Source organism: Flavobacterium sp. 1355 (assembly GCF_017833415.1).
In the GTDB taxonomy this organism is placed as follows: Bacteria; Bacteroidota; Bacteroidia; order Flavobacteriales; family Flavobacteriaceae; genus Flavobacterium.
Map to the genome: position 1 here is coordinate 57,672 of NZ_JAFICC010000014.1, position 107,618 is coordinate 165,289.

Annotated in this window: 84 protein-coding genes, 3 tRNA genes and 1 pseudogene (1 of these 88 only partly in view); 44 read left to right on the top strand and 44 right to left on the bottom strand. The window is 34.0% G+C overall.

What is annotated here, in order from left to right:
• On the bottom strand, positions 1-540 hold the 5' portion of the coding sequence (locus tag JOD96_RS17905; protein WP_209565600.1) for an NAD(P)-dependent oxidoreductase. The gene continues 102 nt to the left of window position 1, outside the view; the window shows 540 of its 642 coding nt (coding positions 1-540); it begins with the start codon at positions 538-540; the stop codon falls past the left edge of the window.
• 57 nt (positions 541-597) lie between these two features.
• On the bottom strand, positions 598-1,005 hold the full coding sequence (locus JOD96_RS17910; protein WP_209565601.1) for an RrF2 family transcriptional regulator: 408 nt from the start codon (positions 1,003-1,005) through the stop codon (positions 598-600).
• Positions 1,006-1,121: 116 nt separating this feature from the next.
• Between JOD96_RS17910 and JOD96_RS17915 the strand changes: the two genes are divergently transcribed.
• A complete protein-coding gene (locus tag JOD96_RS17915; RefSeq protein WP_209565602.1) occupies positions 1,122-2,033 on the top strand; it encodes an AEC family transporter in 912 nt (303 codons plus the stop codon).
• A gap of 112 nt (positions 2,034-2,145) precedes the next feature.
• On the top strand, positions 2,146-2,784 hold the full coding sequence (locus JOD96_RS17920) for a peroxiredoxin (RefSeq protein WP_209565603.1): 639 nt from the start codon (positions 2,146-2,148) through the stop codon (positions 2,782-2,784).
• Between the two features lie 105 nt (positions 2,785-2,889).
• On the opposite strand, the gene JOD96_RS17925 is transcribed toward JOD96_RS17920, so the two are convergent.
• The 4 genes from JOD96_RS17925 to JOD96_RS17940 all read right to left on the bottom strand — a co-directional run bounded on the left by JOD96_RS17925 (position 2,890) and on the right by JOD96_RS17940 (position 8,169).
• The gene (locus tag JOD96_RS17925; protein WP_209565604.1) at positions 2,890-5,124 is read right to left on the bottom strand and encodes a cation:proton antiporter; all 2,235 of its coding nucleotides are present in this window, start codon (positions 5,122-5,124) and stop codon (positions 2,890-2,892) included.
• Positions 5,125-5,341: 217 nt separating this feature from the next.
• Positions 5,342-6,688 carry an adenylosuccinate lyase gene (purB, locus tag JOD96_RS17930; protein WP_209565605.1) on the bottom strand — a complete coding sequence of 449 codons (1,347 nt, stop codon included), beginning with the start codon at positions 6,686-6,688 and terminating at the stop codon, positions 5,342-5,344.
• Positions 6,689-6,778: 90 nt separating this feature from the next.
• Positions 6,779-7,471: a sterol desaturase family protein gene (locus JOD96_RS17935; protein WP_209565606.1), complete on the bottom strand. Its 693-nt coding sequence runs from the start codon at positions 7,469-7,471 to the stop codon at positions 6,779-6,781.
• Positions 7,468-8,169 carry an SIR2 family NAD-dependent protein deacylase gene (locus JOD96_RS17940; protein ID WP_209565607.1) on the bottom strand — a complete coding sequence of 234 codons (702 nt, stop codon included), beginning with the start codon at positions 8,167-8,169 and terminating at the stop codon, positions 7,468-7,470. The genes JOD96_RS17935 and JOD96_RS17940 overlap by 4 nt, the downstream gene beginning before the upstream one ends.
• Positions 8,170-8,338: 169 nt before the next feature.
• On the opposite strand from JOD96_RS17940, the pseudogene cysC reads away from it, so the two are divergent.
• Positions 8,339-9,865: pseudogene (gene cysC / locus JOD96_RS22485) on the top strand (adenylyl-sulfate kinase); the annotation flags it as partial.
• Positions 9,866-9,927: 62 nt separating this feature from the next.
• The gene (locus tag JOD96_RS17955; RefSeq protein ID WP_209565608.1) at positions 9,928-10,590 is read left to right on the top strand and encodes a TrmH family RNA methyltransferase; all 663 of its coding nucleotides are present in this window, start codon (positions 9,928-9,930) and stop codon (positions 10,588-10,590) included.
• Between the two features lie 227 nt (positions 10,591-10,817).
• On the opposite strand, the gene JOD96_RS17960 is transcribed toward JOD96_RS17955, so the two are convergent.
• The 10 genes from JOD96_RS17960 to JOD96_RS18005 form a co-directional block, all read right to left on the bottom strand.
• Complete coding sequence (locus tag JOD96_RS17960) at positions 10,818-11,720, bottom strand: YARHG domain-containing protein (RefSeq protein ID WP_209565609.1); 903 nt, start codon at positions 11,718-11,720, stop codon at positions 10,818-10,820.
• Positions 11,717-12,352: a DUF2306 domain-containing protein gene (locus JOD96_RS17965; protein ID WP_245188444.1), complete on the bottom strand. Its 636-nt coding sequence runs from the start codon at positions 12,350-12,352 to the stop codon at positions 11,717-11,719. Before JOD96_RS17965 ends, JOD96_RS17960 begins: the two co-directional genes overlap by 4 nt.
• Positions 12,353-12,497: 145 nt before the next feature.
• On the bottom strand, positions 12,498-14,114 hold the full coding sequence (locus tag JOD96_RS17970) for a PepSY-associated TM helix domain-containing protein (protein WP_209565610.1): 1,617 nt from the start codon (positions 14,112-14,114) through the stop codon (positions 12,498-12,500).
• Positions 14,115-14,186: 72 nt separating this feature from the next.
• Positions 14,187-16,382 carry a TonB-dependent receptor gene (locus JOD96_RS17975; RefSeq protein ID WP_209565611.1) on the bottom strand — a complete coding sequence of 732 codons (2,196 nt, stop codon included), beginning with the start codon at positions 16,380-16,382 and terminating at the stop codon, positions 14,187-14,189.
• A gap of 99 nt (positions 16,383-16,481) precedes the next feature.
• On the bottom strand, positions 16,482-16,859 hold the full coding sequence (locus JOD96_RS17980; protein ID WP_245188445.1) for a hypothetical protein: 378 nt from the start codon (positions 16,857-16,859) through the stop codon (positions 16,482-16,484).
• A 114-nt stretch (positions 16,860-16,973) separates the two neighbouring features.
• Entirely contained in the window at positions 16,974-17,771 is a 798-nt protein-coding gene (locus tag JOD96_RS17985; RefSeq protein WP_209565612.1) for a hypothetical protein, read from the bottom strand.
• A 124-nt stretch (positions 17,772-17,895) separates the two neighbouring features.
• A complete protein-coding gene (gene secA, locus JOD96_RS17990; protein WP_209565613.1) occupies positions 17,896-21,237 on the bottom strand; it encodes a preprotein translocase subunit SecA in 3,342 nt (1,113 codons plus the stop codon).
• A gap of 86 nt (positions 21,238-21,323) precedes the next feature.
• Complete coding sequence (locus tag JOD96_RS17995; protein WP_007138072.1) at positions 21,324-21,545, bottom strand: DUF2795 domain-containing protein; 222 nt, start codon at positions 21,543-21,545, stop codon at positions 21,324-21,326.
• 172 nt (positions 21,546-21,717) lie between these two features.
• Positions 21,718-22,287, bottom strand: a complete 570-nt coding sequence (locus JOD96_RS18000) for a cob(I)yrinic acid a,c-diamide adenosyltransferase (protein WP_209565614.1) — start codon at positions 22,285-22,287, stop codon at positions 21,718-21,720.
• 127 nt (positions 22,288-22,414) lie between these two features.
• Positions 22,415-23,101 carry an ABC transporter ATP-binding protein gene (locus JOD96_RS18005; protein WP_209565615.1) on the bottom strand — a complete coding sequence of 229 codons (687 nt, stop codon included), beginning with the start codon at positions 23,099-23,101 and terminating at the stop codon, positions 22,415-22,417.
• A 275-nt stretch (positions 23,102-23,376) separates the two neighbouring features.
• Here JOD96_RS18005 and JOD96_RS18010 point away from each other — a divergent pair, with 275 nt between their 5' ends.
• On the top strand, positions 23,377-24,036 hold the full coding sequence (locus tag JOD96_RS18010) for a DUF6565 domain-containing protein (RefSeq protein WP_209565616.1): 660 nt from the start codon (positions 23,377-23,379) through the stop codon (positions 24,034-24,036).
• Positions 24,037-24,090: 54 nt separating this feature from the next.
• Here JOD96_RS18010 and JOD96_RS18015 read toward each other — a convergent pair whose 3' ends face one another.
• From JOD96_RS18015 to JOD96_RS18035, 5 genes are all read right to left on the bottom strand, one after another.
• Positions 24,091-24,870: an O-methyltransferase gene (locus JOD96_RS18015; protein WP_209565617.1), complete on the bottom strand. Its 780-nt coding sequence runs from the start codon at positions 24,868-24,870 to the stop codon at positions 24,091-24,093.
• 107 nt (positions 24,871-24,977) lie between these two features.
• On the bottom strand, positions 24,978-26,840 hold the full coding sequence (locus JOD96_RS18020; RefSeq protein ID WP_209565618.1) for an ABC-F family ATP-binding cassette domain-containing protein: 1,863 nt from the start codon (positions 26,838-26,840) through the stop codon (positions 24,978-24,980).
• A 284-nt stretch (positions 26,841-27,124) separates the two neighbouring features.
• Positions 27,125-27,976 (bottom strand): DUF6625 family protein, encoded by an 852-nt coding sequence (locus JOD96_RS18025; protein WP_245188446.1) that lies wholly within the window; start codon positions 27,974-27,976, stop codon positions 27,125-27,127.
• 6 nt (positions 27,977-27,982) lie between these two features.
• Complete coding sequence (locus JOD96_RS18030; RefSeq protein WP_209565619.1) at positions 27,983-29,599, bottom strand: vitamin K epoxide reductase family protein; 1,617 nt, start codon at positions 29,597-29,599, stop codon at positions 27,983-27,985.
• Positions 29,600-29,638: 39 nt separating this feature from the next.
• The gene (locus JOD96_RS18035; RefSeq protein WP_209565620.1) at positions 29,639-30,829 is read right to left on the bottom strand and encodes a TlpA disulfide reductase family protein; all 1,191 of its coding nucleotides are present in this window, start codon (positions 30,827-30,829) and stop codon (positions 29,639-29,641) included.
• A gap of 715 nt (positions 30,830-31,544) precedes the next feature.
• On the opposite strand from JOD96_RS18035, the gene msrA reads away from it, so the two are divergent.
• Entirely contained in the window at positions 31,545-32,036 is a 492-nt protein-coding gene (gene msrA, locus JOD96_RS18040; RefSeq protein WP_209565621.1) for a peptide-methionine (S)-S-oxide reductase MsrA, read from the top strand.
• Between the two features lie 119 nt (positions 32,037-32,155).
• On the opposite strand, the gene JOD96_RS18045 is transcribed toward msrA, so the two are convergent.
• A complete protein-coding gene (locus tag JOD96_RS18045; protein WP_209565622.1) occupies positions 32,156-33,112 on the bottom strand; it encodes a T9SS C-terminal target domain-containing protein in 957 nt (318 codons plus the stop codon).
• A 131-nt stretch (positions 33,113-33,243) separates the two neighbouring features.
• Between JOD96_RS18045 and JOD96_RS18050 the strand changes: the two genes are divergently transcribed.
• Positions 33,244-34,680, top strand: a complete 1,437-nt coding sequence (locus JOD96_RS18050; protein WP_245188447.1) for an undecaprenyl-phosphate glucose phosphotransferase — start codon at positions 33,244-33,246, stop codon at positions 34,678-34,680.
• On the opposite strand, the gene JOD96_RS18055 is transcribed toward JOD96_RS18050, so the two are convergent.
• Complete coding sequence (locus JOD96_RS18055; protein WP_209565623.1) at positions 34,681-35,418, bottom strand: tyrosine-protein phosphatase; 738 nt, start codon at positions 35,416-35,418, stop codon at positions 34,681-34,683. It abuts the gene before it with no gap.
• A gap of 136 nt (positions 35,419-35,554) precedes the next feature.
• Between JOD96_RS18055 and JOD96_RS18060 the strand changes: the two genes are divergently transcribed.
• The 12 genes from JOD96_RS18060 (at position 35,555) to ftsY (ending at position 46,128) form a co-directional block, all read left to right on the top strand.
• A complete protein-coding gene (locus JOD96_RS18060; protein WP_209565624.1) occupies positions 35,555-36,745 on the top strand; it encodes a DUF5009 domain-containing protein in 1,191 nt (396 codons plus the stop codon).
• Between the two features lie 222 nt (positions 36,746-36,967).
• Positions 36,968-38,068: a hypothetical protein gene (locus JOD96_RS18065; RefSeq protein ID WP_209565625.1), complete on the top strand. Its 1,101-nt coding sequence runs from the start codon at positions 36,968-36,970 to the stop codon at positions 38,066-38,068.
• Between the two features lie 31 nt (positions 38,069-38,099).
• Entirely contained in the window at positions 38,100-39,263 is a 1,164-nt protein-coding gene (locus JOD96_RS18070; RefSeq protein WP_209565626.1) for a glycosyltransferase family 2 protein, read from the top strand.
• A gap of 84 nt (positions 39,264-39,347) precedes the next feature.
• Positions 39,348-40,742 carry a dihydrolipoamide acetyltransferase family protein gene (locus JOD96_RS18075; RefSeq protein WP_209565627.1) on the top strand — a complete coding sequence of 465 codons (1,395 nt, stop codon included), beginning with the start codon at positions 39,348-39,350 and terminating at the stop codon, positions 40,740-40,742.
• A 165-nt stretch (positions 40,743-40,907) separates the two neighbouring features.
• Positions 40,908-41,678 carry a 3'-5' exonuclease gene (locus JOD96_RS18080; RefSeq protein WP_209565628.1) on the top strand — a complete coding sequence of 257 codons (771 nt, stop codon included), beginning with the start codon at positions 40,908-40,910 and terminating at the stop codon, positions 41,676-41,678.
• Positions 41,679-41,770: 92 nt separating this feature from the next.
• Positions 41,771-42,382, top strand: coding sequence for a fumarylacetoacetate hydrolase family protein (locus tag JOD96_RS18085; RefSeq protein ID WP_209565629.1), 612 nt, complete (start codon positions 41,771-41,773; stop codon positions 42,380-42,382).
• Positions 42,382-42,726, top strand: a complete 345-nt coding sequence (locus tag JOD96_RS18090) for an Hpt domain-containing protein (protein WP_209565630.1) — start codon at positions 42,382-42,384, stop codon at positions 42,724-42,726. Before JOD96_RS18085 ends, JOD96_RS18090 begins: the two co-directional genes overlap by 1 nt.
• 201 nt (positions 42,727-42,927) lie before the next feature.
• Entirely contained in the window at positions 42,928-44,181 is a 1,254-nt protein-coding gene (locus tag JOD96_RS18095; protein ID WP_209565631.1) for a CinA family nicotinamide mononucleotide deamidase-related protein, read from the top strand.
• Positions 44,182-44,252: 71 nt separating this feature from the next.
• On the top strand, positions 44,253-44,489 hold the full coding sequence (rpmB, locus tag JOD96_RS18100; protein WP_008468080.1) for a 50S ribosomal protein L28: 237 nt from the start codon (positions 44,253-44,255) through the stop codon (positions 44,487-44,489).
• Positions 44,490-44,516: 27 nt separating this feature from the next.
• Positions 44,517-44,699, top strand: a complete 183-nt coding sequence (gene rpmG / locus JOD96_RS18105) for a 50S ribosomal protein L33 (protein ID WP_008253902.1) — start codon at positions 44,517-44,519, stop codon at positions 44,697-44,699.
• A gap of 76 nt (positions 44,700-44,775) precedes the next feature.
• Positions 44,776-44,928 carry a DUF4295 domain-containing protein gene (locus JOD96_RS18110; RefSeq protein WP_008468081.1) on the top strand — a complete coding sequence of 51 codons (153 nt, stop codon included), beginning with the start codon at positions 44,776-44,778 and terminating at the stop codon, positions 44,926-44,928.
• 246 nt (positions 44,929-45,174) lie between these two features.
• Positions 45,175-46,128, top strand: coding sequence for a signal recognition particle-docking protein FtsY (gene ftsY, locus JOD96_RS18115; RefSeq protein ID WP_209565632.1), 954 nt, complete (start codon positions 45,175-45,177; stop codon positions 46,126-46,128).
• A gap of 181 nt (positions 46,129-46,309) precedes the next feature.
• Here the strand turns inward: ftsY and JOD96_RS18120 are convergent, their stop codons facing one another.
• Positions 46,310-46,825, bottom strand: coding sequence for a hypothetical protein (locus tag JOD96_RS18120; protein ID WP_209565633.1), 516 nt, complete (start codon positions 46,823-46,825; stop codon positions 46,310-46,312).
• A 534-nt stretch (positions 46,826-47,359) separates the two neighbouring features.
• Here JOD96_RS18120 and JOD96_RS18125 point away from each other — a divergent pair.
• Complete coding sequence (locus tag JOD96_RS18125) at positions 47,360-47,800, top strand: hypothetical protein (protein WP_209565634.1); 441 nt, start codon at positions 47,360-47,362, stop codon at positions 47,798-47,800.
• On the top strand, positions 47,781-48,077 hold the full coding sequence (locus tag JOD96_RS18130) for a DUF721 domain-containing protein (RefSeq protein WP_209565635.1): 297 nt from the start codon (positions 47,781-47,783) through the stop codon (positions 48,075-48,077). Before JOD96_RS18125 ends, JOD96_RS18130 begins: the two co-directional genes overlap by 20 nt.
• 92 nt (positions 48,078-48,169) lie before the next feature.
• Here the strand turns inward: JOD96_RS18130 and JOD96_RS18135 are convergent, their stop codons facing one another.
• From JOD96_RS18135 to bshC, 3 genes are all read right to left on the bottom strand, one after another.
• A complete protein-coding gene (locus JOD96_RS18135; protein ID WP_035640013.1) occupies positions 48,170-48,589 on the bottom strand; it encodes a nucleoside-diphosphate kinase in 420 nt (139 codons plus the stop codon).
• Between the two features lie 203 nt (positions 48,590-48,792).
• Positions 48,793-50,064 carry an acyltransferase family protein gene (locus JOD96_RS18140; RefSeq protein WP_209565636.1) on the bottom strand — a complete coding sequence of 424 codons (1,272 nt, stop codon included), beginning with the start codon at positions 50,062-50,064 and terminating at the stop codon, positions 48,793-48,795.
• 102 nt (positions 50,065-50,166) lie between these two features.
• Positions 50,167-51,756: a bacillithiol biosynthesis cysteine-adding enzyme BshC gene (gene bshC, locus JOD96_RS18145; protein WP_209565637.1), complete on the bottom strand. Its 1,590-nt coding sequence runs from the start codon at positions 51,754-51,756 to the stop codon at positions 50,167-50,169.
• A 582-nt stretch (positions 51,757-52,338) separates the two neighbouring features.
• Here bshC and JOD96_RS18150 point away from each other — a divergent pair.
• The 4 genes from JOD96_RS18150 (at position 52,339) to JOD96_RS18165 (ending at position 56,439) form a co-directional block, all read left to right on the top strand.
• A complete protein-coding gene (locus JOD96_RS18150; RefSeq protein WP_209565680.1) occupies positions 52,339-53,730 on the top strand; it encodes an RtcB family protein in 1,392 nt (463 codons plus the stop codon).
• Positions 53,731-53,741: 11 nt separating this feature from the next.
• On the top strand, positions 53,742-54,431 hold the full coding sequence (gene prfH, locus JOD96_RS18155; RefSeq protein WP_209565638.1) for a peptide chain release factor H: 690 nt from the start codon (positions 53,742-53,744) through the stop codon (positions 54,429-54,431).
• 33 nt (positions 54,432-54,464) lie between these two features.
• Positions 54,465-54,995 (top strand): hypothetical protein, encoded by a 531-nt coding sequence (locus JOD96_RS18160; RefSeq protein ID WP_209565639.1) that lies wholly within the window; start codon positions 54,465-54,467, stop codon positions 54,993-54,995.
• Between the two features lie 166 nt (positions 54,996-55,161).
• Positions 55,162-56,439 (top strand): MFS transporter, encoded by a 1,278-nt coding sequence (locus tag JOD96_RS18165; protein WP_209565640.1) that lies wholly within the window; start codon positions 55,162-55,164, stop codon positions 56,437-56,439.
• 59 nt (positions 56,440-56,498) lie between these two features.
• On the opposite strand, the gene JOD96_RS18170 is transcribed toward JOD96_RS18165, so the two are convergent.
• Positions 56,499-64,247 carry a T9SS type B sorting domain-containing protein gene (locus tag JOD96_RS18170; protein WP_209565641.1) on the bottom strand — a complete coding sequence of 2,583 codons (7,749 nt, stop codon included), beginning with the start codon at positions 64,245-64,247 and terminating at the stop codon, positions 56,499-56,501.
• A 360-nt stretch (positions 64,248-64,607) separates the two neighbouring features.
• On the opposite strand from JOD96_RS18170, the gene JOD96_RS18175 reads away from it, so the two are divergent.
• Positions 64,608-66,815 (top strand): B12-binding domain-containing radical SAM protein, encoded by a 2,208-nt coding sequence (locus tag JOD96_RS18175; protein WP_209565642.1) that lies wholly within the window; start codon positions 64,608-64,610, stop codon positions 66,813-66,815.
• A gap of 10 nt (positions 66,816-66,825) precedes the next feature.
• On the opposite strand, the gene JOD96_RS18180 is transcribed toward JOD96_RS18175, so the two are convergent.
• From JOD96_RS18180 to JOD96_RS18195, 4 genes are all read right to left on the bottom strand, one after another.
• Entirely contained in the window at positions 66,826-67,350 is a 525-nt protein-coding gene (locus JOD96_RS18180) for a hypothetical protein (protein WP_209565643.1), read from the bottom strand.
• 107 nt (positions 67,351-67,457) lie between these two features.
• The gene (locus tag JOD96_RS18185; protein WP_209565644.1) at positions 67,458-68,222 is read right to left on the bottom strand and encodes an MBL fold metallo-hydrolase; all 765 of its coding nucleotides are present in this window, start codon (positions 68,220-68,222) and stop codon (positions 67,458-67,460) included.
• Positions 68,223-68,277: 55 nt separating this feature from the next.
• Entirely contained in the window at positions 68,278-68,961 is a 684-nt protein-coding gene (locus JOD96_RS18190; protein ID WP_209565645.1) for a response regulator transcription factor, read from the bottom strand.
• Positions 68,958-70,220 carry a sensor histidine kinase gene (locus tag JOD96_RS18195; RefSeq protein WP_209565646.1) on the bottom strand — a complete coding sequence of 421 codons (1,263 nt, stop codon included), beginning with the start codon at positions 70,218-70,220 and terminating at the stop codon, positions 68,958-68,960. The genes JOD96_RS18190 and JOD96_RS18195 overlap by 4 nt, the downstream gene beginning before the upstream one ends.
• A 164-nt stretch (positions 70,221-70,384) precedes the next feature.
• On the opposite strand from JOD96_RS18195, the gene JOD96_RS18200 reads away from it, so the two are divergent.
• The gene (locus JOD96_RS18200; protein WP_209565647.1) at positions 70,385-70,798 is read left to right on the top strand and encodes a DUF1573 domain-containing protein; all 414 of its coding nucleotides are present in this window, start codon (positions 70,385-70,387) and stop codon (positions 70,796-70,798) included.
• Between the two features lie 78 nt (positions 70,799-70,876).
• On the opposite strand, the gene JOD96_RS18205 is transcribed toward JOD96_RS18200, so the two are convergent.
• Positions 70,877-71,380 carry a C40 family peptidase gene (locus tag JOD96_RS18205; protein WP_209565648.1) on the bottom strand — a complete coding sequence of 168 codons (504 nt, stop codon included), beginning with the start codon at positions 71,378-71,380 and terminating at the stop codon, positions 70,877-70,879.
• A gap of 216 nt (positions 71,381-71,596) precedes the next feature.
• Between JOD96_RS18205 and JOD96_RS18210 the strand changes: the two genes are divergently transcribed.
• The 4 genes from JOD96_RS18210 (at position 71,597) to JOD96_RS18225 (ending at position 77,865) form a co-directional block, all read left to right on the top strand.
• On the top strand, positions 71,597-72,688 hold the full coding sequence (locus JOD96_RS18210; protein ID WP_209565649.1) for an SGNH/GDSL hydrolase family protein: 1,092 nt from the start codon (positions 71,597-71,599) through the stop codon (positions 72,686-72,688).
• Positions 72,678-74,057, top strand: coding sequence for a sialate O-acetylesterase (locus JOD96_RS18215; protein ID WP_209565650.1), 1,380 nt, complete (start codon positions 72,678-72,680; stop codon positions 74,055-74,057). The genes JOD96_RS18210 and JOD96_RS18215 overlap by 11 nt, the downstream gene beginning before the upstream one ends.
• A 193-nt stretch (positions 74,058-74,250) precedes the next feature.
• A complete protein-coding gene (bglX, locus tag JOD96_RS18220; RefSeq protein WP_209565651.1) occupies positions 74,251-76,548 on the top strand; it encodes a beta-glucosidase BglX in 2,298 nt (765 codons plus the stop codon).
• A gap of 360 nt (positions 76,549-76,908) precedes the next feature.
• Positions 76,909-77,865: an aldo/keto reductase gene (locus JOD96_RS18225; RefSeq protein ID WP_209565652.1), complete on the top strand. Its 957-nt coding sequence runs from the start codon at positions 76,909-76,911 to the stop codon at positions 77,863-77,865.
• A gap of 195 nt (positions 77,866-78,060) precedes the next feature.
• On the opposite strand, the gene JOD96_RS18230 is transcribed toward JOD96_RS18225, so the two are convergent.
• From JOD96_RS18230 to JOD96_RS18255, 6 genes are all read right to left on the bottom strand, one after another.
• Positions 78,061-80,043 (bottom strand): glycoside hydrolase family 97 protein, encoded by a 1,983-nt coding sequence (locus JOD96_RS18230; RefSeq protein WP_209565653.1) that lies wholly within the window; start codon positions 80,041-80,043, stop codon positions 78,061-78,063.
• Positions 80,044-81,330: a glycoside hydrolase 5 family protein gene (locus JOD96_RS18235; RefSeq protein ID WP_209565654.1), complete on the bottom strand. Its 1,287-nt coding sequence runs from the start codon at positions 81,328-81,330 to the stop codon at positions 80,044-80,046.
• 179 nt (positions 81,331-81,509) lie between these two features.
• Complete coding sequence (locus JOD96_RS18240) at positions 81,510-82,697, bottom strand: AGE family epimerase/isomerase (RefSeq protein WP_209565655.1); 1,188 nt, start codon at positions 82,695-82,697, stop codon at positions 81,510-81,512.
• Between the two features lie 6 nt (positions 82,698-82,703).
• Positions 82,704-83,894, bottom strand: a complete 1,191-nt coding sequence (locus JOD96_RS18245) for a glycosidase (protein ID WP_209565656.1) — start codon at positions 83,892-83,894, stop codon at positions 82,704-82,706.
• A gap of 26 nt (positions 83,895-83,920) precedes the next feature.
• Positions 83,921-85,312: an MFS transporter gene (locus tag JOD96_RS18250; RefSeq protein ID WP_209565657.1), complete on the bottom strand. Its 1,392-nt coding sequence runs from the start codon at positions 85,310-85,312 to the stop codon at positions 83,921-83,923.
• 25 nt (positions 85,313-85,337) lie between these two features.
• Positions 85,338-86,486: a glycoside hydrolase family 26 protein gene (locus JOD96_RS18255; protein WP_209565658.1), complete on the bottom strand. Its 1,149-nt coding sequence runs from the start codon at positions 86,484-86,486 to the stop codon at positions 85,338-85,340.
• Positions 86,487-86,789: 303 nt separating this feature from the next.
• Here JOD96_RS18255 and JOD96_RS18260 point away from each other — a divergent pair, with 303 nt between their 5' ends.
• The 8 genes from JOD96_RS18260 (at position 86,790) to JOD96_RS18295 (ending at position 99,124) form a co-directional block, all read left to right on the top strand.
• Positions 86,790-87,668 (top strand): AraC family transcriptional regulator, encoded by an 879-nt coding sequence (locus JOD96_RS18260; protein ID WP_209565659.1) that lies wholly within the window; start codon positions 86,790-86,792, stop codon positions 87,666-87,668.
• 310 nt (positions 87,669-87,978) lie between these two features.
• Positions 87,979-91,146 carry a SusC/RagA family TonB-linked outer membrane protein gene (locus JOD96_RS18265; RefSeq protein ID WP_209565660.1) on the top strand — a complete coding sequence of 1,056 codons (3,168 nt, stop codon included), beginning with the start codon at positions 87,979-87,981 and terminating at the stop codon, positions 91,144-91,146.
• A gap of 12 nt (positions 91,147-91,158) precedes the next feature.
• Positions 91,159-92,718 carry a RagB/SusD family nutrient uptake outer membrane protein gene (locus tag JOD96_RS18270; protein WP_209565661.1) on the top strand — a complete coding sequence of 520 codons (1,560 nt, stop codon included), beginning with the start codon at positions 91,159-91,161 and terminating at the stop codon, positions 92,716-92,718.
• 18 nt (positions 92,719-92,736) lie between these two features.
• The gene (locus JOD96_RS18275) at positions 92,737-93,801 is read left to right on the top strand and encodes an IPT/TIG domain-containing protein (protein WP_209565662.1); all 1,065 of its coding nucleotides are present in this window, start codon (positions 92,737-92,739) and stop codon (positions 93,799-93,801) included.
• A gap of 86 nt (positions 93,802-93,887) precedes the next feature.
• Complete coding sequence (locus JOD96_RS18280) at positions 93,888-95,138, top strand: fasciclin domain-containing protein (protein ID WP_209565663.1); 1,251 nt, start codon at positions 93,888-93,890, stop codon at positions 95,136-95,138.
• 103 nt (positions 95,139-95,241) lie between these two features.
• Positions 95,242-96,474, top strand: a complete 1,233-nt coding sequence (locus JOD96_RS18285) for a glycoside hydrolase family 27 protein (protein WP_209565664.1) — start codon at positions 95,242-95,244, stop codon at positions 96,472-96,474.
• A gap of 11 nt (positions 96,475-96,485) precedes the next feature.
• A complete protein-coding gene (locus JOD96_RS18290; RefSeq protein WP_209565665.1) occupies positions 96,486-97,451 on the top strand; it encodes a glycoside hydrolase family 5 protein in 966 nt (321 codons plus the stop codon).
• Positions 97,452-98,053: 602 nt separating this feature from the next.
• On the top strand, positions 98,054-99,124 hold the full coding sequence (locus JOD96_RS18295) for an outer membrane beta-barrel protein (RefSeq protein WP_209565666.1): 1,071 nt from the start codon (positions 98,054-98,056) through the stop codon (positions 99,122-99,124).
• A gap of 396 nt (positions 99,125-99,520) precedes the next feature.
• Here JOD96_RS18295 and JOD96_RS18300 read toward each other — a convergent pair whose 3' ends face one another.
• The 5 genes from JOD96_RS18300 to JOD96_RS18320 form a co-directional block, all read right to left on the bottom strand.
• Positions 99,521-100,426 (bottom strand): N-acetylmuramoyl-L-alanine amidase, encoded by a 906-nt coding sequence (locus JOD96_RS18300; protein ID WP_209565667.1) that lies wholly within the window; start codon positions 100,424-100,426, stop codon positions 99,521-99,523.
• A gap of 33 nt (positions 100,427-100,459) precedes the next feature.
• Entirely contained in the window at positions 100,460-101,005 is a 546-nt protein-coding gene (locus tag JOD96_RS18305) for a hypothetical protein (RefSeq protein WP_209565668.1), read from the bottom strand.
• Positions 101,006-101,046: 41 nt separating this feature from the next.
• The gene (gene rimO, locus JOD96_RS18310; protein ID WP_209565669.1) at positions 101,047-102,360 is read right to left on the bottom strand and encodes a 30S ribosomal protein S12 methylthiotransferase RimO; all 1,314 of its coding nucleotides are present in this window, start codon (positions 102,358-102,360) and stop codon (positions 101,047-101,049) included.
• Between the two features lie 162 nt (positions 102,361-102,522).
• The gene (locus tag JOD96_RS18315) at positions 102,523-104,025 is read right to left on the bottom strand and encodes an OmpP1/FadL family transporter (RefSeq protein ID WP_209565670.1); all 1,503 of its coding nucleotides are present in this window, start codon (positions 104,023-104,025) and stop codon (positions 102,523-102,525) included.
• 45 nt (positions 104,026-104,070) lie between these two features.
• Positions 104,071-105,072: a hypothetical protein gene (locus JOD96_RS18320; protein ID WP_209565671.1), complete on the bottom strand. Its 1,002-nt coding sequence runs from the start codon at positions 105,070-105,072 to the stop codon at positions 104,071-104,073.
• Positions 105,073-105,173: 101 nt separating this feature from the next.
• Between JOD96_RS18320 and proS the strand changes: the two genes are divergently transcribed.
• The 5 genes from proS to rpsT all read left to right on the top strand — a co-directional run bounded on the left by proS (position 105,174) and on the right by rpsT (position 107,433).
• Positions 105,174-106,652: a proline--tRNA ligase gene (proS, locus tag JOD96_RS18325; RefSeq protein ID WP_209565672.1), complete on the top strand. Its 1,479-nt coding sequence runs from the start codon at positions 105,174-105,176 to the stop codon at positions 106,650-106,652.
• A gap of 78 nt (positions 106,653-106,730) precedes the next feature.
• A tRNA-Glu gene (locus JOD96_RS18330) sits at positions 106,731-106,802 on the top strand.
• 40 nt (positions 106,803-106,842) lie between these two features.
• A tRNA-Glu gene (locus JOD96_RS18335) sits at positions 106,843-106,914 on the top strand.
• 42 nt (positions 106,915-106,956) lie between these two features.
• Positions 106,957-107,028, top strand: a tRNA-Glu gene (locus JOD96_RS18340).
• A 153-nt stretch (positions 107,029-107,181) separates the two neighbouring features.
• The gene (rpsT, locus tag JOD96_RS18345; RefSeq protein WP_160375900.1) at positions 107,182-107,433 is read left to right on the top strand and encodes a 30S ribosomal protein S20; all 252 of its coding nucleotides are present in this window, start codon (positions 107,182-107,184) and stop codon (positions 107,431-107,433) included.
• Positions 107,434-107,618 lie beyond the last annotated feature (185 nt).

The following is a 107,618-nucleotide window of genomic DNA, read 5'->3' on the forward strand; positions in this document are numbered from 1 at the left end:
GTCATTAAAAACAGGATTTTCTAAACCTAAACGGTATTTTCCTGTTCTTCCGGTTGTGATTCCCTGGTGCATTTCAAAAGCAGGACTAAAAAATGCCCAGTCCAGATCTTTTTCTTCTTTCAGGATATTCAGGTAATCTCTTGCAGCACTTGCGCCCGCATGATATTCTTTAGGAAAATCCGGAGTATCAACCGCCTGTAAACCCGGTGCAACAAATAAACTTCCGGCACCACCGATCGTAATGAAGCGTTTTACTCCTGATTTTTTTACCGCTTCCTGTATAGCCTTAGAACCTGCAATAAAATCATCATAAATGTTTGGGTTTGTCCATCCTGAATTGTAAGCTGAAATAACGGCATCATTTCCTTTAATAACTTCTGCCAAAGCATCTGTATTAAAGATATCAGCACTTATCCAATTTACATCAGATGAATTTTTTGGATTTCTGGCAATAGCCGTAATTTCATGATTTCTTGAAGATAATTCGTTTAAAATGGCTGAGCCTACAAATCCAGTAGCTCCAATGATTGCAATTTTCATAATATATAAATTTATTTAGTAATAAAAAATGTTACAGTTTTGGGTAAAAAAATAGCGCTAAAATTGATTCGAAAAATCTTCCAAAGAGATTCCTTCGAGTTGAGCACTAACTTTTTGGTTCATTTCTTTATATAAGGCTTCCAGATTCTGATTGATTTTTTTTCCGACAAGACAATCAGGATTTGGCTGATTTTTGGCAAAACCTAAACCAATGGTTTCAAAAGTCATTTCGAAAATTTGTTTTAAAGTTAGTTCAGTAGCATTTACAGCCAATTTTGTTCCGCCATTTTTTCCTTCTTTACTTTCTACAATATGATGTGCTTTTAGGTTGGCAATTTCTTTTCGGACCAAAACAGGATTCAGATTAATACTTCCCGCAATAAACTCCGAGGATAAATAATCGTTTGGAAATTTATGCAGCAAAGTAAGAATGTGAATCGTTATGGCAAATTTACCTGAAATCATACTGTAATAAAATATGTTACAAATTTAAATAGTTTACTTCAATAAAAAAATATTTTACCAAAAATTAATTTTCCTGCTTGTTTTATAAATCCCTATTTTTGTTCTGATCCTGCCATATGAACAACTTTATTTTAATATTCTTCTTTCTCTTTTTAGGTTTGCTTCTGCAAAGAGTAAAACAGTTTCCTGTCAATACTTATAAGGTTTTAAATAAAATTGTCATTTACATTTGTTTACCGGCAATTACCTTATTTCATATTCCGAAAATAAAATGGAACAATGATTTGCTTTTTCCTATAGCATCCGGCTGGATTACTTTTATTCTGGCTTTTGTATTTTTTCATTTTTTGGGAAAACGATTCGGCTGGTCTAATAAATTGATTGGCTGTTTGATTTTGACGGCAGGATTAAGTAATTCTTCGTTTCTTGGATATCCAATAATTGAAGCTTTGTTTGGCAAAAAAGGTTTAGAAACAGCCATTTTGGTAGATCAGCCGGGAACTTTTGTAGTGGTATCTACTTTGGGTGTTTTTGTTGCCGCTTTTTATTCAAAAGGAAGCCCTGATACCTTTAGCATTATAAAGAAAGTACTTTTCTTTCCGCCGTTCCTTACTTTTGTTTTTGCCTGTTTCATGAATATTTTTCAATTTGATTTTGATGAAAACCTTCAAGCTGTTTTGTTGAAGCTGGGAAGTATTGTAACACCATTAGCTTTACTTTCTGTTGGATTACAGTTGACATTTGACCGAAAAAGCAAACATTGGAAATTTCTGAGGCTTGGACTTTTTTACAAACTAATCCTGGCGCCTTTTATAATTTTGGTTTTATATGTTTTTATTTTAAAACAACATTCTGAAGCCATTAAGATAACACTTATGGAAATGGCGATGGCTCCAATGATTACAGGAGCAATTTTGGCTTCTACTTATGGGCTGAAACCAAAACTGAGCAGTATGATGATTGGTTTCGGAATTCCGATTTCTTTTGTAACGCTTGCTGTTTGGTACTTTGCTGTACAGTTTATTTAGTCTTAAAATAGTAATTATATAGAGAATATAGAATTTAACTTTTTTTTTGAATTTTGATTGTTTTCTCAATGCATTTTTTAGTTAATTTTAGAGGAACTAAAAAATATAAATTATGTCAACATTAAGATTAGGCGATATAGCTCCGGACTTCCATGCAGAAACTACACAGGGACCAATTAATTTTCACGAATGGCTGGGAGATTCATGGGGCGTTTTATTTTCGCATCCTGCAGATTTTACTCCTGTTTGTACAACTGAATTAGGTACTGTTGCGAACTATGTCCCTGAATTTGCAAAAAGAAATACGAAGGTTATTGCACTAAGTGTAGATGGTTTGGATTCTCACTTAGAGTGGATTAAAGATATAAACGAAACGCAAAATACAGAAGTTAATTTCCCAATCATTGCAGACGAAGATAAAAAAGTAGCAAATCTGTATGATATGCTTCATCCAAACGCAAGTGATAAATTTACTGTTCGTTCTGTGTTTGTAATTGGAGCTGATAAAAAAATAAAATTAACGCTGACTTATCCGGCTTCGACAGGAAGAAATTTTGATGAATTGCTTCGCGTTATCGACAGTTTACAATTAACTGCAAATTATAGCGTTGCAACTCCTGCAAACTGGAAAGACGGGGAAGATGTAGTGATTGCTCCGGCAATTCCTGACAGTGATATCCCGGCTAAATTTCCAAAAGGACATACACCAATTAAACCGTATTTGCGTATGACACCGCAACCGAATAAATAAGGTTTCTGAGTTGCTAAGATACTAAGGTGCTAAGTCTCTAAAATTTGTTGAGAAAAAAAACTCAGTATCTTAGAATCTTATCACCTTAGCTACTTTAAAAAAAAGCTATTTCTTAAGCAGCTCTTTCATTTTTTTCCTATCACCTACAACCCAGATAATGTCATTTTTTTCGAGAATTAAATGTGATTCAGGGTTTAGGATTCTGTTTCCGTTTCTTTCAATTCCTACGACCATTCCGTTAGTTTTAGTTCTAAATTGCCCAATACTTCTTTGGATAAAATCTTCATCAGAAACTTCTAATTGGCGTAAAACTATTTGAGATTCTTCTACCGTTTGAGCGTCATCGGTTTCATTTTGGTTGAGATATTTTGTAAATTCAGTAACCTGTGCATCTGTACCTATCACACAAATTTCGTCTCCCGGAAATATTCTTTCATTTTTGGTCGGAATAGAAATTGTGATATCACCTCTTTTTATATAGGCAATATTAATTCCCATTTGTTCCCGAATTCTTAATTCCTGTAATGTTTTTCCGGCCAGATTAGACTCTCTTCCAATATCAAAAAAAGACATGTGCCCATCCCAGGGCATTAGATTAGCATAACGTCTGTCAATTTTTTTGTTCTCCCGATCGTTTAAATTCTTTAAAAAGTGACTTTCAATTTTGTGATATTGTTCATTTAGTTTTTTCGGGAATAATTGATAAGCTGCTATGGCAATAATTAAAGCCACAAATGCTACTAAAGGAGAAAAGAAAATATTTAATAAGAAACCAATAAAAAACAAACCAAGGCTCATTCTAATTAAAATCAGCATTAATAAGGCACCTCTGTATTTACGCTCCTCCCATAATAATTCGACTTCTTCTGCAGCCACACGCCGCAATGAAAGTGCCCATAAAAAAGGTGCAATTACAACTAATGTGATAAAAGCCGCCAGAGTATTTCCAAATCTTGTATCAGCAACCAAAGGTGCTACGAATTTAGATGACAATAAAATTATGGCTGCAATAATAATAGTGTGTATTATGATTTGAATGACATAAGCATTCATTACTTTTTGCCAGGTACTAACCGCCTTTATGGCTTGGGCATTAACACTATAACGGTTGATGTTTTTGATCCATTTTTTGGGTAATTTTCGTTCCAGAAATTCAGAAAAGGGCACTGCATATTTTACCATAAATGGCGTAGTAAATGTTGTTATCGCAGAAACTGCCACAACAACAGGATATAAGAAAGAACTTGTAACGTTTAGCGTCATTCCGAGTGTTGCAATAATAAACGAAAACTCACCAATTTGCGATAAACTCATCCCGGTTTGCACGGATTGTTTAAGAGGCTGCCCGGCTAATAAAGCCCCTATTGTTGAACTTACAGATTGACCAACTATGATTACAACCGTTAATATAGCAACAGGAGCAGCATGTTCGTATAACATTTTTGGGTCTATTAACATTCCAACCGATACAAAAAATATCGCACCAAATAAATCTTTTACAGGTTTTATTAAATGTTCAATATGTTCTGCCTGTGTGGTTTCTGCAATAATAGAACCCATTATAAAAGCACCCAATGCAGGAGAAAAACCAACATTTGCCGCAAAACTTACCATCATTAAACATAATGCCAATGAAACAATAAGCAGCATTTCATCTGTCAATAAATGTTTTGTTTTTTTAAGAAGTGTCGGGATAAAAAAGATTCCGCCTACAAACCAAACAGTCAAAAAGAATATTAGTTTTAAAACAGACATCATTAATTCGCCTCCTGAAAATTGCTGACTTACCGCAATAGTCGAAAGTAAAACCATCATCAAAATGGCTACAATATCCTGAACAATAAGCGAGCCGATTACAATGCCGGCAAATTTTTGTGCTTTTACGCCCAATTCATCAAATGTTTTCAGAATAATTGTTGTCGAAGAAATAGATAAAATTACCCCAAGAAAAATGCTATCCATTGATGACCAGCCCATCCATTGCCCAACTAAATACCCTACGAGAACCATAGTAGCTATTTGGGTTATAGCTGTAATAGATGCTGTTCCGCCAACTTTCATTAGTTTTTTAAAACTAAATTCGAGCCCTAAACTAAATAGCAGAATGATTACTCCAATTTCTGCCCAGACTTCGACACTTTTCATCTCGGTTATAGTCGGAAAAAAATCAAAATGATTTCCGGCCAGAAATCCTGCAATTAGATAGCCTAAAACCAAAGGCTGTTTCATTTTTTTAAACAGGAGTACTGCAATTCCGGCGGTCATCAGAATTAATCCAAGGTCGCTGATCAAAGGTTGTAAATGGTGAGTACTTTCTGCAGCGGCGTTTAAGGCAATCATAAAGTGGTATTTTTTCAGGAGCTCAACCAGCTTTCTGTTTCAGTCTTTCCTTAAAAATGAAATTTTAAGAAAGACTTTTTTTAAATGAAAATTCATCTGACTTTTTATCAAATAAAAATCTCAGTGAAGTAATCTGGCTAGTTTGCTCAAAATAATTAATAAAAAAAAGCTATCTCGATAAAGATAGCTTTTTTTGACAAAATAGTTTACGTTTTATTTAAATTCCTGTGTAATTACTAGGAGTTATTTGCATTAATTCGGCTCTAATGGCATCAGAAACATCTAAAGTCGCAATAAAATTATGAATTGCATTTTTGTCGATTGCTTCATTTGTCCTTGTTAAACCTTTTAGAGCTTCATAAGGATTAGGATAAGCTTCACGACGTAAAATAGTCTGAATCGCTTCTGCCACAACTGCCCAGTTTCTCTCTAAATCTTCGGCAAATTTAGATTCGTTAAGCAATAATTTGTTTAACCCTTTAAGTGTTGCCTCAAAAGCAATAATAGTGTGGCCAATAGGAACACCAATATTACGAAGAACAGTGCTGTCTGTTAAATCTCGCTGTAACCTCGAAATTGGCAGTTTAGCTGACAGATGTTCAAAAATAGCATTTGCCATTCCTAAATTTCCTTCAGAATTTTCAAAATCAATCGGGTTTACTTTATGTGGCATCGCAGAAGATCCAATTTCGCCTGCTTTGATTTTTTGTTTAAAATAATCCATTGAAACATACGTCCAGATATCACGGTCTAAATCGATAATGATATTGTTGATTCTTTTTAATGCGTCAAAAAACGCTGCAAAATGATCATAATGCTCAATTTGTGTTGTTGGAAAAGAATGTTGCAGACCAAGTTCAGTTTCAACAAATTTATTTCCAAATTGTTTCCAGTCTATTTGTGGATAAGCTACATGATGTGCGTTGAAGTTTCCTGTTGCACCGCCAAATTTGGCAGCAAACGGAATGTTGAATAATAAACGCATCTGTTCTTCTAAACGTTCTACAAAAACCAAAATCTCTTTTCCTAAACGGGTAGGAGAGGCTGGCTGCCCGTGCGTACGTGCCAACATCGGAATATCCTTCCATTCTGTGCTTAAATCTTTTAATTTTGAAATTAAAGAAATTAAACCTGGCATATAAACCTGCTCAAAAGCTTCTTTTGTAGAAAGTGGAATCGCAGTATTGTTAATATCCTGAGATGTTAATCCGAAATGAATAAACTCTTTATATTGTGATAAACCCAGTTTTTCGAAAGCATCCTTAATAAAATACTCAACCGCTTTTACATCGTGGTTCGTAACTTTTTCTGTTTCTTTGATCCAAAGAGCATCTTCTGTAGAAAAGTTTTTGTAGATGTTGCGTAAACTGTCAAATAAATTTGAATTTACATCTTTTAATTGTGGTAACGGAATCTGGCATAAAGCAATAAAATATTCAACTTCAACCAAAACACGGTATTTAATCAGTGCTTCTTCTGAGAAAAAAGGTGCTAATGAAAGTGTTTTATTTCTATATCTTCCGTCGATTGGCGATATGGCATTCAATTCGTTTAGAGTAGTCATCGTTCTGTTGTTTTTTCGAAAGGTGCAAATATAAGGTATTGGTAAAACTTCTGAAAGTTAGTTTTAAGTTATTAATTCCGAATGTTGTGATTAAATTATGGTTTTGAAGATTTTATCCCAAATAGTAAAATAAAAGCCATAATTGTGGGACTCGTTTTTATGATGATTGGAGTGAAACTTAGTTGTCGAAATCCATTTTGTAAAGTAATTGCGATACCAGAATTTTGGAAAAATATCGGTTTTTAAATGGCCAAAAATTCCGTACGATAAGTTTAGAATCAGATAGATTATAATACTAAGATAATGAAACTCTAAGACAGAAATTAAAAATAACCATATAAAACCAAAACCTAATGTTTCTATCGGATGAAGCACATAAAGACTGTAAACATTTGTTTCTACATGACTGTGATGATGTTTATGAATCTTGTAAAACCATTTTGACTGATGTACCAGATAATGAAAACAGAACATAAAAAAGTCCATTAGTAAAACAAGCAATAAAGTATCCAGAGCAATTGAAAATACAGAATCTGAAAAATCAATTTTCATAATATTCCAATTGTATAATTCAAAACCAAGTAAAGTTATAAACGTATTACAAATCAGGGTCGAGATTATCCACTTACGGTCTGTTTTATTTAGGAAAGTATTTTCCGGTTCGAGAATTTTTCCAATTAGAATTGAGATATAGAATAATACCAGATTTTCAAACCCAAAAAAGAGCAGAAAACTAGTAAGATTGTATTGTGATAAATGGGTTAGCCAGGTTTCAAAAATCATTTCAGATGTTCTAGTTCCAATAATCTTTCTTTTAAATCGGCAACTCCTGTCGATGCAAACTTGGCAATGGTCTCAACTTTATTTCGAATATTCGGGATATCGATTGGTTTTGGATCAATATAAAAAACCGGAGTTGTAGCCGGAGTATAAGAAATAAGCCCCGCTGCGGGATAAACCTGTAACGAGGTTCCAATTACAGCAAAATAATCTGCAGTTTCTGTAATGTCAATTGCCTCTTCCAGAGCAGGAACTTCCTCTCCAAACCAAACAATATGTGGGCGCAACTGGTGTCCGTTTTGATCAAAATCTCCGGTAAATAGATCATCTGCCCAATCGAGAATAATGTTTTTGTTTTTTGTGCTCCTTACTTTCAGAAGTTCACCATGCAGATGCAAAACTTTTGTGCTTCCGGCACGCTCGTGTAAGTCGTCTACATTTTGTGTTATAATGTAAACATCAAAATGCTGCTCCAGTCCGGCTAAAATCTGATGTCCCAAATTCGGCTGAACTTCTTTAAGCTGTTGACGTCTTTTATTATAAAAATCCAGTACCAATTCCTGATTTTTATGCCAGCCTTCCGGAGTTGCTACTTCCATGACATCATGACCTTCCCATAAACCATCACTGTCGCGAAAAGTTTTTATTCCGCTTTCAGCGCTGATTCCTGCTCCGGTTAAAACGACTAGTTTCTTTTTCATTTCTTATTTATTAAAAGATAAAAATAACAATTTATGCATTCATTTCTGCAGAAAAGATAAGACTTACTTTGCAGATTTTTTCTTTATGAAGAGAAATAAAGCGTAGTTATACTTATTGTTTAGCCTTTTTTAATTATTTAGTTTTAAGAGGAAATTAAATAAAAGAAATTCTGAAATGATTTTAATACAATTTACAGGTTTGTCAGGTTCCGGTAAAACTACATTGGCAAAAAATGTAGCGCATTTACTGTCAGCAAGAGGATATAAAGTAGAAGTCGTAGATGGAGATAATTACAGAAAGACACTTTGTAGTGGTCTCGGATTTTCAAAAGAAGACAGATATCAAAACATAAGGCGGCTTTTTAATGTCGGTCAGGATTTGGTTCAGTCAAACGTGATTGTCTTAATGTCAGCAATAAACCCTTACGAAGATTTAAGGAATGAATTAGGTCAGTACAAATTCGTAAAAACAGTATTTCTGGATTGTGACATAGATAATCTTATTAAAAGAGATCCTAAAGGTTTGTATAAAAAAGCACTTTTGCCAGACGAGGACAGTAATAAGATTAAAAATTTTACGGGAATAAGTGATATTTATGAGATTCCTCTAAAACCTGATTTAGTTATAAGAACCGACTCAGAATCAGAATCAGTTTCAACAGAAAAACTGTATTCTTTTATCATTAGCAGTTTAGCGGATACAACCTTTCAAACCAATAATTTTTCAAATATGGAAAATACAAATCACCCTCTTTTGCATTGGATTCCCAATAAATTAATTGAAAAAGACGGTCAGGTATATTTTGAATGGATTTATTTAGGAGAAAAAAGATATCTGGATCCATTTTTTGAAGAAACACTGGTTAAGTGCCAAAGCCATCCTGTTAATTCCAAAAGATTTAAAGTGATAAGTACCGCAGAAAACCTTATTGATTGGGCCGGTCAGTTGGCTTCTGTAGAATTAAAAGCTTTTGTATTTCATGTTTCGCGTTGCGGTTCAACAATGCTTGCACAATCATTAGCAGTTTCTCCACAGAATATAGTAGTAGCTGAAGCTCCAATTATTGATTTGATTTTGAGAAGTGAATTGTTTGACCTTTCTAAAAAAAGAGATCTTATCAAGGCCATAATAAGAATCTTAGGCCAAAAAAGATTTCCCGAAGAAAAGAATTTAATTATAAAACTTGATTCCTGGCATATATTTAAAACCAGCGAATTAAGAGATGTTTTTCCAAATCTGCCTTTCGTACTGCTTTATAGAAATCCTGTTGAGGTTTTAAAATCCCATTCAAAATTAAGAGGAATGCACATGGTGCCAAACCTGCTTCCATCAAAAATTTTCGGGATTAATAATGAACAAATTGAACAAATTGGTTTTCATCAATATGGTGCAGTTGTGCTTGAGGAATATTTTAAGGCCTATAGTGATTTTTATGAAAAAGACTCAAATGTTTGGGTGTACAATTATAACGAAGGGATGAAATCTATTTTAGAAAGATTTTTGACAATTATAAATGCCGATTACTATATCGAAGAAGTTGACCAAATGTATGAACGGCTAAAAAAACATTCTAAAAATGAAAAAAATGTTTTTACAGGTGATGTATATATAACTGAAAAATTACCGATTGATGTCGAAAAGGTTAATTATTTATATAAAATCCTGGACGAAAAAATAAAAGGGCAATTGGCCTGAAGGAATTAGCGTTACTTTATAAGCAATTCTTTTTTAGTATTTTTGCGGCAAACAAAACCAAAATGATTGATTTAGATTACCTCGCATTCCTCGAAAATATATTAACTGATAACCGCAAAGAAAAATTCCTGAAAGTCTTGGCGAATCGTACAAAACATTTTACAATTGCAGTTGAGGATGTTTTTCAGATGCACAATACAAGCGCAGTGATGCGAAGCTGTGAGGTTTTTGGAATTCAGGAACTTAATATTATCGAGCAGCGTTATGGTAAAAGAATCGATAAAGAAATTGCAATGGGTGCTCAAAAATGGGTAGACATCAATCAGTTTGATTCGATTACCAATTGTGTTTCTGCCTTAAAAAATCAAGGCTACCAGATTATTGCCACAACACCTCATGAAAACGACTGTTTACTGGAGGATTTTGATATTACAAAGCCAAGTGCCTTGTTTTTCGGTACAGAACGCGACGGACTTTCTCAGGAAATTCTGGACAGAGCAGATGGTTTTCTTAAAATACCAATGGTAGGTTTTACAGAAAGTCTGAATATTTCTGTTTCGGCAGCAATCATCATTCAAAATCTAACCAACAGGCTAAGAAATTCAGATATTGACTGGCATTTATCTGATGAAGAAATATTAGAAAAACGCCTTTCTTGGGCTAAAAATTCTATAAAAGATATTAAGAGAATCGAAGCACGTTATTACGAGGAAAATCAGAAATAGCGATTTCCTTCAAGGTTTCCAAAACCTTGAAGGTATTTGGAATATTCTTTTAAATATGAAAAGTTTTCGCCACGAATTACACGAATTAATTAATTTAAAAATTGGTGGAAAATCGTGTAATTCGTGGCGAAAAAAAATATACCTACAAGGTTTTGGAAACCTTGCAGGAGAGTCGTTGAGAAAAAACTTAGTATCTCAGCAACTCAGAACCTTAGCATCTTTAAAAATCACCTTCCAAAAGAATCATAGTTATCTTCTGCGTATTTTTCAAAACGTTTTAATAATACAATATTCTCTTTTTCTATAGTTGTTAATTGATTGTCAACACTAGTCGAAACCGGAATATACCATTCGACATCATCAAAAAACTGACGTACTGTTTTCGTTTTAAAAGAAAGTCCGTGTCTGGCAAAAATGGTATTTCTAAGAATTTCTAAATCTATCTTTTTTAAGTTTTTAACATCAGATTCTTTTAATTTCTGTGTCGAAGAATTGATTTTTAAAATGCTTTCAGATGCCATTCTGTATACATTTTCAAAATAAGTTTCGGTTTTTGTAGTGTCTTTTGTTTCTTCATCTTCATTCTCTTCTTCATAAGTTACTTCCTCTTCTTTTGGATTTTCATAATCAACATACATATCGTTATCCGGAAGCATTACTGTAGGGTCGTATTTAAACTGTTTTTTAGTTAGTTCAAATTTTCTTTTTCGGACTTCTTTTTTAGGATTATTTGCTGTCCATGTTCCTTTTAAAAGTGTATCATTTTGTATTTCGAAAGTAAAAACACCATCGTTTTTATCATCGCCTGGTTCTTTTAGTGTAAAAGAAATAGTATTTCCTGTTCTTTTCATTGTACCTGCAAGCGGTCTGTTATTACCTGCAACGATACTTTGTCCTGTAACTTCTGTTTTGGTAATTTTTTTGATAACAATATTGATCTTATTACTATATCTTTCTTTTTCGGGCTGGGTTGTGTCACGTTCTGCAACAACAAAATCGCCAACCCATGAACCGTATAAATCAGTTCGGATTTCTTCGGGCATTTTATTATCACTGATTTGTGGTTGTTTTTCTTTAGAATTACAGGAAAAAAGTAAGATGGCTAAAAATAAATAAAGAAGGTTTTTCATTTTTTTGATTGATGATAAAGATAATATTCTATGATTAATAAATTCGGAATCCAGCCCAACCAAGCTATAATTTGATATAAATCCATTGGCGCAGGATGAAACAAATATACAAGAATAACCTTCCAAAAACGCAAGGTAACGGCGGAAAATGTTAAAGCAAAACTTCGAAGCATAAATGCCTTATGCTGTACGATTTTTTTGTTTTTAATAAACAGAAAGCCTTTTAAAGTAAAGTAAAACCATAAAACGGATAAAGTGACAAAAGATATTTTAGAATAAAATCCTCCATTAGCGAAAAAACCAATAAATAACCCCGAAGGCGCACTTAAAAACAGAACTACAAAAACATATAGCTTTCCGAGATTCCGGTGCAGAACAGGATATTTATTTAAAAGAGTATGGTTAAACTGAAAAAATCCGGAAAGCAAAACAAAAATTGCCGAATAAACATGGATGTAAAAGAAGAGAATGTAATATGGGATTTCAGAAACTTCGGTTTGTTTGATTTGAAGAAAAGCAGCATCATTTTTTAGCGGAATATACTGCCAGGTTAGCTTCAGCATTAAAATAAAGAAATAACTAAAACAGACTGCCCAAATTAATAATAACGAAAACTGAATCTTCTTTCTCAATTCTTTCTTGTAAAAGGTTTGTTAGTTACCAAATATAAATAATTCCCAATCACTTTTTGGTAATTGGGGTGAGTTTTTCGCCACGAATTTACGAATATTTTATTATCAATAATTGGTGAATTCGTGGCGAAAAAAACTTTGAATCTTAGTATCTCAGAGCTTGCCTACTCTTCAAAAACAAAATAAATCCTAAAATACTAACAATTAGGATTGACAGCGCTGCTAAAACGGTTGCCAGATCACGAATGTTTTTTCCTGCCCAATCCATAAATAAGAATTTATGAAAAATAGCAAAAGAATAACCTTCTACTTTATCTGCGGGTGTAACAACAGCTGCCAATCTTGATGTTGCTGTTTCAATAAAATATGATGTTTTTTCGGGAGTGTCATAAGTCAGTTTTATTACTGGCAGTCTTTTATTGACAAAACCATATTCTCTGCTTTCAAAATCAGTTAAAACTTTTGATTCTAACAATTTGGCATTTTCCAGAGCTGGCTGAGGTTCTTCATGCGAAGTTTCGTCCATTTCGCAACAAGCTCCCTTTGGTGTTCCGTCTGTAAAATAATAGGCCAAAAAATCTGCGTATTCAAGATCAATATTTGGCGTAATTTGATTTGTTGTAGCGTTGATGTAAACTACTTCTGATTTAGAATCCTGTTTTTTCTTCCATTTAGAATCTCCTTTCGGTTTTCTGAATTTTCGGTTTTCTTTTTCAGTAAGCTGACAACGATAATAGATGGTATCGTTAAGTGTAATTATGCCGATATTTTCAAAACGGTTCCAGTCTAAATTCAGATTGTTGCTCGCAACCGGAATTTCTTTGGTAGAAAATGTTGGTTCATACACCATTTGTGACAATGTATAAGGCGACCATTTTGTGGTAGCGTGATAGGCACCGCTAAATGCAAAAGTTAGCGTAAACAGCGAAACCCAAATCCCAATTTGACGATGGTATTTTCTCAATCCTTTTTTAGCCTGCAAACTATCCACTTTCTTGAATTGTTTCCATAACAAGCCATAAATTAGAATCCCGCTTAGAGCAGAAAATGCAATAATTGACAATAGGAAAATCATCGTGATAATTCGGATACTGTTGTTGGCAATGGCATCAATAAAAGACCAGTTATGAAAAGTGTCAAAAAACCAGATAAAGACCTGTCTCGAAGTCGGATTATAAGTAGCCAGTTTGCTCGAAGATGTTTCTACATAAATTTCCATCGCGTCAGGGCGATCGAAACTTAATTTGTAAACGGGCAAATAACGATTGACATATTTGTATTGCGAAGTAAATTCGGTGACAATTTCACTCTTTTTTACCGCACTTTTTTGATCGTCAAGAAAGTAACGAGAAAGCCACTCCGCATATTTCTGATCTCCGTTTTCAAGCTTTTTACCATTAGAGGTATTAAAATATAATAAATCTCCGGGAATCATTTTTACCTGATAGTAAGTAGCATTGTTAAAGGAAATGATTCTGAAATTTTTGAAATCATTGATAGAATTTTGCTTTAAAACTTCCTGAATAGAAAACTGCAGCTGCTTTTTATCAATAACTTGCTGCTCTATCTTATCGTGTGCAATTTCGGGTTTAAAAAAATGCGCCATAAACGGATGCATTAAACCGGATAATGTCCAGAAAATTACTGGAATAATTGTAATCAAGCCAATTGTACGATGCCATTTGTACATGTGCTGTTTAATTTTCCTGATAATTTTGGAATCTTTCTTTTTAGATTTTTTCTCTTTTATTTCTTTGCTCATATTTATAGTCTTATGATTTGTCTGATTTAGTTACCATAGATTAAAGGATTTTTAATAATCTGTGGCTAGGACTTATTTTTTTAATGAAAAATTATACTGAATTCCAAAAACAAAAGTTCTGGGTGCTGCTGCTGTATAAGTTGGCTGGGCTCCCGTTGTATTGGCTCTGGAAACATTGTAGGCATATAATTTGTCAGTAAGGTTCAGGACATTTCCATAGATCTCAATTTTTTTCCATTGATATCCAATTCTGGCATTAAACAAATTGTATCCGTCGTATTTTACGGTATTGATCTGGTCCTGATAATAACTGCCAACCAACTGCCACTCAATAGAAGTTCTAAGGTTTGGAAGCCAGTTTGGATAATAACTTACTTCAGAGTTTCCGGACCATTTTGGAGCTGCCGGCATTTCTTTTCCATTTAAATTCTGAACTGGGTCAGAAGGTTTGTCCGAAAGTTTAAAATCGATATAAGTATGTTGCGCGTAAGTTCCGCCAAGACGAATATTGAATTCTTTAGATGGCTTGTATGAGGCGCCAAATTCAATTCCTTTGTGACGCGTTTCTCCGGCTGAACGATAATCTGTTGAATTATCAGGAAGTTTGATGCTTAAAAGTTCGTTTTTTCCTTCCATATAATAGAAAGCGTAGTCGAAATTTAATTTATTTTCAAACAAAGAAATCCATCCGCCAACTTCATAATTATTGAAAGTTGCCGGTTCCAGATTATAATAAAAATCAGCTGGAACTCCCGTTGTGCCGCCAGTTCCCGGTTTGGTTCTAAAAATTGAAGTGATACCAGGAGGAGCAAAGCCTTGTGAATAATTACCATAAAAACCGGCAAAATCAACCGGATTATAATTGATACCAATTTTAAAAGTAGCTTTATCGTAAACTTTACTTCCTGTAGAATTATCTAATGCATTATCATAATTAATTTTCATATTGTCATATCGACCGCCAATAGTAATCAGTAATTTTTCAATCAGATTAAAACTCAATTGTGCATATCCTGCCGTATTAAAAATATCAGCGCTATAATCTGCTATCTTTAAGTCAGGTCTTTCTTCTATTAGTTCATAATGTTCAACAGTTTGTTTTCCAATTTCACCAGGATTTAATATAGCACGTAAATCTGTTCGATATGCCCAATACATTACAGGAGAATAATCATATAAAGCTCCGGCAACAAGTTTGGTATTTAAAAAATCAAATTTTTGAATATGTTGTCCTGTAACACCATAACTTTTAAAATTGTTTGAGTTAACTTCTCCATATGCAATTTCAGGGTTATTTTTTTGAGAAGGATAATAGGGGTCCGGTTTGGTAGGGTCCGGATTCCATTTAATACCATAAGAAGGATTTTGTCCCAGTTTATTATCACGCAAATAAGCGGTAATGTAACTGCTTGAGTTATCATTCCAATCATGCTCAAGTGTTAATCGGGTTCTTAAAGCATCTGATTTTCTATAGGTAAAATCAGTTGTACTTTTATAAGTTCTGTTATTAAAAGCTTCTTCATTAACACTCCCGCTCATATCTGAATAGTATTTTCCATACATCGTATTACTAATCAATCGGGTAGAAGGAGAGATGTTATAATCGATTCTGGCATTCAGATTGTCTTTGTTGTAATCTGAATATGTCATCCAGCCGTTTTCCTGTAAACTTGAAATCCCTGCAATATGAAAACCAATTTTCCCTATTGTTGCTCCTCCCGCAGCCTGAAATCTTCTGTAACCATAATTATCTGCCTGAACTCCAAACTTAAATTCCGGATCAACTGGTGGTTTCAATGAAATTAGATTTATAGTTCCTCCAACGGCTTCCGGTCCATACAAAGATGAAACAGGGCCTTTTACAACCTCAATGCTTTGAAGGTTAAACTGGTTTATTTCTAATAAAGCATTGTGATTAAAAATTCCCATTGGGCGAATTGGTAAACCGTCTTCAAGATATAAATAATAAGCATTTGTGGTCATTGGCTGTCGAATCGACATCATATGCTGCTCGTTTCCTAAATTGACCATTAATACGCCGGGTGTTTTATTGATGATTTCGTAAACCGCTGTTGCTTTGGCTTCATTGATAGTTTTGGCTGTCAATTTGCTAATGGCAACAGGCGTTTCTTTACGCAAAGTTGCTGTGCGGTTGGCAGTCACAAAAACATTTTCAAGTTCCTGAGTGCTGGTTGTGTCTTTCTCGACTTTGTTCTGAGCAAAGACACATTGCCCTATGATTAGTAGGGTAAAGTATATTTTTTTCATTTTAATTTATATAAATTTTGAAAAGTAACACGTGTTTTTCCCTGATTTAAAACCAAGAAAAAATCTTTTCAGTTTTGAATTGAAAAGTGCAGCTAAAATTTATATAAAAAAGGATGGGGGGTGAAAAGTACTGTTCGAAACCGAAATTGGTTTTTTATCAGAAGAAGCAAAAAGTTTTTCAGAAGACTGGATAGGAGTTACTAATTTAAAATTAGCGGTTGCTGTGTTTTGAATGTAAACTACTTCTGTTTTTTCTTTCAGATTGTTTTGCATTCTTTTTTCATTGTCAGCGTATTTTTTTAAACTTTTTTGAAGTTCGCATCGGCCATTACAAGAATTAAAAACCATTTTCCGTTGTACACAGATGGTTTTTGAAATTTCTTCCTGATTTAATTTGAATGAGGTATAAACAAAGAAACTGCCAAATGATGGCACCAAAAGCATGCAGGAAAGTAATATGATAAAAAATCTTTTCAAAGCTTTTTCTTTGTTCGAAATGCAAAAATACAGTTTTATTGTTTTGAAGTAGTATGATTTTTGTCATTTTGCAAAAAAAATCGGCAGTTAGAAAAAACAACCACAAAATATATTTTAATTACATTCGTACTCTGCAAATAATGGGTATCCAAATTCATTATATTGATATGAGCTTATTTCCCAAAAAAAATCTGTGCTTATGTTTTCCTTATAAATGCTTTTAGAAATATATTTTCTGTAATTATTTTTAGAGTATGCCCTGTTTCTATAATCTACAAAAGGTACATTAATGTTTAGAAAGGGATTTTTATTAGAATCAAAGTTAGAAAAGTTGATTATTTTTTCGATTTTATTTCCATCTAATGGATTATTAATTTCTGAAACTTGTAATAAATTATGGTTTGAGTCATAAGTATAATTTGTTGTTATTTTATAAACTTCGGTTTCATCATCCTCATAATCTCCTATGGTTTGAAGAATTCTGTTTTTAGAATCATATTTAATATTTTCAATCCATTTTGTTGTGTAACCGTTATCAGAGACTTTTATATTTTCTCTTTTATAAGGAACTGTCGAGTTTTCTTCATAGAAAAAAAGGTCGTAATGGTTGTTTTTTTTATAGACAATTTTTGCAACTGTATTATTCGGGTTATATACAATACTGTCTTCCGAAAGTTTGCCATATATTACGTTTCCACTAGATCCTGAGGCAGTATTCCCATAATGTTCTCTTTTTACCAAAAGAGAATTTAGATAAATTAACTGTACTTCGTAAAGATCAGTTGTTATTTTGTTGTAACGTAAAATTTTACATTCAGATTCTTTTGTTTCTCTATTTTCATCAGAAGAGCAGTTTGTTAAAATGAATAGGGCTAATATTATTATGGTAAGAGAAAGTAATTTTATTTTCATGTAATAAATTATAACAGTTAGTTTATTTTGGTTAAAAAAAGATCCCCTAAACAAAAAAATGTTCGGGGATCTTTTTTATATTATTATAACAGATTGAAAACCTATCGGATTAGTTATAATTTTATTATTTAACAAGAACCCATTCGCCATTTGCAATTAAAGATTCTGCTTTTTTAAATTTCATTGTTTCAGTTTTACCTGTTGCAACTTCCTGAACTGTTACAGTATCATTACGGTTGATTTTTGGCATATCTCTAACAATCGTTTCGGTAACGTGACGCTGTTGCGTTTCTCCGGCTTCACGGTTGATGTCTTCGCTGTTTACAATTTCGTCTTTGCTTAATTTGAAGTTTTCTTTTTGACGAACTTCTCTTGCTTCGTGAATTTCAGGAACGTTTTGAGCCGGTAAATCACCTTTGAATAAGAATGAAATAACTTCTTTGTTAACGTTGTCCAACATTCTTCTAAATAAATTAAAAGCTTCTAATTTGTAGATAAGCAATGGATCTTTTTGTTCGTGAACAGCCAATTGAACAGATTGTTTCAATTCGTCCATTTTACGTAAATGTTTTTTCCACGCTTCATCAACAATAGATAAAGTGATATTTTTTTCGAAGTCAGCAATCAATTGATCTCCCTGACTATCGTAAGCTTTTTTCAGATCAGTAACCACATTCAAAGTTTTAATTCCGTCTGTAAATGGAACTACAATTCTTTCAAAATGATTGTTTGGCTCTTCATAAACTCCTTTGATGATTGGGAAAGCTTCTCTTGCACTTCTTTCTGTTTTTTCTGTATAGAAAGCCAAAGCCTCTTTGTACACTTTTCCGGTGATTTCGATATCAGATAATTTTGTAAAATCTGCTTCAGAAATTGGAGAAGTGATTCCGAAATAACGGATTAAATCAAAATCAAAAGTTTTAAAATCGTTTGCTACTTTATTATTGCTTACAATTAGCTCGCAAGTATCGTAAAGCATGTTTGCAATATCAAGTTTCAAACGCTCACCAAACAATGCGTGACGACGACGTTTGTACACTACTTCACGCTGTGAGTTCATAACGTCATCATATTCTAATAAACGTTTACGAACACCAAAGTTGTTTTCCTCTACTTTTTTCTGAGCACGTTCGATAGATTTGGTCATCATAGAATGCTGAATCACTTCACCTTCCTGTAATCCCATTCTGTCCATCACTTTTGCAACTCTTTCAGAACCAAATAAACGCATTAAGTTATCTTCAAGAGATACGTAGAATTGAGAACTTCCCGGATCTCCCTGACGTCCTGCACGACCACGTAACTGTCTGTCGACACGACGGGAATCATGACGTTCTGTACCCACGATTGCTAAACCTCCTGCAGCTTTTACTTCTGGAGATAATTTAATATCGGTACCACGACCAGCCATATTTGTTGCAATAGTTACAACTCCGGCTTTACCAGCTTCTTCAACAATTTGTGCCTCTTGTTTGTGCATTTTAGCATTCAAAACGTTATGAGTAACGCCTCTCATTTTCAACATTCGGCTTAATAATTCTGAAATCTCTACAGAAGTTGTTCCAATCAATACAGGTCTTCCTGCGTTTGATAATTGTGTTACATCTTCAATAACAGCGTTGAATTTTTCACGTGTTGTTTTGTAGATATAATCTTCTTTGTCTTGTCTTGCGATTGGACGGTTTGTTGGAATTTCAACAACATCCAGTTTATAAATCTGCCATAACTCTCCAGCTTCTGTAACTGCTGTACCTGTCATACCACTCAATTTGCTGTACATTCTGAAATAGTTCTGTAATGTTACAGTTGCAAAAGTTTGTGTAGCAGCTTCGATTTTTACATTTTCTTTAGCTTCGATAGCCTGGTGTAAACCGTCAGAATAACGACGGCCATCCATGATACGGCCAGTTTGTTCATCGACAATCATAATTTTGTTGTCCATGATTACATATTCCACATCTTTTTCAAATAAAGCATACGCTTTTAAAAGTTGTGTTAAAGTATGAATACGCTCGCTTTTTACACCAAAATCCTGAAATAATCTTTCTCTGGCTTCTGCTTCAGCGTCTTTGTCTAATTTTTGTTTTTCGATAGCAGCAATTTCAGTCCCAATATCCGGAAGTACAAAAAAGTCCGGATCAGTATCTCCTGAAAGGTATTGGATACCATTATCAGTCAATTCTACCTGATTGTTTTTTTCTTCAATTACAAAATACAAAGCCTCATCAACTTTATGCATTTCGCGATTGTTATCCTGCATGTATTGATTTTCGGTTTTTTGAAGCAATTGTTTAATTCCTTCTTCACTCAAAAATTTAATTAATGCTTTATTTTTAGGTAAACTTCTGTAAGCTCTTAACAATAAGAATCCACCTTCTTTAGTGTTTCCTTCTTTGATTAATTTTTTAGCTTCTGCTAAGAAACCATTTGCTAACTGGCGTTGTTGCGCCACTAAGTTCTCAATTTTTGGTTTCAGTTCATTAAATTCATGACGATCTCCCTGAGGAACCGGACCCGAAATAATAAGTGGTGTTCTTGCATCATCAATCAATACAGAATCGACCTCATCGACAATAGCATAATTGTGTTTTCTTTGTACTAAGTCGCTTGGCGAGTGTGCCATGTTATCTCTTAAGTAGTCAAAACCAAATTCGTTATTGGTTCCGTAAGTGATATCTGCGTCGTATGCTTTTTTTCTGGCTTCTGTACTTGGCTGGTGATTGTCGATACAATCAACAGTTAAACCGTGAAATTCAAATAAAGGTGCTTTCCACGTGCTATCACGTTTTGCCAGGTAATCATTCACCGTTACTAAGTGAACTCCGTTTCCTGTCAAAGCATTTAAGTATAATGGGAGTGTAGCAACCAAAGTTTTACCTTCACCCGTTTGCATTTCGGCAACTTTACCTTCGTGCAAAACCATACCACCAATTAACTGAACATCATAATGAATCATGTCCCATGTAATTTCTTTACCGGCAGCATTCCATTTATTAGCCCAGATTGCTTTGTCACCTTCAATAGTAACGTATGTTTTTGTTGCTGAAAATTCGCGGTCTTTTGGAGTTGCAGTAACTTCAATAAAAGAATTATCTTTAAAACGACGCGCTGTTTCCTTAACTACAGAAAATGCTTCCGGAAGAATTTCCATTAACGTTTTTTCTGAAATTTCGTAAGCTTCTTTTTCAAGAGCATCAATAGCATCATAAAGATCTTCTCTTTTGTCGATGTCTTCGATGTTTTCTACTTCCGCTTTAAGCGAAGCAATTTTAGCATCTTTGTCAGCTCTTGCTTCTTTTATTCTATCCTTAAAATAAACAGTTCTGTTTCTTAATTCGTCATTAGATAAACTCATTAAGCTAGTTTCGAATGTTTTAATTTTATTTAAGTAAGGTTGTAAAGCTTTGACATCTTTCTGTGATTTATCACCTACAAAGACTTTAATAATACTGTTTATGAAACTCATGATTGTTATATTTCTTTATTATTTAATATGTATTTGAACCAAAAAAAAAGCCTCCTTAACGAGAGACTTTTTCTTTGGTTTATTTTTTAATATTCATCCTCATTCCAAAGATAATCTTCGTCTGTTGGATAATCAGGCCAAATTTCTTCCATTGATTCATATATCTCGCCTTCATCTTCGATTGACTGAAGGTTTTCTACTACTTCTAATGGAGCACCAGCTCTAATAGCGTAGTCTATAAGTTCGTCTTTGTTAGCAGGCCATGGCGCATCACTTAAATAAGATGCTAATTCTAATGTCCAATACATCTGTTATCTGTTTAGTTTGTGCAAAAATAAATTTTTTACTGAAAAAGACAAGTAAATTTTGATTTATTTTAAGAAAATTTAAGAACGTCTCTATATATTGCGGATTTTAGATTGTTGATTTTAGATTTTTAAATCTTAATAATCTAAAATCTGAACTCTAAAATCTAAAATTTTATTTCCTCGGAATCCATTTCACTTCCTCCGCTTTTAGGTCAGACGACAACTTCCGTGCCAAGACAAAAAGGTAGTCAGAAAGTCGGTTTAAATATTTAATGGCTATTTCAGGGACATGTTCATTATGGCTTAGATGGACTGCCAAACGCTCTGCACGTCGGCAAATACATCTTGCAATATGACAATGTGACACGGTTGGGTGCCCACCCGGCAAAACAAAATGCGTCATTTGCGGAAGTGTATCTTCCATTTTATCAATTTCATTTTCTAACAATTCGATATCAGATTCTATAATTCCAAGATTTTTTAATCGCAATTCGCCATTTTTCATCACCTCTTTTTCTTGTGGCGTTGCCAAAATGGCGCCAACGGTAAAAAGGCGATCCTGAATTTCTATTAAAATGGTTTTGTAATGTGAATCCATTTCCTGATCGCGAATTAGTCCTATATAGGAGTTCAGTTCATCAACAGTTCCGTAACTGTCAATACGAATATGATCTTTAGGAACGCGGGTGCCTCCAAAAAGAGCTGTTGTTCCTTTATCTCCTGTTTTTGTATATACCTTCATTTATTTTAGATTTTAGATTTCTGATTTTAGATTTAATATTTGGAATCTAAAACTGTTTTAAACTGATTTAAAATCACAAAGTATAAGTTACACAAGTAATCTAAAATCTAAAATCAGAAATCTACAATTATTTAGTTGTGTCGCTTTCTATTACACCATCACGTAAACGAATAATACGATGTGCATAAGCCGCGATATCTTCTTCGTGGGTTACCAGAATTACAGTATTTCCCTGTGCATGAATATCACCAAAAAGTTTCATAATTTCTACAGACGTTTTACTGTCTAAGTTTCCTGTAGGCTCATCGGCCAAAATAATAGACGGCTTGTTTACCAGTGCGCGCGCAATGGCAACACGCTGGCGCTGTCCGCCCGAAAGCTGATTGGGCTGGTGATCCATTCTGTCTGCAAGATTTACTTGTTTCAGGACTTCGGTGGCACGTGCTGTTCTTTCTGATTTGGGATGTCCGGCATATATCATTGGTAATGCAACATTATCTAAGGCAGTTGTTCTTGGTAAAAGATTAAAAGTCTGAAAAACGAAACCTATTTCTTTATTTCTAATTTCTGCCAGTTCATCATCACGCATTTTACTGACGTCTTTTCCGTTCAAAACATAATGACCGGATGTAGGTGTGTCCAGACAGCCAAGCAAATTCATCAAAGTTGATTTACCGGATCCCGAAGGTCCCATTAAGGCAACATATTCACCTTTGTTTATTTCAAGATCAATACCTTTTAACACATAAACGATTTCATTTCCAAGAACAAAATTTCGTTTAATGTCAGTTATTTTAATTAATGGATTTGCCATTCGTTTTACAATTTTGGTTTTAAAAGTACAAAACACTTTTTAATATTCAGATGAGTAGCCCGGAATTGATTTATGTTACAAATATTATAAGTAGCCTTAGTGTATTTTATTTAATGCAATCTCTGTTATATTATTTTGTAATGTTTTTACATAATTATCACTTTTTTAATTTTTTATTAAATTTAATTCATATTAAATATTAAATTTTTGAAAATAATTTATTTTTATATCATTTTTTAACTATATTTGTTCTAATAATATTTAATAACAAAATTATGAAAAACATAAAAATTTTATTTGGATTAGCATTACTAGCTATAAGTTTTACTTCTTGTAAAGACGAGAAACAGGAAAATGCAAAAAAAGCAATCGACTCCTATGTATCGTATGTCGATTCTGTTAAAAATGTAAAAGCAGAAGATCTAAAAGCAACCTGGAAAGATGTTGATGCAGAATACAACAGAAGAGCAGAAAATGCTCAGTTGGCACTTGCAGATCTTAAAGACAATACTGCTGAAACAGAAAAAATTAATGAAAGCAAAGTAAAATACGAAGAGTTTAAAAATGAAATGACCACCGTTTTTGCCCCACCAGCGCCAAGTCCTAAACAACAATTGCGTAATGCATTGTTTGGAGAAGGAAAAATTGGTGATGATATGAGTTTTTCATGGGTAAATGCCCAAAATATTCATAGTGTCTACCAACAATTTGTTCATACAGTTGAAGATAATAAAGATAGTTATTCTCGTGAAGACTGGGATGAAATCAAATTACTTTATGAAGCACTTGACAGCCGTAAAAATACTGTAGAAAAAGAAGGTCTTTCTTCTGAGGACAACAGAAAAATTGCAGGTTTAAAAGTGAAATTTGCTCCAATGTATACTGTAAACAGAATGGGAGCGAAATCTGATGAAAATGCAGCAGCTAAAAAATAAAAAAATTGTAACAATTATTATTAAGAATGGCAATCAGCAATGGTTGCCATTTTTTTATGCCCTTATAATAAAATGTTCTTTTTCCTGCTCACGTCTGAAAAAAACAAATCCCCATTGAAAAGTATCAATGGTTACTTTTACTTTTGGATGACTTTTAATACTATTCCATGCTTCCTCCATTTCCGAAGACCAGTGAATATCATCAAAAATCCAAACCGAATCATTGTCAATAGTTGGCAATAGCAAATCAAAATAAGCTAAAGTTGCTTTTTTAGAATGATTTCCATCGAAATATATTAGATTATAGATTGTAGATTGTAGATTTTCAGAAACTAAAAAAGATTCAAATTCAGAAACAATGGTGTCTACATTTTTGCAGTTAAACTGATTCAATTGATTTTGTGCAACATTTGCTGTTTGAGGACAACCTTCAATTGTTGTAACTTTTGCTTTTAGATTACCTAAGGCAAGGGCAGAAGTAGCCAGTCCCAAAGAAGTTCCTATTTCGAGAATAGTTGTAGGTTTAAAATAATGCGTTACACGAAATAATAATTCTGCTCGTTTTGGAGAAATTCCGGCAGTTGAAGCTATTTTTGAAATTTGTCTTTTATTTGATTTAAAAATTCTTGAACCAGCACCAAAATCGGTCACTTCAATAAAGTTTTTATTTTGAAGCAGTGATTTTCTATAATTTTCTAATATAGAATATTCCGGTTTTTGCTTTTTGTCATAAAAACATTTTGTCAATAAATTAAATACAAACGGCGAATGAACGGCATGTTCGTTTTTAGAATGCCATAAGAATTTTAAATATGATTTTATGATGTGCAGCATGATTTATTTTCACAGAGATTCACAAAGAAAAGCACAAAGATTCACAAAGAATAAAATAAATTTTGGAGTAACTCTGCGTTTTTCTTTGTGAATCTCTGTGAATAATCTTATCCTTCTATTTTAGCTGATAATTCAAACCAGCGTTCTTCTTTCTGATCTATTTTATTGATTATATTTTGCAATTCGTTTGCTTTTTTCTCGATATCAGCATCAGCTACTTTTCCGTCAGAGAATAATTGTTCGATTTTGACTTTTTCAATTTCAAGATCTTTTATCTCTCTTTCAAGTTTTTGATATTCTTTCTGTTCGTTGAAAGACAGATTTCCGGTTGGATTATTTTGTTTCCAGTCTTTCTTTTCTGCTTTGTTTTCTTCTTTCTGAGCAACGTCTGCACTGTCTTCATAGGCTCTGAAATCGGAATAATTTCCCGGGAAACTTTCAATTTCTCCATTTCCTCTAAAAACAAATAAATGATCGACAATTTTGTCCATAAAATAACGGTCGTGCGATACAACAAGCAGGCATCCCGGATAATCTAAAAGAAAACTTTCAAGAACGTTAAGTGTTACAATATCCAGGTCATTTGTTGGCTCATCGAGAATCAGGAAATTTGGATTCTGAATCAAAACGGTACATAAATACAAACGTTTTAATTCTCCCCCGCTTAGCTTTTCTACAAAATCATACTGTTTTTTGGCATCAAAAAGAAAACGCTCCAGCAATTGCGAGGCTGAAATCATTCTGCCTTTTGCAAGCGGAATAAATTCTCCGTATTCTTTAATAATATCTATTACGCGCTGATTTGGTTTCGGATTAATTCCGCTTTGTGTATAATACCCAATTTTTATAGTATCACCTTTTACCACACGGCCACTGTCAAGAGGAATCGTTCCCGTAAGAAGATTTAAGAAAGTCGATTTTCCGGTTCCGTTTTTACCAATAATTCCGATACGTTCTCCTCGTTGGAAATCAAAACTGAAATTATCAAGAATAACGTGATCTTTAAACTTTTTAGAAATTTTGTGAAGCTCGATAATCTTGCTTCCCATACGTTCCATATTAATTTCAAGCTCGACCTTATTTTCTTTTCTACGGCTTTGTGCTTTTTCTTTGATAATATAGAAATCATCCTGACGTGATTTGGATTTTGTCGTTCTCGCTTTTGGCTGACGGCGCATCCATTCCAATTCTTTTACAAATAAATTTTTGGCCTTATCAACGCTGGCATTTTCAGAAGTTATTCTTTCTTCTTTTTTCTCCAGATAATAAGAATAATTTCCTTTGTACTGGTATAGTTTTCCATTATCGAGTTCGATGATTTCATTACAAACACGCTCTAAAAAGAAACGGTCGTGCGTAACCATAAACAAAGTAATGTTTTCTTTTGCAAAATAACTTTCCAGCCATTCAATCATTTCAAGATCCAAGTGATTGGTTGGCTCATCTAAAATCAACAGGTCGGGACGATTAATCAAAATGATGGCCAATGAAAGACGCTTTTTTTGCCCTCCAGAAAGATTTTTTACTTTTAGTTTAAAATCTTCCAGTTTTAGTTTAAATAGAATCTGTTTGTATTGTGTTTCAAAATCCCACGCATTGTGTCGGTCCATTCCGTCAAAGGCTTTTTGATACGCTTCTTCATCATCCGGATTTTCTAATGCTTTTTCGTAGGCTTCAATAATTTTCAAAGTTTCATTATCTGAAGCGAAAATGCTTTCTTCAATAGTCAGTTCTTCCTGTAAATTGTTGTCTTGCGAAAGAAAAGCCATTCTAATTCCTTTTCTTAAAACAACCTGACCAGTATCAGGCTCGTCCAGACCATTAATAATACTCATAATGGTTGTTTTACCGGAACCGTTTTTTGCAATAAAAGCAATTTTTTGGTCTTTATTGATCCCAAAAGAAATGTTGTCAAACAAAGTTCTCTCGCCAAATGATTTGGATATATTTTCTACAGATAAGTAATTCATATTGTTAAGTTTCTTTAAATCAGACAGTTGTAATGTTTTAGGTATATACGTATCTAATTTAGTCTCTAGCTCTTAAAAAGACTGTTTTCTTTTATTTAAGCGGCAAAGATACCCTTTTGAACTTAACAAAAAAAGATAGCACTACGCTATCTTTTACTTTGAATCTTTAATAATTAACTGACTTGTATTTCTTTTGATTATTAAAGGGATTGTAAGCTTTTAATTTTTATCTTAATTTCATATTTATCAACGTCGTTTGGATTTCAATTCCGCAGTAACTGAAATCAATTAGATTTACGTGAATGGTAAATTTTTGCTTTACTTATAAAATATTTATCTGGAATTTTTTTTATTATTTTTTTAGGTTTATAGAATTTTTTAAACCAAAATAAGTGATACATTATGCCTTCATATTTGTTTTTATAATAGATTCTACCATTATCAAAAGTTATTTGACCAGTTAAACCTTCTAGAAGAATAAAATCAAAATGTGGTTTAATCTCACCTGAAATTTCTGCACTTTTTATTAAATGTGTAAAGCTTTCAATATTAGTCTTTAACTCAAATATTGATTTCCCCATCGTTAAATCATCCCAGACAAAGTTGCATTCATCAAAACAATAATGGTCAGGGGATGTAAAAACTGTTTTAAAATCCTTACTTCTCTTAAAAAAATTATTCATCAAATCATTATTCTTATATAGAGCAAAGCAACCTGTTGTGTAGTCGTGTCGCATACTAATAAAATCATAAGTATTTAATAGTTCATCAGTTAAAAAATCCCGAATATTTCCATAAATGATATCAATATCACTTTGCCCCCAAAAGTCATATCCTTTTATTAACTCCGAAAAAATAAATCCATATGCAGGTTTGAAATCGCAGAGTTTATACGGATAGTCAATATTTACTTTGAATCCTAATTTTTTAGATGCTTCTTCTCTTATTTCTTCAAGCGACTTATCAATTATTTTAACGTTTGATGGTTTATTTAAAATTGTTTCCTTATTATCAGTAATGATGTAAAAATCAATGTCAATATTATATTTACAAGAATGAATGAAGTAAGGAAAGTACCATGGGTAGGAGCCTGACCAGCAAATTAGAATGGCAATTGAATTTATTTTTTTTTTCATTATTTATCAATATACAATTGCTTCTTTTTTTAAATCAAAATTTACTATTTCTTCGATAATAAAATCATCGTCGATTACATCATTTATAAAAAATTGTAGATTTTTTCTTGGATAAGTTTTTGGATATTTATAACCATTAATAAAAATTGCTGGAGTGGCATTATAATTATTATCTATACACCAATTTTTGTGTTCTTTATAAATGGTATCTATCAAAACAATGTCGTAATCAATAGTATTTTTTTTTGTCCATTGCTCAACATTTTGCAATTCATACCAATTATGCATTGCTTCTAAATATGCAGTTTCTCCTTTTTGTAAAAATATAGCGAGTAAAAGTCTTAAAAGAGGTTGGTTTTCTTCTCCTGCTGTATCCATATCGGCGTTAATAATTATGTTAACTCGAATTTCAGCATGGTGAGCTTTTAAAATTGTTGACATTATTTCATGAACCTCTTTACATGGAGCACAAAATGGATTTGTTATAATGGTTAGTACTTTTTTGCTGGAAATATTTCCTAAAGCTATAGAAGCTTGAGGTAGTGTTGTTTTAGCTCCTGAAATTAGTAGAGTTTTAAAAATTTGATAATTTTTCATAAAGCGCGTTCCTTCAAATTGCAATTCATTTAATTCTTTGATATTTGTTAAAACAGGTTTTAGAAAAAGCCAAATAGCACTGAATCCAGTAAAAATAATTCCTGAAATTAAAACATTCTTAAAAGATACATATATAGTATCAAACAGTATAGTTGTAGTAATCAATTCTAAAAGAATAATAGTAATTATTGCTAAACAAATTGGGCACCATTTTTTTTCAACTATTTTTTGGTAATAGAATGAGAAACAGATTATCGGGATAGTTAAAAGAAGTAAAATTTTTTGAAGATATATAAAATCTGTTACATTATTACTAACAAAGGCAATGCTAAATGCTACAATCTGATAACTGAAAAAGACGATACTTAAATCGCTCAAATTTACAATTTCAAATATTTTCCATTTTTTAGTATCCATAATAGTTTTACAACTTGTGGATGCTGAAAAATTACAAAAAGCGTTAATGATTTCATTTTTACTACCTAACAGATCCTTAAAAGCTGCAATCGAAAATAGTGCTCCAAAGATAGGTAATAGCAGAAATAGGGCACATACATGCGATTTTCCTTCTATAATAGATAATGTAAAAAATAATAAAATAAAAAGCAAAGGGAAAAGCCAAAACAATAAATTTTTAGATTTTTGTGTGGTAATAGAATCAGCTGTTTTTTCTGCGCAAAGCACAAAATTCCCCCATTTTGATTTCAAATCTTGCTTAGAAATAAGCTGGGCTTTTTCATTACGCATAACAAAAATTTTTCCTTTTCTTATTTCAGCAAAGTAAATGTGAGTATCATTAATTTTTTCATTAAGGATTACTAAAAACCTGTCAGGTAATAATTCTATTTTATCAAAAGTTACATTAAAAACACCATTATCAATATTAAAAAAAGAAAGTGTGTCGGTAATAGCTAATATGCTGGGGTAACTAGGATGGGCTTGAACTTGAAATAAAAACTCCTTTCTGTCAATATTAATATCCTCTTTTCTTAAATAATGGAATACATTATTAAAAGCATCACTCATAATTCTATTATTATTTATTTTTAAATTATTATTTCTTATTTAATTGTTAGCGAAAATCCTTGTAATTTTATTAACGATATCGTCTTCATTATCCTTTCCTCCACCTCTCCATCTTCCAATTATAAAGCCATCCGGATCAATTAAAATTTTTACGGGAATACTGGTTATAAAAAATGATTCCTCAATTGTATTATCATTATCTTTAAGTAAAATATGTCTCCAGTCTGCTTGATCTTTTTTTATAGCGTCAATCCATGAGTTTCTATCCTGATCTTTTGATAAACCAACGATTTCAAAACCCTTATTGTTATATTTTTGGTGCAATTTCTTTAGATATGGAGTGTCAGCTCTACAAGGTCCGCACCAACTTGCCCAAAAATCTAATAGAACATATTTGCCATTTGTCAACTCTGATAATTTAAATTGAGATTTATTTATATCTATTATAGTGTAATCTTTTATTTTTTTGCCAACATTGTTTTCAGAAAAAAGGACTAATTTTTCTTTTAATAAAATACCTCTCATACTATTTTTTAATTTTGATGAAAGGGAGTTGTATAGGTCTTGAATTTGACTAAAATATTTCGAAGATTTTCGGCCTTTTAATCTGGATAACAAAAGATCCGTGCATACATATGAGTAAGGATATTCTTTGATAAACTCAAATTCTTTTATTATTTCCTCATCAATAGAACTGTCAACTGCATCGTCAATTATCCCAACTTTTTCTTTTAAAATCTTTTGATCGTCAACGTTTTGAGTTTTATTTATCAGCCCTACAAAGCTTACTCTTAAAGCAAACAAAGAATCTTGTTTAAAAAAAACGCGAGACTTCATTTTTTTTAATTCTAGAAACTCTCTTTGGGTTTCAGATCCTTTAAATTCAGAATTTGAGAGGTTGTTAAAGTCGATTTTTACTTTTATAATATTTGGACTTAGGTAAAACTTTATGGTACTATATCCGTCCATTCTAAAAATATTGTTTGTGCTTAAATACGATTCTCTAGGTTCTTTAATTAATCCTCTAAATTTAAATGATCCATTAGCAACAATTGTGGAGTCAATAATTTCATTATTTTGATCGTCAAAATAGGAGATGAATAATTTATTACTTGATGAGGTATTTACAACACCATTTAATTCAAAAAACAGATTGTCACTACTTTTTTGAGCAGTAGTGTAATTTGCTATTAATAACATTAATATGATATAGGAATAATTAAAAGCCATATTTTTAGAAAGTTAAATAGTAAAATCAGGAGGTGCAAGCACCTCCTTTATAAAAAATGTTAACTACCGCATGTCCCATGATTACAACGAGGACAAGTTGTATTTGGGGCACAAAATGAATCTGAGCTACATTCTTCTGTGCATTCTGGAGTATAACTTCCTCCGCTTCCAGCCATAATTGTTTTTAATTCAGCTCTAGTAAGTGAATTTTGCATTAGTTTTAAACTAATTTTTTCCATGATTTTAGTTTTAATGTTATAAAAGAAATATTTATTTAAACTTACAAACATAGGTACCAACTTATGTGCACGTAAATCAATGCTATAAATGTAAGAATTTACTTCAAATATTGCATTTATAAAAATATAATCAAAATAAAATTGTGGATTCTTTAGTTATACTCGAAAAGTATAAATTAATGCAGATAGGGGAAGGTGGTGTTTTAGCTGTGTTTTTTTGAATTACTGATATGTTTTTGTAGTGTTTTTTATGTGTTTTTAATTTTCACAAAGAGGCTTGTTTCAGTCAAACATAACCCAAGATTAGATTTAGGAAAATTTATTTTTATAAATGGATTGCTAACTTTAGTCAAAAAAGAAGTCTTCCAGCTTTTTTATTCTGAATAAATTGTGACCGCATGATTTTTAAAGTTACTAAATTTGCTATTAGCAAGAAATCAGGACTTATTTAGGTCAAAATAATAAAACAAAATATCATGACGAATTTAAAGAAAGCTTATATAGCCGGAGGCTGTTTTTGGGGTATGGAAGATTTGTTTCGTGTACGTCCAGGTGTAAAAGATACTGAGGTAGGTTACATCGGAGGGCAAAATGACAACCCCACTTACCGAAACCATCCAGGACATGCAGAGGGTATAGAGATCACATATGATGCTGATGAAACCTCTTATAAAGACCTTTTAGATTACTTTTTCAGGATGCATGACCCCACTACGGTCGACAGACAGGGTAATGATCTGGGATCCAGCTATCGATCTGCTATATTTATCCAGGATGAGCACGAAGAACAAATTGCCAAAGAAGTGATTAAAATTGTAGACGATTCTGAGCGATGGAATGGCAAAGTAGTTACCACACTTGAGCCTTTTACTAAATTTTGGCCTGCAGAAGAAAATCATCAGGACTATCTTATCAAGCACCCAAATGGATATACGTGTCATTTTGAAAGATTTGGTACCTTCTTATAAACTCATCAAATGATGCAAACCATATTTACAAACAAAATGGTTTGCATCATTTACTAAAATCTTTTTTTAAAATTCTTTCATCGGATACGATTTACATTAATATTTTGAATCTGACCCAATTATTGAGGAACAAATAAAGAACTCAAATCAAAATAATGCATTTGCTGAGGAACGTTCAGAACTGGTTTTCTAACCAAGGATTCGTTTGTTATATAATAATGTAAACCATCTTTACTTGCAATTCCTTCAATCTGGTGAAAAGGAAGTTTGAGATTTATTTTTCTTTGGTTTCCCTTTAAAAAATCATGGTTTTTGAAATCATATAATAAATACAAAAAGGTTTTTCCTTTTTTTGAATATCCACAAAGAACAATTCTTTTTTTCGATTCTAAGTAAGCAACTCCGGTTATTAAGCCCTGTGTGTCAATAGTTTCTTTGTATTGTGCAATGTGCTTTCCGGGCTTATTCGATAATGCATAAATAGCGGTTTTAGAAGACTTCCATTGTTTGGAAAATAGGTATATGCTGTCTCTTGATACAATAAAAGCTTCACAATCAAAATTGGTTGTATTTCCTTTTTGAGGACTAAAATCTGTTTGGTCAGAATACGAAAATGAGATGGTGTCAATAATTGGATTTCCGTTTAAAAAATCTTTTTTATCGATTTTTAAAATATGTAAATCAATGCGGTTTCCGCTGTAATTATTTCCAAAGTCACCGATGTATAAATGCGTGCTGTCCTGTGAAATTTCTTCCCAGTCATGATTAATTACATTTTGTAATACAACCTTTTTTCTGATCTTTCCCAAAGAATCCAATCCGTATAAAGTCGTGTCGTGATCATCATTGTGCGTCCATAATAAATTAGCAAAAGAGGCAAATCCTGAAGTTTCCCTTACAGAATCACTTAATTTTACTGAATATTCAGGTTTTAATTTTACTTGTTTATACAAACAATCTCCGTTGTTTATTTTTGCTTCAGGATTATAATTTTGAGAAAGAGGATCTGTGCAGCCCTCAATTTGCCCATAAGTTACTGATGTTAATAAGAAAAAGAATAAAATGATTCTTTGCATTTGCTGTATTTAAAATTCAAATTGGGTTAAAAGTAAAGTTTTAAAATAAATTGATTTTAAAATAACATTAAAAAATATAATTAAAATGTTATTTTGCATCATAATACTCAGGTCAGAATTTACTTTAAAAAATGACCGTAGATCCAAATATGAAGATTTTTCAAAAGATATCACATTATCGTTTTTCCCGTTATTTCAAGCTATTGTTTGTGTGTTTTGATGTGCTATTGCTAAACGCCTCAATCAATCTATCGGCTTTGGCCAGATTTGGCAGTTTAGAGCAGCTTTCGTCAAGAGAAGAAAAAACAGTTATTTTATTAATGAACCTGATCTGGATCGGATTATTACTTTTTAGAAATTCGTATCGTATGATTCGTATCGAACGTATTGAATCAATACTAAAACGAACTACAAATAAAGTTACCATTCATGCCGCCCTGGTAGCCATTTTTGTAGTTTTTCTTAAATATGCAGATATTTCGCGGCTGCGATTGCTTTATTTTTATCTGTTTTTCTTCCTGCTGATTATGATTTCGCGTTATGTATTGATGAAACTCCTCAAAGAAATCAGGGCAAAGGGATATAATTTTAAAAAGATTATTATCATCGGAGCAAATGAAACCGGAGAAAGAATGCGCAAAATATTGGCTAAAGATTTAACTTACGGTTATCGGTTTTTAGGTTTTTTTGATGACAAAGAAGTAGTATCTCCTGACTTTGAAGGTTCAATTTTAGGCGGCTTTGATACTATTGAGAGTTTTATCATAAAAGAAAAAATAGATGAAATTTATGTTGCCCTCCATATAGACAAGGTAGAAATAATCAATAAGCTGGTAAAGATTTGTGAACAAAACATGGTAAGAATCAAGTTTATCCCTGATTTTCAACTGTACACAAAATCAAGTAAAGTCGAAGTAACTTTTTATGAAAATACGCCTGTACTGATGTTTCGTCCGGAACCATTAGAATTTGCATCAAACCGGCTTGTAAAAAAAGTTTTTGATATTCTCTTTTCAACAGCAGTTATAGTCCTCATTTTTCCGTGGCTTTTGCCAATCGTAGCGCTAATTATAAAGTTAGAATCGCCTGGCCCCGTTTTTTTTAGGCAGCAGCGTTCAGGCCGGGACAATCAGGCTTTTATGTGCTTTAAATTCAGGAGTATGTATGTCAATGATCTGGCACATAAAAAGCAGGCAGGAAAAGGAGACAGCAGGATTACAAAATTTGGTGCTTTTATTCGAAAAACCAGCATTGATGAACTGCCACAGTTTTTTAATGTTTTTTGGGGAGATATGTCTGTTGTAGGACCAAGGCCGCATATGGTCAATCTTGCAAAAGAATACAGTGAGTTAATAAATAATTATCTGGTGCGACAATATGCAAAACCAGGAATAACTGGCTGGGCACAAGTGAATGGATATCGCGGCGAAACCAAAGAACTTATCGATATGGAAAACAGGGTAGATTATGATATTTGGTATATCGAAAACTGGAGTTTATTATTGGATATAAAAATTATAGTACGAACTGTTATTAATATTTTTAAGGGCGAGGAGAATGCCTATTAATCAGAATTTAAAAATGTTGTTATTTTTTATAACTTCTTTGAGGTCAGAAATACTATTGACTTTTATTTTCTGATCAAATGATTTTATGTGATTGTGATGATGAACATCAGAGCCAACAAAATTATACATTCCTTTTTTCAGCAGTTCTTCTGTAATCTTAGTAACCTCATTGCCGTAATATCCCGTAGTCGCCAATAAATTTAATTGAAACAGGCAACCCAATTTCTTTAGTTTTTCGTATTCGTCAAAATTCTTATGATAATACAAATATCTTTCAGGATGGGCTAAAATCGGAATGTAGCCTGCAACCCGCAGATCAAAAAGGATTTTATGAAGCTGTACCGGAGGATTTATATAGGATATTTCAACCAGTACATAATTGTCTTTTATCGTAAGAAGTTTTTCGGTCTTAAAATGGTTTTCAAACCAATCATCCATAAAATATTCTGCAGCTGCCCGAAAAGGAATTTTTATATTATTTTCTTCTAAAACAATTGCAGTGTGCTGTTGTTTGGCAATAATTGTTGCAGCAGAATTATCCCAAAAATGATTTTTGATATGTGGTGTCGTCACAAATTGAGAAAATCCAATTTCCTCAAATGCTTTTGCCAGTTTTATAGTGTCCGAAATGTTTTTTGCGCCATCATCAATTCCGGGCAACAGATGAGAATGAATGTCGATGTAACTATTCGACAGTAACTCTTTTAAACGTGGTTTGGATTTTAAAAATGATAACATGCGGCAAAAATAAATGAAATAGACTGCGTTTGAAATTTTTTTAAATAGAATTTTTAGATTTTGAAATTAATGTAACAATGTAACTTCTCATTTTATAATTATATTATATTTGACATTATTAAAAATGTAATAATTTATGAAAATAAAAGAAAATTTATATAACCAAAGGATTATTTCGATAGATGCTTTACGTGGAATTACAATTTTTGTAATGATTTTTGTAAATGAACTCGCAAGCGTAAAGAATGTGCCGCAATGGATGAAGCACATGCCCGCAGATGCCGATGCAATGACTTTTGTTGATGTAGTTTTTCCTTCATTTTTATTTATTGTCGGAATGTCGGTTCCCTTTGCATTTAATGCCAGATTAATGAAAGGGGACAGTATAAGAATAATCTGGACCCACACATTAAAAAGAGCTTTGGCCTTAATTATTATTGGAGTTTTTATGGTCAACGCAGAAAATGGTTATGATGCATCAAAAATGATAATAACGCCAGCATTTTGGGGACTTTTGGCATATGCAATGCCAATTCCGATTTGGAATAAATATCCAAAAGATTTTCCGGTTTGGTTAAAATATACTTTGCAATACGGCGGAATGCTGGTTTTAATAACGCTTTATTTTCTGTATGTTCAGGACACAGGAGAAATCGGGATGACGCCAAAATGGTGGGGAATTCTCGGTTTGATTGGTTGGGCTTATCTTTTTACGGTATTGTATTATTGGTTGGTTTCTGGAAAATTATGGGCAATGATTCTGTTTTTGATTATTTGCATTATTGCCAATTCAATAAACCTCACCGAAGGATTAGCGATCAGACAAAATTTCTGGTTTAATTTTATCGCAGGACACTTAACACATGCTTCTGTGGTAACAGCCGGTGTTATAATTTCGTTGTTGTTTTTTGACAGAAAAGTGATGCCCAAAATCAATTGGCCGGTAATAGGTTTTGCAATTCTTTTCTTTGCGTCGGCTTATTTTTTAAGACCTTATTACGGAATTTCAAAAATTAAAGGCACTCCGTCATGGACCATGTTTTCTGCCGCAATTTGTACTGTTTTATTTTATTTTCTTTATTGGCTGATGGAAATTAAAAAACAAACTAAATGGAGTGATTTCTTTATGCCGGCAGCAGCAAATCCTTTATTAATTTATATTTTGCCAGGTATAATCTATTATTTTAATGCCACTTTCAATCTGCATATAATTCCGGATTACTTACGTGAAGGAGTTCCGGGAATCATATGGTCATTGCTGTTTTCTGCCATTATGTTACTGGTAATGAAAATTTGTAATAAGTATAAGATTCAGCTGCATTTATAATAGTTTCAGGTTTCAAGTGCAAACCCTAAACCTGAAACATTTTTCTTCTAAAAATACTCCACTTTACCAACTTGTAAAACTGACTTATTTTTCGCACAATATTTTGTTTAAATTTGTGGTGTAAATTGTAAATCATTTTTAATGAATGCTTTAAGAATAAAATTCTTTTTGGTTTTATTTTTTCTGTTTTCATTTTGTTATTCACAAAATGACAGCATTTCTATGGGTAAAAAAGACATACGGGATGTTTTATACAAAATCCTTAAAAAAAATGATTCAGTAAATTATAAGGACAAAAAACTCGCTTTTTCTTTATTACCGGTTCCTGTTGATGTAAACTCAAGTACAGGATTAATAATTTCTTTTTTGACAAGTTTTTATTTGGGAAACGATTACACAAAAACAAAAATGTCCCAGATAACTTTTTCACCTTATTTCAGTTTTTCCAATCAATATGTTTTTCCGCTTCAGACCTATATTTATACAAAAGAGAATAAGTGGAGTTTTATTGGTGATTATCGTTATATGATTTATCCTCAGTTTACTTATGGACTGGGAGAACATAATATAGATGAAGAAATGTCGACTTTAAATTACCAGCAATGGCGGTTTTATCAGTTTGTAAACAGAAAGGTATTTGGCAATTACCGATTAGGATTGGGGGTTTTATTGGATAATTACAAAAACATTTCAGAAGAATCTTATATAGAAGAAGAAACTGATTATTCAAAATATATGAATGGAGACTTTGCTGATGAAACTTCTTTAGGAATTGCTATTCAGGGTTTGTATGATTCCAGAGAAAATACAATAAATCCCGAACAGGGTTTTTACCTCGAAGCCGATTTGCGAATAAATACAAATGGAATTGATGGAGATAAATGGCAGTCACTTTATGTAGATGCCAGAAAATATTATTCCTTTAGTAAAGAAAAACATAAGGTTTGGGCTTCAAGAGCTTTTTACTGGTCTACATTTGGAGGGAAACCCCATTATCTGGATTTGCCAAGTATTGGCTGGGACAGAGAAGGAAAAACAGGAAGGGGTTTTACAAAAAACAGATATCGCAGTAATGCCCTTTTATATTTTGAAACCGAATACAGGACAGATATTACGGCAAATGGTTTTATTGGTGCCGTATTTTTTACCAATATTTCTTCAGTTTCAAAATTTGATACCTATAAATTTACCAAGTGGAATCCGGCGGTTGGAACTGGTTTACGTGTTAAATGGAACAAGCAAAACAACAACAATTTGGTTTTAGATTTTGGCGTCAGTAAAAACGACTGGTCTTTGCGATTGGGTTTGGCCGAAAATTTCTAACTTTCCAAAAAATCAAAGGCTGGTATTTTCTATGCAATTATCAATTATTATTCTCAATTATAATGTTCGTTATTTTCTGGAGCAATGCATTTTAAGTGTTCAGGAAGCACTTTCTGGTATTGACAGCGAAATTATTGTGATTGACAATAACTCGTCTGATGATAGCTGTCTGATGATAGAAGAGCGCTTCCCGGATGTAAAACTTATTCGAAACAGCGAAAACTTTGGTTTCCCAAAAGGAAACAATATTGGAGTTGCAAACGCGCAAGGAAAATATATTTGTATTCTGAATCCCGATACAGTTGTTGCCGAAGATACATTTTCTAAAGTTTTGGCTTTCGCCGAAAGGCAAACCAACTTAGGAATTGTAGGTTGTAAATTAATTGACGGAACAGGAAAATTTCTGCCCGAAAGCAAACGCGGAGTTCCAACTCCCTGGGTGGCTTTTACTAAGATTTTTGGTTTGTATAAAATTTTTCCAAAATGGAATCTGTTTAATCAGTATTATGCACAGCACATTTCAGAAAATGAAACAGGAAAAGTGGATATCCTGGTTGGTGCTTTTATGTTTATGCAGCGTGATTTATATTTTGAGTTAAAAGGCTTTGATGAAGACTGTTTCATGTATGCTGACGATATTGATCTTTCCTATCGTGCCTTATTAAAACAAAAAGACAATTATTATTTTCATGAAACAACAGTTTTGCATTATAAAGGTGAAAGCACTGTAAAAGATGAAAAATACATGAAACGTTTTCAGGAAGCAATGACATTTTTTTATCAAAAACATTTTAGGAAATCCCTGTTTTTTTCTGTTTTTATTAAAATCGGGATTCTGTTTTTTTCGTTTGTTAAAATGTTTCAGGGAAAAACAAAAGACAAAGATCTTCCGGAAAGTTATGTTTTGTATTCATCGGATATGAAATTGTATGAAAAATTGTCTTCAATTCTTAAAAATAAAGTAGTTATTTTCGATTTCAAAAAAGAAAAAATGGTAAATTCGTCCCTGATTTCTAAAGGGAAAAGGGTGGAGATTATTTTGGATAATCAACACATTTCATTTAGAAATTGTATCAAAATCATAGAAACGCTCAAAGAAAAGAGTATTACTTTTAAAATTTTCCCCAAAAACGCAAATTTTATTATTGGAAGTAATTCAAGAAATGACAGAGGGCAAACTATAAAAATCGAGTAAAAAATTATATTAAGTGTAATTTATATATAAAATATTCAGTAATTTCGCAATCTGAAAATCAAAATCACCCTTGAGGTTAACAATATGGCAAGATTTGAATTAAAGCTTCCTAAAATGGGAGAAAGTGTAGCTGAAGCAACTATTACAAACTGGTTGAAAGAAGTTGGAGACAAAATTGAAGCTGATGAAGCTGTACTCGAGATTGCAACTGATAAGGTTGACAGTGAGGTACCAAGCGAAGTATCAGGAACTTTGGTCGAAAAATTATTTGGCAAAGATGATTTAGTTCAGGTTGGACAAACCATTGCAATTATCGAAACAGAAGCAGGTGTTGAAATATCTTCATCATTCTTGGTTGATAAAGTTATTGAAGATGAGCCGGCCCCTGCTGAAGCAGCAGAAATCGAAAAAACAATCGAGGCGGTTCAGGAAACTGCAGCAGCACCTCAGGATTTCTCAACATCAGACAAATTCTTCTCTCCGCTTGTTAAAAATATTGCAAAAGAAGAAGGTGTTTCTATTGAAGAGCTTGAAAATATTCAGGGTTCAGGAAAAGACGGTCGTGTTACAAAAGAAGATATTCTAAAACATATTGAAGATCGTAAATCAGGTGTTGTTATAACACCAAAAGCGGTTGAAGAAACAGTTGTCGAAACTATAGTTTCTAAAACTGAACAACCAAAAGCTGAACAACCAAAAATTTCAGAGCCAAAAGCTGTTCAACCAGCAGTTCAAAAAAGCCAGCAAACAGTTCCGGTATCTGTAAACGGTGGTGATGAAATTATAGAGATGGACAGAATGCGTAAACTGATTTCAGGCTACATGGTCGCTTCTGTACAAACTTCAGCCCACGTACAGTCATTTATAGAAGTCGATGTAACCAATATTGTAAAATGGAGAGATAAAGTTAAAACTGCCTTTGAGAAAAGAGAAGGTGAGAAACTTACTTTTACCCCAATTATGATGGAAGCTGTAGCAAAAGCGCTGAAAGATTTTCCGGGAATGAATATTTCTGTAGATGGTGAATATATCATCAAAAAGAAAAATATAAATTTAGGAATGGCTGCAGCCCTGCCAAATGGAAATTTAATTGTACCTGTTATTAAAAATGCAGATCAGTTAAATCTTGTGGGAATGGCAAAAGCAGTTAACGATCTTGGAAACCGTGCAAAAGCAGGAAAACTTAAGCCGGATGATACACAAGGCGGAACTTATACTGTAACGAATGTAGGAACATTTGGAAGTGTTTTTGGAACGCCAATTATCAATCAGCCGCAAGTTGGAATCTTAGCTCTGGGTGCAATTCGTAAAGTGCCGGCGGTTATTGAAACTCCTGAAGGTGACTTTATCGGAATCCGTCAGAAAATGTTCTTGTCACATTCTTATGATCACAGAGTAGTAGACGGTGCATTGGGAGGAAGTTTTGTAAAAAGAGTTGCAGAATATTTGGAAGCTTTTGACGTAGAAAGAGACTTCTAAAACGTTCTTTTTTAAAAATATTTAACCCTTTTAACATTTTAAATGTTGAAAGGGTTTTTCTTTTGTCTCTTTGTGGAAATCATTGACAGAAATCTTCAACTTTATGAAAAAAACGGGTAAAATTCAGCTTTAAAAATTATATTTGTAAACTTATAAAATTCAAAAATGGAACTCAAACTCAACAAACCAATTTGCTTTTTCGATCTTGAAACTACAGGGATCGATATCGGAAAAGACAGAATAGTAGAAATTTCAATATTTAAAGTTTTTCCAAACGGAAATAAAGAAAGCAAAACTTGGTTAGTTAATCCAACAATTCCAATTCCTCCTCAAACGACAGCTGTTCATGGTATTACAGACGAAAAAGTGGCAAACGAGCCTACTTTTAATGAGCTGGCACCACAAGTTCATAATATGATAAAAGACAGTGATTTGGGTGGATTCAATTCGGACCGTTTTGATATTCCTTTATTAGCAGAAGAATTGCTTCGCGCCGGAGTTGATTTTGATATGAAAAATAAGGTTTCGGTTGATGTACAAACAATCTTTCATAAAATGGAAGAGCGTACTTTGAGTGCAGCATTGAAATTTTACTGCGGAAAAAGTCTTGAAAATGCCCATTCGGCAGAAGCAGACACAATGGCGACTTACGAAATCCTGAAAGCGCAGTTGGATCGTTATCCTGAATTAGAAAACGACATGAGATCACTGTCGGAATTTACAACCCGTAAAAAAATAGCTGATTTTGCCGGAATGATTGCTTTTGATAATGATGGGGAAGAGATCTTTACTTTTGGCAAACACAAAGGTGCTAAAGTCGAAAAGGTTTTAGAAACAGAACCCGGATATTACAGCTGGATCCAGAATGCTGATTTTCCGTTGTATACCAAAAAAGTTCTGACAGCAATTAAATTAAGAAAGTTAAATACGAAATAAAGGTTCTGAGATACTAAGGTTCTAAGATGCTAACGTTTTTTGCGCAATTTTTTAGAACCTTAGTTTCTAAGTGTCTTAGCAACTCAAAAAAAATGAAAATAATTTGCATCGGCAGAAATTATGTCAATCATATAGAAGAATTGAAAAATGAAAGGCCAACTGAGCCTGTTATTTTTATGAAACCTGATTCGGCTGTTTTATTAAAACAACATCCGTTTGTAATTCCTGAATTTTCTGAGGAAATTCATCACGAAATTGAGATAATTGTTAAAATTAATAAAGTTGGAAAATATATCGAACCTAAATTTGCGCATAAGTATTATGATGAAATTAGTGTAGGTATTGATTTTACTGCCAGGGATTTACAAGAAAAGTTAAAGGCAAAAGGACTACCTTGGGAAAAAGCCAAAGCATTTGATGGTTCTGCTGTCATAGGTGAATTTTTGCCCAAAACAGATTTTGTTTCTATGGAAAATCTTAATTTTGAACTCACAAACAACTCCAAAATGGTTCAAAAAGGAAATACCGGCTTTATGCTTTGGAAAATTGATGAGCTGATAGCGTTTGCATCGCAGTATTTTACATTAAAAATTGGCGATATCATTTTTACAGGCACTCCCGAAGGTGTTGCATCTGTAAAACCAAACGACGTTTTGGAAGGGTTTTTAGAAGATAAAAAATTATTTAGAATACAAGTAAAATAATGGCCTTAAAGTACAACCTTTCGAAAGTCTACGCACTTTCAGATAACGACCCTGAATTTGTAAACGAAATTCTAAAACTCTTTGTTACAGAAGTTCCGGAAGATTTAAAACAAATCAAAGAAGGGATTAAGAAAAAGGATCATAAATACGCCTATTCTTATGCGCATAAAATAAAACCAACTTTAGATTTAATGGGTTTAAATGTGGCATTTGAAGAAATTCTGCAAGTCGAAGCCTGGACAAAAGCTGAAGGAAAGAAAAAAGATATTATCGAGACTTTTAAAAGTATAAAAGTACAGGTGAAAGAAGCGATCAAAGAAATTAGAAAAGATTTTGATTTATAATATTGAGCGTGATCTGCTTCTTTCTTAAAATAGGGAAGAAGCAGGTCTTGTCGTTTGATATCTTTTGCTTTCGGAAATCCTGATTAATGATACCACACTTTATCGTAAAGGACGCTGTTCATTCTCCTTACAGAATCTTTGCGATAACAATCTACTTTCTAATAATTACTGCGTATTGCAGGAAAAAAATAATATTATCATATGAAAGCAACTATTATAACTATCGGAGATGAAATACTGATTGGTCAGATTGTAGATACCAATTCAGGATTTATTGCAAAATCGTTAGATAAAATCGGTGTTGAAGTCACTGAAATGATTTCCATTAGTGACAACAAAAAACATATTTTAGATACTTTTGCTCAATTGCAAAATAAAGTAGACCTCGTGGTAATAACCGGGGGATTAGGGCCAACAAAAGATGATATTACAAAAAAAACTTTCTGTGAATATTTTGATGATACATTGGTTGTAAATCCTCAAGTGCTTGCTCACGTCACAGAACTAATAGAAGGTTTTTATAAACGTCCGATTTCGCAATTAAATAAAGATCAGGCACTGGTGCCTTCAACTTGTACTGTTTTGCATAATAAAGTAGGTACTGCGCCGGGTATGTGGATGAAAAAAGAAAATACAGTATTTATTTCGCTTCCGGGGGTTCCGTTTGAAATGAAATATTTAGTCGAAGAAGAAATTATTCCAAAAATTGTTCGCGAATATAAGCGTCCCTATATTATTCATAAAACGATTTTAACATACGGTCAGGGAGAGAGTTTAGTTGCAGAACGTATAGAAGACTGGGAAAATAACCTGCCTGATTTTATCAAGCTGGCTTATCTGCCAAATCCGGGAAGAGTGCGTTTAAGACTTTCTGCAAGAGGAACAGATAAAGAAAAGCTCGAAGAAGCACTCGAGGCCAATATAAAATCATTAGATGCTATAATTCATGATATAATAGTAGGTTACGAAGAAAATGAAACCATCGAATCTGTAGTAGGGAAACTTTTGTCAAAAGAAAACAAAACTATTTCTACGGCAGAAAGTTTTACAGGAGGAAAAATTGCGTCAATTTTATCTGCTGTTCCGGGAGCTTCAAATTATTTTAAAGGAAGTATTGTTTCTTATGCAACAGAAGCGAAGGTTAATGTTTTGGGGGTTTCACAGGAATTGGTAGATCAATATTCTGTAGTAAGTGCACAAGTGGCAGAGGCTATGGCTTTGAATGTGAAAGATATACTTAAAACAGACTATGCAATAGCAACAACTGGTAACGCCGGACCGTCAAAAGGGGATTCTGATGCCGAAATTGGAGCTGTTTTTATTGCTTTGGCTACACCAAATGGTGTAATTACAGAAGAGTTTAACTTTGGGCAACCACGTGAAAAAGTGATAGATAGAGCTACTATTAAGAGTTTGGAAATATTACAGAAAGAAATTTTGAAAATTGTGCAATAATTTTTTGCTACAATGGTTTATTTTTCTTTTCTTTGCACCCTGATTTTGAATAACGATAAAAGATAAGTATAATGTCAAGAGTTTGTGACCTTACAGGTAAAAGAGCGATGGTAGGAAATAACGTTTCTCACGCTATGAACAAAACTAAGAGAAAGTTTTCTGTGAACTTAGTTAAAAAGCGTTTTTATCTTCCAGAAGAAGATAGATGGATTACTCTTAGAGTAGCAGCATCTACGATAAAAACAATTAATAAAAATGGAATCACTGCTGTTTTGAAAAAAGCGCAGTCAGAAGGATTTATCAAATAATCTTTTCCTAAATAAATATATAGCAAGATGGCAAAGAAAGGTAATAGAATCCAGGTAATTTTAGAATGTACTGAGCACAAGACTTCTGGTGTTCCAGGAACTTCTAGATATATTACAACTAAGAACAAAAAAAATACTCCGGACAGATTAGAGATTAAGAAATTTAATCCAATCTTAAAAAGAGTAACTGTTCATAAAGAAATTAAGTAATAATTAGAGATTTTTATAAATCTCAAATGGTTTTGCCATTAGAGTTTTATAAAAGCTTCAAATAAACATTTGAATCATGGCAAAGAAAACCGTAGCATCGTTACAAACATCTTCTAAGAGATTATCAAAAGCCATCAAAATGGTGAAATCTCCTAAAACTGGTGCATATACATTCGTAGAATCTATTATGGCTCCTGAAGAAGTTGATGAATTCTTGAAAAAGAAATAATTACAATTACATTATATAGAAAAGCTACTTTCATTCGGAAGTAGCTTTTTTATTTTTTATATTTGTGTAAAATTTTATAAAAAGAAATAAATCTTCTGTTGTAAAAGACTTGAGATTTTTCCTATGTCAATTTAAGGTTTATTGATATGATAATCTGAAACCTTGTAAAATGGAATTCTTATTATAAATATAAGAGATTGTAGATTGTTTGAAATCAATAATCTAAAAACTAACAACAAATAACAAATGAGTTTTTTTAAAAAATTATTCTCTACAGATAAAAAAGAGACTTTAGACAAAAGTCTTGAAAAATCAAAAACTACTTTTTTCTCAAAGTTAAGTAAAGCCGTTGCAGGAAAATCTAAAGTCGATGACGATGTATTAGATAATCTGGAAGAAATTCTGGTTGCATCAGATGTTGGTGTAAATACAACATTGAAAATAATTTCAAGAATTGAAAAAAGGGTAGCAGAAGATAAATATTTGGGAACCGATGAACTAAATCAGATTCTTCGTGATGAAATAGGTGCTCTATTATCTGAAACAAACCGAGGTGAAGCTACTGAATTTGATATCCCAAAAGATAAAAAACCATACGTTCTGATGGTGGTTGGAGTTAATGGGGTTGGTAAAACTACCACAATAGGTAAACTCGCTTATCAATTTAAGAAAGCGGGTTATAAAGTAGTTTTAGGAGCTGCAGATACATTTCGTGCTGCTGCTATAGATCAATTGCAAGTATGGGCAGACAGGGTTGATGTGCCAATTGTGAGACAGCAAATGGGAAGTGATCCTGCTTCTGTAGCTTTTGATACTTTACAGTCAGCTGTGGCTCAAAATGCAGATATTGTAATTATTGATACAGCAGGGCGTCTGCATAATAAAATCAATTTGATGAACGAACTTACCAAAGTAAAACGTGTTATGCAGAAAGTAGTTGCTGATGCGCCTCATGATGTGCTTTTGGTTTTGGATGGTTCAACAGGCCAAAATGCTTTTGAACAGGCAAAACAATTTACAGCTGCTACAGAAGTGACTTCTCTTGCTGTAACAAAATTAGACGGAACTGCAAAAGGGGGTGTTGTAATTGGTATTTCAGATCAATTCCAGATTCCGGTAAAATATATTGGAGTTGGTGAAGGTATTGAAGACTTACAGGTCTTTAATAAATATGAATTTGTAGATAGTTTTTTTAAATAAAATCAGAATGAGTTTAAAAAATATAACGCCTGTTACTTTTTATTTCGCAAGCGTAATAAGTTTTGTTTTAGCAAATGTCTTAAAAGATAAAAGCTTATCTTTTTATTATATTTTGTTGGTTTTAGGTTTGGTATTCTTTTTTATGGGGATGTTAAAAAGGATAAAAAACAGATAAAAGGATTTATTTCCTCTTCGATTTTTTTAATTTCCAGATTGTGCCGTCTGTATAAACAACAAGATAAGCATTTGCAGAAACAATTTTAATCGCATCTGTAGAGAAATCTTCCCATATCTTAGAAGAAATTTGTTTTGGTCTTATTAACGAAGTTGAATATCCGGTACAATGTCCCTTAACAAAAAAGTATTTACCGCTTGAAGGTTTCTCAAAAGAGTTTGTTGAATTCCATTCAAAATTTATTGCCTGGATTGTTTTGTTGCTTTTGTTTTTATACGTGATTTTGATGTCTTTGTGGTCAGAATATGCGTTTTTTAGTATTTTTGCAGATATAATTTTGATAGGTGATTCTTCGCTGAAAATAGTATCCGAAGATGAAAAACTGGAACTATCTGTAATGTGTGAAGCAATCTGTCTTTCTTTTATCTTGTTATGTGAATTAATCAAGGAATCATTTTTAGATTTCTGTGCGCATGAAATTGTAAGCATCGAAATACAGGAAAGTAAAATTTTATTCATCATAATTTTTTTTGAGATAATTATCAGAAACCAACAAAGAATTTTTAGCTTATAAAAAGTAATAAAGTTTTTACACAAGTCATTGATTATTAAATACTTGTTTATTTTTATGGATTTTACAAATGTCATGTTGTATTTATTAAAAGATTGCCATGGTAAGACAATTATATATCATAATTAGACTTTTTAAAAGAAAATTATAAAGACATTAGTCTGAGGAATTAATAAAGTTCTTTTTTTCAATAGATTAAAAAACAAGAATAAATGTTAAGCTATTACTATGAAGAAGATTAAGTAGCAACTTTATATTTTAGTCCTGTTAAAACTTTGGTCAAAGAGGTTGAAATAGTTTAATGGGTTTTATGAAATTTTATTTCTTTTAAAATTTTATAAGGTTAACTTTGTGATTGAAATAAAAACTTCTTTTTGAAAACGGAAGCCCTAGCCCTGATGGAAGCGGCATCCTTTTGCTTTTTTCTTTAATAAAGCAAAAGATACAGCGGACAGCAGGTATCAGCTCCTTAAATAATTCTATTTATGAAAAATACTTTTATGATCCTGGTTTTGTCTCTTTTGTTTGTTGGGTGCAAACAGGAAATTAAACCGGCAGATATTGCAAAACTCAACGGATATTGGGAGATTGAAAAAGTAGTTTTTGATAAGGGAGAGGAAAAAGCTTATGGAATGAACGAGAACTTTGATTTTTTTACAATTAAAGGAACTAAAGGAAAAAGAACAAAAGTCATGGCACAGCTTGATGGTACTTTTTTAACTACAGATACGTATGAAGATGTTTCGGTACGTTTTGCAGGTGAAAAAGTTTATCTGGATTATAAAACAGATTATGCCAAATGGAGCGAAGAATTAATAACATTATCTGATGATAAATTTGTGGTAAAAAACGCGGAAAATAAAGAATATCACTATAAAAAAGCTGGACCGGTAAACATTTTGAACAATGGCAAAGAGACTAAATAACGAAAGTACGATTGGCGCTGTTTTACAGCAAATTATTCAGACGAATAAATTACAGCCAGGAATGGACCAGATTGATGTACGCGATGCATGGAAACAATTGATGGGAAGTGGTGTGAATACGTATACAAGGAATGTTGTTCTAAAGGGAAGTACGCTGTATGTTGAACTTGGATCTTCTGTATTGCGTGATGAACTAAGCCACGGTAAATCTAAAATCATTAAGATGATTAATGAAGAATTAAAACGTGATGTTGTCAGAGAGGTGATTTTGAGATAATTTAAGATAAAACAGAAAATAAAAATGCCGTTTCAATTGAAACGGCATTTTTATTTTGATAAATTTTAGAATCTAAATCTAAAACTCTAAAACTAGAATTGCTCTCTTCCTGCAAAGTGGAATGCACTTTCGATAGCAGCGTTTTCGTCGCTGTCTGAACCGTGAACTGCATTTTCTCCGATAGAAGTAGCGTATGCTTTACGAATAGTTCCTTCAGCAGCTTCAGCTGGATTTGTAGCTCCAATTAAAGTTCTGAAATCTTCTACTGCATTTTCTTTTTCTAAAATAGCAGCAACAATTGGTCCGCGTGACATAAATTCAACTAACTCTCCGTAGAAAGGTCTTGCGGCGTGAACTGCATAAAACGCCTGAGCATCAGCTACAGTCAATTGAGTTAATTTTAAAGAAACGATTTTAAATCCTCCGTTTGTAATCATTGCTAAGATATTCCCGATGTGTCCGTTTGCAACAGCATCTGGTTTAATCATTGTAAAAGTTCTATTTGTTGCCATTTTATTACTTATTTTTAATTTTGTGCAAAAGTAGACTTTTTTTATCAATTGATTTTAATAAATTCATAATTAAAAGTTCTTTGATAGCAAGAATGTTAGGTTTTTATCAAAAATAAAAAACAAGCTTTATAAACCATATCAGTTTAATAAAGCTTGTTTTTGTAGTTTTTAATAAAATGAACTTATATGGCTTTAATATTTTTTTAAACTTTGAATATTAATTTATTTCTATAAAATATCCACAAAATAAATGTCCATATTGCCACATAAACTAATGCTCCTGCAAACGAAGCCATCATTGGATTACTAAAAAACGGCGCAATTCCGTATCGGTATAAATAACTTAGAAGATTAATGTTTTCGCCGGTTTTATGTGGATTTTCAAACTGAATCATTACCAAAGCCTGCGGAATAATCTGAGAAGCAAAAAATACAATCATTGGGTTGACTCCCCAGATTAAAAATAATTTAGATCCTTTTTGGTATTCTGCAATATCAATCAGGTAATATAAAATTGAAAGCGTTGTTGTCGCTAAACCGGTGGTATATAAAACATAGCTGCTGGTCCAGATTGATTTGTTTATCGGAAAAACAATATTCCAAAGTAAACCTCCTATAATTAAAGCAATTCCTGTCATTGCCATTTTTTTTGCAATGTTACTTTTTGCTGTTTTTTGTTGTAATAACTGACCAATTAGTAAACCGATAATTCCGTTTACGATTGATGGAATTGTACTTAGGACCCCTTCCGGATCCCAGGTAATAGTGCCGCTGTACATATGTCCCTTTAGTAAAATACTATCCAGCCAGGAAGCGAGATTGGTTCCTTTGTCTAAGTTGGCTTCTCCAATTCCAGGTACCGGTATCAAAGTCATGACTGCCCAATATCCTATTAATAAAAGAGCTCCGGTAATAATCTGTGTTCTTTGGGAGGTTTTTAAGTATAAAAGTGAAATTACAAAATATACGACTGCAATTCGTTGCAGAACTCCAGGAAGCCTTACATCATGATAGGCTTCAATACCACTGTAAGCCAGTATTAGATAAATAAATAATATTGAAAAGGCTAAAATGTTTTTTAGTTTAGAACTGAAGCTGCCCATAAGAGCATAGCCAACAGCAATTGTAATTATTAACCGGAAGATAAGAAGTGGAATTCCTTCGAGACCAAAAAACTGAATTTTGCCGAAATAATTGAAGAAAATTCCCAAACATAACATTCGTAATGATCGGATAAGAATTTTGTTGAATGTAGTATCGTCATATCTTTTATCAGGCATTGCAAGTGGTACAGCAACTCCCATGATGAAAATGAAAAACGGAAAAACTAAATCGGTTGGCGTACAACCATGCCATTCGGCATGTAAAAGTGGTGGAAAAACATGCCCCCAATCTCCGGGATTGTTGACAATTGTCATTAATAAAATAGTAAGTCCACGAAAGACATCTAGCGAAATTAAGCGTTCTTTTACCATTGGTTTGGGTAAATTGGTTAGTTAATAATTTTAAAAGTTCGCTATTTGGTTTAAACAATAATTCAGAACGGAGTGGTTATTTTATTCTGAATTATTGAGGTATTATATTGTTATGATTGAAAAGTTTGTTTCTAAAGGTCTTAATTTTTGAGTTAATAATGGAATCAATTGTTCACCTTTTTCTAAATAAAATTCAGAAAAATTAGCTTGGCGTTCCTGTAGGCTATTGTTTGGAAATAGCTGACATTGCAGATCAGTAACACGCTCCAACTGATCCTGTAGTTTTCTTTTTTGTGCTTTTAATAAACGTTTTTCAAGATTTTCTAAGCCTTTTTTTTGTTTAACTTCCTGTGCTTTTACTGCACCTGTAAATGATTTATCTGTTTTATCGGCTAACTCTGATAAGTATTGAAATTGTTTTTCCAGAATTTCTTTTTGGGGCGTTAAATCAATTGGGAATTCTGAAATTTTATGCGTTATGGCATTTACTAAACTAGTTGGCTGCGTAAATAAATCTTTCCAGGTTAAACCTAAATGATCTGCTTTTTTTGCTTGCTTTTCTGTGGCCAAAAGAACCGAATTTCGTACTAAAAGCACTGGAAAAGTTACATTTACTGCATCAAAAAAAGATTTTAATTCGAGCCAGTAGGCAATTTCTCCACCTCCGCCAATGTAACATAAATTAGGCAATATGATTTCCTGATATAACGGACGCATAATTACATTTGGACTGAATTTTTCGGGGTTACTTTCTAGCAATTTTAGAATTTCCTCCGTTGTAAATGAAGTTTTGGTATTATTGATGATAAATTTATCATTTTCAAAAACAATGCGCTCACGCAGGTTATCTTCGATATAAAATAAATTGATTTCGCGTGGATTTACCTGAACCGTATAATCTTTTAGTCTGGCAATAGTTCCCTGCACAGCTTTAAAAGAAGTTTGCTCTAATAATTCTTTTTTGGCATACGGAATAAAAGCACGTTTTAACTCGGCATTATCAGCATCCAGAATAACTAAACCTTGGGAAGCAAATAAATTATTAGCAAGAAAACGGGTTGCATCGGCAAGGTTATCGTGTTTAAGATATGAATCTTCAAATGTTTTTTTTAAGAAATTAGCATTAGTGCTTGATCCTAATTCCAAGGCATAAATTTCCAAAAATTCGGCTAAACCTTCGGTCGATAATTTTCCAACGGGACCAAAACTTTCTTTATTCCAGCGAAATTTTTTGCCTTTAAAATTAAAATAATTAATTTCTTCAAAGTCATGATCTTCAGTCGCCATCCAATAAATTGGCACAAAATTGTAGGCCGGATATTTTGATTTTAATTCTTTGGTAAGATTTATTGTGGAGATAATTTTATACAAAAAGTATAAAGGCCCGCTGAAAAGATTTAACTGATGTCCGGTAGTTACAGTAAACGTATTTTCGTGAGCTAAAAGTTCAATATTTTGTTTGGTAAAATCTGAAATATCAATTGAAGCATATTGTTCTTTTAAAACAGAAACCAGCGAAATTCGGTTTTTATTATCAAAATTTTGTTGTTTTTCAATAATTTGTTTTTCAAAGTTCTCCAGCGTTGGAAAATTGTTATATAGCGGTTTTAAGTCCGGTTTTTGGTCTAAATAATCGTGTATCAAAGTCGAGAAATATCCTGAGTTTTGGTAGCTGATACAGTCGGTTGGCATAATTTTGGGTTTAATTTTGATAGCTGTAAATTTAAGGAAAATAAACAGTTAAAAATGGATTTAACTATTGCTTATGATTTGAAATTTAATTTAGTGATTAAGTATTTGGAAATCAGTCAGTTTTAGGTCTTAAGAAAAAATATTTCAATAATAATTTGTTTATTAGGAAAATATTTCACAAAATTTGCCTCAGAAAAATAATTCATTAACTATTAATAACGAAGACAATGTTTGTATTAAACTTTACCTCTCAAAACATCGCATCAGAATTCAATTCTGTTGGCATGTGTCTTCGTGGCTTTTCTCAATCATAGCAAATCAATTTTAGATATAGAAAGCCCGAAGTAAATTACTTTCGGGCTTTTTTTTATTCTAGACTCTTCAAAAAATTCCCGATTACCAGAACTCAATTTATCTGTTGCAGATAAAATGTTTTATCAAAATCAGTATTGCTTTTTTCCTGCGATTTGATTTGTGCAACATTCTGATTCCTTTAGAATTTTTGAATGTTTGGCATTTCCTGTTGGCAGATTTAAAATGGACAATATTGATTTTGAAAAGAAAATCAATATTAAAAATATAATGGGAAATAAATTATCTGGAAAAGACCTTATTAAAATAGGCTTTCCAAAAAACAATAGTATCAATATTGCTTTAGGGCAAATAAACCGATACAGAAAACGAGAAAAAAAAGAAAGTATATTAACAGAAGCTAAAGAAGTTTTACTCTTTCCCGAGAAGTTTACCGGGCACGGAACATGGGGTAAAGTTGCTGAAGGACTGGTGAATCCAGTCCAGGTAAGAATGCATCAGCTCAATAACACACGGGCACCGTTTTCGATATTTGGAGAAAATGAAATCGATGAGCAAGCTAAATATCAGTTATATGATGCTTTAAAATTACCAATTTCTATTGCCGGAGCTCTTATGCCTGATGCACATTCAGGTTACGGATTACCAATTGGGGGCGTGCTTGCAACAGACAATGCTGTGATTCCTTATGGAGTTGGTGTCGATATTGGCTGCAGAATGAGTTTATCAATTTTTGACATTCCGGCTTCTTTTTTTAAAGGAAAAGAGCATCAATTGCAGGCTATTTTGAAAGATCATACAAAATTTGGAATGTATGAAACGCACACGATAAAAGCAGATCATGAATTGTTTAGCAGAAGTGAATTTCAGGATATTCCGCTTTTGAAGAACCTTTTGAGTAAAGCCTATAAACAACTGGGGACTTCTGGAGGAGGAAATCATTTTGTAGAATTTGGAATTGCAAAAATTACCAATCCGCTTAACGAATGGAAGATTGGCGAAGGAGAATATTTTGCAGTGCTTTCGCATAGTGGTTCAAGAGGACTGGGAGCTAACATTGCCAAACATTATACCTATCTGGCCACAAAACAATGTCCGCTGCCAAAAAATGTTCAGCATTTAGCATGGTTAGATTTAAACACGCATGACGGTCAGGAATATTGGCTGGCGATGAATCTGGCTGGCGATTACGCAAAGGCTTGTCATGACGATATTCATCGCAGAATTGCCAAAGCAATAGGTAAGAGAGTAGTTGTAACCATTGAGAATCATCACAATTTTGCATGGAAAGAAAATGTAAATGGCCAGGAAGCAATTGTACATCGTAAAGGTGCAACTCCGGCAAATGCTGGCGAATTAGGAATTATTCCGGGTTCGATGACTGCTCCCGGATTTATTGTTCAGGGAAAAGGAAATGCAGAGAGTTTAAACTCAGCGTCCCATGGTGCCGGCAGACTCTTTTCGCGTAGAAAATGCAAGGAATCATTTACCCAAAGCGAAATCAATAAAGCCTTAAAAGCAAATGATGTAACGTTAATTGGCGGAAATATTGATGAAGCACCAATGGCTTACAAAGACATTAACAAAGTAATGGCAAACCAAAGCGAACTGGTTGATGTACTGGGTACGTTCACTCCAAAAATCGTTAGAATGGATCGCTAAAAAATATAATTATGGAAAAAATAATTCAAATAACATCAGGTCGTGGCCCGGCAGAATGCAGCTGGGTTGTGGCTCAGGTTTTAAAAACCTTTATAGAAGAAGCAAAGGAAAATAATATAAATACGACCCTGCTTCAAAGAGAAACCGGAATTGAGAACGGAACTGTAGAAACAGCCACAATTTTACTGGAACATGATAATCTGGATGTTTTTATAAATTCATGGATTGGCACCATTCAGTGGATTGGACAAAGTCAGTTCAGGAAATTTCACAAACGCAAAAATTGGTTTATCGGGATTTTTGAAATTGAAAGATCGAGTACAACTGAAATTTCTGAAAAGGATATTCAATATCAGGCAATGAGAAGTTCAGGAGCGGGAGGCCAGCATGTAAACAAAGTAAGTTCTGCGGTGAGAGCAACGCATATTCCAACCGGGATTAGTGTTGTCTCAATGGATTCGAGATCACAACATCAGAACAAAAAACTGGCAACCGAAAGATTATTACAAAAATTTAAAGATGAAACTGTAAAACAATTTAAAACGGAGTTTCAGACACAATGGATGAACCAATTGCAGATTCAGCGTGGAAATCCGGTAAGGGTTTTTCAGGGTTCTGATTTTAAAAAGCAAAAACAGGAAAAAAATTATAAACGGGAAAGACAAAGATTAAAGAAAGAAGATTATTTCGATCGGGAATAAGAGTTTTTGAATTTTCGAAATCTAAAGAGATTTATGAAAGCAATAGACAAATATATTTTTGAAGCACTAGACAATTATCCATATTCGTTGGTAGAAACCATAGAATCATTAGATTATGCGTTGTCTTATGATAATAGAAATACAATGGCATTATGCTTATATGGCCGCGTTCAGGCCGATCAATTATTTAAATATGAAGAAGCCAAAGAATATTTTCAGCAGGCAATTTCCATTAATATAAATGCCCTTGAGGTATATTCCCATTACATTTATACGTTGGTTTTGAATGAAGATTATGAGGAGGCGACAAAACTTGTTGATTTTGCCTTGACAATCAAAGGGATTAATAAAGTTGAAATCCTTCTTAAAAAAGTAATGCTTTTAGAAAGTCAGAAGTATTTTAAAAAAGCATTAAAAACATTAAAAGAAGTGAGGCTGGCAACGTTAAGCAATGAATATGATTATCTTATTGATGAAGCTGAAAAACGATTAAACAAAAAAGTAAACAAAAAATCGGATAAAGTTTTGAAAAAAGAAAAGTCAAACAAAAAGAAGAATAAATAAATGAAAGAGGATGTCACAAGGCATCCTTTTTTATTTTAAAAAGTTTAAATGTGAATATGGTTTTTTCACAATGATGTTTTATTTTAACAGATAATTGTTTGTTACTTTCAGAAATTAGATTCATTTTTATATCCTATTTTCTTAAAAAATAAATCTATATTAAACCATGAAAAATAATCCTAATAAAAAGAACTCTTTGAAGCATGTTCTTTTTGGAAGCTTAATTGGCACCACAATCGAATTTTTTGACTTTTATATTTATGCCAATGCAGCGGTGTTGGTTTTTCCGCAATTATTTTTTCCGGGATCAGATAAGACGATGGCAACATTAGAATCACTGGCCACTTTTTCGATTGCGTTTCTATCACGTCCTTTGGGATCTGCTTTTTTTGGCCATTATGGAGATAAAATCGGCCGTAAATTTACCTTAGTTGCAGCTTTATTAACAATGGGTATTTCAACCGTAACAATTGGTTTTTTACCAAGTTATGCCAGTATTGGTGTTGCTGCTCCTTTATTGCTAATGCTATGTAGATTTGGACAGGGAGTTGGATTAGGAGGCGAGTGGGGAGGTGCTGTTTTGCTGGCCATAGAAAATGCTCCACCACATAAACGTGCCTGGTATGGTATGTTTCCGCAATTGGGTGCGCCAATTGGACTGTTACTTTCAGGAGGGACTTTTCTCTTATTGACAGATTCGATGAACAATGAAGATTTTATGGATTATGGATGGAGAATTCCTTTCATTGCCAGTTCGCTATTGGTTGTGGTTGGATTTTATATCCGAACAAAAATTACAGAAACACCTTCTTTCGAAAATTCAAAAAAGGAACACGAAGAAGTTAAAATCCCATTTTTTACTATTATAAAATCGTTTAAAAACCAATTGATTTTTGGGACATTTGCTGCTATTACAACATTTTTAGTCTTTTATTTAATGACGGTATTTACCTTAAGCTGGGCAACTTCTGACTTGGGTTTTGCCAAAAGAGACTTTCTGTTGATTCAGATGTTTTCAGTGTTGTTTTTTGCTGTTTTTATTCCTGTTTCAGCAGTTGTTGCAGATAAAATCGGACGTCGCAAAATATTAATTATCACTACAACGGCTATTGCTGTTTTTGGTTTTTTCTTCTCTCATTTTTTAAATTCAGGAAGTACATTTATGGTCACTTTCTTTGTCTGTTTAGGAATGTCATTGATGGGATTTACGTATGGACCGTTAGGAACTTTTCTATCCGAATTATTCCCTACAAATGTTCGCTATTCAGGCGCTTCGTTGACTTTTAACCTGGCAGGAATTCTTGGTGCAGCTTTTGCTCCAATGATTGCAATCTGGCTGGCAAGTAAATATAGCTTAACATATGTTGGTTTTTACCTGACGATTGCGGCTTGCATTTCGTTATTTTCTTTACTGGTAATTAGTAAAAAGGAACATAAGTTCTAAAAACCATATTTCTATATAAAAAAAGGTTGTCTAATAATTTTAGACAACCTTTTTTTTATTTAACGCTTCAAACTAAAATGCCCTCTGAACTGAGCACCATTTAGTCGGGTTACTACAAACCAATAATCAGATGCAGGTTCATCATGACCAATATAAGTTCCGTCCCAGTCAGTATTCTTTACTAACTCTTTAATGAATTTTCCATATCTATCAAATATTCTTATGGAAGAATTTGGTGCCAAATAGGCAAAATCAATAGTCCAGGTATCATTATGGCCATCATTGTTTGGTGTAAAGAATTTAGGAAAAGGAAGTTCCTCAACATAATTAATACAATCTCCAGTTGTTGCTTCAATAATCTTGATAGTTATTGGCGTTCTTTCGCTCTCGCAATCATTAATGGTTTGCGATGCATAATAAGTAACTCCATTTTCTAACAGGGTTGATTCAGATAAATTTGTTCCGGCAGTAATGGCATCGTACCAGTTTATATTTTGTCCCGAAATATTAATTTTGTTGATGCTGGCATTTTGCTGTATACAAAAATTCTGGTTGAAATCGGCAATTGGTGCCGGTGTGTCCTGAATTTTTATCTTAATGGCAAGTCTTTTACTTTCACAATTATTAAGTGTTTGCGAAGCGTAATAAGTTCCGCTTACAAGCTGTGTTGTAGTTGCTAAAAGATTTCCTGCTGTTGCAGCATCATACCATTTTATATTATCTCCTGAAATTGGGATATTGCTTATTGTAGCATTTTCGTCTATACAAAAAACCTTTGAAAGATCTGCACTTGGTAAAGCAGTATCATACACGTTAACAAGGACAGCAAGTCTTTCACTATCACATCCAATAGATTGTGCTACATAATATGTTTTGTTATTTTCTAATAAAGTTGTAATAGGCAAAACAGCAGTTGCGCTATTAGAATCATACCATTTTATATTTTGTCCATTGATAGTAATATTATTCAGAGTTGCATTTTCACTTTTGCAAAATTTCGGATTTGTATCTCCTGTTGGAGCCAATGGTGTATTTTGTATAGAAACTGTAACATCAAATCTCGGACCTTCGCATGAATTAAGAGTTTGAGAGGCATAATAAGTTTTTCCGTCCTGCAGACTAACGGTATTTGCTAGAAGATTTCCATTAGTAATTGCATCATACCATTTAATATTAGCTCCATTCACAGCAATATTTGCTATAATAGGATTTTGACCTGAACAAAAAGGCTGATTAGCATCTCCCGAAGGAGCAGGTGTATTATGAATAGTTACAGCTACAGCAATTCTTTTACTTTCGCAGCCATTTATAGTTTGCGAAGCATAATACGTTTTGGCATCCACAAGTAAAGTAGTTTTTGGCAAAAGATTTCCTGCTGTTGCAGCATCATACCATTTTATATCATTTCCTGAAATTGGGATATTGCTTATTGCAGCATTTTCGTCTATACAAAAAACCTTTGAAGGATCTGCACTTGGTAAAGCAGTATCATAAATATTTACTGTCACAGCAAGCCTGTCACTCTCACAGCCAATAGATTGTGATACATAATATGTTTTATTGTTTTCTAATAAAGTTGTAACAGGCGAAACAGCAGTTGCGCTACTGGAATCATACCATTTTATATTTTGTCCATTGATAGTAATATTATTCAGAGTTGCATTTTCACTTTTGCAAAATTTCGGATTTGTATCTCCTGTTGGAGCCAATGGTGTATTTTGTATAGAAACTGTAACAGCAAATCTCGGACCTTCACATGTATTAAGAGTTTGAGAGGCATAATAAGTTTTTCCATCCTGCAAACTAACCGTATTTGCTAGAAGATTTCCATTAGTAATTGCATCATACCATTTTATAGCAACGCCATTAACAACAATGTTTGCTATAGTAGGATTTTGACCTGAACAAAATGGCTGAATGGCATTTCCGGAAGGAGCAGGTGTATTGTGAATAATTACAGCTACAGCAATTCTTTTACTTTCGCAGCCGTTTATAGTTTGCGAAGCATAATACGTTTTGGCATCCTGAAGTAAAGTTGTATTTGACAAAAGAGTTCCGGCTGTTAAGGCATCATACCATTTTATGTTTTGACCTGTAATTGCAAGAGTAGCTAAAGTCGCATTTTCCTGAATACAGAAAGCTTGTGAATTCGGACTAACAGGATTGGCGATAAATTGTGTAAATGGTATTAAAGTAACTTTTGCAGCTTCTGAAATACATCCATTTGAGTTTTTTACTTTAACAAAATAATCAGCCGGGTCCAGAAAAATTGACGTTTTGGTAGTTGTCCAGGTACTTCCATTGTCAAAACTATATTCTGCTGCTGCAGATGTAATGCTAATTTTTCCTTTAAGATTATTACAGTCAGGCTGGATAACTGTAAATATTGGGGTGCTAGGATAATCTGTTGGGGCATTAATAATTATAGATACTGGAGCAGATTCGCAGCCAGTGGTATTTTTAACGCGGACCATATACGTTCCGGGTATTAGATTTCCTGAATTTGGATTGGCTGAATAATTTTTACCATTGTCAAAACTATATTGATAAGAAGTACTTGTAACCACAATTGAACCAAAAGGATTACTGCACGAAATAGGTTGCGTAACATTTAAAGTCGGAATTGAAGGAGCATTTGGCGCAGTTTTGATGGTTGCTTTATATGCAACAGATGCGCAACCATTTGTGTATTTTATTCGGATAGAATAACTTCCAGGAGATAAACTGCTGGTATTACTGGTGTGCCAGGTAAGACCATCGTCAAAACTATATAGATTTGCAACCGTAGAGACCATAATGCTGCCTGTAGCCGAATTGCAGCCAGTTGGGTCTGTGACTACAACTTGTGGCGCTTCAGGAATCGCAGGTGCAGCTTGTATAGTTATAGGTGCAGCAAGAGAAATGCAACCCGAATTGTATTTAATCATTAAATCATAGGTTCCTGCTGATAGATTAGACTTTGTATTAGATGTTCCAAACGTAATTCCGTTATCAAAGCTATAAAAATCGGCTGCAGTATTAATTAAAATTGATCCTGTCAAATTGGTGCAAGTAGGTTGAGTTGCTGTAAAAGCAGGAGATGCAAGCGTTGATAATGGCGATATCGTGACTGGAGCAGCATTTGAAACACAGCCTGTTGAATTTTTAATTTTTATGAAATAAGTACCTGGAGAAAGATCTGTTTTTGTATTAGAAAAAACATACGTTAATCCGTTATCATAGCTGTAAGTTGCTGCATTAGTTGTAATAGTAATAGAGCCTTTCGAGGAGCTGCAGCTTGGCTGAGTAGTAGTAAAATTTGGAGCCGCAATTGTAGTGCCAGAACTCAAATTGACAACAGTTGTTGCTGATTCGCAGCTATAAGAATCTGTTTTTATTTTAATAATATAAGTACCAGCCCCAACATTTATTTTTGTAGGACTTGTTGTCCAGCTGTTTCCGTCATTGAAACTATAACTCATGGCTGATGTAGTTATGGTGATGCTGCCATCAGTGGCGCCACACGAAGAAGGTTGAACTATCTTTACGTTGGGTGAGGCAGGAATTGAGGGAGGATTATATATATAGACATAACTGCCGGAAGAAGTACAGCCTAAAGTGTTTTTTATTAATACATTATATGAGCCGGTAGCTAAATTTTTCATTATAGGATTTGTAGTCCACGTTGTTCCTCCATCAAAACTATATTGGTCTGCAGTAGAATTTACTATTATAGTTCCGCTAGGACTACTACATGTTGGTTGGATAACACTTATATTTGGTGAAGACAGATAATATGAGTTTATGTATAAATATTGTGAACTTGATGTACAACCCGTTGCATTTTTAATAAGAATGTTATAAGACGTACTTGCAGGATTTAATAAAATAGGATTTGTAGTCCAAGTGTTGCCTCCATCAAAACTATATTTGTCAGCAGGAGTTGTAACGGTAATACTCCCTCCATTTCCACAGCTTGGCTGTATTACTTTTACGTTTGGATTAGGTAGATAGTAAGGATTGATATTTATAGACAAACCATAAGATCTACAACCTTTTGCGTTTTTTATCATGATGTTGTAATAACCCGAAGTAATTCCGGAAAGAACAGGGTTAGTTGTCCAGGTATTACCATAGTCAAAGCTGTATGAGCTTGCAACTGTTGCAATAGTAATACTTCCCTTAACGCCACATGTTGGCTCAATGTATGTAAAATCCGGATTTGGTAAATAATATTCCTGCAGACTAGTGGATGCACCATAACGTGTAGAGGTGCACCCAGAAGCATTTTTGACCATTAAATAATAACTAGTGTTTGCACTTAGATTACTAAATATAGGATTAGTACTCCAGGTATTACCTCCATCAATACTGTATTGTGCTGCAGTTGAAGTAAAGGTTATACTTCCTCCAACCCCGCAAGTAGGTTGTGTTACTTTAAAAGTAGGAGCTGGGAGATAAAAATCTTCAAGCCATAGCGAGTTGTAGTTAGAGACACAACCTTTAGCATTCTTAATCATTGGGTAATAATACCCTGCTGAAAGGTTCGAAAAAACAGGATTTGTTACCCAATTTGTCCCATCAATACTGTAAGAACTGGCGACAGTATTAATTTTAATACTGCCTTTTGTTCCGCATCCAGGCTGAACAATTGTTATGTTGGGTTGTGCCAGCTTCGAGGTGTCCAGATAAACAGAAATGTAATTGGATGTACAATTATTTTTCTTTATTATTAAATAATAAGAACCCGAGCTTAAATTATTAAAAACATTATTTGTACTCCAAGTTGAACCATAATCTATACTATAATAATCTGCCGTAGTGTTGAATGTAATATTACCAATATTTCCGCAACTTGGATTGGTAAATGTATAATCCGGATCAGGAAGGTTTGCGTTTTTAATTGAAACACTTACAGAATTAGAAACACATCCTAAACTGTTTTTTACTGCAATGTTGTAATATGAATATGAATTAAGATTTGATAGAGTAGGAGAAGTTCCCCAAGTATTACCTCCATCAAAACTATAGAAACTAGCAACTGTATTTATTTTAATGCTGCCAGAGGTTGTACAGGTAGGTTGAACTACAGTATAATCGGGTATATCAATATATGGATTATTTAAGTAAATAGCGTTTGGATAAGAGGTACAGCCAAGTTTATTTTTTATAAGTACGGTATAAATGCCGGGAGGCAATGACTTAGAGTTTAGAGTTGTCCAGGTTACACCATTGTCAAAACTATAAAAATCAGATAATGAATTGATAGTGATTTTGCCATTTGCACCACAAGTTGGCTGTTCCGTGCTAATAATTGGCGCATTTAAGTAAGGCTGATATAAAGAAACGTAATTACCAGAGCTGATACATCCCGCACTGTTTTTTATTTTTATTTGATAATTTCCAAAAGGTAAGGTTTTAACATTATTACTAGTCCAGGTTGCGCCATTATCAAAACTATAGGAATCTGCTACTGTAGTAATAGTAATACTGCCATCTGTGCCACAAACGGGCTGTTCAGTTGTATATGCAGGATAAAAATCTTTAAAATCACTTAAATAAGCATAGCTATAATAGGAAGTACAGCCTAAAGCGTTCTTAATTCCTAAAGAATAGCTTCCTGCATCTAAATTGCTCATTTTGTTATTTGTAACCCATGTGTTCCCTCCATCAAAAGTGTAAAAATCTGAGAGAGTATTGATCGTAATACTTCCTTTTACAGTACAAGCGGGTAAGTCGATTGTATAAATTGGAGTTTCAAGCGTAGTACTGCTGATGAGTACATTGTTTGCCGACGAAATACAACCTTGTAAATCTTTGGTACGAATTTTATAATTTGCAGGTAAAAGATTGTTAGCAGTAGCACTACTTCCCCAAGTCACGCCGTCATCAAAGCTATAGTATGCAGCTGGAGTTAGAATGATAATACTGCCGGTATCCCCGCAAAATAAAGGATTGGTATAAGTGTAATTTGGATACAAAGTAGAAGCTGCTGTAATAGTTACACTTTCAGAATAAGAAGTACATCCATTTACGGTCTTTATTTTTACTAAATAGGTTCCAGGATATAAATTACTCTTCGTGTTGCTTGCCTCCCACGTTACGCCATCATCAAAACTATATTGTGATGCCGGCGAAGTTACTTTTATTGTTCCTGTAGTGTTAAAACATGAGGGCTGTGTAATCTGTAAAACAGGAGATACGGCAGTTTGGCTGGGTTCGATAGTGACACTTGCATTGCTGGTGCATCCAAAAGAATCTGTGACAGTAACAGAATAATTTCCTAACGAAGTTACTTTAATACTTTGTGTAGTTCCTCCTGTACTCCATAAATATGAAGATCCTGGTGAAGAAGTTAATATTGTGCTTCCAGAGCAGACATTTAGAATACCTGTAATATTTGCTGTTGGATTTCTAACCTCTAAATCGGCAGAAATTATTTTGTAGCAAGTTGCATCCCTGCTCACTCTAACAAAAATAGAAGCACTTGAACTTGGATAACTTGCAAAATTGGTAATAGCATTCAAGTTGGATTCCGCTTCTTTGTAATTTTTGAAATAACTAAAATTTAAACCTGTTGTAGAAGGAACAATTAAAGAATTTAAGGTAGATAAATTAAAAATTTCAGTTCCGTCATGGTTTGCATCACATTGCGATATTTTGGCCGTTGTTACATTAATAGTACAAGTTGAAGAGCAATTCAAAAAAGAAATATCCCAGCCTGAATTTGCGTCAGGATCTGTAGCAGAATCAAATGTGGTTCCCGAGCATGAAGTTCCAGAAATGTTATAATCTATTTGTACTCCTATATTATAATTAGCATTTGTAATATTTGGAAAATCACTGTTTTTTAATGTAAAACAAAACTTTTTATTTGTTGTGTCTAAGCTTGACGTAGTTGATGTACTATAAACAGATACATTATTGCTGTCGTAAACATTTAAAGTGATTTTGTTTACAGATGCAGAAATTCCTCCAGAATTAGGAATAGTATAATTACCGCAAACAGAAATTGGTAAAGTTGGGCAAACTTTATTCAGAGGATCAAGTTCTATAGAGCCTTGCAAATTTTCTGCAGAATGTAAGATACAAACATCATCAACATACATATATCCAAAATGCCCGCCCAATCCACATCTTGAAGCCATAAATTCAACAGTAAATTCTTCATTATTTGGAATTGATGATATGTCTAATATTCCTGATTGCCAATTGGTAGTATATAAAGTAACAAAATCAGAATATTGACTTGGAGCCTTACTGAAAATGCAATTTTTTTCATCTCCTACCAAACAAAATTCACTGACAACTTTCTTATTTTTATCTAAAATCCTTGCTTTTACAAAAGCCTGATTATCCGTATGACTATTGTCGTACACACTTTGTAATACCGCTTTGTAATTAAATTTTAGATAATTTTCATTATTTGTTTTAAACCTTTTTCCCTGAACAATAGAACCATAAGTAGAAGAGTTCTCATAATTAATTTTAAGAGCATATTGATCAAAGGCTTTAATGTCTCCCATATAAGGGTCAATCAAATTGGAAGAAACACCAGTTGCCATAATGTTCATATTATTAGGATCATAGCGATTGATGTATGAATCGGCAGTATTGCTAATCGATTGACATTGTGTTGGACCAGGAGGGTCGCCTATTGTGCAAAGAAAATTCTTAAGATAACTGCTGCCATTTATAGTTTCATATTGCTCAAAACCTCCATTAGTACACATTTCTACTCCTTGAAGAGTAGCTGCAGTTTTTGAAGTTAAACTTCCATCTTTTGAATTTAAAATTACTTTTTTTAAATCCAGGATTTCTGCTTTCATCCTTTCCTCTCTAATTTTCAAAAACTGTTTTTGTTCCTCCAAATTTTGAATTAGATGACCATGTTTATCTTCTAATAAATGTTTGTTGGAAGAATTCGGATTAATTTCTTGAGAAAAAACACAAGAAAATTTGATAAGAATAATAAATAAGAGTAAAGTTCTAAGCTTCATTTAGTACAATTTGATGGGCAAATATAGCCAAAAAACTATGCGATAAATATGAATAAAAAAATGTTTTATAAGTTTTATATTAGTAATAAAAAAATAAAATATTTTGTGATGTTAATCAAATGATTAGGATTAATTTCTTTTGTCAAATAATTCTAAATAACCCGTACTTTTGCAAAAAAATATATTTTCTTGAAAACAAAACTTTTTGTAATCACGCCTCCATTTACCCAACTGAATACTCCGTATCCGGCAACAGCTTATATTAAGGGTTTTCTGAACACGAAGAATGTCGAATCAGTTCAGGCAGATTTGGGTATTGATGTGATTTTGGAGTTGTTTTCTAAGAAAGGTTTGAATGATTTGTTTCAAGTTTCAAGTTTCAAGTTCCAAGTTGTTAGCAACGAAATTTCAGATAATTCGAAACGTATTTTTGCTTTACAGGATGAATATATTAAAACGATTGATGCTGTAATCCAGTTTTTGCAGGGAAAAAATCCGACCTTGGCTTTACAAATTTGCCAAGAGGATTTTCTTCCTGAAGCTTCCCGTTTTGCACAATTAGAAGAACTCGACTGGGCTTTTGGAACAATGGGAACTCAGGACAAAGCAAAACATTTGGCCACGTTATATCTTGAAGATATATCTGATTATATTGTAGAATGTGTTGACGAAAATTTTGGCTTTAGCCGATATGCAGAACGTTTAGGCCGAAGTGCCAATTCTTTTGACGAATTATATCAAGCCTTACAACAAGATTTAACCTATATAGATTCGATTTTAATCTCATTATTGCAGAAAAAAATACAAGAAGTACAGCCAACATTGTTTTTAATTTCCGTACCCTTTCCGGGAAATTTATACAGCGCTTTCAGATGTGCGCAATGGGTAAAGCAAAATCATCCCGGAATTAAAATTTCGATGGGAGGAGGTTTTCCAAATACCGAATTGCGTTCACTTTCAGACAAACGTGTTTTTGAATTTTTCGATTTTATTACTCTGGATGATGGAGAAGTTCCTATTGAAGAATTAATAAACGCTGTCACTTCTAGCGAAGCCGAGAAGCAGTATAAAAGAACATTTTTATTAGAAAATGGAGAAGTGGTCTACAAAAACAATTCCTTAAAACACGATTACAAACAAGCCTATGTAGGGACACCAGACTACTCAGATTTGCCTTTGGATAAATATATTTCGGTAATCGAAATTGTCAATCCGATGCACAGAATGTGGAGCGATGGCCGTTGGAATAAACTTACGATGGCACATGGCTGTTATTGGGGAAAATGTACTTTTTGCGATATTTCATTAGATTACATAAAAGTATATGAGCCTGTGGCGGCTAATTTGCTTTGTGACCGAATGGAGGATTTAATACAGCAAACAGGCCAAAATGGTTTTCATTTTGTCGATGAAGCCGCACCGCCGGCTCTGATGCGTGCTTTGGCGCTCGAAATTTTACGCAGAAAACTGGCTGTAACCTGGTGGACAAATATTCGTTTTGAAAAAAGCTTTTCTGCAGATTTATGTTTGTTATTAAAAGCTTCTGGTTGTATTGCTGTTTCCGGTGGTCTGGAAGTTGCCTCAGACCGATTATTAAAATTAATCGACAAAGGCGTAACAGTAGAACAGGTGGCAAAAGTAACCCGAAACTTTACCGAAGCAGGAATAATGGTTCATGCCTATTTAATGTACGGATATCCAACACAAACAGTTCAGGAAACCGTAGACAGTCTCGAAATGGTACGTCAATTATTTGAAGCAGGAGTTCTGCAGTCAGGATTCTGGCATCAGTTTGCAATGACAGCACACAGTCCGGTTGGATTATATCCCGAAAAGTTTGGTGTTACAAAAGCAACCGAAACAATTGGAACTTTCGCAAATAATGATATCGAATATACTGATTCTACAGGAATCAATCATGATAAATTTAGTTTTGGGTTAAAGAAATCCCTTTTCAATTTCATGCACGGAATTTGTTTTGATTACGAACTGCAGGAATGGTTTGATTTTAAAATACCAAAAACAAAAATAGACCCCGATTTTATTTTTAATGCCCTTCAAGAAGAAAATGACTTTAACACAAAACCAAATGCAAAAGTGGTTTGGTTAGGAGGAAAACCTTTTGCTGAATCTTTTTCAAAATCTAAAAAAGGGCACACATGGGAAATGATGTCATTAACTTTTCATGATAAAAAAGAAAGTTTTACAATCCAAACCAATAAAAATGAAGGGGAATGGCTGGTAGAAATGCTTAAAAAAATAACAGTTGCAAATAGCAAACACTATACTTTTCAGGAAATAAAAACTGATTTTGAAACTCAGTTTGATGATTTTGAATTGTTTTGGTATTCAAAACCAGTTAATACACTTCGTGAATTTGGTTTGCTGGTTCTTTAATAAATTTCTATTAGTTTTTGATTATCCAATAATGAAAATCTCTCTCTAAATCATAAGCCATTTTGCTTACACTTCTTTTTATGAAAAAATAAGGAAGTCCAAACATAAAAGCCATATGAATCAATAAGAAAGGTAAAACAAAAAAAGGAATATTGTCATTAGCAAAGAAGAAACCTGCAAAGAAAATAAGGTAAAAAATAGATATAAACCCAAAGAATATAATCATTCTTTTTCTAAAACCATTAATTTCGACCTTTATATCCAATTGTTCATTTTCTTCAGTGAATATTCCTGTTGCTTTAGCAAACGGATAATTAGTGTCAAAAAACTTTTTTCTTTTTTGTAATTCGAAATTGTTATTGTAAATATTTCCTTTATAATGATTTGAACTTGACTGAAAAACCTCAAAAGGGTCGAAACTCAGATTAGACCGATCAACATTCTCACTGAATTTTTTGATGAAATCTATTTTGGAAACGTTTAACTTAAAGCTTAAATCCTGAATTAAATTTATTTGACGTAAAAAATTGGTCATTTTTGTTTTGGGTTTAGTCGCCAAATATAATATTTATAAAGAAATGGAATTAATTATAAAACAAAAATATCTAAGTTTTTATAAATAGAGTAAAAAGTACTTATAAACTAATACTCCACACATTCCCCATCATTGGGAACAACAGTTTTTCGTAAAAGATTATTTATAATCAAAGCCTGTTTTAATTCTTCTCTCGTTGTCGGGCAATGGTTTAAAGCTTCCAGATGATTAGCAAAAACTTTTCCGGGCGCCAGTTTTGTAAATTTTAAGATATCATCCATCCGCATTAATAATGGCTGACCAAAATCTAATCTTGCAGTACCGCAGGCAACAGTCGCAATATCAGGTTTAAGTTCTGTAAGGACTTTTTCTACATCATTTGTAAAAATGGTATCAGAACTAATGTAAACAGATTTTTCAGCCTCAAGTTCGATAAAAAATCCCATTACATTTCCCATTAATCTGGCTACAAAGCCATAACCGTGAAGTGCCGGAATTCCTGTGATTTTGCCATCCAGAAAATCCTGTGGCTGCCAGTAATCCAGAGATTGTGCCACTGTTAAGCCTCTTTGTGTCAGCTTTTTTTCATCTTTAACATTACAGATTACCGGAATTGATTTTCTTTTTAGAAATACTTCACCTGCCTTATCAATATGATCGGGATGCAAATGGGTTATTAAACAATGAGTCACTTTACTCAGAATTTCTCTGCTGTTTTTAGGTAGTGCAGTCAGCGGGTTTCTTTTCGGTTTATAGCGAAAAATAGTAAAAGGAGGAATGGTTTTCCTTTTCCCCAGCATAGGATCAATTAAGATGACATGCTTTTCGGTTTCAATAACCAGAGTAGCATTACGCAAATGATGCAGTTTCATATCTTAAAATTTAATATTAAAAATACGAATTTTTTAAAATAATATTTAACTGTAATTACATTATAAAACGAAAACCAATTCCGTGTAGATTCTCAATCGCAATACCTTTTTCGTTTGCCAGAATTTTTCGCAATCGCGAAATAAAAACATCCAGGCTTCGGCCCATAAAATAATCATCATCACCCCAGAGAGAATTAAGGATTTGCTGTCTTTTTAAAACCAGGTTTTTATTATCAAGAAATAATTTCAGAAGTTCGGCTTCACGCTGAGTAAGTCCAACCTTTTCATTTTCATTAAAAAGAATAAAATTTTTTGTATCAAACTGGTATTTACCAATTTCGTATACCGACTTTTTGTCTAAGCCGTTTTTTTGTGAACGTTTCAGGAAAATTTCAATTTTCAGCAATAATTCTTCAATACTGAAAGGTTTTACCAGATAATCGTCTGCGCCCAGGCGCAAACCTTTTATACGATCTTCTTTTAATGTTTTAGCCGAAAGAAAAATAATCGGCACATCAATATCTATTTTCCTGATCTCTTCAGCCAGCTCAAAACCATCCATTTTGGGCATCATAATATCCAAAATGCAAATATCAAACTCTTCATTTTTAAAAACTTCCAAACTCTTTTTTCCGTTAGAGCAATGTGTAACATCATAGTTATTCTGTTCCAGATTATCTTTGGTCAGGAATGCTAATGTTTCATCGTCTTCGGCGTATAGAATTTTAAAATTTTTCATTTTTTGTATGGAATTGTCAGTGTTATTGTAATGCCTTTTTCGATATTATTTGTGGCGTTTATTTTCCAACAATGTAAGTTACAAATTTCTTTTACATAAAACAAACCAAGACCAAAACCATTTACTTCGTTACTCTTCTCATTTTGAATACGATAAAACTTATCAAAAATTGAAGAGATTTTTTTTGGCGGAATTCCTATTCCGTTATCGGCAAATTCCAGTTTCAGGGATTGATTTTCCTTTAAAATCCGGATCAGAATTTCCGGTTTCTCATTGCAATACTTAACAGCATTATCCAACAAATTATAAACTAGATTGGTAAAATGAAAAACATCTGCATCAATCACATAATCCTCAGAGTTAGTTTCGATTTTGATAACAGCCTCCGGATATTTTAATAGGATATTTGTAATCGTCTCTTTGATAACCGGAACAATCAAAACAGGTTCCGTTTTTAACTCTAAAGGGACGTAATCTGATTTGGCAATGCTTAAAATTTTCTCAATATGACTGTTAAGTTTATTACTCTGATTGATAATAATATCGGTATAAGTGTGGAGTTTTTTATCTTCTTTAATCGGATTTTGTTCAATTAAATATTTTGAAGCAATCAGAATAGACGATAAAGGCGTTTTAAATTCATGTGTCATATTATTAATAAAGTCACGCTGCAGCTCAGAATATTTTTTTTGCTGCAAAAGCTTAAAAATCGAATACACATAAATCAATAAAATAAGAATCAGTACAGTAGAAAGAATAAACCAAAAACGCATCGAACTAAACAAATAAGTTGTTTCGTTTGGAAAACGAACAGCAAAATAATAAACTAAGTTTTTGTGTTTAGGAAAATATACCGTTTTGTTCTCCCTCCCTTTTTTAGATAACGAAATATAATCTCCATATATCATTTCATCACTCTGGCAATTATACATAGCGTATTCAAAGTCAGTTGTGATATTCATTTTTTTGAATTCTGTCTGGAGGTAAAATTCCAAAATTTCGGGCTCAAAATCATTGTCAACATTTACAATATAATAATCGTTGGCAATTTTCTGAACAGGATTTTGCGCCGGCAATTCATGATTTGTTCCTTCGTATAATTTTTTGGCCACCTCCAATAAAGCTATGTGAGCTTTTTGGCTCAGTTTTTTTTGCTCCAGGTTAAAAGCCTCTTTTGTCCAGAGCAATTGAGCTACCAATATGCTGATAATGGCAACCAATCCGAGCAGGATGATACTATTGAGTTTATTTATTTTCAAGAAAAGACAGGATTTAAAAGTGTAATATTAATCAAAAAATAAATTAAAAACACCCCTTAACAAGTCGTTAACAAAGATTTGAAACCGCTTAACAGCCAGTTGATTTCATCTGTAATACTTTTGTAATGTAAAATTTAACCAGTAACCATTTAAATAAAAAAACTATGAAAATTATTAAAATTTCGATGTTAGCTTTAGTCCTAGGATTAATGTCTTTCTCAGCAATTGCTCCGGTACAGTCTTTAGCTTCTACTGCAAAAACAGAAACCGCAGCTTCAACAATAGTTTGGAAAGCAGAAACTATAGACGTTGGCGAAATTCCACAAGGAACTCCAAAAGCAATCGTTTACGAATTTAAAAATACAGGAAAAACAGCTGTTGTGATTACAAATGTTGTGGGATCTTGCGGTTGTACAGCTACAGACTATACAAAAGAACCAGTTTTGCCTGGTAAATCAGCAAAAGTAACAGCAACTTACAATGCTGCAAATAAAGGTGCTTTTACAAAAACAGTAACTGTAACAACAAATGCAGAAACTGCGCCAAAAACACTTACGCTAAAAGGAACAGTGATCTAAAATAAAAGGTTGATTATAAAGGGAAGAACTCCGGACATATAATGTGTCCGGAGTTTTTTGTATTAAAGGTGTAAATTATTATTTAGATAAAACATCAATACATTTATAAAAACGTTTGGTGTAATGTTCTGTAGCAAGCGAAGTAATGGTTACACTATTTACTTTTCCAGAAGAAGCGTGTATAAATTTAGACTGCATCCCGTTGGCTTCGCAAATAATACCGAGATGGCCTATAATGGTTTGATCTTTATAACCATAAAAAACTAAAATATCTCCAACTTTAAAATCTTCCGGATTTAGTTTCGTACCAATATTTTTATAACCTCCTGAACTTCTCGGCAAATCAACATTAAAATGTTTAAAAACATAACTGACAAAACCTGAGCAGTCAAACCCTTTTTGAGGATCATTTCCTGCATATAAATATGGCGTTCCCATATATTGCTGGGCATATTCTACAATAGCCTCCCGGTCTGTTTTAGCTGCTGCATTCTGAATTTTAGGGACACTTTTGTCTTCATTTTTGCAAGTAAAAGAAGTGCATAAAATAAAGCCGGCCAATATATAAAGAGGTAATTTCATTTTTTTGTTGCTGTAAGATTTAATTGATAAAGATAGGTTCTTGCTTTTGAAAATCAAAGGAATGATTTGTGAAAGCTGCTAAAGGTAACGTTAATAAACATAGAATTTATATAATGATTTTGGTGTTTTTTTATTGCTTTTTGATGTTTTAGTATCTTTTTCAATATGCTAATTCGAATATATTTGTGAATCGTATTTATATTTAACAAATAAATTATGTTTCTCAAAAAAATAACTGTTTTAATTTTGTTTTTGCTGATTTCGAGTACTTCAATAGCCCAGAATCAAAATACTTTCTTGTACGCCGGCAGAGTAGAAAAACTTCAAAATAATGAAGTTGTCTTAATAGGAACAGCCTCTTCGGTTTCGTTTAATTTTACGGGAAGTAAATGTGAAATTTCATTACAAAGTGTTGATACCTGGGAACATCACAATTATGTTTCTTTGGTTTTGGATGGAAAGTATATAGGGAAATTAAGAATAGAAAAAGGGACAGTACAATCTTTTCCAATAAAAATTACTTCGAATAAAAAAGTGCATAATCTAACGATTTACAAAACTACAGAAGCACAAAGCGGCGGAATTCTATTTGCAGCAACGACAGCAAAACTGACTTCGATTTCGGCCAAAAAGAAAAAGAAAATCGAATTTATAGGCGATTCAATTACATGCGGAGCCGCCAGCGACCCGTCGGATGTACCTTGTGATAAAGGTGAATATTTTGATCATCATAATGGTTATTATGCTTACGGGCCAATACTTTCCAGAGAAATAGGTGTCGATTATTTAATGAGTTCTGTTTCCGGAATTGGAATGTACAGAAACTGGAATGACGAAAATAAAGACGAAGCCATAATGCCAGATGTGTATCAGAATTTATATTTAACGAAAGATACATCTAAACCCAAATACGATTTTGCTTTTCAGCCTGAAATTATTAGTATTGCTCTGGGAACCAATGATTTTTCTGCCGGTGATGGAAAAAAAGAGCGTTTGCCCTTTAATGCAGAAAAATATGTTTCAAATTACATCAGCTTTATAAAAATGCTGTACGAACATAATCCGAATGCACAGATCGTGATTACTAATAGTCCAATGGTTGGAGGTGAAAGAGCAATGGTTTTTGAAGATTGTCTGAATAAAGTAAAGCACGCTTTCGCGGAAGACAAAAAGCACAAAACCATTCAGATTTTCAAATTCAAACCGATGACTCCTAAAGGCTGCTCTGGTCATCCTGATATTGCAGATCATAAAATTTTGGCAGCTGAATACGGTCCATTTTTAAAAAAGCTTCTAAATGAAAAATAATATATTTAAGTTTGTTTTCTTTCTGTTGATTTCCGGTACTATGATGGCAAACGTTACACTTCCGAATATTTTTGGTGACAATATGGTTTTACAGCGCAATGCCGAAGTGAAAATTTGGGGTTGGGCCAGTCCAAAAGAAGAAATCAAATTAACTGCGAGCTGGAACAATCAGGAATATAAAGTGACTGCAAACAACCAGGCGCAATGGGAACTCAAAATTAAAACTCCAGAAGCCGGCGGGCCTTACACCATTTCGATAAAAGGATACAACGAAGTCATACTAAAAAATATTTTGATTGGAGAAGTTTGGGTTTGCGCCGGACAATCGAACATGGAAATGTCTGCAAGCTGGGGAATCGACAATGGCGAGGAAGAAATGAAAAACGCCACGAATCCGAATATTCGTTTTTTTACCGTTCCGAAATTAACAGCCACAACACCACAAAATAATCTTTTAGGAAACTGGGTCGAATCGACTCCGGAGACGATGAAAAACTTCAGCGCCATTGGCTATTTCTTTGCCAAGCGGTTGAGAGAAGATTTAAAAAACGTACCAATCGGACTAATTTCATCCAATTGGGGCGGAACTCCTGCCGAAATCTGGATGCCCGAAGAAGTCGTGCAAAATGATCCCATTTTATTAGAAAATGCCAAAAAACTCAACGAGCAGGAATACGGACCACGTCAACCCGGACGTGCCTATAACGCCATGATTTATCCCATTACAGGTTTTAAAATTGCCGGAACGCTTTGGTATCAGGGCGAATCGAATGTGGGTTCTTTGGTTTACGACAAAACATTGTCGGCTTTAATCTCTTCGTGGAGAAAAGTCTGGCAGGACGAATTTCCTTTTTATTTCGTCCAGATCGCACCTTATAAAACCGGAAGCAACAACTTCTCAAATGTTACGGTTAGAAATTCTCAAAGAAAAATCCTCAAAGAAGTTCCGAAAACCGGAATGGTTTTGACTTCTGATATTTCAGACACGATTGATATTCATCCAAAGAATAAAAAAGATGTTGGAATTCGTTTGGCCAATTTGGCTTTGGCCGAAACTTATAAAGTTAACTCTAATTTGGTAAACGGACCACTTTTTAAAGATTTTAAAATTGACAAAAACAAAGTCACAGTTTCTTTTGATTATGCTGACGGATTGTATTTTAAAAATAAAACATCCAATCAGTTTGAATTGGCTGGAGCAGATGGGAATTTTTATCCCGCCGAAGCTTCCATAAAAAATAATCAGGTGATTTTGGTGAGTAAAAAAGTTCCAACTCCGGTGAAAGTGAGATTCTCTTGGGGAAATACAATTCAGCCGGATTTGTTTAATAAAGCAAATTTGCCGGCTTCTTGTTTTGTTACGGAGTAGCTTTTTTTGTCATCCTGAGGAACGAAGGATCACACACGTAACTCTACAAAGATTGGCGATTTCTTTGTGGAATTACTGTGCGGAGTTTCTTGTGTGGTCCTTCGTTCCTCAGGATGACAATATTGCGATAATCTCGAAAACCTTAGCATCTTAGTATCTCAGTCCCGAAGCTTCGGGATAGCACCTTAAAAATATGAAAAATAAAAAAATAATAACTATTGGGGTTTTTGCCCTGTTTACTGTTGGAAATATGAATGCACAAAAAAAGCCGTATCTGGATAAGAATAAGACGGTTGAACAACGTATAGATTTGCTTTTGCCTTTAATGACTTTAGAAGAAAAAGTAGGGCAAATGAACCAGTATAACGGTTTTTGGGATGTAACGGGTCCGGCTCCAAAAGGCGGAACGGCAGAACTAAAATACGAACACCTCAGAAAAGGATTGGTGGGCTCAATGCTAACGGTTCGTGGTGTGAAAGAAGTGAAAGCCGTACAAAAAATTGCGGTAGAAGAAACCCGTTTGGGAATTCCGTTGATTATTGGTTTTGATGTGATTCACGGTTATAAAACATTAAGTCCGATTCCGTTGGCAGAAGCGGCGAGCTGGGATTTAGAAGCGATTAAAAAATCGGCAGCGATTGCGGCAGACGAAGCTTCGGCATCAGGAATTAACTGGACTTTTGGTCCCAATGTCGATGTAGCAAACGATGCGCGCTGGGGACGTGTGATGGAGGGTGCTGGAGAAGACCCGTATTTGGGAAGTAAAGTGGGTTATGCTAGAGTAAAAGGTTTTCAGGGCGAAACGATTGCAGATTTGGCCAAAGTAAATACGATCGCAGCCTGTGCAAAACACTTTGCGGCATATGGTTATGTTGAAGCGGGATTGGAATATAATATTGTAGATATCAGTAATTCTAAATTATACAATTCGGTTTTACCGCCTTTTGAAGCTACTGTACACGCTGGTGTTCGTACGTTTATGAATTCTTTTAATACACTAAATGGCGTTCCGGCAACGGGAAATGTGTTTTTGCAAAGAGATATTTTGAAAGGCAAATGGAAGTTTGACGGCTTTGTGATTTCTGATTATGCTTCAATTCGTGAAATGATTGCGCACGGTTATGCAAAAGACGAAGCCGATGCGACTGCAAAAGCGGTAATTGCAGGTTCTGACATGGATATGGAATCGTATTTGTATGTGGCAAAATTAGTCGGTTTGGTGAAAGAAGGAAAGGTAAAAGAAGCTTTGGTTGATGATGCCGTTCGCAGAATTCTTCGTGTGAAATTTGAATTGGGATTATTTGATGATCCGTACCGATATTGTGATGAAAAACGTGAAAAAGAAGTTGTGGGAAGTAAAGCCAATAATGATGGCGTTCTGGACATGGCAAAAAAATCTATCGTATTATTAAAAAATGAAAAGAATTTGCTTCCGCTAAAAAAATCAGGGCAAAAAATTGCTTTGATTGGTGCTTTGGCAAATGATAAAAACAGTCCGTTGGGAAGCTGGAGAATTGCAGCAGATGATAATTCGGCGGTTTCTGTTTTAGAAGGAATGCAGCAGTATAAAGACAATCAGCTGACTTTTGAAAAAGGAGTTGAATTATTAAAACAAAAAGCAACTTTCTTAACTGAAACGGTTTTTAACACCACAGAAAAAAGCGGATTTGAAGCGGCAAAATCAGTTGCTAAAAATGCCGACGTTGTGGTAATGGTTTTAGGCGAATATGGTTTTCAAAGCGGGGAGGGCAGAAGCAGAACAGATCTCAATTTGCCAGGTTTACAGCAAGAATTGTTAGAGGAAATTTATAAAGTGAATCCGAATATCGTTTTGGTTTTAAACAACGGACGTCCGTTGAGTATTCCGTGGGCTGCAGAACACGTGCCTGCCATCTTGGAAGCATGGCAATTGGGAACGCAAACCGGAAATGCGGTAGCACAGGTCTTATACGGAGATTATAACCCAAGCGGAAAATTGCCAATGTCGTTTCCTAGAAATGTGGGTCAGGTTCCGATTTATTACAACAAATATAGTACGGGAAGACCAGTTGACAGTGATAAAAATGTGTTTTGGTCACATTATATGGATGTGGAAAAAACGCCTCAGTTTCCGTTTGGTTTTGGTTTGAGTTACACCAAATTCGATTATAAAAACCTGAAATTGAATAAAACGTCTTTTTCAAAAGGAGAAAATGTTCAAATTACCGTTGAGGTTACCAACTCAGGAAATTATGACGGAAAAGAAGTGGTTCAATTGTATATTCATGATGAATTTGCAAGCATTGTTCGACCAATCAAAGAATTAAAAGGTTTTGAATTGGTAAACCTGAAAAAAGGAGAAACTAAAACCGTAACTTTTACTTTGACGGATAAAGAATTGGGTTTTTATGATAATGAAGGGAATTATTTAGTTGAACCGGGAACTTTTAAAATTATGGTTGGAGGAAGTTCTGATAAAGGTTTGGAGAGTGGTTTTGAGATAAAAGAATAAAAGGTTTGCCACGAAGACGCTAGTGCGCGAAGTTTTTTTTCGCCACGAATTCACGAATTAATTATTTAAAAATTCCTGAATTCGTGGCGATTTCTAATTTTTATGCATAGCCCCTAGCTTTAGCTAGGGGAATAAAATTAAAATAGGAAAAGGGCTTTAGCCAAACTATAACGGTTAGGCTAAAGCCCTTTTCGTTTGTGTTTATCTCCATCCAGCTAAAGCTGGACGCTATTCAATCTTAAAACTTTAAAAAAAACTTTGTGACTTTGCGTCTTTGCGAGATTAAAAAAAGGCAGCTTTATTTATTACTTTTTTTTACCTTTAAAACCTATAAAACTTCCAACCTTTTAAACGAAAATAATGAAATATAACAGATGTGGAAAAAGCGGGTTATTATTGCCTGAAATTTCTTTGGGATTATGGCACAACTTCGGATCCGTAGATAATTTTGATAATGCCGAAAGTATTGCGGTAGAAGCTTTTGATAAAGGAATTACGCATTTTGATCTGGCCAATAATTACGGACCGGTTCCCGGATCTGCTGAGACTAATTTTGGTAAAATTCTGTGGCATAATTTCCAAGGAAATCTGCGTGATGAAATCATCATTTCGACTAAAGCCGGCTACACCATGTGGGACGGACCTTATGGCGATTGGGGTTCAAGAAAATACCTTTTATCAAGTTTAGACCAGAGTTTAAAAAGAATGAAGGTCGATTATGTAGATATTTTTTATTCGCATCGCCCTGATCCTGAAACGCCAATTGAAGAAACCATGATGGCGCTTGATTATGCCGTAAGAAGCGGAAAAGCCTTGTATGTGGGAATTAGTAATTATTCGGCAGAGGAAACTCGTGTTGCGGTTGATGTTTTAAAACAGTTGGGAACGCCATGTTTGATTCATCAGGCAAAATATTCGATGTTGGAGCGTTGGGTTGAAGGCGGTTTGCTGGATGTTCTGGAAGAAAAAGGAGTAGGCTGTATTGCATTTTCGCCTTTGGCACAAGGACTTTTGACTGATAAATATTTAAAGGGAATTCCGGAAAACTCAAGAGCGCATAATCCGAACGGACATTTGAAAGAAGATGAAGTTACTGAGGAAAGAATTCAGAAATTAATTCAGCTGAATGAAATTGCTCAAAACAGAAACCAATCTTTGGCACAAATGGCTTTGGCCTGGTTACAAAAAGACAAACGAATTACTTCTGTTTTAATTGGTGCGAGTTCGGTAAAACAATTGTGTAATAATATTGATTGTTTGCAAAATACGGAGTTTACAAATGATGAATTGAATGCAATTGAGAAGATTTTGTCCTAATTTGCATACATAATCTAAACTGGACAGAAGTCCAGCTCTACAATATAATTTGTTCCTTCGGAACTGTAAAAAGAGCCTTTGGCTCGATCCATATTGTAGGGCTGGACTTCAGTCCAGTTTTGTGAGATTTAAAAATTGTAAACCCGACAGGTTTTTAAAACCTGTCGGGTTTGTTATATAAAATGGATGTTATTTTTATTTTATAATCATCGCCAATCCGCCTCCGCTTGCTAATCGATATGTTAACTTCGTTGTAGAATCAACCGTAATAATTTCTCTTTTATAATCGTTCGCAGCTTTATCGGCGTTTAAGCCATCTGAAAAAATCTCAGCTTCGAATTTTTTACCTTTTTCAAGGAAAGAAAAATCAATTGTAATTTCTCGTGAATCCCAATTCGTAATAGCACCTAAATACCAGGTATTGGCATTTCTTCTGGCAATGGTTACAAACTTTCCAACTTCACCATTTAAGGAAAAGGTTTCATCAAAAGTGGTTGGAATTTTAGCAATAAAGTCTGTGCTTTCCTGTTCTTTCATATAAGCCGTCGGACTATCGGCCATCATTTGCAAAGGTGCTTCGAAAATCGTGTAAAGTGCCAGTTGATGACTACGTGTTCCCTGACTTACCGGATTTGAATGACTTGGCTTGAATTCGCTTTTGGTCGCATTTCGCATCGCGCCCGGCGTATAATCCATTGGTCCCGCCAGCATTCTGATAAACGGAATGGTGCAATCGTATAACGGAACATCATCATTTGGTGTCCATTTATTATTTTCTAATCCTTTTACACCCTCAAAATTGAGAATGTTGGGAAAAGTTCGCTGAATTCCCGTTGGTTTGTACATACCATGAAAATCCAAAAGCAATTTATATTTAGCAGCTTTTTGAGCAATAGCATAAACGGAGTTTACCATTTTAGCATCGTCGCGATCTATGAAATCGACCTTAAAACCTTTGATTCCCAGTTTGGCATAATTCTCAAAAATACCTTCTATATTCTCATTCAATGCCATCCAGGAGCTCCACAAAATAATGCCAACATTTCGTTCTTTTGCGTAAGCGATTAAAGCTTCCAAATCAACATTTGGGTTGTGTTTCATGATATCGGTTTCAACGCTCCAGCCTTCATCCAAAACCACATATTCGACTTTGTTTTTTGAAGCAAAATCAATGTAATATTGGTACGTTTGGGTATTGATTCCGGCTTTGAAGTCTATATTGTAAATATTCCAGTCGTTCCACCAATCCCAGGCTACTTTTCCGGGTTTGATCCACGAAATGTCTTTTATTTTGGATGGTTCCGAGAGTTTCTGAACCATGTCATTATTGGTTAATTCGGCATCGTTTTCAGAAATGACAATCGCTCTCCACGGAAAAGTTCTTGTTCCTTTGGTTTTAACCAAATAATCGGCTCTTTCTGTAATTAATTTGTTGAGGTTGTTAAATCCGCCGTTAGTTTCTTTTAACGGATATTTAGAGAAACGCGATTCAAAACCCGATTTTGCATTATTATGAGTTACAAACAATCCCGGATAATCTTCGAGATTAGCTTCCAGAAAAACCGCTTTTTTATGATTTTTATAATCAATTAAAAACGGAAGAAAAGCCAAAGTATCTTTTCCAAATTCGCTGATTTTTTTGTTTTCATAATGCGATTCAAACGACGAAATATAAGGGTCTTTAGGATTTCTTAAATCACGAACATAAGGCATTAAAGTGCTGTAATCCTGATCAAAATTCAAAACCACTTCTTCATTTTTTACCGTAATGTCTTTTTTCTTTTTAGTGATAAATCGATATGCGGCGCCATCATTAAAAACACGGTATTCAATACTAAAATCATTTTTAAAATTTAAAACCAGTTGATTGTATTTATTTTGAACTGATTTCTTTTTATAAAATGGAGTTTCAAATGAAGTATTAACACTTTCTTTTTTCGAATTTAAAACAATTTGATTTTTTCCTAAAACAATATTTTCGTCCAAAGTCATAGACATTGCAGAAGGAGCCAGAATCAAATCTTTTCCATGCGAGATGCTCCATGAAATTTTATCATTCACAGAAACTTTGACTTCAATTTTTTCATCAGGAGATTTTAAAATAAAGTCTTGTTTCTTTTGAGAGAAAGAGAAATTAGAAAAGAATAATACTAAAAAGAAAGGGAGTATATTTTTCATTTACTGTCGCAATTTCAAATTATAATCTTTTACAATAGTTAAAGTTGATTTATCTGAAGAAAAAACAGAATTCAAACCTTGTGGTTCCTGCGGAGGATCTGTTGTTAACGGATCGCCGGGATTCCATTTTCCATCTTGGGTAATGGCTTTTCCTTCGCCTCCAAATCCCCAGAAATTTGCGGCTTGCAACGGACCGTTATTTTTAACGCTTTCTGCCACTCTCCCAAAAATGTAATTGTAAAAAATATCTCTGTTTATTACAGAAGAGCCCGCAACTAAGTTTTCGTTTTCTCTTGGCAGACCAAATTCTTCAATAATAATCGGTCGTTTTAAGTTGTTGGCTACTTTTATATGGTCATCAATATATTTTCCGGCATTTTCTAATGTTGTGGGTAACGTTTTTTCGGCATTATCGGCTTTAAACCAATTCCAGTTTTTAGGCCAAATATGCATCGTCAAATAATCGATATTCGGATTCTGATGTGTACGTTCAAAAATTTCCATACTGTCATTTGAACTGTTTTTGCCTTCAGAACCGGTCGAAATTAAGTGGTTTTTGTCAAGGCTATCAATCAAATTGACGATGTTATTCAGCCAAATTGTAAATTTTTCTTCGTTTTCAACAGTAAAAAGTCTTGGTTCATTGCCCACCTGCCACGCCATAATGGTGTTGTCGTCTGTATATTTCTTTTTAGAATAGGCATTTGTTCTGCCCATAATAAACTTTACATGATCTTCTAAAGCTTTCATACAAGGTTCACAGCTATGAAATTGCTCGGTATACGACATAAATTGCGGCCAGGTATTTGGCGCAATATTCGGAACCGGAATTACACCTTTTCCATTCCACTCTAAATATTGCGATAATCCTCCGGACCATTCCCAGTTATTTGTCAAATACAAAACCGCATACATTTTGCGTTTGTTCATTTCGCTCATCAAAAAATCCAGTCCGTCCAGTAAATCTTCATCGTATTTTCCCTGTTCGTACTGCAATGCCGGACGAACTGTAAAATCGTATTTTCCGCCATCGGCACCAACCAAAACGCGCAGATTATCGATCCCGTTTTTTTGCATCAAATCCAGTTCACGGAGCAGTCTTTTTCGGTCGCCAACTTTTTTCGAAGCCAGTAAACTTCCGTACCAATAATTGGTTCCAATGTATGCATATGGTTTATCGCCTTTATAAAATTGTGTTCCTTTTACCGTAATTCTTTCCTGCGCCTGACATGCAATGGAGGAGAAAATTAATGCTAATCCGAGGGTTTTTAGAAATGTGTTTTTCATTCGTTTATTTGTTTTCCTAACAGGTTTTCAAAACCTGTTAGGTATTATTTTATTTACAACTACAACATTTAATCAGACTTCTCCCGAATTCTAGGGACAGCTCAGTCTGACAAAAATGCGAATAAAGATAGGCTTATTTTGATGCGGTTGCTTCGTTCCTCGCAAAGACAAAATCGCGCTTAAATAATTCGTTTCATCAATTCTGAACACGCACGGCTATTATGATAAGGACATTTCCAGAACCCGGCCTTGTCTTTTTCAATCAAAGAATAATCGCGGTTAACTCCCCAAAACCACTCTCCATTTTGTTGGTCAAGAATGTGTTTTTTTATAAAATCCCAGTTTTTAAAAACGATATCTAAATAATCTTCATTTTGGGTAATTTCATAAGCATTATAAAAGCCAATTAAAGCTTCCGCCTGAACCCACCAGTGTTTTTCGGCAATTAATTTATTCTTCTCAGAGTCAAATTCGTACCACAAACCGCCATCAGCGTCTAGGCCTTCTATGGTAACTTCGGCCATTTGAACGGCGTGTTTTTTGTAATTTGTGATTAAGGTCTCATCTTCAGAAATTTCGGCGCATTGTAATAAAAGCCAGGCGGCTTCGATATCATGGCCGTATGAAATAATATCTGGTTTTTCGATCCAGTTTTCATCAAAAAACAAACGAAGATGTCCGGTTTTTGTATTAATAAAATGTTTTTCTATGGTTTGCAATAATTCGATAATATCTTTTTGAAGTGCTTTGTCTTTCCAAACCTTAAACAAATTGGCATAAGCTTCAACAATATGCAAATGGGTGTTCATGGTTTTCTTTTCATTGGCATCTTTTTCACTCAAACGCAAATCTTCAATAGGCTGCCAATCTCGGGTAAAAGCTTCAAGATAACCTTTGTTTACGGGATCGTAACTGTATTTTTGTATTTTTAAATATAAATTAATAGCTATAGATAATGCTTTTTCATTTTTAGAAATGACATAATATTCAGATAATCCGTAAATAGCAAAAGCCAAAGCATAAATTTGATTTTTGGTGTCTTTGGGAGTTTTGTCAGCATTGATGCTCCAAAATAAGCCGCCAAATTCGGTATCGTAAAAATATTTAGACAAATAATCAAAAGCTCTTTGTGCTATTTTTTTATGCTCTTCATTTTTTGTGATTTGATAGCCGGATGAAAATGACCATAAAATTCGGGCATTCAGAACAGAACCTTTTTCAGCGTTTTCAATTACGTTTTCATTGTTATCAATCTGACCAATAAAACCATCATTTTGAGTATCGATCGCGTTTTTTGACCAATAACTTAAAATGTTTTCGAGTTCAGCCGATAATTCGGTTTTGAGTTGCTTTAATTGTTCTGGCACGGTAAATTATATTGCGTTATTTTTTTCGATTTGACTGATGATTGTATTTACAGAACCTGCAGAAATAAAAGTATCTTCAGGCGTGTTCATAACATAATCAATTAGTTTTTCTACAGATGAAACAGCCACATGCATTCTTGTGTCAGATGAAGCATAATAAATAAAAACTGTTCCGTCAGTGTCTTCTATCCAGCCATTTGTGAATAATACGTTTGATACATCACCAATTCTTTCAATTCCCTGAGGGCCCATAAAATGCCCGGCAGGAACATGGGTTACTTTGGTAATATCATTCAAATCGGTCATAAACATATAGAGTGTATAGCGCAAACCTGCAGCAGTATTACGAACCCCGTGTGCTAAATGCAGCCAGCCTTTTTTTGTTTTGATAGGGGCAGGGCCGGCACCGTTTTTTAATTCATATATGGTATGATATTTTTTTCCGAAGATAATTTTTTCGTCTTTTACAACAGGGTTTGTCATATCTTCAACATAACCTAAACCAATACCGCCACCGTTTCCTACATCGATAAAACCATCTTGCGGACGTGTGTACAAAGCATATTTTCCGTTTACAAATTCCGGATGCAAAACCACATTTCGCTGCTGGCCTGTATTCGAAATCAAGTCAGGCAATCTTTCCCAGTTTACTAAATCTTTTGAGCGTACAATTCCTGCATTGGCTACAGCTGAACTGGTATCGCCTTTTGGTGCTTTGGGATCTTTTCTTTCAGTACAAAAAATGCCATAAACCCATCCGTCTTCATGATTGATTAAACGCATGTCGTAAACGTTTGTATCCGGTTCCTGCGTTTGCGGAATCACACAAGGTTTATCCCAAAATTTAAAATTATCAACTCCGTTTGGGCTTTCTGCTATTGCAAAAAAAGATTTTCTGTCAATTCCTTCTACACGCACTGCAAGCAGGTATTTTCCGTTCCATTTCATGGCACCGGCATTAAAAGTGGCATTCATTCCGATTCTTTCCTGCAGAAAAGGATTTGTTCTTTCGTTAAGATCAAAACGCCAGTTCAACGGTACATGCGCTGCTGTAACCACAGGGTTTTTGTAGCGGTCAAATATTCCGTTTCCTGCATTTTCTTCAGGGGTATTTTTTAGCTCGATTAGTGCTTTATGTTCTTTTTCTAATGCTACTTTTCTATCCTGAAATGTAGTTGAAGTGGCTATTGTTGTCATAAAAATAGGTATTGTATCTGTTTGGTTTAATTGGTATTGTCCCTTTTTTCGTTTAAATCCTGTTCAATGGTTTGTAATTTTTCTTCAGATAAAGGGTAAAACAAAATAAAGACGACTGATATAATTGCTGCAATTGCAGGAAGTATGCTTAACATTAATTGAATTCCGTTTTGGGTAACTGCGGTTTGTTCTACATTGGCCTTAAAACCATAATAGGCCAAAAGCCATCCGGTGCCCGCACCGCCAATTGTCCATCCAAATTTTTGTGACATTGATGAGGCAGAGAAAACCAATCCCGTAGCTCTACGGCCTTGTTTCCATTCTGAATAATCGGCACTGTCGGCATACATCGACCAGATTAGTGGAAAAATGCATCCTGCACAAATACTGATAAGAACCTGAAAACTCATGATTAAGAAGACATCTTCTTTTCCGAAGAAATAGAAAATCAAACTCAAAATAGCGGCTAAGGCCATGGCACCAAAAAAGGTATTTTTCTTGCCTATTCTGTTGGCAATTGGGGTCGCGATAATAACGCCGATTATATTGGCAGCCTGGCCTAAAACCAAATAAACAGAAGTCGAGGCCATGTGAAAATCTGTTCCGAATATGGAAAAATCAAAATTTATACTACTGCTTAGATAATATTTAAAATAATAGACCGCTGCTCCGTCACGAATTGAATTAAAAACTAAAGCACCGATTCCGGCACCGAGCAGAATCCACCAAGGCTTATTTCTAAGCAAATCTTTTAAATCTTCTTTTAAATTATTTTTTTCGTCAACAATTGGTTTTACCCGTTCTTTAGTAAAGAAAAAACAACCCCAGAAAAAAGCGGTTGTAATAACGCCAAATACAGCAATGGTGGCCAGCCATCCAGTTTTAGAGTTTAAGTTTCCTCCAAAGTAATTTACCAGAGGTTCAATCAGCCAAAGTGCCAAAAGACTTCCTCCAAAAGCAAAAACCATTCGGTAAGAAGATAAAGTGTTTCTTTCTTTTCTGTCAGACGACATGACGCCCAAAAGTGAGGCATACGGCACATTAATTAGCGAATAAATCATCATCATGAGTGAGTACGTCACGTATGCATATATTATTTTTCCTTTTTCGTCAAAATCGGGAGTGTAAAAAGTTAACACTCCAATAAGAGCAAAGGGCACGGCAACCCATAATAAGTATGGTCTGAATTTTCCCCATTTCGATTTGGTTCTGTCGGCAATGATTCCCACAATAGGATCAAAGCAGGAATCCCAGATTCTGGTGATCAAAAACATGGTTCCAACAACGGCAGGTGCCAGTCCGAACACATCGGTATAGAAAAATAAAAGATACATACTGAAAATTTTCCAGAACATGGATGATGCGGCATCTCCAAGGCCGTATCCTATTTTTTCTTTTAAACTAATTTTATCGTGCATTCGGTTTGTTTTTTTAAGGTTTAAGTTAGTTTGGGTTATTATTAGATGTTTTTTGAATATCTTTTTCAAATAAAGTTTTGTCCAGATTATAAAAATCAACAAAATCTTTTTCGCTTACTTGCCCGGGATACGGGGCATAATAGTGCATTTTTTGTTCTTTTTCCTGCCAGCCGTGATTTCTCCATAAAAGGACATAAGAAATTTTATATTCTCCAATAGCTTTTACAAGAACTCCTGTCCACCATTTTGTATCAGGAATTGCTTCATATCCGGCTTCTGCCAGAGCAATTGGTTTATTTTGTTCCTGACCAATTTTATTAATTATTTTAAACTGATTCTGAACTTCTTCAATAAATTTTTTTCCTTCCTTGTCATCATTATTCTGATAAGAATCAAAACTCAGAATATCTGCGTAATCAGCACCTGGATAGTTGGCCAGAAAATCTTCTTCTGTTTTGAAACTACTGGTATTATAGACATATATTAAATTATGAACGCCTTTTTTTTGCAGATAATCAAAAGTGAATTTCCATAAAGTTTTGAATTCTTCGGGAGTGCAATTTCCTTTTCCCCACCAAAACCAACCGCCTGTCAATTCGTGATAAGGCCTGAAAAGAATCGGAATATTTTTTCCTTTTTTATCTTTTAATGACAAAAAGAAATAAGCCGCTTTATCCAGCCATGAAGTAAATTTTTGATGATTTTCTCCGCCAGGCAAAACTGTTTTTACTGCATTTGGAGTATTATCCCAGGCATTTTTTCCTGTTGCAGGATTATCAAAATGCCAGCTTATAGTCGAGATGCCGCCTCTTTCGTTTGACTCTTTAATATATTGTTGCATTTTGTCAAAAGGAACTCCGTCAATATTGCTAGCGTCGTCTTTTTCTAATCCTGCAATATCCCATCCATAAACGGCAGGATAATCGCCTGTTACATCTTTTATATCGCTTTTGCCATTTTCATATTTCCAATTTACACCATAAGCAAGATCATCCTGATGTCCAAAAAGATAGCCCTTTTGAGTTAGTTGATTCAGCTTTTTATAAAGAGAAATAGTTTCGGGTGTAGCTTTTTTATCTGAAAGTGACAAATTAGTATTAGTCATGTTGTTTTTAGAAGAGCAGGAAACCCCAATAAATACGGTCATTATAAGGATAAATATGGTTTTTTTCATTATAAAATATGTTTGTTTTTGTGTCATAACCTTCAGATTGACATATTATATGAGGTATTTAAACTGATCAGATTTTTAATCGTCGATTCATTATGGTTTCTTCGATAAAATTATTAAAACTTTAAAAAGATATTCTATTAAAAATGATTAATGTTTATTATTAATAGTGTTTTTAAAAAAATGATAATTCTATTTTTCAAAGATAAACGGATGTTTCTCGTGTAATTAATATTATTTTATCAATTATATATCATATTATTGCAAATAGAAAACGCGATATTATTTTAAAAATACAGATATACGATGGGTAATGCTAAAAATTTTTACAGAGAAATTGCACCGCTTTCAGCCGGAGACAGTTTTTTGGTTTTTGACAGAGTGAAAGATAGTTTTGATTTTCCGGTGCATTATCATCCTGAATTTGAGATTAATTTTATCTTAAACGGAAAAGGAGTGAAGCGTGTTGTTGGAGATAATATTGAAGAGATTGACAATGTCGAATTGGTTTTGATCGGACCAAATTTATACCACGGTTGGGAATTAAATAAATGTACAAGTAAAAAAATTCATGAAATTACAATTCAGTTTCATAATGATTTATTTCATGAATCTTTATTATCAAGACGCATTATGAATCCGATCCGGGATATGTTTAATCGTTCGATACACGGAATTTTATTTTCTAAAAAAGTAGCCGAAGAGTTAACGCCAAGATTGGTAAAGCTTTCTAAACTAGATGGTATGGACTATTTTTTGGAAATCACATCCTTGTTATATGATCTTGCAAATTCAAGAAACCAGCGACTGCTTTCTACTTATACGGTAGATTATGATACGTTTGATGATTATGATAAAATGAAACTGGTATATGAATATGTGCAAAAACACTTTGCCGAAAAGATTACTCTTGAGGATGTTGCGAATGTTGCCAGCATGTCTATAATTTCGTTTAACCGATTTATTAAAAAACGTACCGGAAAAACATTTGTTAATTATATAAATGATATCAGAATAGGGTATGCAGCCCGTTGGCTGGTAGAAAAAGATATGAGCGTTTCTGAAGTTGCTTTTAAATCCGGGTTTAATAATATTGCCAACTTCAATCGTAGTTTTAAGGCTACTAAAAATTGTACACCCAGTCAGTATAGGGAAGATTTTTCTGGATTAAAGCGAATTTTATAATGATACTTTTTTTGCACAAACAAATATTATTTTTAACGAAATCGTTTGCTTTTTTTGAGATTCGTTAATTTTAATTTATCAAACTACTTTGATTTTGTATGCCTTATTGCGAATAATTCAATTTTTTACTGTTTTTATTTTTATATATGTTTTTTTATTTGCATATAGTAAAAATATTATCATCAAATGATATAATACTATCGATTTGATGTTTCCTTCTGTTATAGATTTGTTAAATAATTTAAGAAAAAATTAGTACTCCTTTTAAACCTTGAATTATGAGAACAATTAAACTAACCAAACATTTATTATGAAAAAACTAATGACTAACTTTATTCATTGGAATGCTAACCACAAAGCAGTTCCTTTGATTTTATTTTTGTTGCTTACCAGTAATTTTATTACAGCCCAGGTGAAAGTAACAGGAGTAGTGGCCGATGAAAAGGGACTTTCTATACCGGGCGCCAACGTCATGGTTACGGGGACCAAAAAATCGGTTTCAACAGACTTTGACGGAAATTATGCTATTGATGTGCCGGCTAACGCCAGTATTTCTGTTTCATTTATCGGATATGTTACGCAGACTGTTAATGTAAAAAACGGAGGAAAAATAAATGTAATCTTAAAGCTAAGTGCCGAAGATTTGCGTGAAGTATTGGTAAACGTAGGTTACCGTAATCAGAAAAGAAAAGATGTTACCGGGGCTATTTCTTCTGTAACAGCAAAAGATTTTAAAGATTCTCAGCAAGTTACCGTAGAGCAATTACTGCAGGGTAGAGCTGCCGGAGTTGTAGTGACAAATAACTCAGGAAAACCCGGAGGAAGCGTTTCTGTAAAAATTCGTGGTAGTGCGTCGTTAGGTGGTAGTAATGAACCGTTATATATTGTAGATGGAATTCCTATATCCGGAGATGCTACAAGTCAGGCTACAGGAGGAACGATTGTGAGTGGATATATTGGGACGAATACAGGAAGTGTTACCAACAGCCCACTGGCTTTTTTAAACCCAAATGATATTGAAACCATGGACATCTTAAAAGATGCGGCTTCTGCTGCGGTTTATGGTTCAAGGGCTTCAAATGGTGTTGTTATTATTACGACTAAAAAAGGAAAAAAAGGCACCGGAAAAATAACATATGATACCGCATTTTCTACGCAAGATGTTACCAGATTGCTTAAAACAATGAATTTAAGCCAGTACGCCACACAGCAAAATGCATTGGCTCAATATTATGGCGTAGCACCAAGAGATGAGTTTGCTGTACCTTCTGTTTTAGGAACTGGCACAAACTGGCAGGACGAAATATACAGAACAGCCTTGATGACCAGTCATCAATTGTCTTTTTCAGGAGGAAAAGACAATACCAATTATTATATTTCAGGAGGTTATTTAAATCAGGATGGGGTAGTAATTGGATCTGATTTTAAAAGATATACTTTTAAAGTCAATCTGGATACCAAAATCAAAGACTGGTTAACCGTTGGAGTAACGCTTAATGCAGGTATTACAAATCAAAATATTACAATTGAAGGATATAGCGACGGTATTATTGGTACTACCATTTTATCGACGCCGGATGTTGCAGTAAAAAATTTAGACGGAAGTTATGCAGGACCTCCCAGAGATGGTTCTCAGGGTGCCTGGATTAATCCGGTGGCGAGTACTTTAATGAATACCAATAAACTGGTACAAAAGAATTTTCAGGGTAATTTTTATGCTTCTGTAAAATTAGCAAAAGGTTTAGATTACCGTTTTGATTTTGGAGGTTCAACAAACATTCAAAATTTTGAAGGATTTCAGCCAACCTATACTTGGGGTGCTGCTGTAAACAAAGTAAATCATCTTCAGGAAAGAGCAAACACCTGGTACGGATTGAATCTTAAAAATATGTTGACCTATACTTTTTCTGCAGGAAAACATAACTTTAACCTTATGGGACTTCAGGAAGCAAATGATTCTCATTGGTATGGAAACAGCCAGTCTGTAAGTGGTTTATTAAGTAATGATGTGCACTCGATTAATCTTGGCGATCCAAAAACGTTAGTAGCCAGCGAATATAAGGGCGAAAATGCTTTGTACTCTTTTTTGGGATCTTTAAACTATAATTTCGATAATAAGTATTTTGTTCAGGCTACGGTAAGAGCAGATGGTAGTTCGAATTTTGCTGAAGACAAAAGATGGGGTTACTTTCCTTCGATTTCAGGTTCATGGAAACTCTCGAATGAAAAATTCATGGAAGGTACAAGAGATTACGTAGACAACATAAAGTTTAGAGTTGGATATGGTGAAACCGGAAATCAGAATATTAGCGGTGGATTATACAGTTCTAATATTCAAACTATTAAATCGGCTTTAGGGAATTTCTTCACAGCAGGAAATATTGCAAATCCCGATTTAACGTGGCAAACGGCTGAAGATACCAACTTAGGTATTGATTTTACTTTGTTCAAATCAAAATTATCTGCAACGGTAGACGTGTATAGAAAACAATCGTCAGGATTTTTATTTGTATTGCCTTTGCCAACGTATGTTACCGGTTTAGAGCAATATCAGGGAGGTTTGGCTGCTCCAACCGTAAACTTAGGAAGTATGAGAAATCAGGGTATCGAGGCAACACTTAGATATTCTAACAGTTTCAGTAAAAACTTTTCCTGGGATGCGACTCTTATGTTTTCTAAAAATCAAAACGAATTGTTGAGTCTGGTCGAAAATTTCGATTTAATCAAAGAAGTTCAGGTAAATGGTTATACTACAAAAACCGTAACAAAAAGTGAGGTTGGCCAGCCAATTGGTCAGTTTTACGGTTATGAAACGGTGGGTATCATCAGAACAAATGAACAGCTAGCCAATGCACCAATTCCTTTTACAGGAAACAAAGCTGTAAAAAGTGTTTTGGGGGATGTAGAATATGTAGATCAAAATAAAGACGGACTGATAGACGAAAAAGATTTAACCTATATAGGGAATCCTCAGGCGGACTTTATCTACAGTTTTAACAACCAGTTCAGATACAAAAATCTTGATCTTTCGGTTTTCTTAACGGGATCTCAGGGAAATAAGGTAATGAACCTGACGAGAAGGGCAGCTACAAAAAATCAGCGTCTTTATGAAAATCAATTGGCAGAAGCAGCAGATTTCTGGACACCTGAAAATCCGAATGCTAAATATCCAAGGCCAGATGGTGGAGATGGGCATCCAAACATTGCCATATCAGATCGTTATGTAGAAGATGGTTCTTATTTGAAAATTTCACAATTAACTTTCGGTTATAATTTACCATCAGATGTGCTTTCTAAAACTAAATTAAGCAAACTAAGATTTTATGCCAGTGTTCAGAACTTATACACTTTTACAAAATACACCGGTTACGATCCTGAAATTGGAGACTACAACCAAAATGCTTTGTTAAGCGGAATTGATTCAGGACGTTACCCAACAAACCGTACTATTACGTTTGGAATGAATGTTGAATTTTAATAAAAAACTATTATGAAAATATATAAAATAAAATTTAAAAGCCTGGCAGTTTTGGTTTTGCTGGCTATATCTGCTTCATGTAGTGATGATTATTTAGATCGACCTACAATGGATGGTTATGTAAGTGATAATTTTTATACCTCTGATGAGCAGGTACAACGTAGTACTTACGGAATGTACGGCAGAATGTGGGCGCCCTTTTTTACAAAATGTTTCTTTGCGCTTTCTGAAATGTCATCTGGAAACTGTTGGTCAAATGTAGACGGAAACGAAGTCATTCAGTTTAAATTAACTTCAGACAGTTTTATTCTGTCAGATCCGTGGAGATCTTGTTTTGGAGTTATTGCACAATCCAACGACTTAATAAATAATCTGGATCGAAATGCGAAAGAAGGCGTAAGTCCGGCGGTTATTAAAAACACCATTGCCGAAGCCCACTTTTTTAGAGCGGTATCGTATTTTTATTTAGTTCGTTTGTTTGGTCCGGTGCCTATTATCGAAGATAACTTAGCACTTGCCCAAAACCCTATGGTCAACAATAACAGAATTGAAGATGTATATAAATTCATCGAAAATGACTTAAAATACGCAGCTGCCAACCTGAAACAAAAAGTGAGAGTAAGGGGCGGAAGTTTAGAAAACGTTTTTCTGTCACAAGGAGCTGCCGAGGCTTTTTTAGCTAAAGTTTATCTTTATGAAAAAGATTATCCAAATGCAAAAGCGATGGCTGAAAAAGTTATTAATTCCGGAGAGTTTGGGCTTTTGCCTAACTACGCCGATTTATTTTTGACGAGTAAAAATAATAACGAAGAGTCTATTTATTCCTGGCAATGGTCTGGAGCCGTAAACGAATATCAGGCAGGAAATCCTTCGAATGTTCAATACGGTTTAGAAATTTTAAATAATGCCTCTTACGGAGCAGTTTATATTCCTTCTAATGATATTCAGGAAGCTTTTGAAGTAGGAGATGTAAGGCGAAAAGAATCGTATATGATCTATGGAGACAGCTACCCGAACTTACAGGCAGATGGTGTAATGGGTTTTACTTTAGATAAAACAAAATATCCAAGTGTTCTGGATGCAACAGGTGCGGCAGTAAAAAAATATGTTGTAGGTGAGGCAACAGGAGAAACAGGACCTGCAGACAACTGGGCTTCTATGAGCAACTGTAATTATATCATGCGTTACGCAGACTTGTTATTAATTCATGCCGAAGCGATTTTGGCAGGAGGCACAGAAACCCAGGATCCGGCAGCAAAAGCCTCTTTTAATAAAATTAGAAAAAGAGCGGGATTAGGAGAATTAGGACCTAATGTGCCGTTGACTAAAAAAGCTTTATTTCAGGAAAGAAGAGTAGAGTTTGCCTTTGAGGGAGAATATTGGTATGATTTAGGAAGATTGCCAAGAGCTGAAGCGATCGATATTATTTCGAAACAAGACCGAGGTTCTGATTATGAAGGAGTAAGGCATTATACGCCGGTAGAAACTGATTTCATTTTTCCTAAACCGGCAAATGATGTGAGAAAAAATCCAAAATTAAAAGAAGCTCCGGTTCCTTATGTTTTTAAATAAACTTTAAATAAAACAATTATGAAAACGATACAAAATATAATGTCATTGAAGTTTTATTTACTGGCTTCAGTTTCAATTTTCTTACTGAGTTCCTGCTCAAATGACGAAGGAGGTTCTTCGGGTAAGCTGGCCATTACAGGAATTACCAAAGCTGTAATCGATGATCCGTTGGTTGAGGGCGACAGACAAGTAGATGTTCCTACAGATGTGATCAATGCAGGAAACACTTATATCATTAGAGGTTCTGGTTTTTCTACCTTAAAATCGATATTCTTCAATGGATTAGAGTCTACTTTCAATCCAACACTGGTTACAGATAATGCTATTGTAATCAATGTAGATGCAGCCACTCCGTATTTCAATGAAATGGATGAGATTAAATTGGTTACCAATATCGGTACATTGGTTTATCCAATGAAAATCAGACCGCCTTTTCCGAGTATTTCAGGATTTCCAATCAATCCTAATCCCGGAGATATAATCACGATTACAGGAGAATATTTCCTTCGTCCGGTAGTGAATTTCGGAACAACAAGCGTAGAGCCTATTTCTTCTACATTGACAGAAATCACGGTAAAAGTGCCGGATAATATCCAGTACAAAAGTTTGTCTGTTACCAATGTTTCAGGAACAACGGTAGCAAGTCAAACCTTAGGAAGTGCCATCTATGATGATGTATATACGTCATTAAGTGATTATAATGGATTGTGGGACGGAACGAATCCTTATAATATTGCTTACGATAAAGATCCGAGCCAGGGTTCGAAATCTATCATGTGGGGAGCAGGTCAATGGAACGGATTATATATAGGAGTTGTAAATTCTAAATTTGATATTACTAAATATAAGGGAATCAGAGTAAGTCTGAAAGGGCAAAATTCAGGAAAAGTAGGCATATTTATCAATGGTAAAGATGCGGTAAAGCCAGCATTTGATTTTTCTTCGGAGTGGACTCATATCGAAATTCCGTTTAGTGCATTTGGTAATCCTACAGAACTGACTCAAATCACGTTTCAGGAATTTGGAGGCAAAGTAGGAGGAAATACTATTTACATTGACGATCTGGGCCTTATATTAAAATAGATCATTAGATTGAAAACGAATCATTTAAGTATGATGTGAATGATTCTTTTGTGGCTCTCAGAGATAAATTATTAAAAAGAAAACTTATGAAAATATTATATAAATTAAAATATATCGCATTGAGCGTCTTGCTGGTTTCGGCACTGTCTTCCTGCGATGACACTCTTCCGGATGTTGGAGGCGCAGCGCAAAATTACAATACTGCTTACGGTTTGATCAGAGCCAATACCAATTTGTCCAACTTTTCTAAAGCGATAGATTTAGCAGGATTGCAAACCACATTAGATACAGGAGAAAATTTCACCTATTTTATTCCTACAGATGCCGCACTCGACGCTTATTTAGTAAAAAGCGGTTACGTAAACGCACTCGGATATCCGGATATTAATCTGGTTCCCGTAGATGCATTAAAACAATTGGTGTTAAGCCATGTCGTAAAAGGAGTTAAAAAGAGAGTTGGAAAACTAGCCGGCATTGAAGCAGATTATTTGGAAACGAGTGAATTGTCAACAATGGCGAATCAGGCCAATCCAGATCTTTATTTATTAGGAGTAAATGTTACCGATGGAATCTTAAAAGTAAACGGATCTGATAAACCTGCAGTAGGTTTGGATTACTTCGGAAATAACGGTTTTGTAAATGTCTTAGACAATGTAATATCGCTAACGCCACCTGCGCCTGTAGTTTCAGGTTTATCTGCAGCTTTTGCATCGCCTGGAGATGTAATTTCTATTAAAGGTTCAAATTTCGTAAAAGTTTCTTCAGTTAAATTTGGAGACAAAGCCGTTACGTATACTGTCGTTTCAAATACAGAAATACAAGCAACAGTACCGGCAGATTTTGGTTCGTATGCGCTTATTACAGTGCAAACCGCTTACGGAAATTCAAATATTGCCACCATTGGCGTTAAATATTTACTATTTGGAGATGATTTCTCAGGATCGCCAACTCCGGTTTCAACCTGGAATTGGGGAGGAAACGAAGACTTCCAAAGTACAGAACAGGTAAACAGAGGTACAAAATCAATAAAAAGAGTAAATGTTGATGCCTGGAGCGGATTGTATATTGGTTTTAACCCAATCAATGTTGCCGATTACAGTTATTTAAAAATTTCTATTTATTCAACCAAAACCACAAGAGTTTTATTCTCAATAGGAAAAACAGAAGATGGTTCTGGTAAAGCTATAGATATTAAAGCAGGAGAATGGAATAATATTTCGATTCCGTTTTCAGATCTCCATACCAACGAGTTAGGTACAACTTTCAATTCTTTATTTATGAAAGAATATTCAGGAGAGCCGGGAACTGTATATCTTGACGATGTAGGATTCTTGTAAAAAAAATAAGCGTTTGCTTTGTTTGAGTTTTGTTATAAGTATTCCCTAATCTACTCAATTAGGGAATACTTTTTTTAAATAGAATTTAATTTGAATTTTAATCATGAAAAAAATCATTTTAGTATTGGCTTTAAGCTTGTCTGTCTTAGGATTCAGTCAGGGAAATACACACAACCAAATCGGAGGAAAATTTGAAGGGCTTGCCATGACGCCGCCAATGGGCTGGAATTCATGGAATACTTTTGCAACCAATATCGATGAGAAATTAGTAAAAGAAACTGCAGATATTATGGTTTCGTCAGGATTGGCTGCCGCTGGTTATAATTATATTGTTTTAGATGATGGCTGGATGGCAAAAGAGCGCGATGCAAATGGGGATTTGGTTCCTGATCCTGCAAAATTCCCTAACGGAATGAAAGCCGTAGTAGATTATGTACACAGCAAAGGATTGAAGTTTGGGTTGTACAATTGTGCGGGAACGCAAACCTGCGCCGGATATCCGGGAACGCGTGGTTACGAATATCAGGATGCAAGATTTTATGCCAAATTAGAAATTGACTTTTTAAAATACGATTGGTGCAACACCAAAGGCATTACAGCGCCAGAAGCTTATACTACAATGAGCAACGCCTTAAAGACAGCCGGAAGACCTATTGTATTTAGTCTTTGCGAATGGGGAGACAATCAACCTTGGGAGTGGGGAAAACCGGTAGGAAATCTTTGGAGAATTTCAGGAGATATTTATCCTTGCTTTGATTGTGAGTTCAAACACCCTGAAAATTGGTCTTCATGGGGATTTATGAAGATTGCCGAAATGAGAAAAGACATTCGTAAATATTCCGGTCCCGATCATTGGAATGATTTTGATATGATGGAAGTTGGAAACGAAATGAATAATACTGAGGATAAATCGCATTTTGCAATGTGGTGTATGCTGTCATCACCTTTGTTTACAGGAAACGATTATAGAAAAATGTCAAAAGAAACCCTGGCAATCCTGACAAATAAGGAAATGATTGCTGTAAATCAGGATAAACTAGGGATTCAGGGATTTAAATATTCAGCAGAAGATGGGGTAGAAGTTTGGGTAAAACCACTTTCAGATAATAATTGGGCAGTAACGTTTTTGAACAGAAGTGATGCTGCAAAGAAAATAAACTTTGATTGGAAAAAACATTCATTTAAAGATACTGATTTTGGTTACGAGGCCGATTTTTCAAAAACACTTTTTAAAATAAAGGATTTATGGAAAAACAAAGAAATTGGTAATACAAAAAAGAACTACCTTGCAGATCTGGCTTCGCATGACTCAGTTACATTGAGATTAATTCCGTAAAATAATTCAGTATGAAATCAAAAAGTAAACTTTTTATTATTGTCTTATTATTAATATTTGGAATCTCTAACGCCCAGTTTGTAAAACAACATGGGCAGCTTAGTGTTCAGGGAACTCAGTTGACAGACAAAAATAACAATCCAATCGTGTTGCGAGGAATGAGTTTTGGATGGCATAGCATGTGGCCAAGATTTTATAATGAAAAAGCAGTCAGTTGGCTAAAAAAAGATTTCAATTGTAATGTTGTTCGTGCGGCAATGGGTATTGAACTTGGAGAAAAAGCATATATTAAAGATTCGCTGTTTTCTAAGCAGAAAATCGAAGCCGTTATAAAAGGAGCCATAAAGGCCGATATCTATGTTATAGTAGATTGGCACAGTCATAATGTTAATCTAAAAGAAGCAAAAGCTTTTTTTGCTGAGGTTTCAAAAAAATACTCCAAATATCCTAATATTATATATGAAGTTTTTAATGAACCTGATTATGAAACCTGGCCCGAAGTTAAGGCTTATGCCGAAGAAGTAATCAAAGTCATCAGACATAATGACCCGGATAATATTATTTTGGTAGGCAGTCCGCATTGGGATCAGGATGTAAATCTTCCTGCTTCAGAGCCTATAAAAGGATTCAATAATATAATGTATACAATGCATTTCTATGCTGCAACTCATGGCAAAGAATTGAGAGACCGTACAGATGAAGCAATAAAAAGCGGACTTCCAATATTTATTTCAGAATCTGCAGGTATGGAAGCGACAGGTGATGGTCCTTTAAATATCAAAGCATGGGAAGAATACATCGATTGGATGGAATCCAGAAAATTGAGCTGGGTTACCTGGTCAGTTTCTGATAAAGATGAAACCTGTTCTGTTTTAAAGAAAACAGCAAAATCTGAAGGAAAATGGAAAGATGAAGATTTAAAAGAATCCGGAATTAAAGTACGTGAGTATCTAAGAAGGTATAATACTAAGCAATAACAAGAAATTAATATAAATTACAAGGCCTGTTCATTTGAACAGGCTTTTTTTTATTCTAATTTTTTCTTCTGTTATAAAAATTCGCCATGACAAATACACTGTTTTGTTGTAGCTGTTTTGATGATTTATTTGTAAGAATGTAAAATCGAATTTTGATTTGGTGTATTAAGTCATAAAACCAAGCGCTTTTGTGGTTTATTTTTTTATTTTAAATCAATACCCCTATTTTTAAAAGGGGTATTTGGATTTTTTATATGTATTTTTCTGTTTTTTAATTCAAAACGAGTATAGTTTTTTGATTTAACCTATAGTTTTTTCTTATAAACTTTAAAATAGTGTTATTGAATTTTCAAAAATAAAATAAGATAAATGTCAAATAGTGATTATTAAGAAGTTAATTTTTGTAATCCGTAATTCTTGTCTTAAAACTTCAAAAAAGCAGTTTTCAATTCTTCTACTCTCACAAAAGTTAATAAATTCGCTAATGAAAATGAAGAGGATAAAGACGTGAATTTGAGGTTTTAGAAATGACTTATACTATTAAATAGATATATAAAAGATTAACTAACCAGAATCAATTAATAACTAAACCAATTTAAAACATGAAAAAAGTATTTCACATTTTAGCCGCGATGTTAACCAGTTCTTTTGTATTTGCCCAGGAAGATAGTGAAACACCTAAAAGCCCGGCAACTACTTTTGCAGGATCTGCCGATGCGTATTATAAATATGATTTTTCAAAACAAATGAATGGATTAACGAGCTTTACCAACTCACAAGATTCATTCGAATTAGGAATGGCGTCCATAGAAGCTTCTCACTCATTCAAAAAAGGATCTGTTTTTGTAGATTTAGGTTTCGGAAAAAGAGCAGGAGAATTTTCATATAATGAAACAACAGATAAAGATATTACAGCAAAATTTTTAATTAAACAATTGTATTTTACGTATGAGATAACAGACAAGTTTAAAGTAGTAGCCGGTAGTTTTAGCACTCATATTGGGTATGAATTATTAGATGCAGTAGATAATAAAAACTACAGTATGTCATACGCTTTTTCATACGGACCATTTTTTAATACGGGTGTAAAAGCACAATATACATCAGGAAAATTTACGGCTATGTTTGGAATAACAAATCCTACTGATTTTAAATCAGCCATGGATGCGGGTACAAACCAAAAAACGTATATAGGACAATTGGGATACATAGGAGAGACTGGTAGCGCTTATTTAAATTTCACATCGGGAAGTACTAATCCTGTATCTTCCGAAAATAAAACGCAATTTGATCTTGTAGCTACAAAATCTATAAATGATAGTTTCGGACTTGGATTCAATGCTACTTATGCTCAGTCAAAAGATGATTTTGACAGTACATTAGACGGAGAGTGGTTTTCTTTAGTAGGATATGCTAATTATTCATTCAAAGAAAATTTATCCCTGGCTTACAGAATTGAATATTTTGATGCTAAAGATGCTTTAAATCTTGGAACTCTAAACGGATCAAGTGTATTTGGAAATACAGTTTCGCTAAATTACAAAGTTGGTAATCTGACAATTATTCCTGAGTTAAGATATGACGCTGCTTCTGAAGATATTTTTGCAGATAGTGACGCTCTTCCAACAGGCGGAATGTTTTTTGCCCTACTTGCTACAACATACTCTTTCTAGAGATAAAGATTGATATTTTTTTTTTTTTTGGAGCTGTCGGAACACATTAATTGTTCTGGCAGCTTTTTTATTTTGAAGTAAGAGTTATGTGTTAAAAGTTAGAAGTTAAGGGTTAAAAGTTAAAGGTTAAAAGTTAAAGGTTGGAAGTTAAGTGTTATGAGTTTAGAACGAGCCGAAATAATGCAATAGTCTTTGCTTAGTAAATTCTAAAACAAACTAGGGAAAATTTTTTTTATCCACAAAATCAAGTTTTAGTTTCTTCTTCTTCTTCAAGCTCATAACACTTAACTCATAACGTATAACTCATAACGCATAACTTCTAACTTTTACCCCTTAACTCCAAACATAAAAAAATCCGCAATTAAAATTGCGGATTTTTTTTGTTTGGAAAAACTGTTATTGAATCTGTTTTTTGTAAATAGAATAAATAGTATCTATTGTTTTTCGGTCCAAAACAGAAGTGGTATCAGTCTGTATATAATGTAATTTAAATGCCTGTATTGCTGCTGTAAGGTTTTTGGTATTATAACCAATAATTCGTAACGCAGGTTCTATTTTAAAATCAAAAGGGGCTTCTTCTAAAACTTCGTCGGGCCATATTCCGAATCCTTTTTCAGCTAATATTTTCCATGGAAATAATGCGCTTGGATCTTGTTTTCTGCCCGGAGCTATATCTGCATGACCCAAAATATTTTGAGTCGGAATGTTGTAGTCTTTTTTCAATTTAGTTAAAAGAGCAACCAAGCTGCTAATTTGTGCTTCTGTAAAAGGTTTAAAGCCATTATTGTCCAATTCAATACCAATAGAGCTTGAATTTAAATCAGTGTTTTTTCCCCACGTAGAAGCTCCTGCATGCCATGCTCTCAGATAATCATTAAGCATCTGAACTACTTTTCCGTTTTCCGAAATAACATAATGAGCACTAACCTGAGTTTTTGTCTTTGTAAAAGTGTTTATTGTTTGCTGAACAGAATCTTGTGCAGTATGATGGATGACAATAAAACTTGGTTTTCTTAAATTAAAGTTTACTGTGCCAATCCATTCTGTATTAATACCATTTAATAAAGCCGTTGAGCCGGTTTTTGATAAAGTATCTTTTATAATCCCTAATTGTCTCGCGTAGGTTGTATCAATAACTAACGGACTTACAGGAGGAATAGGTTGAACTTCTTTGCTCGTAATTTGATTTTCTAAAGTTTTAAGCTGTTGGTCGTAAGCTTTCTCAGTATTTTTATAGGGATTTGTAGAGCAAGAAGTGATAACAATTGCTAAAAGCAGATAACAAAAATGTTTTTTCATCATAATCAATTACATTTTGGAATTAGGTTTGGACAATTATTCCGGAGTTTTTCCTGTTTCTATGTCTTCCTTTACTTCCTTATTTTCTTTATTGTCTTTTTTCTTTTTTGATTTTTTGGTTTTTTTGATCTCTTTAAAATTATCCATAAAATTGGTATACTTTGCAACCTGATCTGGATTAAGGAAAGCAGTAATTTTTTTATTAGTACTTTCTCTTAGAGCTTTCATTTGCTCAATTTTTTCGTCCTGGCTGCTGCTTTCGTTTTTCAAAAGAACGCCTTGTTCTTTCATACTGTCAGCCAAAACATTTGTTATTGCTATTGCCTGCAGTTCATCAAGATTTACTTCGGGCTTCATTTGCTCAACAATCTTTGCTGCAGTTTCTTCAGCAGGTACTTCTTTTGGTTTACTTGGAGAACTCTGTGGTCCCTGCATCATACTCCTGTCCATTCCCATTCCGCCACCTCTTCCGTAACCGCCTCCACCATAGCCATTATTATATCCGTTTCCATATTGGGCAGAAACAGTGTTAATGCATAATAAGGCAAAAACCAAAAGAATCAAAGATTGAATAGACTTCATAAAAAGTATGTATCAAAAGTTAGCAAATATATATTGTAAATTTAAGCAGGTTCTCCGTATAAATCAAATTCTGTTGCTTCAATTATCTTAATGTTAACAAATTCACCGGTTTTTAAATAATATTTTGATGCATCAATCAAGACTTCATTATCAACATCAGGGCTGTCAAACTCTGTTCTGCCAACAAAATGCGCGCCTTCTTTTCTGTCAATAATACATTTAAAAACTTTTCCAACTTTTTCCTGATTCAGATCCCATGAAATTTGAGATTGCAATTCCATAATTTCATTTGCTCTGGCTTGTTTTACATCATCCGGAACATCATCCTCAAGTAAATAAGCATGTGTGTTTTCTTCATGAGAATACGCAAAACATCCCATTCGGTCAAACTTCATTTCCTGAACAAAATCTTTTAAGATTTCAAAATCTTCCTGGGTTTCGCCTGGGTAACCCACAATTAAAGTTGTTCTGATCGCCATTCCCGGAACAGCTGCACGGAAATCTTTTAGTAATTGTGTTGTTTTTGCCTGAGTTGTTCCACGGCGCATTGATTTCAGGATCGAGTCAGAAATATGTTGCAGCGGTATATCAATATAATTGCAAATCTTAGGTTCGCGTTTCATAATTTCCAAAACATCCATTGGGAAACCAGTAGGGAAGGCATAATGTAAACGAATCCATTCGATACCTTCTACTTTTACTAAAGCTTCTAATAGTTCACCAAGGTTTCTTTTTTTATAAAGGTCAAGACCATAATAAGTTAAGTCCTGTGCAATTAAAATTAATTCCTTAACGCCATTTTTAGCCAGACCTTCTGCTTCTTTAACTAATTTTTCAATTGGCTGTGAGACATGTGAACCTCGCATCAAGGGTATAGCGCAAAAACTGCAAGGTCTGTCGCAACCTTCAGCAATTTTAAGGTATGCATAATTTTTTGGAGTTGTGGTTAAACGTTCCCCAAGTAGTTCATGTTTATAATCAGCTCCTAAAGCTTTCAGTAATTGTGGTAATTCAGTTGTGCCAAAATATTGATCTACGTTTGGAATTTCTTTTTCTAAATCTGGTCTGTAACGCTCAGATAAACATCCTGTTACAAAAACTTTATCAACAAGTCCTTTGTCTTTTTTGTCTGCATATTCCAAAATCATGTTAACCGACTCTGCTTTGGCATTATCAATAAAACCACAAGTGTTTATTACAATAATGTTTCCTTCTCTTTCTGCAGGAGCTTCATGCTCAACCTCTTTTCCGTTTGCACGAAGTTGACCCATCAGGACTTCACTATCATACACATTCTTTGAACACCCAAGAGTGATTACGTTAATTTTGTTCTTTTTTAAAGACTTGGTTCTCATACTTTTATAAATTGGAGTGCAAAATTACACTTTTTTATTCAAACACCGCTTGTTTCCGTTTCTTTTAGCTGTTTTTTATGAGCAAAAATAGCTAAGCCGGATTAAAAAAAATCCGCCAGATTAATACCTGACGGAAATTTTCATTCATCTATTTATTTCTAATTACAATTCAAATAATAAGGTCAGGGAAACATTGTTCAGTTTTGATGTAATGTTTGCTCCATCTGTAAATCCACGTTCAAAAAATCCCTGATTTGATTTTCTTTCCAAATAAGAATATGCTAAATCTAATTTTGTCGAACCAAAATTATAACCCAAACCGCCAGAATAGCTATTTAAATCACCAATTGTAGTTCCGTTTTTATAAGGACTTCCTTCAAAACGATATCCGCCACGCAGACTTAGTTGTTTGATTTTATATTCTGCACCAATTCTTAATTCTCCTGCAGAAGTCAAATCGTTGCTTATGTCGCCGTTTAGTCTTCTAAAACCTTCGTCAGTTGTAGGTTTAAATTTTGTATTGCTGTAATCTTTAATAGAATAATCTACACTAATCAAACCAGATTTTCCAAATACATAGGCGCCACTAAAAGTAAATTTGCCAGGAGTTTGTAGTCTGTAAGGATCATAAACATTAATAATCTGTGGATTATTTGATGTGTTTATTGGCTGGCCTGTAGAAGCTTCTAAAGTAGTGTACAGGCTTTGTGAGATTTCATCATATAGCTCGTACCACGTATTTGATTCATATGCTAAACCAAGACGGAAAGATTCTGTAACTTTAGCAATGGCTCCAAGTTGAAAAGAAAATCCATTTCCATATGTATACTGTTCGTTGTTGAAATCTAAATTTGATATAGTATACCCCGGCAGGAGATCGTTATAATTTTCTTCATAAAAATTACTGGTTCTTCTGTAATCGGTAACATGAAAATTAAGGTTTGCACCTAAGTAAAGGCGGTCTTTAAATGATGTTGCTATATTGAAACTTACCTTGCTGTTGTATCCTCTTTCATTAATTACATTTTCGTGATAATAATTACCTCCGGCAGGAACATTAGTTGTATATTGTGTGTTGTTGTTAGTGTTTGATACAGGTTTAATAACCTGACCATAATTCCCAAAATCAGCTTGTTGTTCTGTATAAGTTAGATCACCGTAAGGAATGTTGTTTATTGTGCCTAATTCAACTCCATTTGCATACTCTAAAAAATAAGCATCTATAGATCTTGTTGGATTAGTTCCTGCAGAGAAAGTATTTTTATCAAAATTGTTTGTGGTTTCATAACTTGCTCCAATAGCAATTTTTTTCCAATTGCTATTCGGGCTTCTGTCGTGGAAAACAAAAACACCTCCCGCCTGGTTTAAAATAAAAGAGTTCTCTTTTTCGCTTGTCTGAGTTCCAAAATAATTAGAATTGTTTTTGATGTTTTGATTACTCAAAGTTACTCCAACCTGATTATTAGAAAACACGGCAGATCCTGCAGGGTTAACGCTTAGTGCAGATAAATCACCACCCACAGCTCCAAAGGCACCACCCATTGCTCTGAATCTTGCAGTTCCGGTTAAATTGTCCTGTGCATATCGCATAGCATCAGAAACTTCCTGAGAATGTGAGACGCTAAAAGATAGTCCTGTTATAAAAAGGAATAATATTTTTTTCATTTTGATTGAATTTTAGATGATTTATGGATTGGCTTACATAAGGAATTATCTTCTTCCTCCACCGCCACCACCGCCGTAAGATCTTCCTCCGCCGCCACCGCCAGATGATCTCATGCTTCCTCCACTGCTGTTTGATGAGCGTGATGGGTTAGGAGAGTAGCTTCTGGATGAATTGTTATTTGCGCCGTTGTTGTAGTTATAACTTCTGTTTGTTGTAGCCGCACTACCTGATCTTCTGTTAGAGTAATCGTAATTGCTATTTCCTTGTGTAGTGCTTCTTCTGTTAGTAAAAGTTGGGTTTGTTGATCTGCCATTTACAGAAGAACTTCTTCTAAAGTCAGTATAATCGCTTCTTCTATTTGTGTTATAGCTATTTCTGTTGGTATAGCTTCTGTTTGAATAACTTCTATTTGTAAAATTTCTGTTAGTATAGTCTCTGTTTGTAGTATAACTTCTGTTAGAAGCATAATTTCTTCCTCCATAGTATGAGGCAGAGCCTCTTCTTCCGTAGCTGTAAGAGTAATTATTATATCCATAATAGCCTCCTCCCCAGTATCCAGGATATCCCCATCCATAACCAGGTCCCCAATACCCGGGATAACCCCATCCATAACCAGGATAACCCCAATAACCGCCATATCCATAACCCCATCCGTAATAAGGATATCCAAATCCAAATCCGAATGACCATGTTGGGTTTGAGTAAAGGTTTACAGAAACTTCAGAACTGCTGCTTCCCCACGCAGGGTAAGCTGTAGCCACAGTTTGTGTACTGTCATTTTCAGCATAATTACCGTAATTATCTACATCTGTAAAAATTTCGGTTGGCTGATCGTCATCTTGTAAAGATTTAAAGTAATCCTTATATTGATTGTTGGTATTTGATGTATTTGTTTGTGCGTACGTGTTTGGTCTGTTACCATAAACTCCGTCATTATCATAATATGATGTATTTTGGTAAGAACCACACGATACTGCTAGAAAACTCAGTAATCCAATAAGGTAAAAATGACTAGAGTTTCGGCGAAAAGAAATATAAGTTTTCATATCTGTGGTGTTTTTTATTGTTGCACATTACAAAAATAGTTAGTTTTGTCAAACTATTTAGTTAAAATTATTAAAACAAAATTTGTGCCAAACTATTCAATATGAGTAAGAACCTCACTACAAGATCAGAAGATTATTCAAAGTGGTATAACGAGCTGGTTGTTAAGGCAGATCTGGCTGAAAATTCAGGAGTTAGAGGATGTATGGTTATCAAACCATACGGATATGCTATTTGGGAAAAAATGCAGGCTGAGTTAGACAGAATGTTTAAAGAAACTGGACATCAGAATGCTTACTTTCCTTTGTTCGTGCCAAAAAGCATGTTCGAAGCGGAGGAAAAAAATGCAGAAGGATTTGCGAAAGAGTGTGCTATTGTAACACATTACAGATTAAAAAATGATCCGGATAGACCTGGGAAATTAATGGTTGACCCGAATGCAAAGCTTGAGGAAGAATTAATCGTTCGACCAACTAGTGAGGCTATCATATGGTCTACATATAAAGGATGGGTACAATCTTATAGAGATTTGCCTCTATTGATCAATCAATGGGCAAATGTAGTGCGTTGGGAAATGCGTACACGTTTGTTTTTAAGGACTGCCGAATTTTTATGGCAGGAAGGTCACACTGCGCATGCTACAAAGGCAGAAGCATTGGAGGAATCTGAAAAAATGATGAATGTTTATGCAGACTTTGTTGAAAATTTCATGGCAATCCCGGTTGTGAAAGGTATAAAAACGGAAACTGAACGTTTTGCAGGAGCTGATGAAACTTATTGTATCGAAGCATTAATGCAGGACGGAAAAGCATTGCAGGCAGGAACATCTCACTTTTTAGGGCAGAATTTTGCAAAAGCATTTGATGTGAAATTTGCCAATGCAGAAGGAAAGCAGGAGCACGTTTGGGGAACTTCATGGGGAGTTTCTACCCGTTTAATGGGGGCTTTGGTTATGACACACTCTGATGATCAGGGGTTGGTTTTGCCTCCAAATTTAGCACCTATACAAGTTGTGATTGTTCCTATATACAAAACAGATGAACAATTGGCTGAGATTACATCTGCGGTAAATGACTTGACTGCCAAACTAAGAAAACTGAAGATTTCAGTTAAATATGATGACAGAACAACCCAGAAACCAGGCTTTAAATTTGCTGAGTGGGAATTGAAAGGAGTTCCTGTTAGAATTGCAGTTGGTCCAAAAGATCTGGAAAATGGGACTTTTGAAGTGGCTAGACGTGATACTTTGACAAAAGAAGTTGTTTCAGGAGAAGGAATTGTAAATTATATAAATGACTTGTTAGAACACATTCAAAACGATTTGTTTAATAAAGCATTGGATTATCGTAATTCTCATATTACGGAAGTTAATAGTTTTGAGGAATTTAAAGAGATATTAGATGGAAAAGGTGGTTTTGTTTCGGCTCATTGGGACGGTACAGCTGCTACTGAAGAAAAGATAAAAGACTTGACAAAAGCAACAATTCGTTGTATTCCTTTGAGTGCTGTTGAAGAGGCGGGAACCTGTGTATTTACTGGGAGTCCATCTACTAAAAGAGTGTTATTCGCGAAGGCATATTAAAAATTTTTGATTTTTTTTGCATCAGGTATTGTACATCTTAAAAATAGTTGTATTTTTGCATCCGCATTAGAGAAACACGGTCCGTTCGTCTATCGGTTAGGACGCCAGGTTTTCATCCTGGTAAGGGGGGTTCGATTCCCCCACGGACTACTTTTTTTTCTGCAAAATTAAGTTATTTACTTGATGTAATGGTCCGTTCGTCTATCGGTTAGGACGCCAGGTTTTCATCCTGGTAAGGGGGGTTCGATTCCCCCACGGACTACAATTTCAATTTTATTAGATTGAAGAAAACTTAGAAGAATATGGTCTGTTCGTCTAGGGGTTAGGACTCCAGGCTTTCGTCCTGGTAACAGGGGTTCGATTCCCTTACAGACTACTGAATTAGTTGTAAATAAGTTTTGTAAAATAAAAGTTGGTGTCTCGATTTTTATTTTATTAGTTAAAACCAAAGTGATTGTTTTGCAATTGTGGGAGGTTTTTCTTTTTTAACTAGTATTTATAATAATTATTACATCTAAAATTAAAAAAAATGGCAAATCATAAGTCAGCATTAAAAAGAATCAGAAGTAACGAAAAAAGAAGAGTTCTTAACAGATATCAACATAAAACTACTCGTAACGCTATCAAAGCATTAAGATTAGCTACTGATAAATCTGACGCTACTTCAAAATTATCAACTGTAATTTCTATGATTGATAAATTAGCTAAGAAAAACATCATTCATGATAATAAAGCTTCTAACCTGAAGTCTAAATTAACTAAGCACGTTGCTAAATTGTAATTAACTACAATTGAATAGATATATAAAAAGTCCTCTTTTGAGGACTTTTTTTGTTTATAATAAAATTAAATTCTTGTAAAAGAGAATAAATTACGGATCAACACGAAAACCTGTGGATTTTGAAAATTTAAGCATAAATATTAGTTAGCCTAAAAAGAAAAAATTCAATATTCCTTACTCCTCTG

Coding starts and splice junctions, on each gene's coding strand:
- JOD96_RS17910 (WP_209565601.1), bottom strand. CDS start 1,005: ATGATTTCAGGTAAATTTGCCATAACGATTCACATTCTTACTTTGCTG.
- JOD96_RS17915 (WP_209565602.1), top strand. CDS start 1,122: ATGAACAACTTTATTTTAATATTCTTCTTTCTCTTTTTAGGTTTGCTT.
- JOD96_RS17920 (WP_209565603.1), top strand. CDS start 2,146: ATGTCAACATTAAGATTAGGCGATATAGCTCCGGACTTCCATGCAGAA.
- JOD96_RS17925 (WP_209565604.1), bottom strand. CDS start 5,124: ATGATTGCCTTAAACGCCGCTGCAGAAAGTACTCACCATTTACAACCT.
- purB (WP_209565605.1), bottom strand. CDS start 6,688: ATGACTACTCTAAACGAATTGAATGCCATATCGCCAATCGACGGAAGA.
- JOD96_RS17935 (WP_209565606.1), bottom strand. CDS start 7,471: ATGATTTTTGAAACCTGGCTAACCCATTTATCACAATACAATCTTACT.
- JOD96_RS17940 (WP_209565607.1), bottom strand. CDS start 8,169: ATGAAAAAGAAACTAGTCGTTTTAACCGGAGCAGGAATCAGCGCTGAA.
- JOD96_RS17955 (WP_209565608.1), top strand. CDS start 9,928: ATGATTGATTTAGATTACCTCGCATTCCTCGAAAATATATTAACTGAT.
- JOD96_RS17960 (WP_209565609.1), bottom strand. CDS start 11,720: ATGAAAAACCTTCTTTATTTATTTTTAGCCATCTTACTTTTTTCCTGT.
- JOD96_RS17970 (WP_209565610.1), bottom strand. CDS start 14,114: ATGAGCAAAGAAATAAAAGAGAAAAAATCTAAAAAGAAAGATTCCAAA.
- JOD96_RS17975 (WP_209565611.1), bottom strand. CDS start 16,382: ATGAAAAAAATATACTTTACCCTACTAATCATAGGGCAATGTGTCTTT.
- JOD96_RS17985 (WP_209565612.1), bottom strand. CDS start 17,771: ATGAAAATAAAATTACTTTCTCTTACCATAATAATATTAGCCCTATTC.
- secA (WP_209565613.1), bottom strand. CDS start 21,237: ATGAGTTTCATAAACAGTATTATTAAAGTCTTTGTAGGTGATAAATCA.
- JOD96_RS17995 (WP_007138072.1), bottom strand. CDS start 21,545: ATGTATTGGACATTAGAATTAGCATCTTATTTAAGTGATGCGCCATGG.
- JOD96_RS18000 (WP_209565614.1), bottom strand. CDS start 22,287: ATGAAGGTATATACAAAAACAGGAGATAAAGGAACAACAGCTCTTTTT.
- JOD96_RS18005 (WP_209565615.1), bottom strand. CDS start 23,101: ATGGCAAATCCATTAATTAAAATAACTGACATTAAACGAAATTTTGTT.
- JOD96_RS18010 (WP_209565616.1), top strand. CDS start 23,377: ATGAAAAACATAAAAATTTTATTTGGATTAGCATTACTAGCTATAAGT.
- JOD96_RS18015 (WP_209565617.1), bottom strand. CDS start 24,870: ATGCTGCACATCATAAAATCATATTTAAAATTCTTATGGCATTCTAAA.
- JOD96_RS18020 (WP_209565618.1), bottom strand. CDS start 26,840: ATGAATTACTTATCTGTAGAAAATATATCCAAATCATTTGGCGAGAGA.
- JOD96_RS18025 (WP_245188446.1), bottom strand. CDS start 27,976: ATGAAAAAAAAAATAAATTCAATTGCCATTCTAATTTGCTGGTCAGGC.
- JOD96_RS18030 (WP_209565619.1), bottom strand. CDS start 29,599: ATGAGTGATGCTTTTAATAATGTATTCCATTATTTAAGAAAAGAGGAT.
- JOD96_RS18035 (WP_209565620.1), bottom strand. CDS start 30,829: ATGGCTTTTAATTATTCCTATATCATATTAATGTTATTAATAGCAAAT.
- msrA (WP_209565621.1), top strand. CDS start 31,545: ATGACGAATTTAAAGAAAGCTTATATAGCCGGAGGCTGTTTTTGGGGT.
- JOD96_RS18045 (WP_209565622.1), bottom strand. CDS start 33,112: ATGCAAAGAATCATTTTATTCTTTTTCTTATTAACATCAGTAACTTAT.
- JOD96_RS18050 (WP_245188447.1), top strand. CDS start 33,244: ATGACCGTAGATCCAAATATGAAGATTTTTCAAAAGATATCACATTAT.
- JOD96_RS18055 (WP_209565623.1), bottom strand. CDS start 35,418: ATGTTATCATTTTTAAAATCCAAACCACGTTTAAAAGAGTTACTGTCG.
- JOD96_RS18060 (WP_209565624.1), top strand. CDS start 35,555: ATGAAAATAAAAGAAAATTTATATAACCAAAGGATTATTTCGATAGAT.
- JOD96_RS18065 (WP_209565625.1), top strand. CDS start 36,968: ATGGGTAAAAAAGACATACGGGATGTTTTATACAAAATCCTTAAAAAA.
- JOD96_RS18070 (WP_209565626.1), top strand. CDS start 38,100: ATGCAATTATCAATTATTATTCTCAATTATAATGTTCGTTATTTTCTG.
- JOD96_RS18075 (WP_209565627.1), top strand. CDS start 39,348: ATGGCAAGATTTGAATTAAAGCTTCCTAAAATGGGAGAAAGTGTAGCT.
- JOD96_RS18080 (WP_209565628.1), top strand. CDS start 40,908: ATGGAACTCAAACTCAACAAACCAATTTGCTTTTTCGATCTTGAAACT.
- JOD96_RS18085 (WP_209565629.1), top strand. CDS start 41,771: ATGAAAATAATTTGCATCGGCAGAAATTATGTCAATCATATAGAAGAA.
- JOD96_RS18090 (WP_209565630.1), top strand. CDS start 42,382: ATGGCCTTAAAGTACAACCTTTCGAAAGTCTACGCACTTTCAGATAAC.
- JOD96_RS18095 (WP_209565631.1), top strand. CDS start 42,928: ATGAAAGCAACTATTATAACTATCGGAGATGAAATACTGATTGGTCAG.
- rpmB (WP_008468080.1), top strand. CDS start 44,253: ATGTCAAGAGTTTGTGACCTTACAGGTAAAAGAGCGATGGTAGGAAAT.
- rpmG (WP_008253902.1), top strand. CDS start 44,517: ATGGCAAAGAAAGGTAATAGAATCCAGGTAATTTTAGAATGTACTGAG.
- JOD96_RS18110 (WP_008468081.1), top strand. CDS start 44,776: ATGGCAAAGAAAACCGTAGCATCGTTACAAACATCTTCTAAGAGATTA.
- ftsY (WP_209565632.1), top strand. CDS start 45,175: ATGAGTTTTTTTAAAAAATTATTCTCTACAGATAAAAAAGAGACTTTA.
- JOD96_RS18120 (WP_209565633.1), bottom strand. CDS start 46,825: ATGATGAATAAAATTTTACTTTCCTGTATTTCGATGCTTACAATTTCA.
- JOD96_RS18125 (WP_209565634.1), top strand. CDS start 47,360: ATGAAAAATACTTTTATGATCCTGGTTTTGTCTCTTTTGTTTGTTGGG.
- JOD96_RS18130 (WP_209565635.1), top strand. CDS start 47,781: ATGGCAAAGAGACTAAATAACGAAAGTACGATTGGCGCTGTTTTACAG.
- JOD96_RS18135 (WP_035640013.1), bottom strand. CDS start 48,589: ATGGCAACAAATAGAACTTTTACAATGATTAAACCAGATGCTGTTGCA.
- JOD96_RS18140 (WP_209565636.1), bottom strand. CDS start 50,064: ATGGTAAAAGAACGCTTAATTTCGCTAGATGTCTTTCGTGGACTTACT.
- bshC (WP_209565637.1), bottom strand. CDS start 51,756: ATGCCAACCGACTGTATCAGCTACCAAAACTCAGGATATTTCTCGACT.
- JOD96_RS18150 (WP_209565680.1), top strand. CDS start 52,339: ATGGGAAATAAATTATCTGGAAAAGACCTTATTAAAATAGGCTTTCCA.
- prfH (WP_209565638.1), top strand. CDS start 53,742: ATGGAAAAAATAATTCAAATAACATCAGGTCGTGGCCCGGCAGAATGC.
- JOD96_RS18160 (WP_209565639.1), top strand. CDS start 54,465: ATGAAAGCAATAGACAAATATATTTTTGAAGCACTAGACAATTATCCA.
- JOD96_RS18165 (WP_209565640.1), top strand. CDS start 55,162: ATGAAAAATAATCCTAATAAAAAGAACTCTTTGAAGCATGTTCTTTTT.
- JOD96_RS18170 (WP_209565641.1), bottom strand. CDS start 64,247: ATGAAAGCAGAAATCCTGGATTTAAAAAAAGTAATTTTAAATTCAAAA.
- JOD96_RS18180 (WP_209565643.1), bottom strand. CDS start 67,350: ATGACCAATTTTTTACGTCAAATAAATTTAATTCAGGATTTAAGCTTT.
- JOD96_RS18185 (WP_209565644.1), bottom strand. CDS start 68,222: ATGAAACTGCATCATTTGCGTAATGCTACTCTGGTTATTGAAACCGAA.
- JOD96_RS18190 (WP_209565645.1), bottom strand. CDS start 68,961: ATGAAAAATTTTAAAATTCTATACGCCGAAGACGATGAAACATTAGCA.
- JOD96_RS18200 (WP_209565647.1), top strand. CDS start 70,385: ATGAAAATTATTAAAATTTCGATGTTAGCTTTAGTCCTAGGATTAATG.
- JOD96_RS18205 (WP_209565648.1), bottom strand. CDS start 71,380: ATGAAATTACCTCTTTATATATTGGCCGGCTTTATTTTATGCACTTCT.
- JOD96_RS18210 (WP_209565649.1), top strand. CDS start 71,597: ATGTTTCTCAAAAAAATAACTGTTTTAATTTTGTTTTTGCTGATTTCG.
- JOD96_RS18215 (WP_209565650.1), top strand. CDS start 72,678: ATGAAAAATAATATATTTAAGTTTGTTTTCTTTCTGTTGATTTCCGGT.
- bglX (WP_209565651.1), top strand. CDS start 74,251: ATGAAAAATAAAAAAATAATAACTATTGGGGTTTTTGCCCTGTTTACT.
- JOD96_RS18225 (WP_209565652.1), top strand. CDS start 76,909: ATGAAATATAACAGATGTGGAAAAAGCGGGTTATTATTGCCTGAAATT.
- JOD96_RS18230 (WP_209565653.1), bottom strand. CDS start 80,043: ATGAAAAATATACTCCCTTTCTTTTTAGTATTATTCTTTTCTAATTTC.
- JOD96_RS18235 (WP_209565654.1), bottom strand. CDS start 81,330: ATGAAAAACACATTTCTAAAAACCCTCGGATTAGCATTAATTTTCTCC.
- JOD96_RS18245 (WP_209565656.1), bottom strand. CDS start 83,894: ATGACAACAATAGCCACTTCAACTACATTTCAGGATAGAAAAGTAGCA.
- JOD96_RS18250 (WP_209565657.1), bottom strand. CDS start 85,312: ATGCACGATAAAATTAGTTTAAAAGAAAAAATAGGATACGGCCTTGGA.
- JOD96_RS18255 (WP_209565658.1), bottom strand. CDS start 86,486: ATGAAAAAAACCATATTTATCCTTATAATGACCGTATTTATTGGGGTT.
- JOD96_RS18260 (WP_209565659.1), top strand. CDS start 86,790: ATGGGTAATGCTAAAAATTTTTACAGAGAAATTGCACCGCTTTCAGCC.
- JOD96_RS18265 (WP_209565660.1), top strand. CDS start 87,979: ATGAAAAAACTAATGACTAACTTTATTCATTGGAATGCTAACCACAAA.
- JOD96_RS18270 (WP_209565661.1), top strand. CDS start 91,159: ATGAAAATATATAAAATAAAATTTAAAAGCCTGGCAGTTTTGGTTTTG.
- JOD96_RS18275 (WP_209565662.1), top strand. CDS start 92,737: ATGAAAACGATACAAAATATAATGTCATTGAAGTTTTATTTACTGGCT.
- JOD96_RS18280 (WP_209565663.1), top strand. CDS start 93,888: ATGAAAATATTATATAAATTAAAATATATCGCATTGAGCGTCTTGCTG.
- JOD96_RS18285 (WP_209565664.1), top strand. CDS start 95,242: ATGAAAAAAATCATTTTAGTATTGGCTTTAAGCTTGTCTGTCTTAGGA.
- JOD96_RS18290 (WP_209565665.1), top strand. CDS start 96,486: ATGAAATCAAAAAGTAAACTTTTTATTATTGTCTTATTATTAATATTT.
- JOD96_RS18295 (WP_209565666.1), top strand. CDS start 98,054: ATGAAAAAAGTATTTCACATTTTAGCCGCGATGTTAACCAGTTCTTTT.
- JOD96_RS18300 (WP_209565667.1), bottom strand. CDS start 100,426: ATGATGAAAAAACATTTTTGTTATCTGCTTTTAGCAATTGTTATCACT.
- JOD96_RS18305 (WP_209565668.1), bottom strand. CDS start 101,005: ATGAAGTCTATTCAATCTTTGATTCTTTTGGTTTTTGCCTTATTATGC.
- rimO (WP_209565669.1), bottom strand. CDS start 102,360: ATGAGAACCAAGTCTTTAAAAAAGAACAAAATTAACGTAATCACTCTT.
- JOD96_RS18315 (WP_209565670.1), bottom strand. CDS start 104,025: ATGAAAAAAATATTATTCCTTTTTATAACAGGACTATCTTTTAGCGTC.
- JOD96_RS18320 (WP_209565671.1), bottom strand. CDS start 105,072: ATGAAAACTTATATTTCTTTTCGCCGAAACTCTAGTCATTTTTACCTT.
- proS (WP_209565672.1), top strand. CDS start 105,174: ATGAGTAAGAACCTCACTACAAGATCAGAAGATTATTCAAAGTGGTAT.
- rpsT (WP_160375900.1), top strand. CDS start 107,182: ATGGCAAATCATAAGTCAGCATTAAAAAGAATCAGAAGTAACGAAAAA.